General features: G+C 69.3%; 93 protein-coding genes and 3 pseudogenes (1 of these 96 running past the window's edge). 33 read left to right on the forward strand and 63 right to left on the reverse strand.

All coding sequences use genetic code 11. The features are described from left to right. Nucleotides 1-182: 182 nt before the first annotated feature. From ACIBK5_RS39290 to ACIBK5_RS39300, 3 genes are all read right to left on the reverse strand, one after another. Complete coding sequence (locus tag ACIBK5_RS39290; RefSeq protein WP_399027578.1) at nt 183-1,775, reverse strand: cation acetate symporter; 1,593 nt, start codon at nt 1,773-1,775, stop codon at nt 183-185. Beyond that, nucleotides 1,772-2,332, reverse strand: coding sequence for a DUF485 domain-containing protein (locus ACIBK5_RS39295; RefSeq protein WP_399027580.1), 561 nt, complete (start codon nt 2,330-2,332; stop codon nt 1,772-1,774). The genes ACIBK5_RS39290 and ACIBK5_RS39295 overlap by 4 nt, the downstream gene beginning before the upstream one ends. A gap of 255 nt (nt 2,333-2,587) precedes the next feature. Further along, nucleotides 2,588-4,711 (reverse strand): type IIA DNA topoisomerase subunit B, encoded by a 2,124-nt coding sequence (locus ACIBK5_RS39300; protein WP_399027581.1) that lies wholly within the window; start codon nt 4,709-4,711, stop codon nt 2,588-2,590. A 441-nt stretch (nt 4,712-5,152) separates the two neighbouring features. Here ACIBK5_RS39300 and ACIBK5_RS39305 point away from each other — a divergent pair, with 441 nt between their 5' ends. Beyond that, entirely contained in the window at nt 5,153-5,383 is a 231-nt protein-coding gene (locus tag ACIBK5_RS39305) for a hypothetical protein (protein WP_184589764.1), read from the forward strand. Nucleotides 5,384-5,515: 132 nt separating this feature from the next. Here the strand turns inward: ACIBK5_RS39305 and ACIBK5_RS39310 are convergent, their stop codons facing one another. From ACIBK5_RS39310 to ACIBK5_RS39345, 8 genes are all read right to left on the reverse strand, one after another. Next, nucleotides 5,516-6,352 carry a S1 family serine peptidase gene (locus ACIBK5_RS39310; RefSeq protein ID WP_399027584.1) on the reverse strand — a complete coding sequence of 279 codons (837 nt, stop codon included), beginning with the start codon at nt 6,350-6,352 and terminating at the stop codon, nt 5,516-5,518. A gap of 662 nt (nt 6,353-7,014) precedes the next feature. Then, nucleotides 7,015-8,493: an AAA family ATPase gene (locus tag ACIBK5_RS39315; protein WP_399027586.1), complete on the reverse strand. Its 1,479-nt coding sequence runs from the start codon at nt 8,491-8,493 to the stop codon at nt 7,015-7,017. Then, a complete protein-coding gene (locus tag ACIBK5_RS39320; RefSeq protein ID WP_399027588.1) occupies nt 8,490-9,728 on the reverse strand; it encodes a DUF262 domain-containing protein in 1,239 nt (412 codons plus the stop codon). Before ACIBK5_RS39320 ends, ACIBK5_RS39315 begins: the two co-directional genes overlap by 4 nt. 122 nt (nt 9,729-9,850) lie before the next feature. Then, nucleotides 9,851-12,802, reverse strand: coding sequence for a type I restriction endonuclease subunit R (locus tag ACIBK5_RS39325; protein WP_399027590.1), 2,952 nt, complete (start codon nt 12,800-12,802; stop codon nt 9,851-9,853). A 43-nt stretch (nt 12,803-12,845) separates the two neighbouring features. Further along, nucleotides 12,846-13,853 (reverse strand): restriction endonuclease subunit S, encoded by a 1,008-nt coding sequence (locus ACIBK5_RS39330; protein WP_399027592.1) that lies wholly within the window; start codon nt 13,851-13,853, stop codon nt 12,846-12,848. A gap of 206 nt (nt 13,854-14,059) precedes the next feature. Beyond that, nucleotides 14,060-15,598, reverse strand: coding sequence for an N-6 DNA methylase (locus tag ACIBK5_RS39335; RefSeq protein ID WP_399027594.1), 1,539 nt, complete (start codon nt 15,596-15,598; stop codon nt 14,060-14,062). Beyond that, nucleotides 15,595-17,142: an N-6 DNA methylase gene (locus tag ACIBK5_RS39340; RefSeq protein ID WP_399027596.1), complete on the reverse strand. Its 1,548-nt coding sequence runs from the start codon at nt 17,140-17,142 to the stop codon at nt 15,595-15,597. The genes ACIBK5_RS39335 and ACIBK5_RS39340 overlap by 4 nt, the downstream gene beginning before the upstream one ends. A gap of 416 nt (nt 17,143-17,558) precedes the next feature. Further along, nucleotides 17,559-19,178: a hypothetical protein gene (locus tag ACIBK5_RS39345; RefSeq protein WP_399027598.1), complete on the reverse strand. Its 1,620-nt coding sequence runs from the start codon at nt 19,176-19,178 to the stop codon at nt 17,559-17,561. Nucleotides 19,179-19,489: 311 nt separating this feature from the next. Here ACIBK5_RS39345 and haaT point away from each other — a divergent pair, with 311 nt between their 5' ends. The 4 genes from haaT (at nt 19,490) to haaN (ending at nt 24,320) form a co-directional block, all read left to right on the forward strand. Next, nucleotides 19,490-22,249 (forward strand): cyclophane-containing RiPP biosynthesis TPR protein HaaT, encoded by a 2,760-nt coding sequence (gene haaT, locus ACIBK5_RS39350; protein WP_399027600.1) that lies wholly within the window; start codon nt 19,490-19,492, stop codon nt 22,247-22,249. A gap of 155 nt (nt 22,250-22,404) precedes the next feature. Then, nucleotides 22,405-22,593, forward strand: a complete 189-nt coding sequence (haaA, locus tag ACIBK5_RS39355; RefSeq protein WP_399027602.1) for a HaaA family cyclophane-containing RiPP peptide — start codon at nt 22,405-22,407, stop codon at nt 22,591-22,593. 13 nt (nt 22,594-22,606) lie between these two features. After that, nucleotides 22,607-23,764, forward strand: a complete 1,158-nt coding sequence (locus ACIBK5_RS39360) for an FxsB family cyclophane-forming radical SAM/SPASM peptide maturase (RefSeq protein ID WP_399027604.1) — start codon at nt 22,607-22,609, stop codon at nt 23,762-23,764. A 76-nt stretch (nt 23,765-23,840) separates the two neighbouring features. Beyond that, nucleotides 23,841-24,320: a cyclophane-containing RiPP N-acetyltransferase HaaN gene (gene haaN / locus ACIBK5_RS39365; protein WP_399027606.1), complete on the forward strand. Its 480-nt coding sequence runs from the start codon at nt 23,841-23,843 to the stop codon at nt 24,318-24,320. A 1,529-nt stretch (nt 24,321-25,849) separates the two neighbouring features. Here haaN and ACIBK5_RS39370 read toward each other — a convergent pair. The 11 genes and pseudogenes from ACIBK5_RS39370 to ACIBK5_RS39420 all read right to left on the reverse strand — a co-directional run bounded on the left by ACIBK5_RS39370 (nt 25,850) and on the right by ACIBK5_RS39420 (nt 41,323). Then, nucleotides 25,850-27,292: a phage/plasmid primase, P4 family gene (locus ACIBK5_RS39370; RefSeq protein ID WP_399027608.1), complete on the reverse strand. Its 1,443-nt coding sequence runs from the start codon at nt 27,290-27,292 to the stop codon at nt 25,850-25,852. A gap of 3 nt (nt 27,293-27,295) precedes the next feature. Next, nucleotides 27,296-28,492, reverse strand: coding sequence for a bifunctional DNA primase/polymerase (locus ACIBK5_RS39375; protein WP_399027610.1), 1,197 nt, complete (start codon nt 28,490-28,492; stop codon nt 27,296-27,298). Next, the gene (locus tag ACIBK5_RS39380) at nt 28,476-28,736 is read right to left on the reverse strand and encodes a hypothetical protein (protein WP_399027612.1); all 261 of its coding nucleotides are present in this window, start codon (nt 28,734-28,736) and stop codon (nt 28,476-28,478) included. Before ACIBK5_RS39380 ends, ACIBK5_RS39375 begins: the two co-directional genes overlap by 17 nt. Continuing rightward, nucleotides 28,733-29,086, reverse strand: a complete 354-nt coding sequence (locus tag ACIBK5_RS39385) for a hypothetical protein (RefSeq protein WP_399027614.1) — start codon at nt 29,084-29,086, stop codon at nt 28,733-28,735. The genes ACIBK5_RS39380 and ACIBK5_RS39385 overlap by 4 nt, the downstream gene beginning before the upstream one ends. A gap of 447 nt (nt 29,087-29,533) precedes the next feature. Continuing rightward, a complete protein-coding gene (locus ACIBK5_RS39390; RefSeq protein ID WP_399027616.1) occupies nt 29,534-30,430 on the reverse strand; it encodes a tyrosine-type recombinase/integrase in 897 nt (298 codons plus the stop codon). Between the two features lie 113 nt (nt 30,431-30,543). Next, nucleotides 30,544-32,085, reverse strand: a complete 1,542-nt coding sequence (locus tag ACIBK5_RS39395; protein ID WP_399027618.1) for an RNA polymerase sigma factor — start codon at nt 32,083-32,085, stop codon at nt 30,544-30,546. A gap of 429 nt (nt 32,086-32,514) precedes the next feature. Then, nucleotides 32,515-33,402: a FadR/GntR family transcriptional regulator gene (locus tag ACIBK5_RS39400; RefSeq protein ID WP_399027619.1), complete on the reverse strand. Its 888-nt coding sequence runs from the start codon at nt 33,400-33,402 to the stop codon at nt 32,515-32,517. A gap of 161 nt (nt 33,403-33,563) precedes the next feature. After that, nucleotides 33,564-36,068 (reverse strand): ATP-binding cassette domain-containing protein, encoded by a 2,505-nt coding sequence (locus tag ACIBK5_RS39405; RefSeq protein WP_399027621.1) that lies wholly within the window; start codon nt 36,066-36,068, stop codon nt 33,564-33,566. A gap of 109 nt (nt 36,069-36,177) precedes the next feature. Continuing rightward, nucleotides 36,178-36,936, reverse strand: a complete 759-nt coding sequence (locus ACIBK5_RS39410) for an NUDIX domain-containing protein (RefSeq protein WP_399027623.1) — start codon at nt 36,934-36,936, stop codon at nt 36,178-36,180. A 153-nt stretch (nt 36,937-37,089) separates the two neighbouring features. Further along, nucleotides 37,090-39,009, reverse strand: a pseudogene (locus ACIBK5_RS39415) (glycogen debranching N-terminal domain-containing protein). Between the two features lie 631 nt (nt 39,010-39,640). Next, the gene (locus ACIBK5_RS39420) at nt 39,641-41,323 is read right to left on the reverse strand and encodes a DUF4192 domain-containing protein (protein ID WP_399027624.1); all 1,683 of its coding nucleotides are present in this window, start codon (nt 41,321-41,323) and stop codon (nt 39,641-39,643) included. 143 nt (nt 41,324-41,466) lie between these two features. Between ACIBK5_RS39420 and ACIBK5_RS39425 the strand changes: the two genes are divergently transcribed. Then, entirely contained in the window at nt 41,467-43,632 is a 2,166-nt protein-coding gene (locus tag ACIBK5_RS39425; RefSeq protein WP_399027626.1) for a RecQ family ATP-dependent DNA helicase, read from the forward strand. A 346-nt stretch (nt 43,633-43,978) separates the two neighbouring features. Further along, nucleotides 43,979-44,593, forward strand: coding sequence for a hypothetical protein (locus tag ACIBK5_RS39430; RefSeq protein ID WP_399027628.1), 615 nt, complete (start codon nt 43,979-43,981; stop codon nt 44,591-44,593). A 231-nt stretch (nt 44,594-44,824) separates the two neighbouring features. On the opposite strand, the gene ACIBK5_RS39435 is transcribed toward ACIBK5_RS39430, so the two are convergent. The 3 genes from ACIBK5_RS39435 to ACIBK5_RS39445 all read right to left on the reverse strand — a co-directional run bounded on the left by ACIBK5_RS39435 (nt 44,825) and on the right by ACIBK5_RS39445 (nt 46,927). Then, nucleotides 44,825-45,454: a hypothetical protein gene (locus tag ACIBK5_RS39435; RefSeq protein ID WP_399027629.1), complete on the reverse strand. Its 630-nt coding sequence runs from the start codon at nt 45,452-45,454 to the stop codon at nt 44,825-44,827. Nucleotides 45,455-45,522: 68 nt separating this feature from the next. Further along, nucleotides 45,523-46,224 (reverse strand): ribonuclease HII, encoded by a 702-nt coding sequence (locus ACIBK5_RS39440; protein ID WP_399027631.1) that lies wholly within the window; start codon nt 46,222-46,224, stop codon nt 45,523-45,525. Between the two features lie 82 nt (nt 46,225-46,306). Continuing rightward, nucleotides 46,307-46,927: a TetR/AcrR family transcriptional regulator gene (locus ACIBK5_RS39445; RefSeq protein ID WP_399027633.1), complete on the reverse strand. Its 621-nt coding sequence runs from the start codon at nt 46,925-46,927 to the stop codon at nt 46,307-46,309. 187 nt (nt 46,928-47,114) lie between these two features. Here ACIBK5_RS39445 and ACIBK5_RS39450 point away from each other — a divergent pair, with 187 nt between their 5' ends. Then, nucleotides 47,115-48,662 (forward strand): MFS transporter, encoded by a 1,548-nt coding sequence (locus ACIBK5_RS39450; RefSeq protein ID WP_399027635.1) that lies wholly within the window; start codon nt 47,115-47,117, stop codon nt 48,660-48,662. A 291-nt stretch (nt 48,663-48,953) separates the two neighbouring features. On the opposite strand, the gene ACIBK5_RS39455 is transcribed toward ACIBK5_RS39450, so the two are convergent. The 3 genes from ACIBK5_RS39455 to ACIBK5_RS39465 all read right to left on the reverse strand — a co-directional run bounded on the left by ACIBK5_RS39455 (nt 48,954) and on the right by ACIBK5_RS39465 (nt 51,299). Beyond that, the gene (locus ACIBK5_RS39455; RefSeq protein WP_399027636.1) at nt 48,954-49,859 is read right to left on the reverse strand and encodes an ADP-ribosylglycohydrolase family protein; all 906 of its coding nucleotides are present in this window, start codon (nt 49,857-49,859) and stop codon (nt 48,954-48,956) included. 12 nt (nt 49,860-49,871) lie between these two features. After that, on the reverse strand, nt 49,872-50,531 hold the full coding sequence (locus ACIBK5_RS39460) for a histidine phosphatase family protein (protein WP_399027638.1): 660 nt from the start codon (nt 50,529-50,531) through the stop codon (nt 49,872-49,874). A 162-nt stretch (nt 50,532-50,693) separates the two neighbouring features. Beyond that, on the reverse strand, nt 50,694-51,299 hold the full coding sequence (locus tag ACIBK5_RS39465) for a YdbC family protein (protein ID WP_399027640.1): 606 nt from the start codon (nt 51,297-51,299) through the stop codon (nt 50,694-50,696). Between the two features lie 155 nt (nt 51,300-51,454). On the opposite strand from ACIBK5_RS39465, the gene ACIBK5_RS39470 reads away from it, so the two are divergent. Next, nucleotides 51,455-51,988, forward strand: coding sequence for a TerD family protein (locus ACIBK5_RS39470; protein ID WP_399027642.1), 534 nt, complete (start codon nt 51,455-51,457; stop codon nt 51,986-51,988). Between the two features lie 90 nt (nt 51,989-52,078). Here the strand turns inward: ACIBK5_RS39470 and ACIBK5_RS39475 are convergent, their stop codons facing one another. After that, a complete protein-coding gene (locus tag ACIBK5_RS39475) occupies nt 52,079-54,958 on the reverse strand; it encodes a vitamin B12-dependent ribonucleotide reductase (RefSeq protein WP_399027644.1) in 2,880 nt (959 codons plus the stop codon). A 164-nt stretch (nt 54,959-55,122) separates the two neighbouring features. Then, nucleotides 55,123-55,683, reverse strand: a complete 561-nt coding sequence (gene nrdR / locus ACIBK5_RS39480; protein WP_399027646.1) for a transcriptional regulator NrdR — start codon at nt 55,681-55,683, stop codon at nt 55,123-55,125. 633 nt (nt 55,684-56,316) lie between these two features. Between nrdR and lexA the strand changes: the two genes are divergently transcribed. Continuing rightward, nucleotides 56,317-57,096: a transcriptional repressor LexA gene (gene lexA / locus ACIBK5_RS39485; RefSeq protein ID WP_215118136.1), complete on the forward strand. Its 780-nt coding sequence runs from the start codon at nt 56,317-56,319 to the stop codon at nt 57,094-57,096. A gap of 182 nt (nt 57,097-57,278) precedes the next feature. Here lexA and ACIBK5_RS39490 read toward each other — a convergent pair whose 3' ends face one another. The 4 genes from ACIBK5_RS39490 to ACIBK5_RS39505 all read right to left on the reverse strand — a co-directional run bounded on the left by ACIBK5_RS39490 (nt 57,279) and on the right by ACIBK5_RS39505 (nt 63,835). Continuing rightward, the gene (locus ACIBK5_RS39490) at nt 57,279-59,255 is read right to left on the reverse strand and encodes an ATP-dependent DNA helicase (protein WP_399027648.1); all 1,977 of its coding nucleotides are present in this window, start codon (nt 59,253-59,255) and stop codon (nt 57,279-57,281) included. Nucleotides 59,256-59,400: 145 nt separating this feature from the next. Continuing rightward, on the reverse strand, nt 59,401-60,231 hold the full coding sequence (locus tag ACIBK5_RS39495; protein ID WP_399027650.1) for a GNAT family N-acetyltransferase: 831 nt from the start codon (nt 60,229-60,231) through the stop codon (nt 59,401-59,403). A gap of 81 nt (nt 60,232-60,312) precedes the next feature. Beyond that, the gene (locus ACIBK5_RS39500; RefSeq protein ID WP_399027758.1) at nt 60,313-62,133 is read right to left on the reverse strand and encodes an IucA/IucC family protein; all 1,821 of its coding nucleotides are present in this window, start codon (nt 62,131-62,133) and stop codon (nt 60,313-60,315) included. Between the two features lie 268 nt (nt 62,134-62,401). Beyond that, nucleotides 62,402-63,835 (reverse strand): diaminobutyrate--2-oxoglutarate transaminase family protein, encoded by a 1,434-nt coding sequence (locus ACIBK5_RS39505; protein WP_399027652.1) that lies wholly within the window; start codon nt 63,833-63,835, stop codon nt 62,402-62,404. Between the two features lie 331 nt (nt 63,836-64,166). On the opposite strand from ACIBK5_RS39505, the gene ACIBK5_RS39510 reads away from it, so the two are divergent. Next, nucleotides 64,167-65,390 carry a trypsin-like serine peptidase gene (locus tag ACIBK5_RS39510; RefSeq protein WP_399027654.1) on the forward strand — a complete coding sequence of 408 codons (1,224 nt, stop codon included), beginning with the start codon at nt 64,167-64,169 and terminating at the stop codon, nt 65,388-65,390. A 194-nt stretch (nt 65,391-65,584) separates the two neighbouring features. Continuing rightward, on the forward strand, nt 65,585-66,787 hold the full coding sequence (locus ACIBK5_RS39515; RefSeq protein ID WP_399027655.1) for a trypsin-like serine peptidase: 1,203 nt from the start codon (nt 65,585-65,587) through the stop codon (nt 66,785-66,787). A gap of 69 nt (nt 66,788-66,856) precedes the next feature. On the opposite strand, the gene hflX is transcribed toward ACIBK5_RS39515, so the two are convergent. The 6 genes from hflX to miaA all read right to left on the reverse strand — a co-directional run bounded on the left by hflX (nt 66,857) and on the right by miaA (nt 75,241). After that, nucleotides 66,857-68,350 (reverse strand): GTPase HflX, encoded by a 1,494-nt coding sequence (gene hflX, locus ACIBK5_RS39520; protein ID WP_399027657.1) that lies wholly within the window; start codon nt 68,348-68,350, stop codon nt 66,857-66,859. A 126-nt stretch (nt 68,351-68,476) separates the two neighbouring features. Next, nucleotides 68,477-70,003, reverse strand: coding sequence for a M1 family metallopeptidase (locus ACIBK5_RS39525; protein ID WP_399027658.1), 1,527 nt, complete (start codon nt 70,001-70,003; stop codon nt 68,477-68,479). A gap of 91 nt (nt 70,004-70,094) precedes the next feature. Then, entirely contained in the window at nt 70,095-72,305 is a 2,211-nt protein-coding gene (locus tag ACIBK5_RS39530; protein ID WP_399027660.1) for a RelA/SpoT family protein, read from the reverse strand. A gap of 295 nt (nt 72,306-72,600) precedes the next feature. After that, complete coding sequence (dapF, locus tag ACIBK5_RS39535) at nt 72,601-73,479, reverse strand: diaminopimelate epimerase (protein ID WP_399027662.1); 879 nt, start codon at nt 73,477-73,479, stop codon at nt 72,601-72,603. A 146-nt stretch (nt 73,480-73,625) separates the two neighbouring features. Next, nucleotides 73,626-74,195 (reverse strand): hypothetical protein, encoded by a 570-nt coding sequence (locus ACIBK5_RS39540; RefSeq protein WP_399027760.1) that lies wholly within the window; start codon nt 74,193-74,195, stop codon nt 73,626-73,628. A 107-nt stretch (nt 74,196-74,302) separates the two neighbouring features. Next, on the reverse strand, nt 74,303-75,241 hold the full coding sequence (gene miaA / locus ACIBK5_RS39545) for a tRNA (adenosine(37)-N6)-dimethylallyltransferase MiaA (protein ID WP_399027663.1): 939 nt from the start codon (nt 75,239-75,241) through the stop codon (nt 74,303-74,305). A 182-nt stretch (nt 75,242-75,423) separates the two neighbouring features. Between miaA and ACIBK5_RS39550 the strand changes: the two genes are divergently transcribed. After that, the gene (locus ACIBK5_RS39550; RefSeq protein ID WP_399027664.1) at nt 75,424-75,693 is read left to right on the forward strand and encodes a hypothetical protein; all 270 of its coding nucleotides are present in this window, start codon (nt 75,424-75,426) and stop codon (nt 75,691-75,693) included. A 27-nt stretch (nt 75,694-75,720) separates the two neighbouring features. Continuing rightward, the gene (locus ACIBK5_RS39555) at nt 75,721-76,044 is read left to right on the forward strand and encodes an antitoxin (RefSeq protein WP_399027666.1); all 324 of its coding nucleotides are present in this window, start codon (nt 75,721-75,723) and stop codon (nt 76,042-76,044) included. A 137-nt stretch (nt 76,045-76,181) separates the two neighbouring features. Here ACIBK5_RS39555 and ACIBK5_RS39560 read toward each other — a convergent pair whose 3' ends face one another. From ACIBK5_RS39560 to ACIBK5_RS39575, 4 genes are all read right to left on the reverse strand, one after another. Beyond that, nucleotides 76,182-76,895, reverse strand: a complete 714-nt coding sequence (locus tag ACIBK5_RS39560; RefSeq protein ID WP_399027668.1) for a class III extradiol dioxygenase subunit B-like domain-containing protein — start codon at nt 76,893-76,895, stop codon at nt 76,182-76,184. Between the two features lie 83 nt (nt 76,896-76,978). Next, complete coding sequence (gene miaB, locus ACIBK5_RS39565; RefSeq protein ID WP_399027670.1) at nt 76,979-78,505, reverse strand: tRNA (N6-isopentenyl adenosine(37)-C2)-methylthiotransferase MiaB; 1,527 nt, start codon at nt 78,503-78,505, stop codon at nt 76,979-76,981. Nucleotides 78,506-78,569: 64 nt separating this feature from the next. Then, on the reverse strand, nt 78,570-79,250 hold the full coding sequence (locus ACIBK5_RS39570; RefSeq protein WP_399027671.1) for a response regulator: 681 nt from the start codon (nt 79,248-79,250) through the stop codon (nt 78,570-78,572). After that, complete coding sequence (locus ACIBK5_RS39575; protein ID WP_399027674.1) at nt 79,250-80,293, reverse strand: sensor histidine kinase; 1,044 nt, start codon at nt 80,291-80,293, stop codon at nt 79,250-79,252. The genes ACIBK5_RS39570 and ACIBK5_RS39575 overlap by 1 nt, the downstream gene beginning before the upstream one ends. 140 nt (nt 80,294-80,433) lie before the next feature. On the opposite strand from ACIBK5_RS39575, the gene ACIBK5_RS39580 reads away from it, so the two are divergent. After that, nucleotides 80,434-80,919 (forward strand): cation:proton antiporter regulatory subunit, encoded by a 486-nt coding sequence (locus ACIBK5_RS39580; RefSeq protein WP_382591311.1) that lies wholly within the window; start codon nt 80,434-80,436, stop codon nt 80,917-80,919. A 4-nt stretch (nt 80,920-80,923) separates the two neighbouring features. After that, the gene (locus ACIBK5_RS39585; protein ID WP_399027676.1) at nt 80,924-82,147 is read left to right on the forward strand and encodes a cation:proton antiporter; all 1,224 of its coding nucleotides are present in this window, start codon (nt 80,924-80,926) and stop codon (nt 82,145-82,147) included. A gap of 27 nt (nt 82,148-82,174) precedes the next feature. On the opposite strand, the gene ACIBK5_RS39590 is transcribed toward ACIBK5_RS39585, so the two are convergent. Continuing rightward, nucleotides 82,175-82,579: a MazG nucleotide pyrophosphohydrolase domain-containing protein gene (locus ACIBK5_RS39590; protein ID WP_399027678.1), complete on the reverse strand. Its 405-nt coding sequence runs from the start codon at nt 82,577-82,579 to the stop codon at nt 82,175-82,177. Nucleotides 82,580-82,677: 98 nt separating this feature from the next. Between ACIBK5_RS39590 and ACIBK5_RS39595 the strand changes: the two genes are divergently transcribed. Further along, nucleotides 82,678-83,679 carry a TAXI family TRAP transporter solute-binding subunit gene (locus tag ACIBK5_RS39595; RefSeq protein ID WP_399027679.1) on the forward strand — a complete coding sequence of 334 codons (1,002 nt, stop codon included), beginning with the start codon at nt 82,678-82,680 and terminating at the stop codon, nt 83,677-83,679. On the opposite strand, the gene ACIBK5_RS39600 is transcribed toward ACIBK5_RS39595, so the two are convergent. Both ACIBK5_RS39600 and ACIBK5_RS39605 read right to left on the reverse strand, forming a co-directional pair. Beyond that, on the reverse strand, nt 83,669-85,075 hold the full coding sequence (locus tag ACIBK5_RS39600) for a sensor histidine kinase (protein WP_399027681.1): 1,407 nt from the start codon (nt 85,073-85,075) through the stop codon (nt 83,669-83,671). The genes ACIBK5_RS39595 and ACIBK5_RS39600 overlap by 11 nt on opposite strands. A 9-nt stretch (nt 85,076-85,084) precedes the next feature. Further along, a complete protein-coding gene (locus tag ACIBK5_RS39605) occupies nt 85,085-85,771 on the reverse strand; it encodes a response regulator transcription factor (RefSeq protein ID WP_399027683.1) in 687 nt (228 codons plus the stop codon). A 288-nt stretch (nt 85,772-86,059) separates the two neighbouring features. On the opposite strand from ACIBK5_RS39605, the gene ACIBK5_RS39610 reads away from it, so the two are divergent. The 8 genes from ACIBK5_RS39610 (at nt 86,060) to ACIBK5_RS39645 (ending at nt 92,447) form a co-directional block, all read left to right on the forward strand. After that, the gene (locus ACIBK5_RS39610) at nt 86,060-86,836 is read left to right on the forward strand and encodes an amino acid ABC transporter ATP-binding protein (RefSeq protein WP_399027685.1); all 777 of its coding nucleotides are present in this window, start codon (nt 86,060-86,062) and stop codon (nt 86,834-86,836) included. 80 nt (nt 86,837-86,916) lie between these two features. Further along, nucleotides 86,917-87,759, forward strand: a complete 843-nt coding sequence (locus tag ACIBK5_RS39615; protein WP_399027687.1) for a glutamate ABC transporter substrate-binding protein — start codon at nt 86,917-86,919, stop codon at nt 87,757-87,759. An 87-nt stretch (nt 87,760-87,846) separates the two neighbouring features. Further along, nucleotides 87,847-88,512 carry an amino acid ABC transporter permease gene (locus ACIBK5_RS39620; protein WP_399027689.1) on the forward strand — a complete coding sequence of 222 codons (666 nt, stop codon included), beginning with the start codon at nt 87,847-87,849 and terminating at the stop codon, nt 88,510-88,512. Beyond that, nucleotides 88,509-89,405, forward strand: coding sequence for an amino acid ABC transporter permease (locus ACIBK5_RS39625; RefSeq protein WP_399027691.1), 897 nt, complete (start codon nt 88,509-88,511; stop codon nt 89,403-89,405). Before ACIBK5_RS39620 ends, ACIBK5_RS39625 begins: the two co-directional genes overlap by 4 nt. 176 nt (nt 89,406-89,581) lie before the next feature. Beyond that, complete coding sequence (locus tag ACIBK5_RS39630) at nt 89,582-91,189, forward strand: FAD-dependent monooxygenase (protein ID WP_399027693.1); 1,608 nt, start codon at nt 89,582-89,584, stop codon at nt 91,187-91,189. 110 nt (nt 91,190-91,299) lie between these two features. Further along, a complete protein-coding gene (locus ACIBK5_RS39635) occupies nt 91,300-91,371 on the forward strand; it encodes a putative leader peptide (RefSeq protein ID WP_310851512.1) in 72 nt (23 codons plus the stop codon). Nucleotides 91,372-91,467: 96 nt separating this feature from the next. After that, on the forward strand, nt 91,468-92,022 hold the full coding sequence (locus ACIBK5_RS39640; RefSeq protein WP_399027695.1) for a cysteine dioxygenase: 555 nt from the start codon (nt 91,468-91,470) through the stop codon (nt 92,020-92,022). After that, on the forward strand, nt 92,019-92,447 hold the full coding sequence (locus ACIBK5_RS39645) for a rhodanese-like domain-containing protein (RefSeq protein ID WP_399027697.1): 429 nt from the start codon (nt 92,019-92,021) through the stop codon (nt 92,445-92,447). The genes ACIBK5_RS39640 and ACIBK5_RS39645 overlap by 4 nt, the downstream gene beginning before the upstream one ends. A gap of 72 nt (nt 92,448-92,519) precedes the next feature. On the opposite strand, the gene recX is transcribed toward ACIBK5_RS39645, so the two are convergent. The 4 genes from recX to ACIBK5_RS39665 all read right to left on the reverse strand — a co-directional run bounded on the left by recX (nt 92,520) and on the right by ACIBK5_RS39665 (nt 96,403). Then, the gene (gene recX / locus ACIBK5_RS39650; protein ID WP_399027698.1) at nt 92,520-93,407 is read right to left on the reverse strand and encodes a recombination regulator RecX; all 888 of its coding nucleotides are present in this window, start codon (nt 93,405-93,407) and stop codon (nt 92,520-92,522) included. 2 nt (nt 93,408-93,409) lie between these two features. Further along, complete coding sequence (gene recA, locus ACIBK5_RS39655; protein WP_399027700.1) at nt 93,410-94,537, reverse strand: recombinase RecA; 1,128 nt, start codon at nt 94,535-94,537, stop codon at nt 93,410-93,412. Between the two features lie 249 nt (nt 94,538-94,786). Continuing rightward, complete coding sequence (locus tag ACIBK5_RS39660) at nt 94,787-96,085, reverse strand: AI-2E family transporter (protein WP_399027702.1); 1,299 nt, start codon at nt 96,083-96,085, stop codon at nt 94,787-94,789. Nucleotides 96,086-96,208: 123 nt separating this feature from the next. Next, nucleotides 96,209-96,403, reverse strand: coding sequence for a DUF3046 domain-containing protein (locus tag ACIBK5_RS39665; RefSeq protein ID WP_399027704.1), 195 nt, complete (start codon nt 96,401-96,403; stop codon nt 96,209-96,211). 287 nt (nt 96,404-96,690) lie between these two features. Between ACIBK5_RS39665 and ACIBK5_RS39670 the strand changes: the two genes are divergently transcribed. Further along, the gene (locus ACIBK5_RS39670) at nt 96,691-97,155 is read left to right on the forward strand and encodes a helix-turn-helix domain-containing protein (protein ID WP_399027706.1); all 465 of its coding nucleotides are present in this window, start codon (nt 96,691-96,693) and stop codon (nt 97,153-97,155) included. 37 nt (nt 97,156-97,192) lie between these two features. Here the strand turns inward: ACIBK5_RS39670 and ACIBK5_RS39675 are convergent, their stop codons facing one another. From ACIBK5_RS39675 to ACIBK5_RS39685, 3 genes are all read right to left on the reverse strand, one after another. Beyond that, nucleotides 97,193-97,708 carry a MarR family winged helix-turn-helix transcriptional regulator gene (locus ACIBK5_RS39675; protein ID WP_399027708.1) on the reverse strand — a complete coding sequence of 172 codons (516 nt, stop codon included), beginning with the start codon at nt 97,706-97,708 and terminating at the stop codon, nt 97,193-97,195. Between the two features lie 167 nt (nt 97,709-97,875). Continuing rightward, nucleotides 97,876-98,961, reverse strand: a complete 1,086-nt coding sequence (locus ACIBK5_RS39680) for an alkene reductase (RefSeq protein ID WP_399027709.1) — start codon at nt 98,959-98,961, stop codon at nt 97,876-97,878. Between the two features lie 274 nt (nt 98,962-99,235). Further along, nucleotides 99,236-99,802, reverse strand: coding sequence for a TetR/AcrR family transcriptional regulator (locus tag ACIBK5_RS39685; RefSeq protein ID WP_399027711.1), 567 nt, complete (start codon nt 99,800-99,802; stop codon nt 99,236-99,238). A gap of 96 nt (nt 99,803-99,898) precedes the next feature. Here ACIBK5_RS39685 and ACIBK5_RS39690 point away from each other — a divergent pair, with 96 nt between their 5' ends. After that, a complete protein-coding gene (locus ACIBK5_RS39690) occupies nt 99,899-100,639 on the forward strand; it encodes an alpha/beta fold hydrolase (RefSeq protein ID WP_399027713.1) in 741 nt (246 codons plus the stop codon). A 225-nt stretch (nt 100,640-100,864) separates the two neighbouring features. Continuing rightward, nucleotides 100,865-101,023, forward strand: a pseudogene (locus ACIBK5_RS39695) (serine hydrolase); the annotation flags it as partial. 121 nt (nt 101,024-101,144) lie between these two features. Here the strand turns inward: ACIBK5_RS39695 and ACIBK5_RS39700 are convergent. Further along, nucleotides 101,145-101,401 (reverse strand): annotated as a pseudogene (locus ACIBK5_RS39700) (class I SAM-dependent methyltransferase); the annotation flags it as partial. A 104-nt stretch (nt 101,402-101,505) separates the two neighbouring features. Beyond that, the gene (locus ACIBK5_RS39705) at nt 101,506-101,928 is read right to left on the reverse strand and encodes a hypothetical protein (RefSeq protein WP_399027715.1); all 423 of its coding nucleotides are present in this window, start codon (nt 101,926-101,928) and stop codon (nt 101,506-101,508) included. Between the two features lie 643 nt (nt 101,929-102,571). On the opposite strand from ACIBK5_RS39705, the gene ACIBK5_RS39710 reads away from it, so the two are divergent. Beyond that, on the forward strand, nt 102,572-103,705 hold the full coding sequence (locus ACIBK5_RS39710; RefSeq protein ID WP_399027717.1) for a PP2C family protein-serine/threonine phosphatase: 1,134 nt from the start codon (nt 102,572-102,574) through the stop codon (nt 103,703-103,705). 118 nt (nt 103,706-103,823) lie between these two features. Here ACIBK5_RS39710 and ACIBK5_RS39715 read toward each other — a convergent pair whose 3' ends face one another. Both ACIBK5_RS39715 and ACIBK5_RS39720 read right to left on the reverse strand, forming a co-directional pair. Beyond that, the gene (locus ACIBK5_RS39715; protein WP_399027718.1) at nt 103,824-104,798 is read right to left on the reverse strand and encodes an alpha/beta hydrolase; all 975 of its coding nucleotides are present in this window, start codon (nt 104,796-104,798) and stop codon (nt 103,824-103,826) included. Nucleotides 104,799-105,282: 484 nt separating this feature from the next. Continuing rightward, on the reverse strand, nt 105,283-105,546 hold the full coding sequence (locus tag ACIBK5_RS39720; RefSeq protein WP_399027720.1) for a hypothetical protein: 264 nt from the start codon (nt 105,544-105,546) through the stop codon (nt 105,283-105,285). Nucleotides 105,547-106,282: 736 nt separating this feature from the next. Between ACIBK5_RS39720 and ACIBK5_RS39725 the strand changes: the two genes are divergently transcribed. Then, the gene (locus ACIBK5_RS39725; protein ID WP_399027722.1) at nt 106,283-107,185 is read left to right on the forward strand and encodes a MerR family transcriptional regulator; all 903 of its coding nucleotides are present in this window, start codon (nt 106,283-106,285) and stop codon (nt 107,183-107,185) included. 637 nt (nt 107,186-107,822) lie between these two features. Here ACIBK5_RS39725 and ACIBK5_RS39730 read toward each other — a convergent pair. Then, complete coding sequence (locus ACIBK5_RS39730; RefSeq protein ID WP_399027724.1) at nt 107,823-108,713, reverse strand: MBL fold metallo-hydrolase; 891 nt, start codon at nt 108,711-108,713, stop codon at nt 107,823-107,825. Nucleotides 108,714-108,995: 282 nt separating this feature from the next. Continuing rightward, nucleotides 108,996-109,775, reverse strand: a complete 780-nt coding sequence (locus ACIBK5_RS39735) for an SDR family oxidoreductase (RefSeq protein WP_399027726.1) — start codon at nt 109,773-109,775, stop codon at nt 108,996-108,998. 85 nt (nt 109,776-109,860) lie between these two features. On the opposite strand from ACIBK5_RS39735, the gene ACIBK5_RS39740 reads away from it, so the two are divergent. After that, complete coding sequence (locus tag ACIBK5_RS39740; RefSeq protein ID WP_399027762.1) at nt 109,861-110,295, forward strand: MarR family winged helix-turn-helix transcriptional regulator; 435 nt, start codon at nt 109,861-109,863, stop codon at nt 110,293-110,295. 244 nt (nt 110,296-110,539) lie between these two features. Beyond that, nucleotides 110,540-111,484 carry a hypothetical protein gene (locus ACIBK5_RS39745; protein ID WP_399027728.1) on the forward strand — a complete coding sequence of 315 codons (945 nt, stop codon included), beginning with the start codon at nt 110,540-110,542 and terminating at the stop codon, nt 111,482-111,484. Here the strand turns inward: ACIBK5_RS39745 and ACIBK5_RS39750 are convergent, their stop codons facing one another. The 3 genes from ACIBK5_RS39750 to ACIBK5_RS39760 are packed head-to-tail and all read right to left on the reverse strand — an operon-like array spanning nt 111,485 to nt 113,381. Then, nucleotides 111,485-111,796, reverse strand: a complete 312-nt coding sequence (locus ACIBK5_RS39750) for an AzlD domain-containing protein (RefSeq protein WP_399027730.1) — start codon at nt 111,794-111,796, stop codon at nt 111,485-111,487. It abuts the gene before it with no gap. Continuing rightward, the gene (locus ACIBK5_RS39755) at nt 111,793-112,527 is read right to left on the reverse strand and encodes an AzlC family ABC transporter permease (RefSeq protein WP_399027732.1); all 735 of its coding nucleotides are present in this window, start codon (nt 112,525-112,527) and stop codon (nt 111,793-111,795) included. Before ACIBK5_RS39755 ends, ACIBK5_RS39750 begins: the two co-directional genes overlap by 4 nt. Before the next feature lie 23 nt (nt 112,528-112,550). Then, nucleotides 112,551-113,381, reverse strand: coding sequence for an AraC family transcriptional regulator (locus tag ACIBK5_RS39760; protein ID WP_399027734.1), 831 nt, complete (start codon nt 113,379-113,381; stop codon nt 112,551-112,553). A gap of 129 nt (nt 113,382-113,510) precedes the next feature. Between ACIBK5_RS39760 and ACIBK5_RS39765 the strand changes: the two genes are divergently transcribed. After that, a protein-coding gene (locus tag ACIBK5_RS39765; protein WP_399027736.1) for an ATP-dependent helicase crosses the window boundary here: on the forward strand, nt 113,511-115,343 show its start. The gene runs 3,093 nt beyond the window's last position; 1,833 of the gene's 4,926 nt are visible here — the first part of the coding sequence; the start codon lies at nt 113,511-113,513; its stop codon lies off the right edge, out of view.

Below are 115,343 nucleotides of genomic sequence, written 5' to 3' on the forward strand. Positions count from 1 at the left end.
TGCAGTCCTAGACAGCTCCACCACACCGGAGGTCTTCGCCATGATCAAGCCCGGCCAGCGTTAACAACGCTCGTGATCAATACACCTAGGGCCTGTCGTTCGCGTGCCGGGCCCCGCGTTCTGCGGCGTGCTCCGAACGACGGGCCCCAGCCCGAGCGGTCCGGCCGGGGAAGGCACCGCGCCTACGCCGCTCCCGCCCCGGTCAGCGACCGCACCTCGGTCTCCGCGTGCTTGGCCTCGTCCGGGACGTCCGCCGAGGTGACCGTGCCCAGCCAGCCCGCGAGGAAGCCCAGCGGGATCGAGACCAGGCCCGGGTTCTGCAACGGGAAGTACTGGAGGTCGACGCCCGGGAACAGCGAGTCCGGGCTGCCCGAGACCACGGGTGACAGCACCACGAGCACCACGGCCGGAACGAGACCGCCGTAGACGGCCCATACGGCACCACGTGTCGTGAAGCCGCGCCAGAACAGGGAGTAGAGCAGCACCGGGAGGTTCGCCGACGCGGCGACGGCGAAGGCGAGACCCACCAGGAAGGCCACGTTGAGATCCCGCGCCAGCAGGCTGAGGGCGATCGCCACCACCCCCACCGCGACGGCCGCGACGCGGGCCACCGCGACCTCGCTGCGCGGCTTGCCGCCCCGGCGCCGCAAGGACGCGTACAGGTCGTGCGCCACCGAGGCCGAGGACGCGAGCGTGATCCCGGCGACCACGGCGAGGATGGTGGCGAACGCGACGGCGGCGACGATCGCGAAGAGAACTGTTCCTCCCGTGGACCCGGCACCGCCGCCCAGATCGAGCGCCAGCAGCGGAACCGCCGTGTTCCCGGCCGCGTTCGACCCGCGTACGGCGTCCGGCCCCACGAGGGCGGCGGCACCGAAGCCGAGCACGATCGTCATCAGGTAGAAGCCGCCGATGAGGCCGATGGCCCAGACGACCGAGCGGCGTGCGGCGCGCGCGGTGGGGACGGTGTAGAAGCGGGACAGGATGTGCGGCAGCCCGGCCGTACCCAGCACCAGGGCCAGGCCCAGACTGATGAAGTCGAAGCGAGCGGTCCAGTCCTCGCCGTACTTCAACCCGGGCGCCAGGAACGCCTCCCCGTGACCGCTGCGCTCGGCCGCCGTGAGCAGCAGCCGGTCCAGGTCACCGTGGAAACGCAGCAGGACGAGCACCGTCAGCGCGATGGTGCCGCCGAGCAGCAGAACGGCCTTGACGATCTGAATCCACGTGGTCGCCCGCATCCCTCCCAACGACACATAGATCACCATGAGCGCGCCCACGCCGATGACCGTCCAGGCTCGCGCCGCCTCGCCCGTACCCCCCAGCAGCAGCGCCACCAGGCTGCCCGCGCCGACCATCTGCGCCACCAGATACAGAACGGACACGGTGACCGAGGAGGTTCCCGCCGCGATCCGTACCGGCCGCTCCCTCATCCGCGCCGCCACGACGTCGGCGAGCGTGAACCGGCCGCAGTTGCGCACCAGTTCGGCGACGAGGAACAGCACCACCAGCCAGGCCACGAGGAACCCGACGACATACAGCAGCCCGTCGTAGCCGAACAGCGCGATGAGCCCGGTGACCCCCAGGAAGGAGGCGGCCGACATGTAGTCGCCGGCGAGGGCAAAACCATTCTCCATGGGCGAGAAGAGCCGCCCGCCCGCGTAGAACTCCTCCGCCGAACCACGCCGTTCACGGCTCACCCACGTCGTGATCGCCAGCGTGACCGCGACGAAGGCGCTGAACAGCAGTAGCGCCAGTGTCTGGTGTTCCCCCGTCACGAGACACCGCCGTTCGCTCCGCGCGCCAGTTCCTGTGTGTCCCAGCGCAGTTCGAGCGCCGCCCGGTCCCTGCGCAGCCGGGCGTGCCGGGCGTACGCCCAGGTGAGCAGGAACGTGGTCAGGAACTGCCCGAGCCCTGCGGCCATCGCCACGTTCACCGCTCCGGCCACGGGCCGGGCCATCAGCTCCGGCGCGGTCGTGGCAGCCACGACGTAGCCCACGTACCAGACGAAGAAGGCCACGAAGGCCGGCACCACGAACCTCCGGTACCTCCGCCGCACCTCCTGAAAGGCCGCACTGCGTTGCACTTCCAGGTACACCTCGGCCGGCGCCGGCCCGGTCTCGCTCCCCCTGCGTGCCGACGGCACCCCCGCCGGAGCGGGTACCCCGGCACCGGCCGACTCGCCCCAGCCGGAGGCAAGGGCGTCGTACCAGGGGTCGTCGTACGTGAGATGCCCGGCCTCCTCGGCCGGGTCCGGGTCCTGAGCGTCGAGAGGCTCGACCCAACTTTCCTGACCGGCCCCGGTTCTGCGGGGACGGCCCTTGCTTGGCTGCATGCCCAAGGATGGACAGAACGGGAAGATCCCCGACTCTTCTTCCCTTTCCGCTTCACCCCTTCAGGTGACTCAACCCGCTGGTGACCGCACGAGACCCTTTCCATGGGCGTAAGGCAAAGCCCGGATCATGTCCGGACGCCTCATGCCGACATCGCTGTGCCACACCCGAACGCGGGCGGCACAGCGATGTCCACGAGCCATTCACGCCACCCCGGGCTGTAGCCGGGCACGGCGGCTACAGCCAACGGGCGGCGGCTACGCGTCGATCCGCGACCGGTCCAGCGTCGCCGCCGAGTTGGAGATGAACTCCTTGCGCGGCGCGACGTCGTTGCCCATCAGCAGGTCGAAGACCTGCTCGGCCGACTCCAGGTCGGAGAGGTTGATCCGGCGCAGAGTGCGGTGGCGCGGGTCCATGGTCGTCTCGGCCAGCTGGTCGGCGTCCATCTCGCCGAGACCCTTGTAGCGCTGGATCGAGTCCTTGTAGCGGATGCCCTTGCTCTGGAACTCCATGAGCGTGTCGCGCAGTTCCCGGTCCGAGTACGTGTAGACGTACTTGTCCTGGCCCTTCTTCGGCTGGACGATCTCGATGCGGTGCAGCGGCGGCACCGCCGCGAAGACCCGGCCGGCCTCGACCATGGGCCGCATGTAGCGGTGGAACAGGGTCAGCAGCAGGGTGCGGATGTGCGAGCCGTCGACATCGGCGTCGGTCATCATGATGATCTTGCCATAGCGAGCCGTGTCGATGTCGAAGGTCCGACCCGATCCGGCTCCTATGACCTGGATGATCGCGCCGCACTCGGCGTTCTTCAGCATGTCCGTCACGGACGACTTCTGGACGTTGAGGATCTTGCCCCGGATCGGCAGCAGCGCCTGGAACTCGGAGTTCCGGGCGAGCTTCGCCGTACCGAGAGCGGAGTCGCCCTCGACGATGAAGAGTTCACTGCGGTCGACGTCGTCGCTGCGGCAGTCGGCGAGCTTGGCCGGCAGCGAGGAGGACTCGAGGGCCGTCTTGCGCCGCTGCGCGTCCTTGTGCTGGCGGGCGGCGATGCGCGTACGGGCCGCGGCGACGGCCTTCTCCAGCACGACACGGGCCTGCTGTGCGGCGTCCCGCTTCGTGGAGGTCAGGAACGCCTTGAGCTCCTTGGTGACCACGTTGGTCACGATCCGGCGGGCCGCCGAGGTGCCGAGCACCTCCTTGGTCTGGCCCTCGAACTGGGGCTCGGCGAGACGCACGGTGACGACCGCGGTGAGGCCCTCCAGGGCGTCGTCCTTGACGATGTCGTCCTCGGCGACGCGCAGGAGCTTCTTGGTACGCAGCACCTCGTTCATCGTCTTGGCGACGGCCTGCTCGAAACCTGCGACATGCGTACCGCCCTTGGGGGTGGCGATGATGTTCACGAACGACTTGAGCGTCGTGTCGTACCCCGTGCCCCAGCGCAGCGCGACGTCGACGCCGAGTTCGCGAGTGACCTCGGTGGGCGTCATCTGGCCGTGGTCGTCCAGGACGGGGACCGTCTCCTTGAAGGTGCCCTGTCCGGAGAAGCGGAGGACGTCGCAGACCGGCTTGTCGTTCGCCAGGTACTCGCAGAACTCGCTGATTCCGCCGTCGAAGCGGAAGGACTCCTCGCCCTTGCTGCCGCCCTCGCCGAGACCGTACTCGTCGCGCACGACGATGGTCAGGCCGGGCACCAGGAACGCGGTCTGGCGGGCGCGCTGGTGCAGCGTCTCCAGGGCGAGCTTGGCGTCCTTGAGGAAGATCTGGCGGTCGGCCCAGTACCGCACGCGCGTGCCGGTGCGGCTCTTCGGGATCTTCTTGGCCTTGCGCAGCCCGCTCTTGGCCTCGAACTTGGCGTCCGGGCCGTTCCCGGCGAACGCGCCCGGGACGCCGCGCCGGAAGCTGATGGCGTGGGTGTGCCCACCGCGGTCCACCTCGATGTCCAGACGGGCGGAGAGGGCGTTCACCACGGAGGCGCCGACGCCGTGCAGGCCGCCGGAGGCGGCGTACGAGCCGCCGCCGAACTTGCCGCCGGCGTGCAGCTTGGTCATGACGACCTCTACACCGGAGAGGCCGGTCTTGGGCTCGACGTCGACCGGGATGCCCCGGCCGTTGTCCCGGACGTCGACGGACCCGTCGTCCTGGAGGATGACCTCGATGTGGTCGCAGTAGCCGCCCAGGGCCTCGTCGACGGAGTTGTCGATGATCTCCCAGAGGCAGTGCATGAGACCGCGGCTGTCGGTCGACCCGATGTACATGCCCGGACGCTTGCGCACGGCCTCGAGCCCCTCAAGGACGAGCAGGTGCCGCGCGGTGTAGTTGGAACCGTCCCGGTCTGCTCCTGCCAGCAGAGCTGTGGACGGCACGGACGTTTCGGCGGTCACGCGGTTCGCTCCTCGCTGAATTTCAGATGGGGCCCTCATGGGTAAGGGCGCGGCTTCAGTCACCGGTGAGAGGGTACCGAGGCCTGGTAGAGCCGTTGTAACGCCACCCTCGTCAGAGACTCAGACTAGTCCAGGCTCGCATGCGTGTTCGATCCCTCGATGGAGTGAAGTACACATCACGTTCCCTTCCAGGCATGAACCATTTAGGCTCCGGGCACGTCCTCATGAACAACCGGCAACCCAGCCGGGAGGACCGACCACCGATACAACGCGAAGCCCCGTAAGACACATAGACACGCAATACGGCACATTCGCCGCCAACCGGCAGCAGACAGCCGCCTCGCAAGATTTTTTCGAGGAAAAGCCACGAGCGGGAACGTTTTATGGCTGGTTGGATGTTGACCCTGGTACGACAGCTCGTCGAGCTAGAGAAGAGGCGACGTGACTACTGTTCTGACCCCCGCGAGCCCGTTGACGGCCGCTGATCGCTGCGACCGCTGCGGCGCCCAGGCGTACCTGCGCGTCGTCCTGCTCAGCGGCGGAGAACTGCTCTTCTGCGCCCACCACGGTCGCAAGTTCGAGCCGGAACTCAAGAAGATCGCCGCTGAGATACAGGACGAGACGGAGCGGCTCACGACCGTTCCCGCGACCGCCTCCGAAGAAGAGCGCTGAGACCTCGCGTCCGACGACGAGCCAGCCCGGCACAGGCCGGTGAATGGGCGGCTGCCTCTGAGAGCAGAGGCAGCCGCCCATCCTCGTCCCCACAAGCGCGCCCAGGCTCCGCAGGACGCCCTTCGAGTCCTCTCACCCCCGTGCCCAGCCGAGCGCCCGCATGATGTCGGACACACGCATATACACCCCGGGACTGCCGGCCCGCCCGCAGCCGATCCCCCAGGACACGAGCCCGATCAACCGCCCCTTGGCCACCAGCGGCCCCCCGCTGTCGCCCTGGCAGGCGTCCCGGCCTCCCTCCCGCTCCCCCGCGCACAGCATGCTCTCGGCTTCGTACGTGCCGTCGGAGCCGCCCGGATAGGCGTCCTCGCAGCGCTCGTCGGAGAGCACACGCACCCGCGCGGCACGCAGACTGTTCGGGTACTCACCGGCACCTGAGATGTCGCCCCACCCGTACACCGTCGCAACCCCGCCCACTGCGTACGCGGAATCACCGTTGGCCGCCATACCGATGACCGAGCCGGCGGGCAGAGGTTCGGCCAGGGTGAGTACGGCGTAGTCCCCGAAGTTGCTGACGCCGTCGTACGCCGGGTTCACCCAGGAACGCCGCACGGCGATCTCCCGGCCGCTGCGGTCCGAGAGCAGGTCCGTGCGCCCCGCTATGACCTTGAGGTCCCGCACCCGCTCCGGCGCTACGCCCAGGACCTCCTTGTCCAGACAGTGGGCCGCGGTGAGCACTGTGCTGCGACCGACCGCCACGCCGCCACAGAACTGCCCCGCACGCGTACCCCCGAACCGGTCACGACTGGACAGGGCGACCGTCCACGGACTCTCGGACACATCGACCGGGAAACCACCTATGACCACACTGTCGGCGGCCACAGGGGCGCTGGAGGCCACTGATATGGCAGCTGCCGCGGCCGCCAGGACCAGCGGTCGGGCCAGGGCCCGGGCAAGGCGACGACGCATACGCACTCCTCACTCCGTGCTGTTCGCTGAACACCAAGAGTGATTCACCCGGCGCCGCGCCGCACCCGCGGAGAGACACGGCACGGCGAAGGCCCGGTCCCCTCAGGGAACCGGGCCTTCCGCGTCGTACGACCGGCGACTAGTCGAGGTAGTCGCGCAGTATGGACTGGTGAGCGCTGTACTCGACCTGCATAAACGCAGGTGGGTGGGGATCCTAGCTCGTGAAATATCTTGGATTGAGATGACCCACCATGACCCTTCGCACGATAGCGCACCACCTCGGTCTGCCCGCTCGGCGCGACCCGCAGGAGGTCGCAAAGATCATCGAGGGACTCCCGCCCGACCTTGGACGAGCTTCCTGACGACCGGCGGGAGCGGCTCGCCGCTCAGTGGACCAAGGTCCTCAGTGAACGCCACTGGCACCGACCATATCTTCGGGACTGAGTGTCCTGTTGCGCGCGCGATTGCACCCCTGCGATTGCTTGCACGCATGCGGACGGCACAGCACAGGCAGCCGTTTCCGAGCGAGACGGTGGAATCGCCGCCCCTGGGAGAACCGAGGAGATCCCGACCGAACATGTCGCGTGCGCGTCACTCCCGCAGCACAACCTGATCTGAGGATGATTCGCTCCTCAGCCGTTCCGCCGCCTGGTTGGCCGGGCTTACGTCGAAGGCGCCACTAGTGTGCGAATGCGTTCCATGAGCCGGTCAGTGTCCTTGCGGAAGCTCGGCACAGAGCGGATTCTGCGAACCGCGAAGGAGATCAGCCGTACCTCGTCCACACCTGTGTGTTCGCTCACGACGGCAGGTTGGTCATGGATGTTGGAGACGTGTGCTTCTTCCAGGGCGTACTTCAGGGTGTCCTCTGTCACGCCCAGTTCTTTCGCCGCTGCCCCCGTGCGTGTCTGGAGTAACTGCATGACAACTGCCTCGGGATCGTGATGGCCCGGCAGGTACTCCAGCCACTCACCCTGACGACCCGGTTCGGAGCGTGTGTCTCCGTCCAGCACGCCGAGAAAAGCCACGGCCGGTCTGGTCGGTCCGAGGACACGAGCGACAGTTGCGACAGTGTCGGCGCCGCGCACGTCCTGCACGCACAGATGCGGGGCCAGCTCCGCCAGGTGGCACCGGAGGAGTTCCTCCAGCATCAGCCGGGCGAAGCGGTCCTCGACCAGCAGTACTGCCTCGGTCCGCGGAGCCATGCCCAGCTTCCGGCTGACCTGAGCAGGAATGGCGCCGGCCGAGATGGTTGCCTGAGCCGCAGCGCCCAGGCTGCGCTCGAGTGTGCGGAGAGAAGCGCTGGGCAGGCGGTAGGCGAACTCCGGGGAGTGCGAGGCGAGGACGACCGACAGCTCCATTTTGACCGCACGGGCGACGATGATGTCGAGCAGCCGTTCGCGAGCGCGGGGCGAGAGAAAGTTCTCGGGTTCGTCGAGCAGCACGATGCTGCCCCGCCCCACCCCACGTAGGGCGCGCAGGATGACGCAGGAGGCGAGCTCCCCCAGGCTCATCTGTTCGGGCCCGTAGCTGTCGCCGTGACGGCCGAGCTCGTAGTAGAACCAGGTGGGTGGCTCGCCGGAGGCGGGGGAACGACGGTCCAACTCCTGGTGGGTGGCCATGTCGTAGGGCCGTCCCATGATGGAGCCCAGTGCATGGTCGAGCCAGGCGCTGCGGGGGGCCTTCTCGGCCGTGGCGCGCTCGCTTTCGAGCTCGCGTGCCGGAACTCGGCTCACTTGGGTCAGCACATCGAAGCACTCCCGTGCGGTGTCGATGTACACACACGGGGCTTTGGCGTCGGCGAGTTCCACGTCGCCCGTCGCCGGTCCGTTGCGGTCGCTCTTCTGGTGCCGTGTCTGGCCTGTCAGCCGTACGGTAGTAGGGGGCGGCACGCCGTCCAACGGGGCCTGCTTCCGCAGATGGCGTGCAAGCGTTCGCAGGAACTGTGTCTTGCCCGCGCCACTCACCCCGCACAGCAGGGTGACGCCCGGCGCCATCTCGGCGGTGAGCGAGCCGAGGTGCGCGTGCCCGTCGATCTCGACCCTGCGCAGCGGTGAACGCACCTGGCCACTGGCCAGTTTGCGGTAGTGGTTGTTGATCTGGGCCCGGCGGAGGACCTCCTCATCCTCTGCGTCCCGGCTCAACTCCACTCCCCCCAGGACTTCAGTGCCCCGTCTTCCCACAGCACTTGGTCGATCCCGTCTTCTGTGAACGGTGCGTCATCTGCGCTGGTCAGCGCTGCGTACATGCGCTGCACATCCGGCACGGGGGAAGTCCGGCGCGACGGGGCGCCGCCTGTCGCCACAAGGAACAGCCATCCGATGGCATCCCGCAGCACCGTCGACTCGGGTGTGTGCGCGCCCACCGCGGCCACTTCGTTGAACCGCTCTAGCAGGGCATCGTACGGCAGTTCACGGAAAGCGGTCCTGAGTGGTGGAGTCACTCCAGGCCCGAGTTCGGCGGCTCGCCTCCGACGTTCCGGCTCCAGCCATTCGAGGAGAAACCCGAGGTGATGTTCGGCGCCAGGACCGAACGCACGCCGGGCCCGGACCATCACCAGCATCCAGCTCAGCAGAGTCGGTTTGGTGAATCGAACAGCAGGCATGTCGATTGCGGGCAGCGACAACAGCCCCTTGAGTGCGTCAGCCACCTCGTCTCGGGTGCGGTCGGCCACCGCGTCACCGGAGCGCAGCCGGTGGTTCAGTTGCTCGCTGCCGACTGCCGCAGCCTGGACGCTGCCTGCTTCTACGGCGACCAGCACTCTGCTAATCACGTCCTCGTAGGCCAGGCCGACGTTGCCGAAACCGATGCGCTCTTCCCCCAGGCCCCAGTCGGCCGCCGAGGCCACGAGGACCCGGACCTGCTCGCCGAACGAACCCGATTCGACGAGTTTGCGTCCTGCTTCGGTCAGTCCGGCTTCGGAGTTGAGCCGCAGCACGGCGGTACGCAACTCGGCGGGTGGCAGTTCGTCGAGCTCCAGGAGCACCAAGGGGTAGTCGTCGATCGCGGTGCGCAGCCCCTGCGGCAGAGCGTCGTACGTCTTTCCGTCAGATTCCCGCAATGCACGAGCCGGAGGGGTGAGTCTGCCATCGACCAGTAGGTCGCCGCGTACGAATTCCTCCAGCGCCGCCAGGCGTCGCTGGCCGTCGAGCAGGACTCGTGATCCGTCCGCTTCACGCGCGACGAGCAGCGTGCCGATGGGCCAGCCGCGCAGCACTGAGTCAAGGAGCACGTGCTTGCGGTGATCCGACCACTCTGCGCTACTGGACGGCTCGGAGGGCTGGCGCAGACTTCCGTCGCGGAGCTGGGCGAGCGCCTCGCGCACGGTCACGACGGTGGGTTGCGTTGCCGACGCGCGCAGGTCGTGAGCCGGGGTCATGACGGTCGCCTCCTCTCGCGTCTGGGCTGGGTGCCGGCCTGGAAGGCGCGGGTGAAGTCCATGCCTGATGGCACGATACGGCCGAGCACTGACATCCGGTGGGTCATGATCCGAAGGCCGCCTCAGTAGTACTGCCGGATGTAGTCGTACGCCTTCTGGAACAGCTCTTCGTCCCGTTGCAGCTGGTAGCGGACCAGTGTGCGGCGAAGCGCCTTCTTCACCTCGCGCTCACCGCCCGCAGTGTGCTGCCACCCCGGGAACCGCACCGCGTCGACGATGCTGTCGATCTCCTCGACGAGCTTCGCCACCGCCACGGGTGTGCCCTCCGGGCGGGACGATTCGAACAGCCGGGTGAGAGCGTGCTTGCCCTGTTCCCTGGGATCCTGCTCCTTCTCATCGGCCTCTGCCTGAGCCTCTGCCCGCGCGGTCTGTTCCGCCAGGTCCAGCAGCTGGTAGAGATACTCCCGGCTCACCAGCTGTCCCGCCTCGTACTGCTGACGCAGTCGCTCCAGCTTCTGTGCCAGGGAGTCGAAGCGCGGTTCACCGCGGCGGCGGACGAGCCGGTCCTGAAGCCGGGGCTCAAGCTGCCGGATCCCCCGGTCAGGGACGCGCTGTAGGTACTCGGCCATCTTGGCGTCGATGACGAGTGTCTCGAGCCGTTGGGGTGGCACGTCCGCATGGATGTGGGCGTTGACCAGCTCGCGCGTTTTGGGGCCGAGCACCCGCCACAGCAGGGGGCTCGTGGCGTTGCTGGGCCGTACGGAGTGGTGCACCTTCGCAAGCCAGCGGTAGTCGGCGACGTGCTCACTCAGCCGCTCGTCCGGGGCCAGCGCCTCCCACAGCCGGGACAATCGGGCGAACGCCTCTGCGAAAGCCTGTCGTGTCCCGTCGTCGGGCAGCTTGTCCTGAGCCGCGAAAAGGGCCTCGTAACCGTCCTCGGCACGGTCGACCCCTGGGAAGAAGTCCAGGCACTTGCGAAGGGCGCCGGGGAATTGATCCCACAGCTCCTTAATGCTGGTAACCGCACGCTCGACAGCCCGCTCGTCGAAGCTCATTGCCTGCCCGAGGCGGGCGAAGACACCGAGGTAGTCCACGATCAGACCGTGTGACTTCGCCTGATCGCTGCCCGGCCGCCGGTACGGGCGGTTCACCCGGCAGACGGCCTGGAGCAACGTGTGGTCACGCATGACCTTGTCCAGGTACATCGTCTGAGCAATCGGAGCGTCGAAACCGGTGAGGAGTTTCGCCGTCACGATGAGGATCTTCAGCGGGTCGTCCGGGTCACGGAAGCGATCCAGCAGCGCCGCCTCCTCTTCCTTGTCCCGCCCGAAACGCTCCTGGATCTCCTGAGGCTGCCCTTGGGTGGACATCACGATCTCGCTGGTCTCTGGTCCCAGCAGCACATCCAGATGCTTCTTGTACTCGACGCACGCTTCCTGGTCGAAGACGACAACCTGCGCCTTGAAGCCCTCAGGCTCCACCTTCTCCCGGAAGTGACGCGCGATGTCCTCGCACACCATGCGAATCCGGTTATCAGCCTTGATCAACAGCCCCATACGAGCGGCCCGAGTGGCCACGGCGGCCTTCTCACGCGGGGACAGACGCTCGGCTAGCTTCTTGAACTCAGCGTCAATGACATCGCCGTCGATCCGGAAGCGCGCGTCACGCGGCTCGAAGTGCAGCGGGAGCGTCGTCCCGTCACGCAGTGAATCGGCCTGGGTGTACTGCGAGAGGTAGCGGCCCTCATCCTCCTCGTAACCAAACGTCTTGAAGGTGTTGACGTCGGTTCGGTTGATTGGGGTGCCGGTCAAACCGAAGAAGACTGCGTTGGGCAGGGCCTCGCGCATTCGCTGCCCCAGATCGCGGTCCTGGGTGCGATGCGCCTCATCGACGAGGCAAACGATGTCACGACGTGCGGACAGGACGCGGTCCAGGCTCTTGAATTTGTGGACCGTGGTGACAATGATCTTCCGCTGGCCCGTCGCGAGCATCTCCCCGAGATTGTCACCAGAGCCCGCCGTGACAACGTTCGGGATGTCCGAGGCACCGAAGGTGGAAGTGATCTGGGTGTCGAGGTCCAGCCGGTCCACCACTATCAGCACCGTGGGCGCACCAGTGCGCGGATCGGTGCGCAGCGCCTGAGCTGTGAACACCATCAGCAGAGACTTGCCAGAACCCTGGAAGTGCCACACGAGTCCCTGCCTGGGCGCGTCCGGGTCGTGCGCCGCGGCGGCGGCACGGTCGGCCATCCGCCTGCCGGCCTCGTATTGCTGATAGCGGCAGATGTTCTTGATCTTCCGGTGACGGTCGTCAGTGCTGTAGACCGTGAAGTTCCGGACGATGTCCAGAACCGTCGACGGACTCAGCAGACCGTCGACGGCCTGACGGAGGTAGTCGGGGCCGGGCTCGGGATGCTGCTGCCGCATCCCCGGGGACCACCACGGGCTCCACAGGTGAAGGGGTAGCCCGAGGCTGCCGTAGCGCAGATCGCGTCCGTCGATGGCGAAACACAGGGCGGTGGGGACGAAGAACTCCGGTACGTCGTCCTGGTAACCGTCGAGTTGGAGCGCCCCGTCGGCCCAGGTTATGCCGGCACGTGTGGCGGACTTCGCCTCACCTATGACCAGGGGAATCCCGTTGACCCACAGCACATGATCGAAACGGCGCCGAGTGGCACCGCGGCAGAAGGCGACCTCCGTGCTGAGGTGGTAGCGGTTGTGGGTGGGGTCATCGAAGTCGACCAGCTGAACGGAGACATACTCGTGGTCCGGCCCGAAGGGCATCGACTTCTCGCCAAGCAACCAGGAGCGGAAGTTCTCGTTGGCCTTCACCACGCCTTCACCACGCGCCGATCGGATCAGCGCGGTGAGCTGGTACAGCACCTCGTCGGCGAGCTCGGGATCGGCCGAAATGGCCGGGTTGAGACGGACCAGGGCGTCGCGCAGCTCGGACTCGACGAGGACATCCTGCTCGGCCCGGTCCGGCTGAGTGTCCTGCTGGACCCACGCTTGCTCCGGCAAGGCGGTGAGCCGGTCGGTTACGAATGCCTGGGCCGTGTCCTTCTCGCTGAACATCCCCCGCCCCTCGCTCACCCTCAGTTGCCCCTCACTCCATATCTCACGCGCGGCAGTCGCCCCCCGCAGCCGTCGTTGTGTCCGCCGACGCGCCAGGGCCTTGCAACAGCACGTTCAAGGTGCGTTGCATCAGATTACGCGTCTGTGTCAGGTCCTCGGTGAGTGTGGTGCGCAGTTCGCGGGCGGCATCGAGCCGCTCGACGACGCGTTGTTGGACGGAGATAGGGGGGACGGGGATCGGCTGGGCCGAGAGGAGGCCGGCAGGAAGGTGAGCCATGGACGTGGTGCGCTTAGCCACCCGGGCAAATGCCCCCAGGCGCTGGCAGCGGCGGAACCAACCGAGAGCGAACTCTGGTAGCACATCATCGCCCGCACGAAAGCGCAGCAGCGTCATCTGGAAGCAGCAGTCCTCGATCTCCCCGCGGTACATCGCCGCGCGGCCTACGTACTCCAAACTCTGCCCTTCGTTGAGCAGCACATCCTTCGGCCGCAGCGCGTACTTGGTGAAGGCGGAGGGGGCGAAGTTCATCTCGAGAACGTCGTCCAGGAACAGCTCATCGTCACCGACGTTTGCGACGCGGAGGTACGGGCGAAGATCCGTACCCTGGTGCACCTTGGGCTCACGCTTCATGCCCAGCTGTACTTCCCCCGCCTCGCCCACTCGACGCACCGGCCACTCCGGCTCGTCGTACAGCTCGGCCAGTGCCGTGAGCTCGGCCTGCCTCGCGGCCTCCAGCGCGGTAGCCTTCGCCCGCGCGGTGTGCTCGAACGACCACAGAAGGTCAGCTATCCGCCGCTGCTCGGCCAGGGGCGGGAGAGGGAACTCGTACTTTGCGATGTCAGGCCAGTTCACATAGGGGTTGACTGACCCGCGTGACCAGTATTCCGAATGACGGTGAAAGGTATCCGCCGTCATCAAAAAGGCCAACATCTCCGGGAGAAGCTCACCCGGCTCCGCGCTTTCCACCACGAACGTGGTGTTCGCGCAGACCCCCTCGAACTCTGCGTAGGAGACCTTGCGCAGATAAGTCCGTCGCGAGCCGTAGAGCACCTGACCAGGGCGGAACCTACGATGGAACGCAGGTCCGAGGGAGCTCCCCTTCACGTCTCCCCAACGGGCGATATGCAGATTCCGGGAGTCCATATGCTCACCGGCCACGAACCGCTCCAACCCGTCTGCCACGGGATCCGTCGAGTCCTTCACCTGCCGGACCAGAGATCCGAACCGCACGGTGGGCCAAGCCTCTTGCCGCACGTTCACTCCCCTCCCTTCAACTGCGCGATCAGACTGGTCACGTGACGAGCCGTGTTGGTGGTGCGTACATCCCACTCCGCGAGTGCCTGTTGCAGGGGCACCTGTTCGTCACTCGTACCGTCTGACGGTGGCGTGCCGATGATGCGGTTTAGAGCCAGGTCGGCCTCTCTGCTGAGCAGCGTGTCCAGGCTCATGTCACGCGAAAAGCCATCGATGTTCCGGCACTCGCGATACGCGGCCAGAATCTCCGCGATGTGCTTCTCACTAAGGAATGACTGGCCCTGCACCCGCTCGAACAGGTGCGCCGCATCAATGAAGAGGACCTTCCCCTCCCGCTCCGGCCGCTTCCGGGTGCGCAGCACCACCACGCACGCCTCCATCGGCGAGTTGTAGAAGAGCCCCGGACCGAGCCCCAGTACACACTCCAGGAGATCGGACTCAATCAGTTTCTCCCGCATAGCCCGCTCGTCCTCCCGGGAGAGCACACCGTGGGGGAAGAGGATGGCGCACCGGCCCGTCTCCGGGTCCAGTGAGGCGGCGATGTGCTGGAAGAATGCGTAGTCCGCTCTCCCCTGGGGCGGCACACCCCACATGTTGCGCTGGTAGGGGTCCTTGGCGAAGAGCGGGCGGTTCCACTGTTTGATCGAGTACGGGGGGTTGGCGAGCACCACGTCGAAGCGTTGCAGCCGGTCGCCCTCGAAGAACAGCGGTTCGGCGAGGGTGTCCCCACGCTCGATGCGGAAGTCCTCAATGCCGTGCAGGTAGAGGTTCATGCGGGCGATCGAGGAGGTCATCACATTGAACTCCTGCCCGTACAGGGTGAGTTGGCGATGGTCCTTCCCCTGGCGCTTCAACTCGGCCGCCGCAGTGACCAGCATGCCGCCTGTGCCGCACGTGGGGTCGTAGACCGTCTCACCGGGCTCCGGTTCGAGCATCCGGGTCATGAGCCGAACCAGCGTCCGGTTCGTGTAGAACTCCTGAGCCGTGTGCCCGGAGTCGTCCGCGAACTTTTTGATCAGGTACTCATACCCTCGCCCGAGCTCGTCCTCCGGGACCCGGGCCAGGGAGAGCACCTGGGTGGAGAAGTGCTCCAGCAAGTCACGAAGAGTGGCGTCCGAGAGCCGTTCGGTGTTCGTCCACTGAGCATCCCCGAAGACTCCCCAGAGCTGCTCCGAGTTGGTCTTCTCGATGGCCCTCATGGCCTGGGCGAGCGCCGAGCCGAGTCCGGAACGGGCCTCCCGGACGTCTGCCCAATGGTGACCGTCGGGGATCTGGAACTGGTAGTTCTCCTTCTTCGCCACCAGCTCTGCGTCCCCGTCGTACGTGGCGAGGGCCTGCTCGCGCTCCTCGTCGTGCACGTCACAGATCCGCTTGAAGAAGAGCAGCGGGAAGATGAACTGCTTGTAGTCACCCGCGTCGATGAGCCCCCGCAGCCGGACCGCCGCTCCCCACAGGTAGTTCTCCAGCTCCCGTTGGCCCAACTGTCCCGCTGCTAGATCTGTACCGGGCAGCAGGTCCGCCGCGCTCCTGGCGCCGCTCATCCGAGGAGCCTCCATTCCTTGAGCTGGCTACGCAGTTCGTTCTCTGCCGCCGCGGCGTCCATCAAAGCGCTTTCCAGAGCGACGACGGCCTCGCTCAACGGAGGCAGCTCGGCCGCGCGGTCCTTTCCGACATAGAGCGGGATGTTGAGGCTGCCGTCGTTCCTTTCGATCTCCGAGAGACCGACCAAGCGGCTGCGCTCCTTTATGTCCGCACAGGCGCGGTACCAGCCCAGGATGCGGGAAGTGTGTTCGGCCTCCAGCACGTTCTGTTTGCTCGCCTTGCGCAGCTGGTCAGAAGCGTCGATGAAGAGGATCTTCTCCCGCCGGTCCTTCGGCTTCTGCGCGCGCAGCACGAGGACACAGGCGGCCAGCGGGGCGCCGTAGAAGAGGCGTTCCCCGAGTCCAATGACGGCCTCGATTGCGTCCGACTCGATGATCTTCCTGCGGATACGGGCTTCAGTGCCGTCCCGGAAGAGGATGCCCTGCGGCAGTACGACAACCGCCCGGCCGGTGCCGGGCTGCATCGAGGCGAGCATGTGCTGGACCCAGGCCCAGTCAGCCGTGCTGCGCGGCGGCACGCCGGTCTCACCTCGTCCGTAGGGGTCCCTGGCCCACCTGTTCTCACCCCACGCGGCCAGCGAGAACGGCGGGTTCGCGATCACGCAGTCAAAGGTCCGCAGGCCCCCATCCGGGGAAAAGAAGCGGGGCTCGCGCAAGGTGTCTCCGCGCTCCACCCGGAAATCATCGATCCCGTGCAGGATGAGGTTCATGCGGGCGATGCCCGAGGTCGTGAGGTTCTTCTCCTGGCCAAAGACCTTGCCCCACAGCAGCTGGGGAGCCACTCCCCTTCGAGCGAAGTGGTGGGTGACCTCGATCAACATCCCACCGGTACCACATGCTGGGTCGTACACAGTCTCGCCTGGCTCCGGGGCGAGGATGTTCACCAGCAGCTCGACCACGGCACGAGGCGTATAGAACTCGCCGGCCTTCTTGTTGGACAGGTCCGCAAACTTCTTGATCAGGTACTCGTACGCCTGGCCGAGAAGATCCGCGTCTGCATGCGCATCGCCGAGGAAACGTGCGGAGAAATGGTTGAGGAGCGCTCGCAGCACGTGGGGCGGGATACGGTCACGGTTGGTCCACGGTGTGTCACCGAAAATTCCGTCGAGGGTGTCCGGGTTGGCCTTCTCGATCGCGCGGAGCGCGTCAAGGAGCGCACGGCCGAGTTTCTCATCAGGCGCCGCCACGATGTCGTCCCAGCTATGACCCTCCGGGATGACGAAACGGTGCTGATCCGCCTTAGCCGCGAAGTCAACGTCCCCGTCGGAATGGGCGAGAGCGTCGTCGAATTCCTCGCTGTACACGTCGCACAGACGCTTGTAGAAGAGCAGCGGGAAGATGTAGTTCTTAAAGTCCGCCTGGTCGACCAGTCCACGCAGGAGATGGGCAGCGCCGAGCAAATGCGACTCCAGCTCACTGAGCGTGAGCCCTCCGGCCGCATCTGGCAGCAGTTCCAGCTGCTCAGACCCTTGCTGCTGGGCCACAGCGAGACTCCATTCTGCACGTAGGGTAGGTGAAGATGTCCGAAGCGTAGCGGTTGGCTGCTGTCTCTCGGACCGCCCGTCAGGGTATCTCGGAAGCCACCAGCGGTTGCGAGGCGATCAAGGTTGGGCTTGAGCCGGGCCGCGAGAGAAGGAAAAGCACGTCAGGGGAAGCGGCGAGGTGCCGCTCTGGATCACGAGCCTCCCCTGTGCGTGCCACAGGTCTACGGCGCCGGCCGTGTCTCGCACCCGCCTGACTCACGGTTGTCCGGCTCCGACCACTGCGACGCTCGTGGCGCAAAACGCCTGTGCGGAGGTGGTCCATGCTCGGTACAGACGGACGTTGCCTGAGCCCTTGCCATTCCCGCCGGCTTCTCCCACTGCGACCGGTGAGGTACAGGTTCCGTATCACCAGCACCTCACCGCCCGGTTGCGCCATGCCGCCACTCCTCCAGCACCAGCCAGAACTCGCGCGGCCAGGACATCGACAGCGGATCGAAGGAATAGCTCTTCACCGCCGCGTCCTTCCACAAGACCTCGGCGAGCTCGGCTTCGTCAGCAAGAAGACGGGCCGTCGCCAGGTGATGCAGGGCCGTGGCGTATTTCCTTTCCGCTGCGGCGCCCAAAAAGGCTGGCCAGATCTCCCACGTCAAACATTGTTCGAGGTCCCGCAGGTGATTGCTTGCCTTCTGGAGGACCATATCGTCCACGTGCCGCGTGGTCTCGTCGACCTGACGCTCCACTTCACCGATCCGATCGGCATCATCCCAGCCGTGCTTTTCGACGAGCTCCTTCCAAGTCGTCCACGAACGCTCCGCAAGCTCCTTCGCGTACGCCTCCAGCTCCCCGTGAGTGAGCCGTGGAATGACGTCAGCGGCCGGATCGCCGGGCACAGACTCGTTCGGGACCGCTTCGATCTCATCCCCATACCTGATGCGAGTCATGGTCGCCAGAAGACGAAGGGAGGCGTCGATGTCCTCATCACCAACTGGGTCGAAGACGTCGACGATGTCCTGAGCTACGCCTTCCCAATCGGTCTCGGCAAGGTGGTTGTCAAGACGGCCGGCGAAATCCTCGTCCGAGTCCCGGACGCGTAAGCTGTCCAGAATCTTTTCAATCTCGGCGTCAAGCCGCTCCATGACAGCCTCCGGGGTCTCTCGTTCCCGTCGGGCGGCTTCCTCCTGTTGGGCGCGCTCAACTGCCTCCCGCTGCCGGTCGCGAGCCTCCCGGCCCGAGGGCAGTCGGGTTTGGAGGGCCCTCATCTCCTGGGCCTTGGCCGGATCGGACTCGTCCAGCAACTCGATGGCCTGCATCCGGTGCCCGGCCTGGGCCAGCGGATCCGACGCAACGCGGCACAGCAGGTCCAGTCCTGCCTTGGGATCACGACGTGCCACGGATATCGCGATGTCAAGGCGGTCGGCGCTCGCAGCACCCGGGTGCGCGACGAGCTTCGTCACGGCTTCAGGCACGTAGCCGGTCGGGTGCTCATGCTCAGCAAGAGCCAGGCCCACTCTCACACGCGTCTTCACTGGGGCGGTTTCGTCGTCCGCGAACAGCTGCGCCGTCCACACGGCCCATCCTTCACGTACCGCGTCCGCCAGCCAATCCCAGTCGTTCTTGGGCAGCAGGTGCCGCGCCTCCGCGTAACCCACGTTTTCGCGGTGGCAGCGAGACACCAGGGTGTCAACTGCTCGATGCCTCAGGCCCGGTGGCAGGCCCTTGGCGCCGGCCACATAGCAAAGGCCGAGGGTGTACTCGCCGTAGGTGTAGCGGGGACGCTCGATGTTTACGCCTGACGCGCGGAGAATGCGCTGAAAGTCCTCGTGCCAAGGGCTCGGGGTCTGGAACATGAACGTCGCTGCCGCTAGGTCCGCTCCACCGCGGATCTCGCAGGCGTGCAAACTGCTGATGCGCCGGTTGTCCGCGAGCGACTCGTCGGCCAGGTGAATGAGACAGCCCAGGATCAGCTCATCGGGTTCCCTGTAGCGGGCCGGTACGTCACAGTCCGGCAGGAGTTCGGGCCTTTCGATGCGGTCCACAGTGCGCCCCCTTGATCAACGGAACAGGAATCCTAGCCTTGGAGTTGGTGGCCGCGGGCAGTGCACGAGGAGGCTGGTGCTGGGAGCCGTGTCTGCCTGGTTGCCTGCAAGGCGTTTCCGTGACGTAGTTGCGCCCTTGACCAAGGTCCACAAGGGCTGTTCGCTGGAGCAGTTGGGGCGTCGAGCTCGGGGGTTGCCTTCGTGAGCGGGTCGGTTGGCGATGTGCGGTGTTCCGTCTGCGGCGCCAGAGCGGCATTGACCGCCTTCACGGCCGCCGGGGCCCGAGCATGATGAGGTCTCGGAGAGGCGCGATGATCGCCGTCGTCGCCGGTGGAGGCGCGGTGACCACCATGCTCGTGGGTCTGGTCACGAACGCCGTGTCGCAGCAGTCGCATTGGCCTTCTTGGTTGGGCTGGTTGCAGGAGCACCCCTGGCTGTCGTTCATCATGTTGGGGACAGTTACGGCCGGGCTGACCGCGGTGCTTGCTGCCCTGGACGACCGTCGACCCCCAGACCAAAGCCCGGAGCCCACGGGGCGGCCAGACGACGCTTCGGGTCCCCCCGGCGCTGCCCTGGTCCTGCGTTCCTTGCCGCGCGACACCACGGCGTTCACCAACCGCACCGCCGAGCTCGAGTCGCTGGTCCGCTCGGTCCATGCGGCGCAGGAGAATGGCGAGGTCCTGCCAGTCCACGTGATCGACGGGATGCCAGGCGTCGGGAAAACGACCTTCGCCGTACACGCCGGGCATGTGCTTGCCGAGCGGTTCCCCGACGGTCAGCTCTTCGTGAACCTGAACGGGCACACCACGGGCCGCAGACCTGTGCAGGCCACCGAGGCTCTCGCCTCGCTCCTCGCGGCCGCCGGTGTGCCGACGCAGCAGATACCCGTCGGCGACGACGTAGGGGCGATCACCGAGGCGCGGGCCGCCATGTGGCGCAGTCGCCTCTCGGGCAAGAAGGCGCTGCTCATCCTCGACAACGCGGCCAGCTACCGGCAGTTGGAGCCGCTGCTCCCCGGTGGGAGCGGCTGTCTGGTGTTGGTGACCAGCCGCAAGCGACTGGCGGCGCACGAGGAGGTGGTGCTCCCCGTGGAGGCGCTGCCGCCGGATCACGCGGTCGACCTGTTCGTACGGCTCAGCGGGCGGCTGGCGGACGCGCTCGACCGGGACGTCGTCGAGGAGCTGGCCAAGCTGTGCGGGTACCTGCCGCTCGGGGTGTCTCTGCTCGCGGCACGCTTGCGGCATCACCCGTCCTGGAGCGCCGAGGACCTTCGCGGGCGGCTGGTGGCAGCCCGGCACCGATTGGGAGAGCTGCGCGCTGGCGACCGCGCGATCGCCGCGACGTTCGATCTCTCCTACCGGGACCTCGCTCCTGAGCAGCAGTGCTTCTTCCGGGGGCTCGGCTTCTACCCCGGCACAGAACTCGATGTGTACGTCGGAGCCGCCCTCGGCGAGGCCTCGGTGGCCGTGGCCCGTGAGCAGCTCGACGCGCTCTACGATGCCCACCTGATCGACGAACACCCCGGCAGCCGCTACCGGCTTCATGACCTCCTACGCGACTACGCCCGCGGTCTCGCTGACGAAGGAGACAGCATGGACCACGAACAGGCCGTTCAGCGTGTATGCACCTACTACCTTGCCGCTCTCGCCGTCGCGAACGAACACATCGTCCGCAGCGGCGCGGGCGTCCCGCCACCGCCGGACGACGCGGCGCAGGGCGAAACCCCGGTCATGGAGTCGCGAACCGACGCGCTGACCTGGCTGGAAACCGAGCGGCCCAACCTCCTGGCCTGCATCTGGCAGGCGAACGGCCTCGCTCTGCACGACCTGGTGATCCGGCTGGCCGCGGCCATGGCCCCCTTCCTGCGGCAGGCCGGGCCCTGGGACCAGGCCGTCGCTCTGCACCGGACCGCTGCCGAGGCCGCCCGGCAGACCGACGACCAGCGGGCGCTGGCCGACGCGCTGGCCGAACTCGGCGTCATAAGGCGCTTCATGTCCTCCTACCCCGAGGCGACCGAAGCCCTGAACGAGGCGGTGACGCAGTACGATGCGGTTGGCGATCGGCGGGGCAAGGCGGACGCCCTCAACCAAGCGGGCATCGTCTGGTACCTGACCGCGGACAACGACGCCTCCACCCGCGCCCAGACCGAGGCCCTGGCCCTCTACCGTGAGGTCGGCCACCGGCTCGGACAGGCCAACGCCCTCGCCGACCTCGGCATGGTGCGCCGACAGACCAGCGACTTCGACGCGGCGGTCGAGGCACAGTCCGAAGCCCTGTCGATCTACCGCGAGCTCGGCGACCGGTACGGGGAGGGCAACTCCCTGCGGGATCTGGGCGTCGTGCACTGCCTCACGGGTGAGTATGACCGGGCCATGCAGCGCCACCGCGAAGCGTTCGACCTCTACGCCGAGCTCGACGACCGGGTTCACCAGGCGTACGCCCTCAACGAGTTGGGCGTGGTGCGCCGGCTCACGGGCGATCTCGACGGAGCTCGCGAAGCCCACACACAGGCCCTGGAGCACTACATCGAACTCGGCGAGCGGTTCGGTCGCGCGAACAGCATCCGCCATCTCGGGGTGCTGGACCGTCTGTCCGGGGACGCGGCAACCGCGATCCGGGGGCTGGAAGAAGCCCTGCAGGTGTACCGCGATCTCGGCATCCGCGGAGGCGAGGCCGCCGCGCTCGGCGAACTGGGGGCCGCTCGCTCGGTCCTCGGCGAACGGGACAGTGCTGTCGAGGCGCTCGGGCGGAGCCTGGAGATCCTGCGCGAGCTCGGCGACCGCAGCGGCGAGGCACAGGTGCTGAACCACTGGGGAGAGCTGCTGCGTACATTCGGTGAGACAGCCGCCGCGCGCGAGCGCTTCGAGCAGGCGCTGGGGCTGGCCCGCGCCATCCGTTGCCCGTTGGAGGAAGCGCGGGCCCTGGAGGGCATCGGGCGCTGCGTCTGGGTGACCGACGGCCCCGACAATGCCGTCGAGACGCTGCGGCAATCCGTCGTCGGATACCGGCGGTTGGGGCTAAACGCGACGGCCGACGGTATCGAGCAGCTTCTCGTGACACAGGCGGGGTGAACCCTCTCGTCCGCCTCCGGAGACCGGATCATGTGGCCAGAATCCGTATGCAGTCCTGCCCCGCAGGACTGCTAAGTTGCCGAATGATCTGTCGCTTCAACCACCGCCGTCGTCCCGCTTCGGGTCCCCGTCGCGTACCCCACGAGGAGTGTTGAATGACACCGCCCCCGAGCATCCCCGGACCCGACGTCACGCATTCCGTATTGGAGACGGCGTCCAGCAACGCAGTCTTGGACCGTGTCGCCCACCGGGTACGGCAGCGCCTCATGGCTGAGCAAGCCGCGACGAGCCGCATCGGCGACGGCGCACATGCAGCTTCACTGATCTGGCCCTGGCCGTTCTGAGCCGCAGCACTAGATGCCCCAACTCCACACTCCCTTCAGGTCATTCATCCTCAAGGTCGCGAACCGCTGCAACATCGACTGCGACTACTGTTACGTCTTCAACTCCAAGGACCAGGCGTGGCGGAATCTGCCCGCCCGGATGAGTCTGGACGTAGCCCGGGCCGCCGCCCGACGGATCGCTGAGCACGCCACGGCGCACGAGCTAGGTACCGTGCACGTCATCCTGCACGGCGGTGAGCCGATGCTCGCCGGGCTGCAGCACATGGCCAACCTGCTCGGCGTCGTACGGGAGGAGATTCCGTCGGGCATGGAGGTCCGCTTCGAGCTGCAGACCAACGGGACGCTGTTGTCGGAGGCATGGCTCGACCTCTTCGAACGGTTCGGGGTCGTCGTGGGCGTCAGCCTCGACGGGCCGCCGGCCGCGAACGACCGGCACCGGCTCACCCACTCCTCCCGGTCGAGTGCCGCCTCCGCCGTACGCGGCATCCAGCTGCTTCGCACCCGACCGCACCTGTTCGCCGGGCTGCTCGCCGTGGTGGACCTCGCCAACGACCCGGTCGAGGTCCACGACTACCTCGCCTCCTTCGAACCGCCCGCCATCGACTTCGGACTACCGCACGGCACCCACGACGACCCGCCGCACCGCGACAACCCGGACCTGCCCGAGTACGGGCTGTGGATGAGCCGGGTCTACGACGCCTGGCTCGCCCGCCCCAAGCACCGTCACAGCATCCGGGTGCTGGAGGACATCGTCGCCCTCGGCTCCGGTGTGCGCGGCTCGGTGGAGACGCTCGGACTGGCCCCGCCGACGAGCGTGGTCGTGGAGTCCGACGGCACCATCGAGGGCGTGGACACCCTGCGGTCCGTCGAGGAAGGGGCCTCCTGGCTCGGGCTCGACGTCTTCGGACATTCCTTCGACGCGACCCTCGTCCATCCCAAGCTCCAACACCGGCTGTACGGCAGCGAGGCGCTCGCGGAGAAGTGCCAGGGCTGCCCGCTGGTGGAGGTGTGCGGCGGGGGCTATCTCCCGCACCGTTTCAGCACGGCCCACGGCTACCGCAACCCCTCCGTGTACTGCGCGGACCTGGAACACCTCATCCGGTACGTCCAGGACTCCTTGCGCCGGCACGGCTGGGACCAGCCGGCCGCATCCGCCGCGTCCTCTCCATAGCCGTACCGCACCGCGACGACGGGCGCGGGCGTTGGACTCAGTGAGCCGAGTGAAGAACAACAGGAGATGCATGCCGATGAGCACGACGATCCGCCCCGCCGACAAGGGAGACGCCGTCGCTTTGGCCACGCTGATCGAGGAGATCGAGCGGTTCTACGGATCAACCGAATTCCAGCCCTTCGAGGAACGCCAGGCCCAGGTCGAGGAGGCTCTCTTCGGTTCCTCGCCGCTCGCCTCCGCACTGGTCGTCGAGGACGAGGCTGGCGACCTCGTGGGGCTTGCCGCGTACTCGTTCCTCTGGCCGGCTGCGGGCTCCTCGCACTCTCTCTTCCTCAAGGAGCTCTACGTCCGCGACACCCTTCGTCGGCAGGGCATCGGTGCCCAGCTCATGAAGGAACTCCACTCGCTCGCCGCCGCCCGCCCCGGGTGCAGCCGCGTCGAGTGGATGACCGACAGCGACAACCCGGACGCCCGCGCCTTCTACCGGTCGCTCGACTTCGCCGAGTTCGACGGGAAGATCGTCTACCGCTTGGACGCGGGAGCGGCCCCGGAATGAGCAACGCTGCACAGGACGAACGGTGTGAGGAGTGCGGCAGCCGAATCGTCATCATGGGTGTGACCGCCTGAAGGGCGATCCTCTAGGCGGTGGTGTTGCCGCTGGTCAGCGGGGAGGGCTCGGGGTTGAGAACCTGCCGGTGGAGCCGGTGAAGCCCGACATGCAGCGTTGGGGCTCGCGACGGGCCTGGGTCGAGGTCGTGCCGGCCTGGGTCGCGACGATGCGGATGAGGAGAATGGCGAGCCAGCAAAGGACGACATGGGCGCACGGCGTTACCTTCGGAACTAGCGGTGGAGGTGCCGAGCCATCGTGAGGATTGGTCTGAGGTGTTTCGCAGCCGTCATCATCCTGGGGCTCTCTGGATTACGCGCGGGCTGGAGTATCGCTACAACCAGGTTGGCCTGCCTCTTTGTGCGCCCGAAAACCATAGAGAGAGAAACGGATGACTGCGCGGGGTCATTCGGTCGGACATTTTCACGCCCATCCCCCTCCCCCCTCTGTTCGAGGGGACCGACCCTCAGTCGATATATCCGGGCATACCCGGCGACTTCTTTCATTTCTAGCCCCTTTCAGGCCAAAAGATATGCAACACCTGGGGCAATTTGACCTAATTTATTCGCGATCACCACTTTCCCCTCGACTTCAGGGGGCTAAGAGGTCAGAACTGGAAGCCTGCTTCATTTCTCTGGATTCTCCTTAAGACTTGCCCACGCTTCTGAGAAGTTCCTTTCGCAGGTTCATTTGACCATCCGAGACCACAAAGCCGCCCCCTACGGGGCTTCACCGCGCTACCCGCGCCGGTCACCCAGTATCACTTCCAGACCGTCGCATGATGGAAATTCACCAGTAGGCGATCTTGATGCTTGAAGACTGATCAGCCCAAGCCAGCTGCAGACCGACGTCTACGACTCATCCACGCAAAGGAACAAGGCGCGGTTGGGATAGAACGTGAACCCAAAACCCCATGCGGAACGAACCTATAAACTTCACGCCGTCACGAATTAAAAGAAATATCTTCCCGCGCGGCTCACGCAAGACGTAAATCTTCGGCCACAAAGGAGAAAAAGCGAATTATTCGAGGTGGCGAAGTTTTGACTCATGAGTACTGAAGGATGAAGTTGTCAACAAGAAGCTGAGTTAGATTATCTTTGTGATAGTTGTGATAGTTACGAGTGTCAGCTGCAAGCATAGTGCGTAGCACTGTCGCTGCCAGTGCAGGTACTCAGTACGGCAGTAAGCGGGTGAGGTGGCACTGACACCTTACCTAAGCCACATGGGGATGATGGGGACGAAGTTTCCTATTAGTTGAACCTCACTCCTAAGAAGGGTCTTCTTACTGTCCCTCATGCGAAAGGGACCGAAAAATCTTCCCTTTCACCCCTGAAGGGGAATGATTGCTGGTGAAAGCCCAAACGATCAAGAGATGAAGAGTTCAAGAGTCGTCCCTAAACCGTCCCTGAGGCCTTTAAAGCGTGCCTGTCAGATATACGGCCAGGGACGGCTAGTGGGGAACCATCCCTTCTTCGTCCCTATTGCATCCCTGACCACCCAGGCGTGGCCTGCCAACTCACAGTGACGAGGTCGAGGCCGACGATGTAGTCCTTGCCGTTCGACTTCTTCTTGACGTCCGTGATACCCGGAACCATGGCCAGCCGCTCGTAGAACCGTCGGGCGGAGTACGTGCCCTGACCACTGGCCTTGGCCCAACCCTGATACAGGGAGAACAGGTCGGTGCGGGAGCAGCGGGCGTCGGGCTTTAGCGACAGCTTCCCAGCTTCTTCTGCCTCGGTGACGAATCTTCGGACGGGGTCGGCTTCCTCACGGAACCGGTCGGCGGCCATCACCATCTGGTGGGGCAGCTCGGCGAGCCCCTGCTCTAGGTATAGACGAAGCCCTTCGACGGCCCAGGCGGCGATGCCCTCCAGCTCCTCCGACAGCTTCTCCGCCAAGCGAGGGTCGCGCTGGGGATTGTCGGGGCCGTACGACACCGAGAATTCCACCGGACGGAACCTCCCCCAGATGGCGTCGTCGTCCCCACGCGGCTGCGGGAACTGGTTGGATGCAACCCAGATCACGCATTCTGGATTCCAGTTGGATTCGTTGGCGTAAAGGCCGCGGGAGTTCTGGGTGTCGCCGCCGGTGATGCGCTTTACGAGGGCTTCGTCGAGTTCCTGCCCGTGCCCGGTTTCCGAAGCCGCGACGTACCGCTTCCCCTTCATGGAATTCAGCTCGGGGGAGGGGCCACCGCCTTTCTTCGGGCGGAGTGCTCCGTCGTTTGCAGTGAGGCCGTAGTCATCGCCGAACATCTTGCAGAAGGTGTTGACGACGATGGACTTGCCGGTGTTCGCCGGGCCGTACAGCCACATCATGATCTTCTCGTTGGAGCGCCCGGTGAGGGTGTAACCGACGACCTTCTGGAGGTACTCCCGGGTGGCGGCGTCCGGGACATTCCGCTCTAGGAAGGAGCACCACAGGGGGCTCTGGGCGTCGGGGTTGTACGCCACCGGCATGACCCGCGTGATGTAGTCCTCGGGGTCATGCGTCATGAACTGGAGAGTGTTGGTGTCGAGCGTCCCGTTGTCGAAGTTGATCAGGTGCCGGTGCTCGTCGAAGTCCCCCGGCCACATGATCATGTCGGCGTGTCCGTTGAGCACCCGCATGCAGGCATCAATGGAAGTGGCGGACTGCTGAGTCGCTGACCAGTTCAAGAACTTATCCCGCTCGGACGGCTGCTCGGTGCCCTTGGAATTGGTGGACCTGGTGTCGTCGTACTCCAGCGCCTCGTCGGATATGTCGGAGAGGGTGTCGATGACGGCGGCCCGAAGCGTGGTGTCCGCGCCCCTCCACTCCCACTTGCGATCGTCGAAGGCGATGAACTTGCCCTTGGTGTCGTCCCGTACGAACTTGAAGCGGTCGCCGTACTTGGCGAGGACCCTGCGTGCATTACCGAAGTCGTTCCACGGATACTTCATGACTTACTTCCTCCTGAACCGGATCGGAGTGCGCTGGGGCACCGCCCTGGGAGTTGCCGCATTCCAGCCCGACTCGATGGTCCTGACGGCTCGATGGCGCGGGTGATTGCCCTCAAGGGCCGCCTGAAGGAGTCGTTCCTTCACCCACTCGGCGTCGCTCCCGAGCTGTCCGGAGAGGAAGAGTCCCCCCATGCCGTGAGCTTCCTTGTTGATGGTGTGGTTCTGCGTACCGTCCGGCGCCTCCCTGATGTTCTTGCACGCGGACTGGAGGGCGTTGTAGCCGTAGCTGGTAGCGGGGGTGGCGTCGTGCTGGGTGTACGCGGGCCGACTGAACCGCAGGGAGTCGAGCTGCATGAAGCTGTCCGCTGGGCTCTGTGCCCGCGGGGGGACGCGCTTCAGCTTCGGCTTCGGACGAAGCCTGTCGAGCCACGCCTGGGGCATGGCGGCGACGGGGACATCATCGGCGACGGTGTAGTGCCCGGCGGCGCCATTGTCGTCCTCACGTGCCCGCGAGGGTGCCGCGACCACCTGCCCACCGTTGCCTCGGATGTCCAGATCCTTGCCCAACGGGCCTGACACGCCGACAGCGTTCCGGATGTCCCAGTCCACGCCTTCCATCGAGAAGTACATGTGGATCCCGCCGGTACGGGTCTGGACGGTGAAGGTGCGGGGCAGGTTCCCCAGTTCCACTTCCAGCTCCGCGAGGGTCTTGGAGCCCTCCTTGGCCGGCTTCCCTCGCCATGCCGGGGCGTCGTCGATGTCGAGTACGAACAGGTTCGACTCCTTGCCGGTGACGATGCAGACGTTCATCTGCTGGCCCTCGGGGAACCAGTCGAGGATCTTGTCCCAGTCGGTGGCGGTGGCCTCGTCCTGCCACTTCTTCATAGAGGGGTACTTGAAGCCATGCTTGGCCGGTACAACCCTCCAGCCACGGGCTGCGTACGCTATTGCCGCACGCCGCGGTGCGTCGGCTGTCATGCCTTCGGGCGGCGTCAGTACGCCAGCTTCATCCTCCGCGCAGAGATCGTGGGCGATCCGAACCAGGTCACTCAGCTCGGTCGCGGCGCGCGATTCTTCATCAGATCCAGTGGACGGTTGTACACTGAGCTCAGATCGAGCCGTCGCCTGGTTGATGATCTGTTCGGAGCCGTTGCCCTGGCCGTGGGCGGCGGCTCCGGTGCCTTTATGCGACACCGACACCACCGCCTAGCGTCCAGCGTCCTTCCGGTGTGGCGTCGTACGTCTGCTGGCAGCCCTCAGAGCACCACGGATAGTCGTCGCCGTCGCGACGGAAGGTCTGCCGCTCACACCAGCAGCACGGCAGCGCGCTCTCGGCCTCGTACCACTTAGCCCGCCTCTTCTTGGCCCGGGTGATCCTGGCCTTCTGGGCCGGAGTCAGTTCGACGTCGGACAGAGGGAAGAGACTCTCCTGGATCCAGCTCATGCGTGACCACCGCCGTCCAGGGAGGCGTCGGACACGAGAGCAGCGGGAGTGCCGTTCCGGGCAGCATCGCGGAGGGCGCGACGGGCGCCGGCCTTCGCGGCGCGGGCCTTGGAGCTGGCGAGGGCGAGCCGCTTGAAGTAGGCGCGCCGGGCGTGCTCGGCACGGCGTGCACGCTCCTCGGGGAGGAGGGTGCCGTCAGGGTCTACCTCGGCCTCGAAGCGGCCTAGGAACGCCCTACGCGCGGGTGCGGTGTGAGCGGCGGGATCGTCGCAGTTGGCCCACATCTCGTGGGCGGCGATCTGAGCGCGGAGACGACGCTGCTCAGGGGTAAGGAAGGACGGGGGCACCATGAACCTCCACGCGAAAACGTGGTGTTCGTAGGTGCTCTCCTACGTCTAAACGCCCGGGTGATCCGGAGAACCCGCGCAAGCTTTGGTCAAAGCATAGCGCACGGGTCTGCCCTATTCAGGGCTGCGGTGTACAAGGCCGAAGTCTCATGGTGATCGGCGCTCCCTCCCGAAGAGCCTCTCGAGCCTTCTTTCCGACCTTCTTCGGGTCCATGATCAGGCGCCCATGCTCGTCGCAGTCGACATAGGGAACTCCGGGGAACCGCCGTCGCCGCCAGTAGGTCTGAACTCCCTCTTCACCTTGCTCAATCGTCGCCAGCACGCTCCCAGGGCAGCGCGTGCAGCGGAGGCGGACCAACGGGGTTCCCTTTGGTAGATGCGTTCCGGCGATACGTCGCATGCCGTCGCGCTGCTGCGCAAACATCTTGAAAATGTGAGTAACCGTGGACATCAGACGTCCCCAAGGTTGAGCCGTCGGGCCTCGTCGGCTGCGCGACGCTCTGAGGTAGCCCGCGTGTACCTGTCGATCATGTCGCGGCGCGACCATCCGGCCACGGCCATCAAACCGCCTTCACTGCCACCTGCCGCAAGCCAACGCCCGGCAGCGGTGTGCCGAAGTACGTGCGGATGAAAGTCCGGAATGCCAGCCAGCTCCGCGCGGTTCCCCAGCGCAACGTAGAGCCCGTCATAGCTGAAGCCCTTGCCACGATCACCGAGCCACAGGGCCGGCGTCTGGGCGAGCCGATGCGTCCTGCGGGCCCGGATGTACCGGTCGAGCGCTCGGGCGGCCTGCGGGCCGACGGGCACTGTGCGTCCCTTGCCCCCTTTGCCCCGCCGCACAACCGCCATTCCCCGCTTCAGGTCGATGTCGTCGACGCTCATGCCGACGATCTCGCCGGCTCGCGCGCCGGTCTCGGCCATGAAACGGACGATGGCCTCGTCGCGCCGATCGCGAAGATCATTGCCCTTGCACGCCTTGATCAGTGCTCGGAGCTGGTCATCATCCAGCTCCGGGACCACCTTGTGATCGAGTTTCGGCGGCTTCAGGTTCACGAGCTGGTCGGGGTCGATCTCGCCCTCGTCGGCCAACCATGCGCTGAAACGACGTACGGCCAGCTGCCGGGACCGCGCGGTGGAGGCCTCCGCGCCCTCGTCTAGTAGGGCGGAGACGAAGGCGTTGACCGTCGGCCGGTCGAGAACCGGGGCGCGGTCTGTCGCCTCACACCATCGTAGGAAGGCGCGAACCCCGTCGCCGTAGGTCTTCAGGGTCTGCGCGCTCTTCCGCTCGGCGGCGAGGTGGAGGAGCCAGGAGTCCAGGAGTGATGCTATGTCTGGATATATGACCATGCCAATAGCATATGACAGAGGCTGTGATATCTGGAGTAGCAGCGTTGTGCTGGCATACGAAAGCGCCCCTAACCCGCAAAGCAGCAGGTCAGGGGCGCTGAGTGAGATCTGTCTCAGTCGAGGTAGTCGCGCAGCACCTGCGACCGGGACGGGTGGCGCAGCTTCGACATGGTCTTGGACTCGATCTGGCGGATCCGCTCGCGCGTGACGCCGTAGACCTTGCCGATCTCGTCGAGGGTCTTCGGCTGACCGTCGGTGAGACCGAAGCGCATGGAGACGACGCCCGCCTCGCGCTCGGACAGGGTGTCCAGGACGGAGTGCAGCTGCTCCTGGAGGAGCGTGAAGCTGACGGCGTCGGCGGGAACGACGGCCTCGGAGTCCTCGATGAGGTCTCCGAACTCGCTGTCGCCGTCCTCGCCCAGCGGGGTATGCAGCGAGATGGGCTCGCGGCCGTACTTCTGGACCTCGATGACCTTCTCGGGGGTCATGTCGAGTTCCTTGGCCAGCTCCTCCGGGGTGGGCTCGCGGCCCAGGTCCTGGAGCATCTGGCGCTGGACGCGCGCGAGCTTGTTGATGACCTCGACCATGTGCACCGGGATACGGATGGTGCGGGCCTGGTCGGCCATGGCGCGGGTGATCGCCTGACGGATCCACCAGGTGGCGTACGTGGAGAACTTGTAGCCCTTGGTGTAGTCGAACTTCTCGACCGCGCGGATCAGACCGAGGTTGCCCTCCTGGATCAGGTCCAGGAAGAGCATGCCGCGGCCGGTGTAGCGCTTGGCCAGGGAGACCACCAGACGGAGGTTGGCCTCCAGGAGGTGGTTCTTGGCGCGGCGGCCGTCCTCGGCGATGATCTCCAGCTCGCGCTTGAGCTTCGGGGCGAGCTTGTCGGCGTTGGCCAGCTTGTCCTCGGCGAACAGACCGGCCTCGATGCGCTTGGCGAGCTCGACCTCCTGCTCGGCGTTGAGCAGCGGGACCTTGCCGATCTGCTTGAGGTAGTCCTTGACCGGGTCGGCGGTGGCACCGGCGGCGGCGACCTGCTGGGCGGGGGCGTCGTCCTCGTCCTCGTCGGACAGCACGAAACCCGCGTTCTCAGGGGTGGCCTCGGGCTCCTCGCCGGGCTTGCCGGGGGCTGCTTCCTCGAGCACCTCCTCTTCGAGGAGTTCGGCGTCGTCCTTCTTGGCGCTGGTCTTCTTGGCCGCCGTCTTCTTGGCGACGGTCTTCTTCGCGGCCGCCTTCTTGGCGGTCGTCTTCTTGGCGGCCGCCTTCTTGGCGGGCGCCTCCTCCTCAGCGGCGGGCTCGGCTGCGGGCGCCGCCGGCGTGGCGGTGGCAGTGGCCTTCCTGGTGGTCACCGCCTTGGCCGCGACCGTCTTGGTGGCGGTGCGCTTGGCGGGACTCTTCGCTGCGACGCTCTTTCGGGTGCGCTTGGGCTCTGCGGCACTGACCATCAGCGTCACACCCTCTTCCTCGAGGATCTGGTTGAGGCTGCGCAGTACGTTCTTCCACTGAGTGGCCGGAATCTGGTCAGCTTCGAAGGCCCGACGCACGTCATCGCCGGCGATCTGCCCCTCAGCCTTTCCCCGCTCAATGAGCGCCATGACAGAGACGGACTCGGCGATCTCCGGCGGGAGCGTACGGGATGTGCTGGCCGACACGAACAACCTCTCGGAACGTTGGAAAACGGCTTCCGGCCCCGTCCACAGTGGACAGGAGCCGACCGCCGGCTTGGGGATGGGCCGACGGCGCGGGCGGGGGCCGGGAAGATGCACAGCGCCGTGAACGGCGTCCGTATTCCCTCCGCGGCTGTCACCTCTTAGGTCATCGCGTTCTTCCCGCGAGCGTTACGCCCAATCCGCGTGGCCCGAGTCACACCCCGTAAGCGAATAAAAACGGTCAGATACGGATAGAGGCTGTCACTCCTGGACGTGACTTTACCGCTGCGGCGGATGGGCGGCCCCCTTCGCGCCGTCGGACCCCGCGGGATCGCGAAGGATCCCGCGGGGCCCGACGGGAGGCGGTTCATCGATCGGGCGCTGCCACAGGAGGGGGGTGGCACACCCGGCCGCGCCGCCCGCGGAACGCGGTCAGTGCTCGCGCGGGGCGGGCACTACCCGTTCCACCTCGGGGTGGACCGTGAGGAGTTGGCGCATCGCCGTCTCGGCCGCGGCTCCGTCACTGGCGGCGAGGGCGTCACAGATGCGGCCGTGGTGCCCCAGCGACGCCTCGTTCGGCCGGTCACAGCCCGTGACCGGACCGCCCGAGACCTGGAGGGCCGCGGACACGATCCCCGAGAGGTGCTCCAGCATGCGGTTGCCCGCGACCTGGATGAGCAGCGAGTGGAACTCGGAGTCGGCACGGGAGAACGTGAGCGCATCACCCTGGGCCATCGCGTGCCCCATGATCTCGACCATGTCGACCAGCCGCTGCTGGACGTCCTCGCGCCCATGGCCGGCGGCGAGGCGGGCGGCGAGCGGCTCGATCGTCCAGCGCAGCTCGCTCAGCTCGCGGCGCTGGTCGTCGCGCTGCGGCCCGAAGGCCCGCCACTCGATGATGTCCGGGTCGAGGAGGTTCCAGTCGCTGACCGGGCGCACGCGCGTGCCGACGTTCGGGCGGGCGCTCACCAGGCCCTTGGCCTCCAGGACGCGGAGCGACTCCCGGACGACGGTGCGGGAGACCTCGAAGCGCTGGCCGATCTCCTCGGGCACCAGCGGGCGGTCGGCGCCCAGGTCGCCGGAGACGATCATCTGACCCAGTTGCTGGACGAGTTGGCCGTGCAGCCCGCGTCCGCGGTTGCCCGCGGCACGTCGGCCCACACGGCCCAGCTCGGGGTCCGCGCCGTCCCAGGCAGAGGCCCCGACGCGGTCGACGGCGGGCGCCTCGGCGTACGGGTAGCGGTCGAGTTCGCCCGGGCTCGCGAGGCCGGAGTCAGCGGAGCGGGCGGCGGTCATCATGGTGTGCGCAAGGGTACTCACGCATCCTTTGTCGGCGCCGTCTCCAACTCCCTTGAGGTCTTTGGTGAAAAGCACACGAAAGGGTGATCGCTCACCCCGTCGCAATTGACGCCTTATCGGAAAGAAATGGGCGTTCTGCGGGGAGTTGTGCGCATGGCTGGACGGGGGGTTACGGACAGTCGTCACCGGAATCTGCTCCGCAGGGTGGTGAGCAGATACGCGCAGAGCAGCGCCGCCAGCGACAACGTCATTGCGCCGCCGACGGGTTGGGACAGCACTCCGAGCGCCGCCTCCAGGTAGCGCTCTCCTCCGAAGGGCCACCGCGGTACGAGGACCTCTCGCAGCCGCAGGGGCAGCCCGGCCGCGGTTCGAACGGACGGTCCGTCCAGGGCCTTGTGCACGACAGGTACGACGAGAAGGGGCACGGCGGCCACCGCGGCGAGGCCCGCCGTGGTGGACCGGAAGACCCCGGCGGCCAGTACGCCGGCCCATGCGCAGCCGACGACGAGGCCGATCCAACTCGCACTCAGCGGCAGCCAGTCGGCGGGAACCTGAGCGAGTTCCCGTCCGTAGACGAGATAGAGCACCTCGGCGTCGCAGCCGACGGTGAGGACCGCCAGCGCCAGCGCGGTGGCCGAGGCGACGAGCAGTTTGGCGGCCAGCAGCCCCAGCCGGCGGGGCACGGTGCCGCGGTCCGCGGCCAGGGCCGGGTGACGGAACTCGTCGCCGAAGGCCAGCGCGCCGAGCAGTCCCGCGCCGAGCGCCGCGGGCGGCAGGGGCAGCTCCCGCGGCCAGGCGGCCAGCAGGCGCGGCTGCGGGGTGTGCCCGATACGGGCGAGCACGACGGCGGTCACGGCGGACACGGCGAGCACGACGGCCCCGGTGAGAAAGCCGGTGCCGATCCCGGCGGCACGGCGGATCTCGTAGCGGAGGGGGCGGAGCGGACTGGGGGCGGGACGGACGGAGATGGGAGGCGGCAGAGGGGGCAGCGCGTCGAGGGTACGAGCCGCGCCACGGGCTTCGAGGGCCTGCGGCGCAGGGCGGGGGGAGAGTGCGGTCGTCTCCTGCTGAGCAGGGACGATGGCATTGCCCGGGTGGCCGGCCGGGGGTGCGTCCGGGTGCTCACGGGGCTCGGCGACGGGCTGCGCATGGCCGGAGACGGGCAGCAGCTCGTCGGCGGCAGGTTCCAGTGGGCCGGCGGCCGGCCACGGTTCGAGGGTGGGCCGCATCTCACAGGAGAGTGTCGTCGTCTCCTCCTGAGCAGGGACGACGGCATTGCCCAGTTGGCCGACTGGGGGTGCGTCCGGGTGCTCACGGGGCTCGGCGACGGGCTGCGCATGGCCGGATTCGGGCAGCGGCTCGTCGGCGGCAGGTTCCGGTGGGTCGGCAGCAGGCTCCAGCTCGATGGTGGGGCGCGGCTCGGGGGCGGTGGCCACAGGGTCCGGTGCGGTCGGCGTAGGCGCGTCGAGGGAGGCCTCCAGCTCAGCGGCCCCGGGCGCGGCGGTTGGCCAGAGGGCGTTGGTGACGTCTCTCGGCTGGGCAGGGACTCGCTCCGGCTCGGCGGCGGCCTCCTCCGGCTCGACGCAGTCGTGGCCCTGCTCGGCGCTGGCCCGCTCCGACTCGGCGCTGTCGTCATCCGGCTCGATGCTGTCGTGATCCGGCTCGATGCTGTCGTGATCCGGATCGTCGGCGGAGCTTCGTCCCATGTCGGCTCGCTGCCGCTCCTGCCGCTCTTCCGCCGGAAGCCCCGGTTCGGCCAGGGTTCCAGCAGGTTCGGTGTGCGGCTCACCCGGCTGCGCGACTCCCGCACCGGGGCCCATGTCTCCGATTTCATCGGCGAGTTGGTGGACGACGATGCCGTGGCGGAACGCGGTCTCCCCGACGTCCGCGCAGGTACTGCCGTACACGGAGAGGCGGTTGCTGCCTTCTCGTACGACTTCGACGGAGCGCTGCGCGGTACGGGCCTGCTTGGCCAGGAGAGCGGCCAGGCGGGCCGCGTGCGGGCTGCGTACGGCTACTCGGGGACGCAGGCGGGTGCGCGAGAACTCCGTGGCCTCCTGGTCGGCCACGAGCCTGCCCTGCTCCAGCGTGACGACACGGTCGGCGGTGCGCGCGGCCTCCTTGGGGTCGGACGTGGTGAACAGGACCGTGCCGCCGTGACCGGCGTGTGCCCGGAGCATGCCGTGCAGCCATTTGCCCTCGCGGACGGAGAGCCCGTCGGCCGGGTCGTCGAGGACGAGGGTGTGCGGGTCGGCCAGGAGGACGCAGGCCAGTCCGAGGCGGCGGTCCATGCCGCGGGAGAGGGCACCGAGGCGTTCGTCGCGCAGACTCACGAGCCCGACCGTCTCGAGGACTTCGTCCGCGCGCCGGACCGGCACCCCCGCGGCGGCACACAGCATGCGCAGATGGCCACGGACCGTGCGGGCCGGGTGCCCCGGCACGTCGCCCAGCAGCACGCCGACCTCGCGTGAGGGATGGGCGATGCGGTGCAGGGGGCGGCCCCGGAAGTAGGTGATGCCACGACCCTGTTGGAGCTCGAGCATGAGCCTGAGGACTGTCGTCTTTCCGGCGCCCGGCGCTCCGAGCAGCGCGGTGACGCGGCCCGCTCGCGCCTCGAAGGAGACGTCGTCGGCCGCGGGCGGAAGCTCTTTGCGAGAGTTGCTGGTCAGTCCGAAGGCCTGGATCACTCACAGCAAGATAGCGCGCTATGTCCGTTTTTTCGGGCAGCGCAAGGCCGTCTCGAGTGGGGCAATCACCCTTGTCCGAGCTGCGGCAGGCCGCTTTCCAGACCCGGCGTCACACCTCGGGGCGCAGCATCGGAGGGTTGAGCAGCGTCGCGCCACCTGCCCGGAAGAGCTGTGCCGGGCGGCCGCCCTGGCGAGTGGTCGTCCCGCCGGTGGGCACCAGGAAGCCCGGGGTGCCCGTGACCTTGCGGTGGAAGTTGCGCGGGTCGAGCGCCACGCCCCACACCGCCTCGTAGACACGACGCAGCTCTCCGACCGTGAACTCGTGCGGGCAGAAGGCGGTGGCCAGCGACGAGTACTCGATCTTGGAACGGGCTCGTTCCACTCCGTCCGCCAGAATCTGCGCGTGGTCGAAGGCGAGCGGGGCGACCGGCTCGGCGTCACGCCCGTAGCCGCCCTGCTGCAGCAGTTCCTCGACCGGAGCCCAGCGCGCGTTGCTGGCATCGCCGCCCGCCCTGGGCGCGGGCAGGTCGGGAGCGAGGGCGAGGTGGGCAACGCTGACGACTCGCATCCTGGGGTCCCGCTTGGGATCGCCGTAGGTGGCGAGTTGCTCCAGATGTGCGCCGTTGTCCTGGGCGGGTACGGCCGGGTCGTGGACGCGCAGCCCCGTCTCCTCGGCCAGCTCGCGCGCCGCGGCCTGTGCCAGGTCCTCGTCGGCCCGTACGAAACCGCCGGGAAGCGCCCAACGCCCCTGGAACGGTGGTTCGCCCCTCCGTACCGCCAGCGCGCACAGGGCATGGCGACGCACGGTCAGTACGACCAGGTCCACGGTGACGGCGAAGGGCGGAAACGCTGACGGGTCGTAGGGCATGCGGCGATCATAGTCGTCTGCCTGACGATAAACACTCCCTTCGCGGCTCGCTTCACTTACCGATCCACTACTGATCCACTACTGATCCACTTCGGTCGGTTATGGGCTCCACTGTCGATTCCCGGTGATCCTGCGGGGACCTGTCTTGGCAGGTCAAGCCCCCAGCTGCAGTCCTTCGGCCGCCTCCTCGACCATGGCGAGGCCGAGCCGGCTGACCCGTACGGAGAACGGGGCGCCCACCACGCGCAGGCCCGTGAAGCCGACCTCTCCCAGGGGTGCGCTGCGCACGGGGCGCAGGGTGACGGTCCCGGCCGGGGCGTCGGGGCGGATGCCGGCGAGCGTGGTGAGGAGGAGGACTCCGGCCGCCGCCGAGGTGGCCGCAGGGCGGCAGGCCGCCGGGTGCGGGAGGGGAGCGCTTCCCTCCGTACGCTGTTCCCCCGCATACATCTCGGGCAGTCGATGGGCGAAGGTCTCGGCGGCCTCGAGTACGCCGCGCAGCAGCGAGCTGGCCTCCCTCTCGTAGCCCGCAGCGGCCAGACCGGCGACGGCGAGTGCCGTCTCCTGGATCCGTACGGCCCCGGCGCGGTGGCCGAAGGGGTTGAATCCCGGTTCCTTCGCGCCCAGTCCACGCAGGCCCCAGCCCGAGTCCATGACGGGGCTGCCGAGCAGCCGGGCGAGCTTCTCCGTCTAGATCTTGTCGAGCAGACCGGGTGCCACCGCGCCCCCGCCCAGCAGGCCGGTGTCGAGGAGATGGACCGCGGCCGCGCCAAGGTGAGGCACGGGCCTGCCGTCCGGGGCACGGGCTGCCACGGGCCGGCCGCCCCCGCAGTCGTCGAGCCAGAAGTCCTCCCGGAACGCGGGCCGTAAGGCCTGAGCCCACTCCCGGAGTGCCGCTCCGCCTGACCGGCCGCAGGCTTCTAGCAGATCGGCACCGAGCAGTGCGGCACGGTGGGCGTGGGCCTGTGTCTCGCAGCGGACGGGTCCGCCAGGGTGTGGGTCGCGCAGGTACGCGTCGTCGCCCACGGTGGTCCGCAGCCAGGTCAGGCAGCGCTCGGCGGCGGGCAGCAGTTCCTCCGTCTCCTGCTCACCGAGCCCCCAGCGCCGGGCTTCGGCGAGCAGTACGGGGAAGAGCAGCGTCGCCTCCGTCCCGGTGCACTGCGGCGGAAGGTACGGCCCGGCGTCGCGTCTCGGGCCGGGGATCATCCCGGACTGCGCTCCCGGGCCGGTGAGTTGGGTCCGGGCGAGGATCCGCAGCGTCCCCGCCGCCAGCCCGGTACCGAGTGGCAGGGCCATCCGGGCAGCGACGAGCGCGTCGGCGGGTGCCAGACCACAGCGCCAGGGCGCCCCGGCGGCGAGATGGGTGTCGGCGGGGTTCACGGAGTCACGCAGCAAGAGGGCCTGGAGGTCCTCGATGCTCGTCCGCAAGAGGGCGGAGACTCTGGGGTCGTCGCCTTCCGCACGCGCCCCGGCCAGGGGGCTGGTCGCGGCGCGGCCCGCGGCTCGGAGAGGCCCCGCGCCGTCCGGCCGCACCCGCAGTTCCACACTCATGCTTCCGCCCGGCGGCAGGTCGAGCTCCCACCGCAGCAACCCGGCCGAGGCCAGGGCGTCCGAGGGAGGCGGGTCGGCCGTCACGGACGCGTTACCGGTGGGGCAGGACCAGCGCAGGCCGGAGCCATGCACGCTGGCGGGGAGTTCGGGTCCCGCGGTGCCCGAGGCGATCGAACCGAGGTCGGCCAGGTCCGTGCCCAGGACCACCTCGACCGGCAGGCGCATCGGGCGGGGAGCCGCGCTGTGCAGGGTGATCCGCTCCGTGCCGTCCGCGAAGCGGTTGCGTTCCACGATCACGTCCGGGTCCGGGCCGGCCTGCGGAGACATGCGGAGCGTGCCCACGAACCTGGCGCGGTCGGCCGAGGCCATGCGGGCCTGCACCGCGAGGGGTTCCCGTCCGCCCACGCGGATCTCGCACCGGGAGAGCACGCGCCGGCCGCCGCGATAGAACCCTTCCAGCCCCCGGCCGGTCATCTGCCCTACCTCCGTCGAGATGGCCAGGCCGGGAAGGGCGACACAGATCATCGCGGTGTGGACGGGCGGCAGGTCTGCGGACCACCGCAGGCCGGGGATCGTGGCACCCCGGGGCGGGGGCGGGTGCCCCGGAGTCGCAGGCGCCCGGCCCTGAGCCGAGGGCGGTGCGGGTGAGCCGTACGCCGGCGTGGATCCGGGACGACGGCTCTGGCCCGCCCATCGGGGCGACGAACGGCCCGGGCCCGGCGGCGAGGGGGAGCGAGAGTCCGGGCCGGCGGGCGGCGCGAGGTGTGAGGCGCCTCCGGGGAACCTGGGCCCGTAGCCGTCGACGCGGGCCACTGATCGCGGAGAGGCATCCTGGCCCCCCGGCCGCGGAACGCCGCCCTCGGACAGGCCGAGGCCGGACACGAAGGACGGTGGAGGCCCCGCTGTGGAGCGGCGGTCGCCGGCAGCGGAGGAGGGCGGAGTCGGCTGATGCATGGGAAGGCTTCCTCTGGGCTCTGTACGCCTCGATGGGGTTCGGCGCCGGTGCCGGGGGGCTCCGACGGGGCAGGGGCGATGCGGCGTCACCATCCGTTCGGGCGTTGCGCCACTCAGGTGAACGCCATGGACGTCCTCCGAGTCACGCCCGCGCCCCGGCCCTTGTGCGTCAAGGCCACCGGACGACAGGAGCGGCGATGGGTCACTCCTCCCGCTCCGTGCCGTGAGCCGGCTGAACGCCGTCCTCACCCGCGTCACGGCAGGGCAGGACCGACTTCCGTGAGGTACGCGCACGCGTGCCGCCCGTGCGCACGCTGCCGGACCGCGCGGGACCCGTCGTCGCACGCTCGGGGCGCATACCCGCCTCCGCGGCACCGGCGGGGCGCGTGGTGCCCGCCGGCTTACGCCGGAGCGAGGTCGGCGGGCTCGTGTCGCGGCCGGCACGGATACGGCCGGAGACAGTGTCGGCAGCACCGGCGGAACGGGAGCGGCGACGACGGCGTGGGGGCGACGCCTCGGGCATGGGCTCGGGGTCGGGGTCGGGCTGCGGCACCATCGCCTCTCGCCCGACGGCCTCGGAGACGTGCGCACGGATCATGGCGTGGTCGACCACCGCTCGCCCACGGCCTTCACGCTCCGCTCGCAGGCAGGTGCGGATCGACTCCGGGTCGAGGCCTTCATTGCAAGCCTGGTGCAGGAGACGGGCGAAGAGGTAGTCGGGATCCGCGCCCAGAGCCATGGCGAGGGCTTCCCGGGCCTCCAGTTCGTCGCCGGTGGACCACGCGACCCAACCCGCGAGAGTGAGCGGCGCTGCGGCATGTTCGCCGTAGGGGCCGACGCAGCGACGGGCCAGCGTCCGCCAGAGGCGAAGGGCGCGTGCGGCATCGTCGCCCTCCATCCACTCGGCCGCGCGGTCGCGAGTCGCGCGATCCTGGAGACCGAGGATCAGCCGGGCTGCCTCGTCGTGCCCGAGCAGTTCGTCGTCGCGGAGATCCGCCAGGAGCGTTCCGGAGACCGGCCGCGCCTCGGCGAAGCGGTCCAGGATCCTCCCGGCCAGTTCCAGCGTCTCGTCGGCCACGGATGCGCGGCCCACGTCGTCCAGGAGCCTCGGCACCAGCGCCATGCTGGCGGTGTCGAGGGCGGCCTCCTGTTCGAGGGCGGCGGCGTTCTCCCAAGGCAGGAGCCTGGCCCGCAGCTCCCGTAGCGTGCCGCGCACCTGGATCCCCGCGTAGGCAGCCGCGGCGGCCAGCACGGAGGTGCCGGGCAGGCCCATGGGGGCTCCCTGGGACGGGCAGCATGCCGCGTTGTCACAGCAGTACGACCAGTAGCGGCCCTCCGAGATGCACAGCGCCTCGACCACCACCACGTCCCGGGAACCGCACTCGACCCGCAGCCTCTGGGCCAGAGGCCTTAGCCGCTCCATGACCTGCTGCCCGGACTCGCCCTTCCCCGGCTCCTGGCAGAGGAAGGCGACCATCGACTCGGGCCTGGCCCCTCGGCGCTCGCTGCCCGTCACCAGGCCGTGGGCCAGTTGTCCGGCCGCGGAAGGCCAGTCGTCCGCGTTGGCGGGGATACCGAGCCGGGCCCGCCCTCCGAACCGTCCGCGTCCGTCCTTGTCGTGCAGGGCGACCAGGACGATGCTGTCCTCGGGGCGGTACCCGAGCAGATAGGGCAGGGCGTCGGCCAGTTCGGCCGGGGTGCGCAGGGTGACCTGATGCTCGCCGCCGTGACTGTCGTGCGCGGGGCCGGGGGCGTGCGGCCCGGCCGTGTCACCCGTCTTCGGCTCCCCCTTCCGTTGCCCTCCGTCCGTGTGCCTGCCCGGTGCGTCGGGCCCGGTGATGTCGCCGTTCTCAGGGGATCCAGTCGCTTCGCTGTGGTTCGTCATGCGGAGACGATCTCGCGGAATCCGAAGCTCCGGTTTGCCCTGTGGATAACCTCGATCAGGGACACGTCACCAACAATCTCCCGGCTCCCGCGTCTGCCGGTGCAGCGCTCCCGTTGTCACTGCCGTCCTGTTTCATGGAGCGCATGGAGCACACGAGCAACGCGGATCTCCGGGCGGCGGCCGACACGGTCCTCGCCCGTCTCGTCGGGGACGCCTCGGGAGCGGCCCGGCTGCGCGAGGACCAGTGGCGGGCGATCGAGGCACTGGTCGCCGACAGACGACGTGCCCTGGTCGTCCAGCGCACGGGCTGGGGCAAGTCCGCGGTCTATTTCGTGGCGACCTCGCTCCTGCGGGCACGGGGCAGCGGTCCGACGGTGATCGTCTCCCCGCTGCTCGCCCTCATGCGGAACCAGGTCGAGGCGGCGGCCCGGGCCGGCATCCACGCCCGGACCATCAACTCCTCGAACACCGAGGAGTGGGACGCCGTCCAGGACGAGATCGCCGCGGGTGAGGTGGACGTCCTGCTGGTCAGTCCGGAGCGGCTCAACAACCCGGACTTCCGGGACCAGGTACTGCCCCGGCTCGCGGCCGCGACCGGGCTCCTGGTGGTGGACGAGGCCCACTGCATCTCCGACTGGGGCCACGACTTCCGGCCGGACTACCGCCGGCTGCGCACCATGCTCGCCGACCTCCCGCCCGGCGTCCCGGTGCTCGCGACCACGGCCACCGCCAACGCCCGTGTGACGGCCGACGTCGCGGAGCAGCTCGGCACCGGCGGGAGCTCGGACGCCCTCGTACTGCGTGGCCCACTGGACCGCGACAGCCTGAGTCTCAGCGTGCTGCGGCTGCCGGATGCCGCGCATCGGATGGCCTGGCTCGCCGAGCACCTCGACGAACTGCCGGGCTCCGGGATCATCTACACGCTCACCGTCGCCGCCGCCGAGGAGGTCACCGCCTTCCTCCGGCAGCGCGGGCACACGGTCTCCTCGTATACGGGCAAGACCGAGAACGCCGATCGCCAGCAGGCCGAGGAGGACCTGCTCGCCAACAAGGTGAAGGCGCTCATCGCCACCTCAGCACTCGGCATGGGTTTCGACAAGCCCGATCTGGGCTTCGTGGTGCACCTCGGCTCACCCTCCTCGCCCATCGCCTACTACCAGCAGGTGGGCCGCGCGGGACGCGGTGTGGAGCACGCCGAGGTGCTCCTGCTCCCGGGGAAGGAGGACGAGGCGATCTGGAAGTACTTCGCGTCGCTCGCCTTCCCCTCGGAAGACCTGGTGCGCCGCACGCTCGATCTCCTCGCACACACGGAGAAGCCCTTGTCGCTGCCCGCTCTGGAGCCCCTGGTGGAACTTCGCCGCTCCCGTCTGGAGACCATGCTCAAGGTCCTCGACGTGGACGGTGCTGTCAGGCGGGTCAAGGGCGGCTGGATCTCGACCGGACAGCCGTGGACCTACGACGCAGAGCGCTACGCGTGGGTGGCGCGTCAGCGGGAGACCGAGCAGCAGGCGATGCGCGCGTACGCGTCGACGACGGACTGCCGCATGGAGTACCTGCAGCGTCAGCTCGACGACGAGGCCGCCAAGCCGTGCGGTCGCTGCGACAACTGCGCGGGCCCGCGCTTCGTCGCCGACACGTCCGTGGAGGTCCTCGACGCGGCGCGCGTGGACCTGGGCCGGGCGGGGGTCGAGGTGGAGCCCCGCCGTATGTGGCCCACGGGGCTGCCGGCGATCGGAGTGGACCTCAAGGGACGTATCCCGGCCGGCGAACAGGCCGCATCGGGACGCGCTTTGGGGCGGCTGTCGGACATCGGCTGGGGCAACCGGCTGCGCCCTCTGCTCGCTCCCCAGGCCCCCGACGGGCCCGTTCCGGACGACGTGGCGAAGGCAGTGGTGAGCGTGCTGGCCGACTGGGCCAAGGGCCCCGGCGGCTGGGCTTCCGGCACGTCGGACGCCCAGCCGCGCCCGGTCGGCGTCGTCACTGTGGCGTCCCGCACCCGCCCCGCGTTGATCCACTCCCTGGGAGCACGCATCGCGGAAGTCGGCCGACTGCCGCTGCTGGGTGCCGTCGAGTACACCGGCGACGCGCACCCTGGCTCCCGGAGCAACAGCGCGCAGCGACTGAAGGCACTCGACGGCGCTCTGACCGTGCCGACCGCCCTCGCCTCGGCCCTGGCCGAGGCCCAGGGCCCGGTCCTCCTCGTGGACGACTACACGGAGACGGGGTGGACCCTCGCGGTCGCGGCCCGCATGCTCCGACGCTCCGGTGCGCAGGGGGTGTTGCCGCTCGTGCTGGCCTTGCAGGGCTGAGGGCCTGTGCTCCGGGGCGGAGGTGTAGACCCCGGAGCACAGGGCACGCGCCATCTGACGAGTTGCGCACACCTCTGGACGCCGTACACCGCCGTCACGTACGAACGTGTCGTGCTCGAACGTCCCATGGGTGGCCAGGCGGCGCACAGGGTAGGGATATTAGCCGCGCATCATCTGATAACGGTCGACGGCCTCAATTGCTCGTTGCCGCATTCAAGTTCGACAGGAAGAATTGAGGTCCGCTCCCGCTTGGCGCGCCCGCCGATCCGGTAGGGCTTCGCTGCGGTGCGCGCTCCCAGGAATCCGACCTCGCCCGCAGTGTGGGCGCGTAGCCGAAGGGAGGACCGTGACCTTCGGATTCGCTCCGGCCTCGGCAGCGGCGTCGACGTCCGCCACTTCCGCCAACCGCTTGCTCGAACCCGCGGAATGGGCCGCCGCCGGGATCCCACTGTTGCGCGACCCCCGTGAGGTCGTCAGCGGACTGCATGCCCGGCACCATCCGCAGCCGGCGACCGCCGTCGTCGCCGTGCTCGACCAGGACGAACGGCTGCGGGCGAGCGCCTCGTTCGTGCGCCGACCGGCCCCGGCCGACGGCTGGATGTTCCGCAACGTGCTGCTCGCACAGCTGCGCCGGGTCATCCCGCACGATCTGCGGCGCCGCACTCCGGTACGGACCGCGGTGCTGCTCTACTGCCGTGAGGGCGACGCGCGTTGGACGGAGGAGGACGGCGCGTGGATGTGGGGCCTGCGCGACGCGTGCACCCTGCACGGGTTGCGCTGCGGGGCGTACATCACGCTGACGCGTGACGGCTGGCAGGTCCTCGGCGAAGGCCGCGGCGGACGCCGCCCCCACTCGGGCTCGGCACCGGAGCCGTTCGCCACGTCCGAGGCGGCGCCACCGCTGCCGCGCACCGGTGGCGCCGCCTCGGAGGTCCTGCGCCGCGCGGCAGCGGCACGCTGAAATTCTCTGGCCGGGCCATTTGGCTCGGTTGCTGTGCCGTGCCCCACGGCACGGCTACGAACCCGTATGCCGGCCCGCGCAGGGCGGCAGGACGCGTTTCCCAACCGGGCCAGGCCCGTACGCAACCACGACGTCCAGTCCTCCGGGCATGCCGAACCGCCCACCCTGCGGAGCCGCCGTAGCGGCGCCTGAGGCCCTCCCCAGCGCCCGACCGGACGCCGAGGAAGCGGCTCAGACGCCCGCGCCCAGCACCGAGTTGATCTGCTGCGGGTCACCGCAGACGATCAGCAGGGTGCTCGCCCGGGAGTGGGCCAGGGACAGCGCGCTCGCGGCCGCGGCCTCGGACCCGCCGTTGACGGCGACCACGACCACCGGACGCGACGCGGCGCGGGCCGCGATGGTGGCATCCGTGTAGAAGACGTCGTCACGGGCGTCGTGCTGGGCCCAGTAGGAGGTTTCACCGAAGGACAGCTCGTGGGTGGCCCACGGGTGCTGTTCGCCGGTCGTGATCACCAGGACGTCGCTGGGGGCGCGACCGGAGTCCAGGAGCAGGTCCACGGCTTCCTCGGCGGCGTCGAGCGCGCCCGGTGCGGAAGCCGGGATCAGCTGGATCTGCGGGGCGGCCGGAGCGGCGGCACCGGCGGCGGGCCCGGACGGGCCGGGCTTGGCGGCTGCGTCACGCGGCGTACGTTGCACCGGCGGCGCGGGCCGGAGAGGCCCTGGACGACCGGGACGCGACGGAGCCGCGGGACGGGGGCCGGGTACGGGACGGGGGGTCGGCGCGGTGCGGCCGCTGGCCGGAGTGGCGCGGGGACCCTGGGCACTCTCGTGAATCTGAGGCTCCTCGGGAATGAGAGGCATGAGTTGATTTTTATCAAACGCTGGTACGGCCCGCTTGGGCGGGTGGCGCATGTGTGCGAACGAAACCGTCAGAAATCGAAGCCGAGCTGACCCTCGATTTCCGGAACACTTCCGTCCGCCCAGTTGCGGACCTTCTTGAGGTGCCGCCACTGGGGCAGCGCATCAAGATACGCCCATGACAACCGGTGGTAGGGGGTGGGGCCCCGCTCCGCCAGTGCGGCCTTGTGCACGGGGGATGGATACCCGGCGTTGTCCGCAAAACCGAAGTCTGCATGGTCGATACCCAGTTCGGCCATCATTTTGTCGCGCTGAACCTTGGCGATCACCGAGGCCGCGGCCACCGCCACGCAGGACTGGTCGCCCTTGATCACCGTACGGACCCGCCAGGGCGCACCGAGATAGTCGTGCTTGCCATCGAGGATGACCGCGTCCGGGCGGACCGGCAGGGCATCCAGCGCACGCCCCGCCGCGAGCCGCAGCGCGGCCGTCATCCCCAGTTCGTCTATCTCCTCCGGGGAGGCATGCCCCAGGGCGTACGACGTCACCCATGTCCGCAGTACCTCGGCGAGTTGAGTGCGCCGCTTGATGGTGAGCAGCTTCGAGTCCGTGAGGCCCTCGGGCGGCCGGCGCAGTCCGGTGATCGCCGCGCAGACGGTGACAGGACCGGCCCACGCGCCGCGCCCCACCTCGTCGACACCTGCAACGATCTTCGCTCCGGTCGTGGCTCGAAGGGAGCGCTCGACGGTGTGAGTAGGTGGTTCGTACGGCATGGCGCCCCTAGGTTACGCCGCCCGGAAGCGCCCGCGACACCCTGGCCCGCCCTGGCGGCGTCACCCCCCTCGCGAGCACCTCTCAGGAGCCGCCCGGCCGCAGCAGCGGAACCATCAACTGGTCGATCATCTCCTCGATTTCATGATCCTGCCATTCGCAGCCGCACATCTTGGAGCGGTACATCATCATCGCCGGGATGGCGTCGAAGACATAGCCGTTCGCAGCATCAGAGCGCACCTCTCCTCGCTGGATCCCGCGCTCGATGACCTCTCGAAGCATCTTGATGGTGGGCTCCACGACCCCGTCGAAGATCACACCGTGAAACCGCTCGGCCTGCGTCGTATCGCATTCGTGAATCACCGAGCGAAGCGCGACACCGGGGCGGGAGAACATCGCGTCCCGGGCGCGCAGACACAGCGCCAAGAGGTCCTCACGCACCCCGCCCTCGTCCGGCGTCGCGTCGAAATGAGGGAGACCGGCACGCAGCGCGTCGGCGACGAGGTCCTCCTTGGACGGCCAGCGGCGGTAGACCGCGGCCTTGCCGGTCTGGGCTCCGGCGGCGACGGCCTCCATCGTCAGGCCGTTCCAGCCCACGGTGCTGAGTTGGTCCAGTGCGGCGTCGAGGATCGCACGCTCGAGCACAGCACCGCGGCGGCGGGCGGTTGTCTGAGCGGGGGCATCCGCCCAGCTCGGGGTAACCATCTGACTCTCTCCAACGAACAGAGAAGCGGGGATTTCGGGGATGTGGGGGCGTGCCGGACGGCGGCAGAGGGGGACAAGCCGAACGATGACGCCACGAGTGAACGCTTGCGTTCACTGTCGGGGACTCACTACCGTTGACGCGGCAGTGAACGCGAGCGTTCACTAACGCACTCGTGGGGGACCCATAGTGACAACCTCTCCATTGCTCCAGGACCAGAAGCCAGGTGCGGCCCGCCGGGAGGGGCATCCCGGCATCGCGCTCACCGTCATCGCGGCCTGCCAACTCATGGTGGTACTCGACGCGACGATTGTGAACATCGCGCTCCCGCACATTCAAGACGCGCTCAAGTTCAGCACCACCGACCTCACCTGGGTCGTCAGCTCCTACACACTCACCTTCGGCGGTCTGCTGCTTCTCGGCGGCCGGGCCGGTGACATCCTCGGCCGCCGCCGGGTCTTCATGACCGGCATCCTGCTGTTCACCCTCGCCTCGCTGCTCGGCGGGCTCGCCCAGGAGCCCTGGCAGTTGCTGGCCGCACGGGTGCTGCAAGGGGTGGGGGGCGCCATCGCGTCGCCCACCTCGCTGGCCCTCATCACCACCACGTTCCCCGAGGGCCCGGAGCGCAACCGGGCCTTCGGGGTCTTCGCCGCCGTATCGGCGGGCGGCGGCGCCATCGGCCTGCTCGCCGGCGGCATGCTCACCGAGTGGCTCGACTGGCGCTGGGTGCTCTTCGTGAACGTGCCGATCGGCGTGCTGATCGCCGTGCTCACACCGCTCTACATCAGCGAGTCCGACCGGCACACCGGCCGCTTCGACATCGCGGGTGCCGTGACCTCGACAACGGGCATGGCGTCCCTCGTCTACGGCTTCATCCGGGCAGCGGACGAGGGGTGGCGGGACAGCCTCACCATCGGGTCCTTCGGCGCCGCCGTGGTCCTGCTGGTGGCCTTCGGGGTCATCGAGTCCCGGGCCAAGGAACCGATCACCCCGCTGCGGATGTTCGCCGACCGCAACCGCTCGGGCACGTACGTGATCATGCTGAGCCTGGCCGCGGCGATGTTCGGCATGTTCTTCTACATCGTGCTGTTCGTGCAGAACGTGCTCGGCTACAGCCCGATCGAGGCGGGGCTCGCCTTCCTGCCCGTGACGGTCGTGATCGCGCTCGGCGCGGGTCTGTCGCAGCGGTTCCTGCCGGTGCTCGGCCCCAAGCCGTTCATGCTCGCGGGCTCGGCGCTCGCGATGATCGGACTGGCCTGGCAGGCGCTCATCAGCTCCGACAGTTCCTACGTCGGCGGGGTTCTCGGCCCGATGCTGGTGTTCGGCTTCGGTATGGGGCTGAACTTCGTGACACTGACGCTCACCGCCGTCTCCGGTGTCGCCCCGCACGAGGCGGGCGCCGCGTCCGGGCTGCTCAACACCACGCAGCAGGTGGGCGGATCGCTGGGCCTGGCCATTCTGACGACGGTCTTCGGCACGGCGACCCGGGACGAGGCGGAGAAGCAGCTTCCGCAGTTCATGGCCGAGGGCTCCGCAGAGCAGAAGGCGGAGTTCGCCCGCACGCAGCAACTGCCCGCACCGTGGGGGCACGAGGTGCTGGCCCAGGGCATCTCGGCGGCCTTCGTCCCGGCGGCGGCGATGGCCGTCCTCGCCCTGGCCACGGCCTGGCTGGTGATCCGGGTCCGCAAGAGTGACCTGGAGGCACTCTCCGGCTCGGCCGGGCCGGGACTCGGCTGAGACGACGGCACCACGAGCCGGCTTCGGCGGCTCGCCGACGGGCGTGACACTTGCCTGGCGGCGGCCGCCGGGCCGGTTCGGGAGCGGTTCGCTCCCCGGACGGCTCGTGAGAGCGCCCCACCAGTGGATCAGAACCGCGAGCAGGACGCCCATCTTCACCCCCATCGCTCCACTCCGGTGCCTGCGCGCCCTGACGGCTCGCACAGCGGATGTCACGACAACGAGCGGGCGATTACGGAGAGTTCCCGGGGTGTACGGAGAGTTCGCGAAAAGACGCAGTGGCCTCTGCCGCTAGGCCGAAGCGGGCACCCACTCCGGGAGCGGTTCCGTCCGCCCCACCCACTCGGCGGGCGGCGCCCCCGCCTTGCCCGCGGCGATCACGCCGCCGACGATGGCGCAGGTGGTGTCGACATCCCCGCCGACCTGCGCGGTCGTCCAGAACGCCTGCTCATAGTCACCCAGGCTTCTGGCGGCCGACCAGAGAGCGAAGGGCACGGTGTCATGGGCGGTCGTGCGCCGGCCGCACCCCAGTACCGCCGCGACCGTGGCCGGATTGCCGTAGTCGAGCATGTCCCGGGCCCGGCGCAGCCCCGCGCCCACCGCGCTCTTCGGCACCAGGTCGATGACCCCGTCGAGGAGCGCCTCGGCTCCGGGCGGCCCGCCGGGGTCGGCCGCGAACGAGGCGGCCGCGGCGACGGCCATCGCTCCGACAACCGCCTCACGGTGCTGATGGGTGGTGTAGGCCGAGATCTCCGCCTGGTGGGTCGCCTGCTCCGGGTCGCCCGCGTACCAGGCCCCCAGCGGGGCGATCCGCATCGCGGCGCCGTTGCCCCAGGACCCCTGCCCGTTGAAGAGCGCGGCGGCGAGTTCGCGCCAGTCCCCGCCCTCCCGGACGAGTCGCAGCAGGCGGTTGACCGCAGGGCCGTAGCCGCGGTCGAAGTCGTGGTGCTCGGCGAAGGAACGGGCCAGGGCGTCCTGGTCGACGCGGTGGTGGGCGGCCAGGACGGCGACGACGGAACCGGCCATCTCCGTGTCGTCGGTCCACTGCCATAGTCCTGACGGCACCTCGCGGCGCTTCAGCAGCGGGTAGTTCACCGGCACGAAGTACTGGGAACCCAGGGCGTCCCCGACGGACAGTCCGCGCAGGCTGGCCAGGGCGCGGTCCAGGCGCACGTCATGGGAGGAATCAGCGGTCATCGCCCTGCCACTCTATCCGGTGATCCCGTAGGGTTCGGGATCTCGCCAGCGGTCGAACGGCCGGTCGAGCGTGTACTTGCCGTCCTCTCCCAGAACGAGCATCCGCACCTCGCCGTTCCCCGGGTTCGACAGCGACTCGAACTCCGAGACCGTCCAGTGGAACCACCGCATGCAGAACAGCCGCATGGCCAGACCGTGGGTCACGATGAGGACGTTCGGCGGATGGTCGGGGTCCTCGAAGCTGCGGAACAAACTCTCCAGGAAGCCGCCGACCCGGTCGTAGACATCGGCGCCGGACTCACCCTGGGCGAAACGGTAGAAGAAGTGGCCGTACGCGTCCCGATAGGCCTTCTGGAGACGGACCTCGTCCCGGTCCTGCCAGTTGCCCCAGTCCTGCTCACGCAGCCGGGGCTCCTCGCGTACGCGTATGAGTTCGGGGTCGAGGTGGAAGGAGCGCAGCGTCTCGTGTGTACGGCGGTACGGGGAGACGTAGACACTGACGCGCTCACCGCCGAACCGTTCACGCAGCTGCTCACCCGTCGCCTCCGCCTGTCGCCGGCCCTTCTCGGTCAGCGACAGGGCGTGGTCGGGTACACGCTCGTACACGGAGTCATCAACATTGCCCGTTGACTCGCCGTGCCGGACAAGGACGATGCGCCGTGGTCGTGCCATGCCAAGACCCTAGATCGGGTGAGCGCTTGCGCAGCACTCATACCCCACCCATACAGCGTAGGTCACACAGATCCTGCACCACAGGTCACACAGGTCACGCCCGCAGCCGACCGGAACCGATCCGACCAAACCATCCTGAAACAGACCGTCCGGCCGACCGGGTCAGACGGTCCAGCTCGACTCCATGCCCACGATGTCCCCGGTGAGCGCCGCCACGTCCGCCTCCGTCTGGGCCCTCAGGGCGAGCCGCTCCACGCGCTCGGTGCGGTACTTGCCGTGCTCGGCGTCCGAACGCCACATCGACAGCACCAGGAACTCGTGCCCGGGCGCCTCGCCGAACAGCCCGCGCACCATGCCGGGAGAACCGGCCATCGCCGGGTTCCAGACCTTCTCCTGCATCAGCACGAAATGCTCGGCCCGCTCCTCATGGACACGGCAGAGCGCCACCCGTAGCAGGTCGGCGTCCGTGAAGCGCGGTTCGAAGCCGGTCTTCACGTCGAAGCGGTAGTCGAAGAGCCTGACCTGGGCGTCCTTGAACGTGCCCGACTGGGCCGACGCCAGCCGGCCGTGGGACCGCGCCATGAAGGAGTCGTAGAAGGCGCGGCTCTCCCAGAACGCGAATATGTGCGCCACGTCCGGCCGCCCCCGGCTCCAGCCACCCCCCTGCCCGCGAAACCCCGGCTCCCCCAGAAGCCCCGCCCACTTCCGCTGCCCCCGCTCGAAACCGCGGCGGTCCACCACGGTGCAGCGAATCCACTTGACCAGCACCGCGCCATGGTAAGGCCACCGAGCGTGGCGCCGGTCACTCTCGGCCGGACCGCTCCGCCACGCGCGCACCCGCTCCCGTGGCAGGATGGACAAACAGTCGTAAGCGCCCGGCAGTTGGGGCGAACAGGCGGGTCGGTACGGGGAAGGGGACTCTGGTGGACGGGCTCAACAAGGGACTGAGCAAGATCGAGATCGCGATGAGGTGGGATCCCAGTCCGGCGGGGCAGCCGTCCACCGATCTGGACCTAGTCGCGGCGACATACCTGGCGGACGACCCGCACGGCGATCCCGCCTATGTGGTGCACTTCGACAGCCGCTCCCCCGACGGCACCATCTACCTCAACCGGGACAGCAAGGACGGCCAGGGCTTCGGCTACGACGAGGTCATGATGCTGGAACTCAACCGCCTCGACGACCGGTACGCGCGCGTGGTGGTGGGTGTCGTCATCCAGCAGCGCCCGGCGGAGCGCACCTTCGTCAGCGTGGTCAACCCGGGCCTGCGCATCCGCGAGGGGTACACGGTCCTCGCGGAGGACGACTTCGGCGGTGTCCTGGGGGCGACGGCCGCGACGGTCGCGGAGTTCGTCCGGGACGGCTCCGGCCCCTGGGCCTTCCACTCCGGCCTGCGCGGTTTCGAGGGCGACCCCGTGTCCTTCAGCAGGACGATGGGTGCGGCACGCGGGGCATGAGCACCATGCCGTGACATCCGCAGCCTGTGACGACAGGAGGGGCACCGCCCAAAGGCGGTGCCCCTCCGTCATCGGCTCAGGCGCTCGGCGTCAGCTGCAGCCGCTGGTCGAGCCGCAGCCCTCGCAGATGTAGCACGAACCGGCGCGCTGCATCTTCGTACCGCAGGAGAAGCACAGCGGGGCGTCGGCCTGGATGCCCAGCTGCATCTCCACCAGTTCGGCACTGGTGTGAGCCTGCTGCGGGGCGGGCTGGGGAGCCACTTCGCTCTTCGGCGCGGTGACGGCCTTCAGCTCCTGGGCGCGCGGCGCCGACTGGGCCAGACCCTCGACGTCGACCTCGTCGTCGTTCGGCTCGTACGAACCCGTCTCGAGGTGACGCTGGCGCTCATCGGCGGAGTGGATGCCGAGCGCGGAGCGCGTCTCGAAGGGCAGGAAGTCCAGCGCCAGGCGGCGGAAGATGTAGTCGACGATCGACTGCGCCATCCGCACGTCCGGGTCGTCCGTCATGCCGGCCGGCTCGAAGCGCATGTTCGTGAACTTCGAGACGTACGTCTCCAGGGGGACGCCGTACTGGAGGCCGACGGAGACCGCGATGGAGAAGGCGTCCATCATGCCCGCGAGGGTCGAGCCCTGCTTGGACATCTTCAGGAAGACCTCGCCCAGACCGTCGTCCGGGTAGGAGTTGGCGGTCATGTAGCCCTCGGCACCGCCGACGGTGAAGGACGTGGTGATGCCGGGACGTCCCTTCGGGAGGCGCTTGCGGACCGGGCGGTACTCGACCACCTTCTCGACCTTGGCCTCGACGGCCGCGGGCTCCTCGGCCTTCTCCTCCTCCTTCTTCTTGGCGGAGAGCGGCTGGCCGACCTTGCAGTTGTCGCGGTAGATCGCGAGCGCCTTGACGCCCAGCTTCCAGGCCTCGAAGTAGATCTCCTCGACCTCCTCGACGGTCGCCGACTCCGGCATGTTGACCGTCTTGGAGATGGCGCCGGAGATCCACGGCTGGATCGCGGCCATCATGCGGACGTGGCCCATCGCGGAGATGGACCGGTCGCCCATGGCGCAGTCGAACACCTCGTAGTGCTCGGGCTTGAGGCTCGGGGCGTCGATCACATTGCCGTGGTCGGCGATGTGGGCGACGATCGCCTCGATCTGCTCTTCCAGGTAGCCCAGGCGACGCAGGGCCTGCGGGACGGTGCCGTTGACGATCTGCATCGAGCCGCCGCCGACCAGCTTCTTGAACTTGACCAGCGCGAGGTCGGGCTCGACACCGGTGGTGTCGCAGGACATCGCGAGACCGATGGTGCCGGTCGGGGCGAGCACCGACGCCTGGGAGTTACGGAAACCGTTCTTCTCACCGAGGCGCACCACGTCCTGCCAGGCCTCGCTGGCGGCCGCCCACACCGGGGTGTCCAGGTCGTCCATGCGGACGGCCTTGTCGTTGGCGTCCGAGTGCTGCTTCATGACGCGCTTGTGGGCGTCGGCGTTGCGGGCGTAGCCGTCGTACGGGCCGACGACCGCGGCGAGTTCGGCGGAGCGCCGGTACGCGGTGCCGGTCATCAGCGAGGTGATGGAGCCGGCGAGGGCGCGGCCGCCGTCGGAGTCGTAGGCGTGGCCGGTCGCCATCAGCAGGGCGCCGAGGTTGGCGTAGCCGATACCGAGCTGGCGGAACGCGCGCGTGTTCTCGCCGATCTTCTGGGTCGGGAAGTCGGCGAAGCAGATCGAGATGTCCATCGCGGTGATGACCAGCTCGACGACCTTCTGGAAGCGCTCGGCCTCGAAGGACTGGTTGCCCTTGCCGTCGTCCTTGAGGAACTTCATCAGGTTCAGCGAGGCCAGGTTGCAGGACGTGTTGTCCAGGTGCATGTACTCGCTGCACGGGTTCGACGCGGTGATCCGGCCGGACTCGGGGCAGGTGTGCCAGTTGTTGATGGTGCCGTCGTACTGGATGCCGGGGTCGGCACAGGCCCACGCGGCCTCGGCGATCTTGCGGAAGAGCGCCTTGGCGTCGACCTCCTCAATGACCTCGCCGGTCATCCGGCCGCGCAGCCCGAACTGGCCGCCCTGCTCGACCGCGGTCATGAACTCGTCGTTCACACGGACCGAGTTGTTGGCGTTCTGGTACTGGACGGACGCGATGTCGTCGCCGCCCAGGTCCATGTCGAAGCCCGCGTCCCGCAGGATGCGGATCTTCTCCTCTTCCTTGACCTTGGTCTCGATGAAGTCCTCGATGTCCGGGTGGTCCACGTCGAGGACGACCATCTTGGCGGCACGGCGGGTGGCGCCACCGGACTTGATCGTTCCTGCGGAGGCGTCGGCTCCGCGCATGAAGGAGACCGGGCCGGAGGCGTTGCCGCCGGAGGACAGCAGTTCCTTGGAGGAGCGGATCCGGGAGAGGTTCAGGCCGGCGCCGGAGCCGCCCTTGAAGATCATGCCCTCTTCCTTGTACCAGTCGAGGATCGACTCCATGGAGTCGTCGACGGCCAGGATGAAGCAGGCGGAGACCTGCTGGGGCTGCTTGGTGCCGACGTTGAACCAGACGGGGCTGTTGAAGCTGAAGATCTGGTGCAGGAGGGCGTACGCCAGCTCGTGCTCGAAGATCTCGGCGTCCGCGGGCGAGGCGAAGTACTTGTGGTCCTCGCCGGCCTTCCGGTACGTCTTCACAATGCGGTCGATGAGCTGCTTCAGGCTCACCTCGCGCTGCGGAGTGCCTACGGCACCGCGGAAGTACTTGCTGGTGACGATGTTGACCGCGTTCACCGACCAGAACTCGGGGAACTCGACGCCACGCTGCTCGAAGTTGACCGAGCCGTCGCGCCAGTTGGTCATGACGACGTCACGGCTCTCCCACGCCACCTCGTCATAGGGGTGGACCCCAGGGGTGGTGTGGATGCGCTCGATACGCAGACCCTTGTTCGCCTTGGTGCCCTTGGCGCGGGAACTCCGTGCCGGACCGCTCGCCGTCTCTGTCATGCCGCCTCCCTGTACGGGCGAAAACGCCCTGAAGTGCCCCGTTGTTCCCGTGGCACGGTGTTCTGTCTGGTGTTGCGGGCATCCACTCACATCGCCCGCAACAGGTCTTCACATCGCCGCCGCCCGGCCGGGCCCGGAGCTGTCGTCCGGGTCCGGCCCGCCGGTCAGTCGGCGGCGCCTGCGGGCTCGGGGACCTGTGTGGTCCCTCCGGGCCCGCGGTCGTCTTCCTGGCTCCCCGCACCCGTGTCCTCGCGGTCGCCGTCGTCCGCGTCGGTGCGTCCCGTCTCTTCCCGCAGTTCCGTGATGGCCGCCTCGAAGTCCTCCAGCGAGTCGAACGCCCGGTAGACGGAGGCGAATCGCAGATAGGCGACGAGATCGAGCTCCTGCAACGGGCCGAGAATGGCCAGCCCCACGTCGTGGGTGGTCAGCTCGGCGCTTCCGGTGGCCCGCACCGCCTCCTCGACCCGCTGGCCGAGCTGGGCGAGCGCGTCCTCGGTGACGGGCCGTCCCTGGCACGCCTTGCGCACACCATTGATGACCTTGGTACGGCTGAAGGGTTCAGTGACTCCGGACCGCTTGACCACCATGAGCGAGCACGTCTCCACGGTCGTGAAACGACGGGAGCAGTCAGGGCACTGGCGGCGCCTGCGGATCGACGTGCCGTCGTCGGTCGTTCGACTGTCGACGACACGGCTGTCGGGGTGCCTGCAGAAGGGGCAGTGCATGAACTCCCAACCCTCCTCACAGCAGACTCAATAGCCTCGCCGAGCATCTTGCGCCCCACGAAGCAGTCCCAAGCATAGGCGATGACCATGGGCACCGAGACCCGGGGGACCACAACTTGTGGGCTGCTGCCGCAATCCAACCACTAGATGTGGGGATTGGCTCATACATCCACGCCACCCACGCGTGTCGCACGCGTAGCCGCAGGTAAGGCCCGGCAGGCCGAGCCACACCGACCTCCGCCGCACACCGCCACCCCGCTGTTCGCGCGCGAACGCACATGACACTCGCCCGCCGGACGCATCCGTTCACGCCCGGCCGTATCGCTACGGCACATGCGGAGATACCGTGGGCGCCGCGAGGAGGGGGCGTGGGACTCCCGCACAGATGGCCACTGGCCCCAGGGCAGGGGAATGCCGGATGGCAGACTGGGGCAACAGTCCACGAGGCGATCACCCCGGCGGTGAAGAGTACAGCAATGAACCCTTTTGCCCGCCAGGAAACGCGGCAGCCAATACACCCGGACGCATGATCGCGTAGGGCGATTCGCGATTTTTCACTCGAACGTGTGTTTGGCGCAACCTTTCGAAACCAACTACCGTTGTCCAGCAGGGAGACCATCGAGAGGGGCCGACGTGACCACCACCGCAGACAGCGCCACCATCACTGCCCAGGACCGCTCCCAGGGCCGACTCGAGCCGGTGCACGCGATGAACGAAGTTACGAACCCGGAGGGGCACAAGCGCTCCTTGCCGGGACGACCTCCCGGCATCCGGGCGGACAGCTCCGGACTTACCGACCGCCAACGCCGCGTGATCGAGGTCATCAGGGACTCAGTGCAGCGGCGCGGCTACCCGCCGTCGATGCGGGAGATCGGCCAGGCCGTCGGCCTTTCCAGCACCTCCTCCGTCGCACACCAGCTGATGGCCCTGGAGCGCAAGGGTTTCCTGCGCCGCGACCCGCACCGCCCGCGCGCGTACGAGGTGCGCGGCTCGGACCAGGCCGCCTCCGTGCAGCCCACGGACACCGCGGGCAAGCCCGCCGCGTCGTACGTCCCGCTGGTCGGCCGCATCGCCGCCGGTGGCCCGATCCTCGCAGAGGAGTCCGTCGAGGACGTCTTCCCTCTCCCTCGCCAGTTGGTCGGCGACGGTGAGCTGTTCGTCCTGAAGGTCGTCGGGGACTCGATGATCGAGGCCGCGATCTGCGACGGCGACTGGGTCACGGTCCGCCGTCAGCCGGTCGCGGAGAACGGCGACATCGTGGCCGCGATGCTCGACGGAGAGGCAACTGTCAAGCGCTTCAAGCGCGAGGACGGCCACGTCTGGCTCCTGCCGCACAACGCTGCCTACGAGCCGATCCCCGGCGACGACGCGACCATCCTCGGCAAGGTGGTGGCCGTACTGCGCCGCGTCTGACGCCACGCACCGCGTCGGGTGGGCCCAGCGGGCCCACCCTCTGACCGGGCCCCGGGACCTCTGCGCCGGTTCCGGGGCCCTGTGCTGTCCGGGGCCGGCCGGTACCCGCGGGCCAGCCTGAGGCTGGGTGGCGGTGGGGATCGGCGGTGGCTCCGCCGCCGCGGCTGCCGACCCCCCGAGAGTCACCCGGCTTCCGTCTGCTGCGCCGCCGCGTCGATCGCCGCCAGCGACCTCCGCACCTGATTGCGGTCGGCCGTGAACCAGAAGTCGGGCATCGACGCCTTCAGATAGCCCCCGTACCGGGCCGTCGCGAGCCGCTGGTCCAGCACGGCGACCACACCGCGATCGCCCGACGCCCGGACGAGACGGCCGGCGCCCTGGGCCATGAGGAGCGCGGCGTGGGTGGCGGCGACCGCCATGAAGCCATTGCCGCCCGCGTCCTCCACGGCCTTCTGCCGCGCGCTCATCAGGGGGTCGTCGGGGCGCGGGAACGGAATCTTGTCCATCACGACCAGCTGGCAGCTGGGCCCGGGGACGTCCACGCCCTGCCACAGCGACAGCGTGCCGAACAGACAGGTCTTCGGGTCCGCCGCGAAGTTCTTGATGAGCTCGCCGAGCGTCTCCTCGCCCTGGAGGAGGATCGGGAACTCCGGGATCCGGGAGCGCAGTTCCTCGGCGGCCAGCTGGGCCCCCCGCATCGAGGAGAACAGGCCCAGGGTGCGACCGCCCGCCGCCTGGATCAGCTCCGTGAGCTCGTCGAGCATGTCCGCGCGATCGCCGTCCCGCGCCGGACGCGCCAGGTGCTTGGCGACGTACAGGATGCCCTGCTTGCGGTAGTCGAAGGGCGAGCCGACGTCGATGCCCTTCCACTGCGGGAGGTCGTCGCCCTCGGTGCCCTCGGGGGCCAGACCGAGAGAGGCGCCGACGCCGTTGAAGTCGCCGCCCAGCTTCAGCGTCGCGGACGTCAGGACGACGGAGCGGTCCGCGAAGAGCTTCTCCCGCAGGAGGCCCGAGACGGACATGGGGGCGACGCGCAGGGAGGCACCGAAGCGGTCGTGACGCTCGTACCAGACCACGTCCCATTCGGAGCCGTTCGTGATCCGCTCCGCCACGTCGTGCACGTTCTCCACGGACGCCAGGGCCTGTTTGCGGATCGCGTCCTCGTCCTGGACGGACTTGTCGCGCGTCGCGCCGATCGCGGAGATGACGGTGCGGCACGCGTCGCGCAATGCCATGAGTGCGTAGCCGAGGTCCTCGGGGATCTCCTCGAGACGACCCGGCAGCGCCAGCTCCATCAGCCGTTCGAACCCCTCGGAGGCGGTCTGGAGCTGGTCCGCCGCCTTCTCGTTGACGAGTTTCGCGGCGCGCCGCACCGCGCGGTTGACCTGGCCGGGGGTGAGCTCGCCGGTGGCGACACCGGTGACCCGGGAGACCAGCTCATGGGCCTCGTCGACGATCAGCACCTCGTGCTGCGGAAGGACCGGGGCGCCCTCGATGGCGTCGATGGCGAGCAGCGCGTGGTTGGTGACGACGACGTCGGAGAGTTTGGCCCGCTCCCGGGCCATCTCGGCGAAGCACTCCGCTCCGTAGGCGCACTTCGAGGCGCCCAGGCACTCCCTCGACGACACCGACACCTGGGCCCAGGCCCGGTCCGAGATACCGGGGGTGAGGTTGTCACGGTCCCCGGTCTCGGTCTCGTCGGCCCAGTCGCGCACCCGCAGCAGGTCCTGACCCAGCTTGCTGGTGGGAGCGGCCGCCTCGAACTGGTCGAAGAGGCCTTCTTCCTCGTCCTGCGGGACACCCTCGTGCAGACGGTGCAGGCACAGGTAGTTCGACCGGCCCTTGAGCATCGCGAACTCCGGGCGGCGGCGCAGCAGGGGGTGCAGCGACTCGACCGTTCTCGGCAGGTCGCGCTCCACCAGCTGGCGCTGCAGGGCCAGGGTGGCGGTCGCGACGACCACACGCTCCCCGTGAGCGAGCGCGGGCACCAGGTAGCCCAGCGACTTTCCGGTGCCGGTGCCGGCCTGGACCAGCAGGTGGGAGCCGCCGTCGATCGCTTCCGCGACGGATTCGGCCATGGTCACCTGACCGGGGCGCTCCGTACCGCCGACGGCGGTGACGGCGGCATGCAGGAGTTCGGGGAGTGAGGGCTTCGTCATAGCGCGACCACCCTACGACCCGGCACTGACAATCGGGTGATCAAGGCGGGGGCGGGGGACGGGATCAAGACCTTGGGCTCCTCGGCGGGTGGGAACCGCAGCGTCACGCGCCGCGTTCAATGAGTGATGGTGCGATGACACAGCGCTACAGCAGATGCCGGAGGGACCGGTCTCGGACCATGAGGGCGGCCCGTTTCGTGGGCAGGTCGACCTCGGCGGAGAACCGGAAGCCGGCAGTCAGGAAAGCGGCGATGGAGGGGGTGTTGCGAATGTCGGGCTCTGCGACGACGCGTGCGCAGGAGGGCCGCTGTGTGAGAGCGAGCTCGGCGACGGCTCGCAACAGCAGACCGCCCAGGCCACGCCCCCGGTCGGCGACGGCACCGACGAGGAGGTGGAGTCCCGTGTCATGAGGCCGGGCGGGGTAGTGGCGGGCCAACGGGTCGAGGTCCGCCCGGTAGATCTCCCAGTAGCTCATCGGCGTTCCGTCCAGCACGCCGATACAGGGGACGCTCCGTCCGTCGTCGGCGAGCTGGGCCCGCAGGTGCGCCTCGGTCACCTCCTGCGGTCCGGACAGCTCCCAGAACGCCGCGGCAGGGGCGTTCATCCATCGGCTGATGAGCGGAAGGTCACGGTCGACGTGCACGGGGACGAGGTGGAAGACGCCGGCGGAGGTATCGGCCGGGCCCCAGTCGGCGACGCGATCGAGGAGGTCGGCCTCGGCCGGGAGGGCCGAAGTGTCACGGGTCGGGGTGAGGGAGACGGAGAGCTGAGCCGTGCCCTGTTCCTGCCGCCGCGCTCCGTCAGGGCCGGACGCGTCGTCCGCGATGAGGACGACGAGTTCGTTCGGGAGGCTCAGGTCCCTCGTGTTCTCGCCGCGCCCGCCCTCCACGGCATCCACCTCACCGGCGTCAGAGCCGAGGTCGGCCGTGACGGGACCAGCGGCACCAGGGTCGGTGGTGGGGTCAGCGAAGGGCACCGGACGCTCCTCTCAATAAGGGGGTGGGGGCGTGTCCTCAGGGATGAAGGAGGTCGGTCGTGGTCAGGGACGGTCGGAGTGTCAGCAGTGCAGGGGGTTGGCGATGGTGACGTAGACGGACTGGGTGTCGACCGGGCCGACGAGTTCGTCGAGGCCGTGCAGCCGGGTCAGCAGGTTGGCCTTGCAGCGCAGGACCGGTGAGTCCAGCAGGAGGGCGGGGAGCGACGTACGCAACCGGGCCGGGCCGGAGGCGGCGTTCCCGAGGAAACGGCGGAAGGCGGCAAGCAGCAGCCGCTCGTCGGCCAGTCCCTGGGAACCGAACGCGCCGATGAGGCCGAGTACGTTGTTGACGGCCAGGTAGTACGCGAAGCGCTCGTCGGCGACCTCGTCACGGACGAACGTGTCGCTCTGCTCTCCGATGCCGGGCAACCGGGCATCGAGCTCCGCCCGCCGGGACTCGCGGAAGTAGTAGCCCTGGTTGTCGCGGTAGCGGCCGCCCACGGGCCAGCCCTCGGCGTCCGACAGAAGCAGCGTGTTCTGCTGATGTGCTTCCAGGGCGATGCCGGCCTCGGCGTCCAGCCACAGGACGGGGCGCACGACGTGCTGGAGGTAGCGCAGGAACCACTCGGCGGCAACGGCCCCTTGCGGTCGGCCGGTCCGGCGGGCGAGACGCGTGACGACCTCGGCCAGCCTGGACCGAAGTACTGGGCCGTGCGTCTCCGGGCCGTCCGGAACTGCCCCTGGCCCGGGCGGGGAACTCGGGCGGGGCGAGACGAGTCCGGCGACGCAGGAGACGTCGTCGGAGGGGGCGAACGGGTTGTGGCGGATCACCACGTCCAGTCCGGGCAACGGGGCTCCGTCGGGATCGTCGACAGCCAGCCAGGCCGGGTCACGCACGATGTCGAAGCCCGGATGCGCGGCACGCCACCGCTGCGCGAGTCCGCCGCGGAGCAAGCGGTGGACCTCGACGCCCCGGTGGAGTTCCTTGCGGAGGTTCTCGCGGCGGGAGTTGGTGATGCGCAGGCCCAGCGACAGCTTGAGCATCGCGGGGGCATCGGTTCGGTAGACGGTTCGCACGGAGGAGGTGGGCTGCCAGGGAGAGCCGTGAGTGCCGAGGTCACGGAGCAGTCCCGAGTCCAGCAGGGCAGCCGTCTCCGGACGGTGCCGGACCTCACGCGCCTGCCACGGGTGCAGGGGCAGCAGGGCGTACCCGTCCGGCAGGGACAGGCCGGACCCGGCCAGGCGTGCGGTGAGCCGGGCGGCGGGGACGGGGCGGCCGCGTTCGGTCCAGGCGGAGTCGGTGGCGAGGAGGGAGGGAGCGACAGCCAGCCAGTGCAGAGGGAAGGAGCCGCGCGACTCGGGTGAGTACAGCCGGGCTTCGGTCTCGGAGAGGCCCTCGCGGCTCTTCGGGGAGGGATGCAGGGGGTGCCCGAGGACGAGTGCCTGCTCCGCGGCGAGGAAGAGGTCCGGGCCGTCGGCCGGATGTCGCCGGCGATCGCTGACGAAGGCGGCCACACGGCGGAGGGATTCGGCGACACCCGCGACCAGCTCGACGCCTCCTGCGCCGTCACCGGCAGCGCGGCCGGCGTCGGGGCTTTCCGCGAACGTCTCTCTGGTGAGCAGGGCAGCGACCGTGACGGCATCGGCCGGCGGGGCGTGGCCGGGGGCGTCGGCCAGCTGCGGCAGGCCGAAGCGGTGCCAGCCCGTCGGGGACCAGTAGCGGACCGGGGCGAGAAGGGCCGTGCCGCTGGCGGGAAGGGGGATGCGGAGGATCCCGTCGGCAGGGGCGGGCTGGTTGTTCTCGCGCACCCAGCAGCGCAGCAGGTTCTCCACGGCGGCTGCCTGGGCGGCGATGTGCGGGTCGGGGTGGTCCAGAAGGTCGCCGACAGGTCCGGCGTTCAGCCCCTCGGCAGGCGGTGAACCTGGCCTCTGACCAGGGACCGGAGACTCCACGGACGCACCCGGCAGCCGGGCGTCGAAGGAACCCTCTCCCCGCGTCGTGGTGTATTGGTCGGGCTCGGGGATGGCGTTCAGCACGGGTACCTCGTGGGGTGGTTCAGGGACGTGCGGTCGGGGCGGGCGAGCCGAGGAGTTCCACTCGGCCGACTGGTCGGAGCCCGAGGGCCCGGGGCATACGGGCCCCCGGCGTGAACCAGCACGGCATGGAGGCTCACGGTGTGTACGGCGCCGCTGCCGCGCCCCCATGGCACCGAGCAGCCGCTCGGACGGCGTCGGCCAGGCGGTCCAGCACGGCGGCCGCCTGTTCATCGGTGATCGTCAGCGGCGGCAGCAGTCGTACGACGCTCGCGTGACGGCCGCCGAGTCCGACGATGAGGCCGCGCCGCAGGCACTCCCGCTGGACCGCGGCGGCCAGTTCGGGGGCGGCGGGAAGGGGCCGGGGTGCTCGGTCCGGCATCACCGACGCTCCCCCGGCCTCCCTCTCGGGATCCACCAACTCCACCCCGATCATGAGGCCCTTCCCCCGCACATCCCCTACACAGAGGAACTCGTCCGACAAGCCTCGGAGTCGGCTGAGCATGCGCGCGCCGAGAGTCGCCGCGCGGTCGGCGAGGTCGTTCTCCCGGACATGGGCGAGGGTTGCCGTGCCGGCCGCCATGGCGAGCTGGTTGCCGCGGAAGGTGCCGGTGGGAGCGGCGGATTCACCCGTGTCGAGGTCGTCGCGGTGGACGACGACTGCCAGCGGCAGACTGCCTCCGATGGCCTTGGAGAGGACCATCACGTCGGGGGTCACTCCGCTGTGTTCCACCGCCCAGAAGGCGCCGGTCCGCCCGACACCCGTCTGGATCTCGTCTGCGATCAGGGGGACGGACCGGTCGGCAGTGAGCTGCCGCATGCGCCGCAGCCAGGCGTCCGGTGCGGGGATCACCCCGCCCTCGCCCTGGACGGGCTCGACGAGCATCCCGGCGGGGAGGGCCACACCCGGCCCGAGGTCGTCGAGGACGGACTCGGTCCAGCGGGCGGCGAGGTCGGCCCCGGCGTCGCCGCCGACTCCGAACGGGCAGCGGTAGTCCTGTGGGTAGGGCAGGCGGGTGACCCGTGCGTCGTGGGCATCCGTGAGCGCGTCGGGCGGCCCGGCGGTTCTTCCGTGGCAGGCGCCGGTGAACGCGATGAGGCCGGTCCGCCCGGTCGCCGCGCGGACGAGTTCGCAGGCTGTCTCCACGGCGTCGCTGCCGGCCGGTCCGCAGAAGCGCACACGGGCCCGGCCGGCGAGGCCTGGCGGCAGGGTGTGGAACAACTCGGTGACGAAGGCGTCCTTGACGGGGGTGGCCAGGTCGAGGACGTTCAGGGGCGCACCGGAGTCGAGGACCTTGCGGATGGCCTCCAGGACGACGGGGTGGTTGTGCCCGAGCGCGAGCGCGCCGGCGCCCGAGAGGCAGTCCAGGTAGCGGCGACCATCCGCGCCCTCGATGGTCAGCCCTCGTGCCCGCACCGGGACGATCGGCAGGGCCCGGGCATAGGTCCGGGCCGCGGACTCGCGTGCGGACTGGCGCCGCAGAATCCCCTCATGTGCGGTGCGCGTTCCTGGTGCCGTGTCCTCGTCGACCGCACGACCGGGGAGGTTTCTCACCGGCGTACGCCCCACAGCGGCCTCCTCTGACGCACATCCCCCACGGGTGGATTCCGCCACGACTTCCCTGACCTCCCACTGGGCACGGGCACAGAGGACCGCACACGGACAGCAGAACCCCCACCGCTACCAACCCCCGACCGCTCACCGGGTTACGGGTTGCTTCAAGATCCTTTCCGTGACGGAACTGTTGCGGTTCCGTCGGACCGCCCCCACAGCCACCGCATAGTGTGTGGTGCCGTTCCCGGGCGCCGGGAGGCCGGCCCGAACTCCCCGTGAGTTCGGCGGACACGCTGCCCGAGGCGCGAGTTCGTCCCAGTTCGTTCACATCAGGGGGAGTCAGATCATGCGATCCATACGGCCGTCGTCAACCACCAGCCGAGGGGGGTGGACGCGCCGCAGGAACTCCCCCGTGCTGGCCGCGGTGGCCCTCGCCTCGGCGCTCACGCTGACCGCCGCCGCCTGCGAGTCGGGCGACGCCGCGGCGGGCGGTGAGGCCTCCGCGTCCGCCACCGCCTCCGACGACGGCAAGCTCAAGATCCCGGACGACATCAGGGACCGGCTCCGCGAGCACGGGATCGACGTCGACAAGTGGAAGAACGGCGCCTGGAAGAACTGGGACCGGGACGACTGGCTGCGCGAGGCCAACGAGTACATCAACCCGATCATCGAGGGTCTCTGGGACCCGGACCGCATGCGGGAGGCCGAGGAGCCCGACCAGGGCGTGGACGACAGCGACCTCTCCGGTGACCAGGGCGTCACCGACCCCACGCCCGAGCCCGTCGAGGCGCAGGCCGTGCCGCCGTCCTACCACGCCAACGCCCCCACGGCCGGGAAGGTGTTCTTCGACTCCCCCAAGGGCTCGGCCGTCTGCTCGGCGACAGTCGTGAAGGACCCCGCCCACCCGGGCAAGTCCAACCTGGTGTGGACGGCGGGCCACTGCGTGCACGCGGGCAAGAAGGGCGGCTGGTACCGCAACATCGCGTTCGTGCCGTCGTACAACGACGACGGCAAGCCGGTCGCTGAACTGGAGAACGCCACCCGCAAGGACGTGGCTCCCTACGGTGTCTGGTGGGGCGACTGGGCGCAGACCTCGGACCAGTGGATCGAGCAGGGCGGTTCGACGGGCGGGGACGGTGCCCCGTACGACTTCGCGGTGATCCATGTGACGCCGGAGAAGGGCAGCGGCGGCAAGTCGCTGGAGGAGATGGTCGGCTCGGCTCTGCCGGTCGACTTCAAGGCTCCCGCCGTGCCGAAGACGAAGAGCGTCACGGCGATCGGCTATCCGGCCGCGCCGCCGTTCGACGGGCAGAAGCTGTACCGGTGCCAGGACCGGCCCGGCCGGCTGTCGGTCACGGCGTCGGATCCGACGATGTACCGCATCGGCTGCACCATGACCGGCGGTTCGTCGGGCGGCGGCTGGGTCGCGCCGGGGTCGGACGGCAAGCCGGCGCTGGTGTCCAACACCTCGATCGGCCCGGTGACGTCGGGCTGGCTGGCCGGACCGCGCCTGGGCGACGAGGCCAAGGGCGTCTACGACTCGGTGAGCGAGAAGTTCGCGGGCCGCTGACCGCAGGCCGGTCAGCGCGGTGGTGGGGCCGGGGACTCACGGAAACCTTCACCGGCCCACCGCCGTTCGCACCCAACTCCACGGGCATAGTGGGGAGTCACGCATCGGAGGCCATGCAGCGGCCTCTGCGTGTCAAGCACATGACATTCACGCGGCAGCATCTTTCTGCACGCACCAACGGGGGTCATCGCACCATGCGTTCCACACGTACGTCCGCGGCACCGAGGCGCGGGCGGCGCACCGTCCTCGCCGCCACCGGGCTCGTCGCCGCCCTGGCGCTCACGACTACCGCCTGTGACGGTTCGGCGGACTCGGCGAGCGACAAGCCCGACGCCACCACCTCGCAGGCCGCGGACGGCGGCGGCGAGGTCCGGATCCCGGCCGACCTCGCGGGCAAGCTCAAGGAGCACGGCATCGACGCCGACCGGTGGAAGGACGGGGGCTGGAAGGACTGGGACAAGGACAAGTGGCTCAGTGACGCCAAGGACTTCGTCAACCCGGTGATCGAGGGCCTCTGGAAGCCGGACCGGATGCAGTCCGCGAAGGAGGCCGACAAGACGGTCAGCACGAAGGACGCGTCGGCCGGTCAGGGCGTCAGCGACCCGGATCCGGCACCCGTCCGGGCGCAGGCGGAGAAGACGCCGTACCACCGGAACGCGGCGCCGGTCGGCAAGGTCTTCTTCGACTCCCCCGACGGCCCGGCCGTCTGCTCCGGCACGGTCGTCAAGGACGTCAACCACCCGGGCAAGTCCAACCTGGTGTGGACGGCGGGCCACTGCGTGCACGCCGGCGGCAAGGGCGGCTGGTACCGCAACATCACCTTCGTGCCCGCCTACAACGACTACGGCAAGTCCGAGGCGGAGCTGACCAATGCGAACCCGACCGAGATCGCCCCGTACGGCAACTGGTGGGCGGACTGGGCCTCGACCTCGAACCAGTGGATCCAGGGCGGCTCGGAGACCGGCGGCGAGGGAGCCGCGTACGACTACGCCGTGCTGCACGTGAAGCCCGAGCGAGGCGGCAAGTCACTGGAGGAGACGGTCGGCGCCGCGCTGGACGTGGACTTCACCGCCCCCTCCGCGGCCGAGGCGCGCAAGATGGGCGCCTGGGGCTACCCGGCCGCGCCGCCCTACAACGGCCTGAAGATGTTCAAGTGCGTCGACGTCCCCGGCCGGTTCTCGCTCAGCCCGTCCCTGCCGACGATGCACCGCATCGGCTGCACCATGACCGGCGGTTCGTCCGGCGGCGGCTGGTTCCGGGTGCTGAACGGCAAGTCCGTGCTCGTGTCCAACACCTCGATCGGCCCGGCCGACAACAGCTGGCTGGCGGGCCCGCAGCTGGGCCGCGACGCCAAGGCGCTCTACCAGAACATGAGCAAGACGTACGGCGGTCGCTGACCGAAGCATGCTGAAGGCCCGCTCCCCGCGGATAGGGAGCGGGCCTTCAGCCGTGCTTGCGCGCTTGCGTCAGAGAGCCGGCGCCGGAGCGTAGGGAGCGAGCTCCGCCGCCAGTTCCTCGTGCACCCGCACCTTGAGCAGGGTGCCCTCCGGGGTGTGCTCCTCGGAGATCACCTCGCCCTCGTCGTGGGCACGGGCGACCAGCTTGCCGTGCGTGTACGGCACGAGCGCCTCGATCTCGACCGACGGGCGCGGCAGCTCGTTGTCGATGAGCGCGAGCAGCGTGTCGATGCCCTGGCCGGTGCGGGCCGAGACGGCGATGGACCGCTTCTCGACGCGCAGCAGCCGCTGCAGGGTCAGCGGGTCGGCCGCGTCGGCCTTGTTGATCACGACGATCTCGGGTACGTCGGTGGCGCCGACGTCCCTGATCACCTCGCGCACGGCGGCCAGCTGCTCCTCCGGGAACGGGTGCGAACCGTCCACCACGTGCAGGATCATGTCGGACTCGCCGACTTCCTCCATCGTGGAGCGGAACGCCTCGACCAGGTGGTGCGGCAGATGGCGCACAAAGCCGACGGTGTCGGCCAGCGTGTACAGCCGTCCGCTCGGGGTCTCGGCCCGGCGCACGGTCGGGTCGAGGGTCGCGAACAGGGCGTTCTCGACCAGCACGCCCGCGCCCGTGAGGCGGTTGAGCAGCGAGGACTTGCCGGCGTTGGTGTAGCCCGCGATGGCGACCGAGGGCACCTTGTTGCGCTTGCGCTCCTGGCGCTTGATCTCGCGGCCGGTCTTCATCTCCGCGATCTCCCGGCGCATCTTCGCCATCTTCTCGCGGATCCGCCGCCGGTCCGTCTCGATCTTGGTCTCACCGGGACCACGGGTGGCGAGGCCGCCGCCCTTGCCGCCGCCCATCTGACGGGACAGCGACTGACCCCAGCCGCGCAGCCTCGGCAGCATGTACTGCATCTGCGCGAGCGCGACCTGCGCCTTGCCCTCTCGGGACTTGGCGTGCTGGGCGAAGATGTCCAGGATCAGGGCCGTACGGTCGATGACCTTGACCTTGACGACGTCCTCGAGCTGGATGAGCTGGCCCGGGCTGAGCTCACCGTCGCAGATGACGGTGTCCGCGCCCGACTCGAGAACGAGGTCCCGCAGCTCCGCGGCCTTGCCGGAGCCGATGTAGGTGGCCGCGTCGGGCTTGTCGCGGCGCTGGGTGACACCGTCGAGCACGAGCGCGCCGGCCGTCTCCGCGAGGGCGGCGAGCTCCGCGAGGGAGTTCTCCGCGTCCTGCACGGTTCCCGACGTCCAGACGCCGACGAGGACGACCCGCTCCAGGCGGAGCTGGCGGTACTCGACCTCGGTGACGTCCTCGAGCTCGGTGGAGAGGCCCACCACACGGCGCAGGGCCGCGCGGTCGGAGCGGTCGAACTGGTCGCCGTCCCGCTCTCCGTCGATCTCGTGGCTCCAGGCGACGTCCTCTTCCATCAGGGCATCGGCCCGAAGACCCTCGGGGTGGCTCTGCGTGAAGCGCTTGGTGTCCTGGGAGGGGGAAGAAGAGGAGGTCATTGGATCCTTACGTAGCTGGGAAGCCGTTCACTGTTCGCAACGCACGAGCGGTCCGGGAGATTCCCGGCGCTCCGTGCCGCGCCGACCTGTCGATAGTCGCACGGCACGGGGCGTCTCGTCACCGTGTTATCGGGCGGCTCCGGGTGCGGGGGCGCCCTGCTTGGCGGGCACAGCCGGTTTCGCGGACGCGAGAGGCTTCCAGTCAGGGTGCCCCGGCATCGGCGGGGTCTTCTCGCCGTACAGCCAGTCCTTGAAGAAGCCGCTCAGGTCGCGCCCGGAGATCTCGGAGGCGAGCCGGACGTAGTCCGCCGTCGAGGCCGTGCCGTCCCGGTAGCGGCCGACCCAGGCGCGCTGCAGGCGGTCGAAGGCGGGGCTGCCGATCTCCTCGCGCAGGGCGTACAGGACCAGCGTCGCGCCCTCGTACACGTTGTGCCGGAAGATGCCGGTCTTGCGGCCGGGCTCGGGAACCTTCGGGGCGGCCGGCGGGCCGCCGACCGCCCGCCAGCCGTCGGAGGAGCCGTACGCGGCCTTCATACGGTCCCGCATCGGCTTGCCGCCCCGGACCTCGGCGTACAGCGCCTCGTACCAGGTGGCGTATCCCTCGTTGAGCCACAGGTCCGACCAGGTGCGGGGGCTGACGCTGTTGCCGAACCACTGGTGCGCCAGCTCGTGGACCATGATCGACTCGACGTACCACTCCGGGTAGGCGGACTGGGTGAAGAGCTCCCGCTCGAAGAGGGAGAGCGTCTGGGTCTCGAGTTCGAAGCCGGTGGAGGCGTCCGCCACGAGCATGCCGTACGTCTCGAAGGGGTAGCGGCCGAGCTTCCTCTCCATCCAGTCGATCTGGGCGGGAGTCTTCCTGAGCCAGGGTTCGAGCGCCTTGCGGTCCCGGGTCGGTACGACGTCCCGTACGGGCAGCCCGTGCGGGCCGGTGCGGTGCAGCACGGTGGAGCGGCCGATGGAGACCTGGGCGAGCTCGGTGGCCATCGGGTGATGGGTGCGGTAGGTCCACGTGGTCGAACCGTCCGACCTGGCCACACCGGCGGGCAGGCCGTTGGAGACGGCCGTGAGGCCCTTGGGTGTGGTGACCCGGATCGTGAACATCGCCTTGTCGGAGGGATGGTCATTGCAGGGGAACACCCGGTGCGCGGCATCGGCCTGGTTGGCCATGGCGAGGCCGTCCGTGGTGCGTACCCAGCCGCTCTCGCGGCCCTTGGCGGACACGGGGTCGCTGCTGTGCCGCACAGTGATCCGCATCCGGTCGCCGTCCGGCACGGCCTCCTGGGGCGTGATCACCAGATCCTCGCCGGCGGTGCTGAATCCGGCGGGCTCGCCGTCGACCTCGACCGAGTCGACCGTGCCGTTGGCGAAGTCGAGATTGACGCGGTCCAGGTCGGCGGTCGCCCGGGCCTTGATCGTGGTGACGGCCCGCAGCGGCCGGCTGTTGCTGCCGGGATAACTGAAGGAGAGGTCGTACGACGTCACGTCGTAGCCGGGGTTGCCCAGGTACGGGAAGAGCCGGTCGCCGACGCCGAGCGGGACGACGGGGGCACTCGCGGCGACGAGGCAGACGGAGACGGCCGAGGCGAGCAGCGCCCCGGTCGTTCTGCGACGGCGCGAACGGGAGGCCTGGTTCTGGGGGGTGAGGAGCATGCCCCACGGCTATCAGCGCAGGCGAGCGCGGTGGGGACGGCGCGCGTCCGGCCCGTCCGGGGCTCACCCGCCCGGCCGTCGTCCGTACCGGTCAGCCGCCCTGCGTCTGCGGCTGAGCCCGGCTCACGTCGTACACCCCGGCCACGTTGCGCATCGCGCGCATGAGGGCCGGCAGGTGGGCCGCGTCCGGGAGTTGCACGGTGTACGTGTGCCGCACCTGCTGCTGGGTCGGGGGCTCGACGGTCGCGGAGACGATCTCGGCGCCTTCGAGGGCCATGGCCTCGGTGAGGTCCGCGAGCAGATGGGGCCGGACGAACGATTCGGCGACCAGCGTGACCCGGCACTCGGTGGTGTCGCCCCAGCGCACGCCGACCTCTGGACGCCCCGCGTCCTTCATACGGGCCACGGCGGCGCACTCGACGCGGTGCACGGTGACCGCTCCGCCGCGTACGGAGAAGCCGGTGATCTCGTCGGGCGGTACCGGCGTACAGCAGCCGGCGAGCCGGACGGTCGCGTCGGGCAGGTCGGCGAGGACGTGGCCGGCGGCGGGGCGAGCGGACGTCTGTTCGAGGGCCGGGCCGTCCGTGCCGGAGGCGTCGCCGGTGGCGGGCCGGGGAGCAACCGCCCGTTCCTCGGCCTGCTGGTCCTCCCGGGCCTCGGTCCGCTGGGCCTCGGCCTGCGCCGGGTGGGCGGTCAGCCACCGCTGGATGGCGATGCGGGCCGCGGGTGTGTGGGCGTGCTCCAGCCACTCCCGGGACGGCTCGGACGCCGGGTCCTGGCCCATGAGGAGCTGGACGGTGTCGCCGTCCTTGAGGACGGTGCTGAGTGTCGCCAGGCGGCCGTTGACCCGGGCGCCGATGCACGCGTGAGCGTCCTCGCCGTACTGCGCGTACGCGGCGTCCACGCAGGTCGCCCCGTCGGGCAGGCCGATCGTGCCGCCGTCGGGCCGGAACACGGTGATCTCGCGGTCCTGGGCGAGGTCCTCGCGCAGGGTCGACCAGAAGTGGTCCGGGTCGGGTGCCGCCTCCTGCCAGTCGAGGAGCCGGGAGAGCCAGCCGGGTCGGGTGGGGTCGACGCGCTCGCCGTCGGCCGGGTCGTCGGGGGCCGGTGCGTCCGGGGCCGGTGCGTAGGGGTTGCCGAGCGCGACCACGCCGGCCTCGGCGACCTTGTGCATCTGGTGCGTACGGATGAGGACTTCGACGACCTGGCCGTTCTCCCGGGCGACGGCCGTGTGCAGGGACTGGTACAGGTTGAACTTCGGTACGGCGATGAAGTCCTTGAACTCCGAGACCACCGGCGTCATACAGGTGTGGAGTTCGCCCAGGACGCCGTAGCAGTCGGCGTCCTCGTTCACCAGGACCAGGACACGGCCGAAGTCGGAGCCGCGGAGCCGGCCGCGTTTGCGGGAGACCCGGTGCACGGAGACGAAGTGGCGGGGCCGGATGAGGACTTCGGCCGGGAGGCCCGCCTCGCGCAGTACCGCGCGCACCTCGTCGGCGACCTCGGCGAGCGGGTCGTCGTCGCGGGCTGCGTTGCGGACGATCAGCTCCCTCGTGTGCGCGTACTCGTCGGGGTGCAGGATCGCGAAGACCAGGTCTTCCAGTTCGGTCTTGAGCGCCTGGACGCCGAGCCGTTCGGCGAGCGGGATGAGCACGTCACGTGTCACCTTGGCGATGCGCTCCTGTTTCTCGGGGCGCATGACGCCGAGGGTGCGCATGTTGTGCAGCCGGTCGGCGAGTTTGATCGACATGACACGGACGTCGTTGCCGGTGGCGACGAGCATCTTGCGGAAGGTCTCGGACTCGGCGGCCGCGCCGTAGTCGACCTTCTCCAGTTTGGTGACGCCGTCGACGAGGTAGCGGACCTCCTCGCCGAACTGGTCGCGGACCTGGTCGAGCGTCACGTCCGTGTCCTCGACGGTGTCGTGGAGCAGGGACGCGGTCAACGTCGTGGTCTCGGCGCCGAGTTCGGCGAGGATCAGGGTCACGGCGAGCGGGTGCGTGATGTACGGCTCGCCGCTCTTGCGCATCTGCCCGCGGTGCGAGGACTCGGCCAGGACGTAGGCGTGGCGCAGGGGTTCGAGGTCGGCGTCGGGGTGGTGGGCGCGGTGCGCCTCGACGACATGGCTGATGGCGTCGGGCAGCCGGTCGCGGGCGGCGGAGCCGAGCAGCGCGGCTCGGCCCAGACGGCGCAGATCGATCCGGGGACGGGCCTTTCTGCGCGGGGCCGTCGGCGTCACCGGTGATGACACCGCGCCCGGCATCGGGCCTGGGGTCACGGAATTCGTGGCCTCCGCACTCATGGGCACCTCCGGCTGCGTGGACCGGCGGACGGGTGCCCCTGGGCGGACACGGCTCACGGGGCGGCTTCGGTCCCCCGTCCGGGCCGGTGCTTGATGCTACCGAGCCCACCACGCCCGGCAGACCGCCTCTCGCCGAGCGTGAAACTGATCACCCATTCGAGGGATGAATGTGAGGTTTGTGCCCCGTTACGTCGCGACCATGAGGGTCAACTTTCCGCCAAGTGGCCGGTTTCCACGGCGGTTTCGAGTCGAGTGGCCGAGGGCGAACGGCAGTTTCGGGCCGATCGCCCCCTGCTCACGCGCCGGTGGCGGTTTCCAGCCAGACCGAGTCGATCTCGCCCTCGGCCACGATCACGGCCGGGCCGGTCATCTCGATCTCGCCGTCGGGCCGCTCGGTGATCACCAGGGTGCCGCCGGGGACGTCCACGGTGTAGGTCACCGGGAGGCCGGTGGCCGCCGGGTCGGCACCGTCTCGCCGGGCGGTGGCCACGGCGACCGCGCACGCGCCCGTGCCGCAGGAGCGGGTCTCGCCGGAACCCCGCTCGTGCACGCGCATCGCGACGTGCCCCGGGGCTCGGTCGATCACGAACTCGACGTTCACACCGTCCGGGTAGGCCGCGGCCGGGCTGAAGGGCGGCGGGGAGAGCAGGTCACCCGCGTGGGACAGCTCGTCCACGAAGGCGACCGCGTGCGGGTTGCCCATGTTGACGTTCCGCGCGGGCCAGGTGCGCTCACCGACGCTCACCGTGACGTCACCGTCGGGGAGCAGCGCCCTGCCCATGCCCACGGTGACGTCACCGTCCTTGGCGATGTGCACGGCCTTCACGCCCCCGCGCGTGGCGACGGCGATGTCTCCTTCGGTCACATGTCCGGCACGCTGGAGGTAGCGCGCGAAGACCCGCACGCCGTTGCCGCACATCTCCGCGATCGAACCGTCGCCGTTGCGGTAGTCCATGAACCACTCCGCCTCGGCCGCCAGGTGCCGGGCCTCGGGGTGCGCGGCGGACCGCACGACATGCAGCAGCCCGTCGCCGCCGATCCCCGCGCGGCGGTCGCACAGGGCGGCGACGGCGGCCGGGGGCAGGTCGATGGCGTTCTCGGGGTCCGGGACGATCACGAAGTCGTTCTCGGTGCCGTGGCCCTTGAGGAAGGCGATCCGCGTGCGCGTGCTCATGCCTCGATCGTACGGGGCGCGCCACCGGGAGAGCCGAGTGCGGGGTGGCGGGATCCCTGTGTGGTCCGTCGCGGGCTGCGGGTGCGTTGTGGCTGTTCGCGCAGTTCCCCGCGCCCCTTTGGGGCGCGCTCCTCAGGGCGCGGGCTCTAGCGGAGCCTTGCCACTCGCCAGACGGCGAGGATCACGACGACCGCCACGACCAGGGCATACGCGAGTACGACGCGCCAGTCCGGTCTGCGGCCGGAGCCGCGGGGCGGCAGGCCCGGCCAGGTGTGGCCGACGCGGCGGGCGGCCATCATGCCCCAGCCGGCCGCGCACGAGCAGATCAGCAGTCCGAGCATGGCGATGACGGCTCCGCTGTCGCCGAAGTCGAAGGCGAGCGGGAACGCGAACATCAGGGAGCCGAGTGCGGCCAGGCCCACGATGGGCGCGAGCTGCCAGATGCGCAGCCGGCGCTGCGGGCGCAGCTCGACCTCGACCTCCTCCGCGAACATCTCGTCGGGCTCGGGGCCGTCGTCCGTCACACCCTGCGTCTCGTCGTCGGGCCCGTCGGAGCTGAGACGGTCCGTCTCCTGCTCGGGTCCGTCCAGGCGCTCGGGTCCCTCCAGGCGCCCCGGTCCGCCCCGGTGCTCCGGGCCGTCCAAGCGCTCCGGTTCATCCCGGTCGGCGGTGATGTGATCGGTGCTCTGTGCGGTGTCGCGAGGGCCGGCCTCCATCGCCACGCGCCCTCCCAACTAGGACTCACTCGGTCGATCGAAGCTCGATGATGGCACGCCGCCGGAGGCCCGGATGACGGCCTGGGCGTCCCGATGCCATGACGTGATCAGGCTGTAACCGGTCGTTCGACCAAGGACAGTGCGAGCTGCGGAAGTTCTGTGAGATCGGCCGCAGCCCCACTCAACCAGTGCACCCGCGGATCGCGCCTGAACCATGAATCCTGACGGCGCGCGAAGCGCTTGGTGGCACGCACGGTCTCGGCCCGCGCTTCCTCGATCGTGCACTCCCCGGCGAGCGCCGCGAGGACCTGCTGGTAGCCGAGCGCGCGCGAGGCCGTACGCCCTTCTCGCAACCCCTGCGCCTCCAGTGCGCGCACCTCGTCCACGAGGCCGGCGTCCCACATCCGGTCGACCCGGCGTGCGATGCGCTCGTCCAGCTCGGGGCGGGCCACGTCGACGCCGATCTGGAGGGTGTCGTACACGGAGTCGTGGCCGGGGAGGTTGGCGGTGAAGGGCCGGCCGGTGATCTCGATCACCTCAAGAGCCCGGACGACCCGGCGGCCGTTGCTCGGCAGGATCGCGCGAGCGGCCTCGGGGTCGGCGGCGGCCAGGCGGGCGTGCAGCGCACCCGAACCGCGCAGCGTGAGTTCCTCCTCGAGGCGAGCACGGACCTCGGGGTCGGTGCCGGGAAACTCCATCTTGTCGACGGCCCCGCGCACATACAGTCCGGAGCCGCCGACCAGGATCGGCCAGCGGCCCTCGGCGAGCAGCGCCTCGATCCGCTCCCGGGCGAGACGCTGGTACTCGGCGACGGACGCCGTGACGGTCACGTCCCAGATGTCCATGAGGTGATGCGGGACGCCGCCGCGCTCCTCGGGCGTCAGCTTGGCGGTGCCGATGTCCATCCCTCGGTAGAGCTGCATGGAGTCGGCGTTGACGACCTCGCCGCCGAGACGCTGGGCCAGGAAAACGCCCAGATCGGACTTTCCGGCCGCAGTTGGTCCGACGACGGCGATGACGCGGGGGGCGGGGGGTGCACTGCTCACCGAGACAGTCTCGCAAACCTCGAACCCCGCTCTCGAACGAGTTACGTGACGCCACGACTGCGGGGTCGTTGCCCGTTGCGAGGTTCCTGCCGCCGGATCACAGCGGCGGTGGCCCGGGTCGCGCAAACGGACGCACCGGGCAACGCGGGATTTCGCCCGCACGAGTAACGTATGGAGTGGATATGGGCGTTTTTGCACGACTTCTCCGGCGATCGAAGACCACGGCTGAGGCGCCTGCCGCCGAGGCTCAGGCAGACACGGCGAAGGCCGGTCCCGAGGCGGAGGAGGCGGCCGAGGCCCCGGAGGCGAAGGGGGCTGACGGAGCCACGGAAGCGGCCGAGGCGAGTGCCGAGGCCACCGCCGAAGCCACCGAGGGCGAGGGCGTCGACATCCCCAAGCAGCAGTCCACCGACAAGGCGGCCGACCAGGCCGGCGAGGGCGCCCGTACGTGACCGCCCCGCGCGAGGGAAGGTGAAGCGATGGGTCTCCTGGACAACATGAAGGCCAAGTTGGGCCCGGCCAAGGGCAAGGTCTCGGATTTCGCGCACCGGCACGAGGGCACGGTCCATCACGGTCTCGAGAAGGCCGCACATGCCGTGGACAAGGGGACCAAGGGCAAGTACCGCGACAAGATCCACTCGGGCACGGGCAAGGCCAAGGGGGCCATGGACCGACTCGCGCACAAGGGCGGCCACGGACCGGACTCGGCGGACACGACACCGCCGCGGGATGCGGGTGGCGCGACGCCACCGCCGAACGCGGGCGGCACCACGCCGCCGGACGGACCACCGCCCACTTCCTGAGTGCGCATCGGCGCACCGCAGGATCGGAACGCGACCACGCGACAACGCAATAGCGCACTGCTGAAGGGCACAACGGCGGACGGCCGAGGAGCGCGAGGGCTCCCGGCCGTCCGCCGTTCCCGCCCCTCGGCGCCGGTCTACGACCAGGTGGCCACGATGTAGCCCACCCCGTACGGCGCGTCCTCGTACAGCAGCGATCCGCCGAGGTCCGCGCCCTCGGCCGCACCCGCCAGGACCTGCCAGGGTGCCCGGCCGGACGCCTTCAGCTCGTGCGCCAGTCGTGCGTCAAGGGCCGTGAGGGCGGCGACGTCCGCCGCGCCGAGCGCTCGTGCGACCTCCGCGTCGAAGGGCGCCGCCCGTTCGTCCAGATAGCCCGGGGCCTTGAGCGTCCGGCACGCGCTGGCGTCCCCCATCACCAGCAGCGCGACCCGGTCGGCCCCTGCGGCGATGTCCCCTCCGGTACGGGCACACCTCCCGGGCGCGAAGGACTCCCCCACACCGAGCCCCTCGACCGGGGCGTCTGACCACCCGGTCCGCTCCAGCAGCCAGCCGGCCACCGCCAGCGAGTACGGCAGCCGCTGTTCTCCGCGCGGGCCCGGGGCCGCCCCCAGCCGTACGTCGAGATCGACACCGAAGCTCCGGAACGAGCCCCGTGTGCCCTCCGGGTAGGTCTCGGGCCCGGCGCTCTCCACCGGCCCGACGACCACGAGCCGGTCGGGCCGGGCGGCGGCGAGCACACCCAGGGCGTCCGTGCAGGCGGCCCGCGCGGCGTCCAGCTCCGGTGCGGCGCCCGCGGCGACCTCGGGGACCAGAAGGGGCGGGCAGGGGCAGACGGCGGCGGCGACAAGCATGATCGGCAGGGTATCCCCGGGGACCCACTCGCACGCATCCCGCGCCCGGCGAACCGGCTGTGGGTCTCCCGAGGCGGGACCTGTCAGTCCAGGCCGCAGCCGCCCGTCGCGACCGGGAGCGGCTCGGGCACGCCGATCTTCGGCAGGCCGAGCAGCACTCCGGCCGGCTGGGCCGACTTGCCCGTCTTCTCGGCGTTGCGCTTCTCCCAGGCGTCGCCCGCGCGCGTGCGGCGCACGTCGAGCACGGCGCCCTCGGCGAGCAGATGGTGCGGAGCGGCGTAGGTGATCTCGACCGTCACGACATCGCCGGGGCGGACCTCCTGGTCCGGCTTGGTGAAGTGGACGAGGCGGTTGTCGGGGGCGCGGCCGGAGAGCCGGTGGGTGGTGTCGTCCTTGCGCCCCTCGCCCTCGGCGACCATCAGCTCCAGCACGCGGCCGACCTGCTTCTTGTTCTCCTCCCAGGAGATCTCCTCCTGGAGGGCGACGAGACGCTCGTAGCGCTCCTGAACGACCTTCTTGGGGATCTGGCCGTCCATCTCGGCGGCCGGTGTGCCGGGGCGCTTGGAGTACTGGAAGGTGAAGGCCTGGGCGAAGCGGGCCTCGCGCACCACGTGCAGCGTCTGCTCGAAGTCCTCCTCGGTCTCGCCGGGGAAGCCCACGATGATGTCGGTGCTGATCGCCGCGTGCGGGATGGCGGTGCGGACCTTCTCGATGATTCCCAGGAAGCGCTCCTGGCGGTAGGAGCGGCGCATGGCCTTCAGGACCGGGTCCGAGCCGGACTGGAGCGGCATGTGCAGCTGCGGCATCACGTTCGGCGTCTCGGCCATGGCGGCGATGACGTCATCGGTGAAGTCACGCGGGTGCGGGGAGGTGAAGCGGACGCGCTCCAGGCCGTCGATCCCGCCGCAGGCGCGCAGCAGCTTGCTGAAGGCCTCGCGGTCGCCGATGTCGGAGCCGTACGCGTTGACGTTCTGGCCGAGCAGTGTGATCTCGGAGACGCCCTCGCCGACCAGGGCCTCGATCTCGGCGAGGATGTCGCCGGGGCGGCGGTCCTTCTCCTTGCCGCGCAGAGCCGGGACGATGCAGAAGGTGCAGGTGTTGTTGCACCCGACGGAGATCGACACCCAGGCCGCGTAGGCGCTCTCGCGGCGCGTCGGCAGCGTCGAGGGGAATTCCTCCAGCGACTCGGCGATCTCGACCTGCGCCTCTTCCTGCACGCGCGCGCGTTCCAGCAGGACGGGCAGCTTGCCGATGTTGTGCGTGCCGAAGACGACGTCCACCCAGGGCGCCCTCTTCACGATGGTGTCGCGGTCCTTCTGCGCCAGACAGCCGCCGACCGCGATCTGCATGCCGGGGCGGCTCGCCTTCTTCGGCGCGAGGTGGCCCAGGTTGCCGTACAGCTTGTTGTCGGCGTTCTCCCGCACCGCGCACGTGTTGAAGACGACGACGTCCGCCTCGCCGTCGGAACCCTCGGGGGCGCGCACATAGCCCGCGTCCTCCAGCAGACCGGACAATCGCTCGGAGTCGTGGACGTTCATCTGGCACCCGTAGGTGCGTACCTCGTACGTGCGCGTGCCGCCCACTGACTGGCTCCGGTCGATGCTGCTCATGGGGACAAGGGTAGGCGGTCGCCGGAAGTGGCTCGGTCGCCTGTGGACAACCAGGCCCGCGGGCCTACGGCTCGATCAGGCCGGCGCGGATCGCGTACCGGGTCAGCTCCAGGCGGTCGCGCATGCCGAGCTTCTGGAGGAGGTTGGCGCGGTGGCGTTCGACCGTCTTGGCGCTGATGAAGAGGAGTTCGCCGATCTCCTTCGAGGTGTGGCCCTCGGCGACCAGCTTGAGGATCTCCTCCTCGCGTTCGGTGATGGCCCTCTCCGGCAGGCCGTCGCCCCGGTGCAGCCGCTCCAGGTAGGAGCGGACGAGGGCCCGCTCGGCGCCCGGGTAGATGAACGGCTCGTCGCGCACGGCCGCCCGGCAGGCCTCGACCAGGTCGCGGTCGGCGACGGACTTGAGGACGTAGCCGCTGGCTCCGGCCCTGAGTGCCTCGAAGAAGTACTCCTCGTTGTCGTACATCGTCAGGATCAGGATGTGCAGATCGGGCAGTCGGCGGGAGAGTTCGCGGGCCGCCTGGAGGCCGGTCATGCGGGGCATGGCGACGTCGAGGACGGCCAGGTCCACGGCGGTGTCCCGGGCCCGGGCGACGGCCTCGGCACCGTCCCCGGCCTCGGCGACGACCGTCAGGTCCGGCTCCCCGTCCAGGATGAGGCGCACTCCCCGGCGTACGAGGGTGTGGTCGTCGGCGAGCAGGACACGGATGGGATTCCGGGCCGTCGTCTTCGTCACCGGTGTGGACATCAGGGTGCTCCTTCCGTCACCGGTACGCGCAGGCGTACGTCGGTGCCCCGGCCGGGGGCCGGTTCGACGGTGAGTGCGGCACCGATCAGGAGGGCGCGTTCACGCATGCCCGTGATTCCGGCGCCCTCCGGGGCGTCGCCGACGCCCGTGCCGTTGTCGCGTACGAGGAGTTCGACGCCGCCGGGGACCTGCTGGAGGTGGAGTTCGGCGCGGTCGGCGGTGGCATGGCGGGCGGTGTTGGTCAGGCCTTCCTGGGCCACCCGGTAGACGACGAGTTCCGATTCCGGGCTCAGGGCGGGGAGGTCGCCGGTGACGTGGTGGCGCACGGTCAGCCCGTGGTTCGTGAACTCGGAGGTGAGCGAGCGCAGGGCGCTGGCCAGCCCGAGCTCCTCCAGGACACCGGGGCGCAGTCGGCGGGCGATACGGCGGATCTCGTCCAGTCCGGCCCGGGTCGCCTCCTGCGCCTGGCCCACCTCCTCGCGCAGTTCCCCGGGCGCCCGGTCGGCGACGCGCTTGAGCTGGAGCAGTACGGCGGTCAGGGTCTGCCCGACCTCGTCGTGGAGCTCGCGGGCGATCCGGTGCCGTTCGCTCTCCTGTGCGGACAGGGCCCGGGCGGCACCCGCGGCCCGCTCCGCCTCCAGCCGGTCGAGCATCGTGTTGTACGTCGTGATCAGCGCGGCCGTCTCCGCCGGTCCGGCGACCACCGGGCGGGTTCCCGGACGCAGCAGATCGGCGGTGGCCATGGCCCTGCCGAGCCGTTGGAGGGGCGCGAGGCCGAAGCGCAGCACCATCGCGTTGCCCGCCAGCAGCAGCACCAGCCCGCCGAGCAGCACGAGTGCCTCGCCCGCCAGGACGGGGGTGGACACGGTGACCGGGCCGAGCAGCAACGCCGTGGCCACGACCAGGCCCGCGGCGTTGAGCGAGAAGATCCGCCAGAACAACGACACGCTCCTGGATCCGCCCCTTCCGGCCTTCGCGTACGGCACCTCCCGCTCCACCCTTTCCGGCGACCGGCCGCTGTGTATATCCGTCACGACACCCATGTCGTCACCGTACGGGCGGATGGCAGCATGCGGACTTGACCCGTCCGTTGATCGACACCGCTCACGACACCGACACAGCAACACCAAACGCCGACATAGCAGAACTAACAAGACATACAAGACGAAAGAGGAGAAGAAACGTGTCAGCTCCGCGCCTGAGGGCGACGCCGCTGCCGGGTATCGGGGTCCAGTACGACCTGGAGACCCGCGAACACCGCCATCTGTCGGTGGTGGCGCACCGCGACGGCACGCGCACGGTGAACGTGTACCGGGCCGACGATCCCGACTCCTGCGCGCATTCGCTGCGGCTGACCGGCTCGGAGGCGGGTTCGCTGATCGACGCGCTGAAGCCGTCCCACCACAGCCCGAGCCTGCTGTACACCACGGACCTGGGGCTGGTGGCCGAGCGGATCGAGGTGGCCGCGACCTCGCGCTGGAACGGGCGGGTGCTGGGCGACATGAAGATGCGGACGGAGACGGGCGCCTCGGTCGTGGCGGTGCTGCGCCGGGCCGAGGCCATTCCCTCACCCGCGCCGGACTTCCGGCTGGCGGGCGGTGACACGCTGATCGTCGTCGGGACCCGTGAGGGCGTCGACGCCGCGGCGACGATACTCGGGCGGGAGTGAGCCTGTGCACTCCGCGGTCCTGCTCATCGAGTTCGGTTCCATCATCCTCGGCCTCGGCCTGCTCGGCCGGTTCGCCGCCCGTTTCCGGCTCTCGCCGATACCGCTGTACCTCCTGGCCGGTCTGGCCTTCGGCGAAGGCGGACTGCTGCCGCTGGGCGCGAGCGAGGAGTTCATCGCCACCGGCGCCGAGATCGGCGTCATCCTGCTCCTGCTGATGCTGGGCCTGGAGTACACGGCGAGCGATCTGGTCTCCAACCTCAAGACGCACTACCCGTCCGGCCTGGTCGACTGCGCTCTCAACGCGCTGCCCGGAGCGGCGGTGGCGCTGCTGCTCGGCTGGGGGCCGGTGGCCGCCGTCGTCCTGGCCGGTGTCACCTGGATCTCGTCGTCCGGCGTGATCGCGAAGGTGCTCGGCGATCTGGGCCGGGTCGGCAACCGGGAGACCCCCGTCATCCTCAGCGTGCTGGTGCTCGAGGATCTGGCGATGGCCGTGTACCTGCCCATCGTCACGGCACTGGTGGCGGGCGTCGGGCTGATGGCCGGCAGTGTGACCCTGGCGATCGCGCTGGGCGCGGCGGGGCTCGTGCTGTTCCTGGCCCTGCGCTACGGCAGGCTCATCTCGCGGTTCGTCTCCAGCGACGACCCGGAGAAGCTGCTGCTGGTGGTGCTGGGCCTGACGATCCTGGTCGCGGGTGTCGCGCAACAGCTCCAGGTGTCCGCAGCGGTGGGGGCCTTCCTCGTGGGCATCGCGCTGTCGGGAGAGGTGGCGGAGGGTGCGCACACCCTTCTCAGCCCCCTGCGCGACCTGTTCGCGGCGGTCTTCTTCGTCTTCTTCGGACTGCACACCGACCCGTCCAGCATCCCGCCCGTCCTGCTGCCCGCCCTCGCGCTGGCCCTCGTCACGGCTCTGACGAAGATCGCCACCGGTTACTGGGCGGCCCGGCGTGCCGGGATCTCCGTCAAGGGCCGCTGGCGGGCGGGCGGTGCGCTGGTGGCCCGCGGGGAGTTCTCGATCGTCATCGCCGGACTGGCGGTCGCGGCCGGTATCGAACCGTCCCTCGGCCCCCTGGCCACGGCCTACGTCCTCATCCTGGTCGTCCTGGGTCCCCTCACCGCCCGCTACACCGAGCCGGTGGCGATGTGGTGGAGCGGACGCCGCGAGGCCCGTCGGGGAGCCCCGGAACCCGCGCCCCGGAAGGCCGAGGCGGAGGCGCCGGTGGGCGACTGAGGAGGGGGTGGGCCACCTCGGGGGCCTTTACTCACCGCCCGAAGCCCACCCCTGCCTCCGCAGCACGCCCGGCACATCCGGTGCCTCGTAGTGCTCGCCCTTGAGGACCTTGCCGTCCTCGCGCCGGGAGACCCTGCCGTCAGGGCCGATCTTGGTCATGTTGGAGCGGTGGATCTCGGTCAGTACCGCGTCGAGGTCGATCCCATGGACGAGGGCGGTGCCGTAGGCGACGTAGACGACGTCCGCCAGTTCGTGGGCGAGCTTGTCGAGCGGGCCCCGGACCGACACCTCGGCGACCTCCGCGGCCTCCTCGGCGAGGAGTTCGCCGCGGTGGGCGGCGAGTTCCGGGGACACCTCCGTCGGGGTACTGCGGGCGTCCAGGCCGAAGGCGAGGTGGAATTCACGGACCAGGTCAGCGGGCGAGGAGCTCATGGGGACGACAGTAGCGGCCGCCACTGACACTGCTCCCCGCCCCGGTGCCGACCGCCGCCCCTGGTCAGCGGGGCACCAAGGCTGGCAGGATCTCGCGCATGTCCAAGATGTTCCCCCGTATCGGCAGGCGCCGGGCCCTGCAGGGCGGCGCCGCCTCCCTCCTGGTGCTCGGGCTGCTGCTGGCGTGGCTGCGCCCCTGGGCCGAGGAGCCTCCAGGCGGGGCGATCACGTTCAGCACGGGCACGCGCGCCGGGGTCTACCACGAGTACGGCGAGCTCCTGCGCACCGAGATCGACCAGGACATGCCGGACCTGAGGGTGCGCCTGCTGACCAGCGCCGGGTCGCAGGAGAACGTCTCGGACGTGGCCACGGGCAAGGCCGACTTCGCGATCGCCGCGGCGGACGCGGTCGCCACGTACAAGCTCGACCACGGAGCGAGCGCCGGGCGGCTGCGCGGTATGGCCCGCCTGTACGACGACTACCTGCAGCTCGTCGTACCGCCGGACTCGGACATCCGCTCCGTCGCCGACCTGCGGGGCAAGCGCGTGGCCATAGGGCTGCCGAACTCCGGCGTGCGGCTGATCGCGAACGGGGTCCTCAAGGCGGCCGGGATCGACCCGGAGAAGGACATCAAGCCCTCCTCGGACGGCATCGACACCGGTCCCAAGCGGCTGGGGCACGGCCTCGACGCGTTCTTCTGGTCGGGTGGACTGCCCACGGACGGGCTCAGCCGCCTCGCCAAGAAATCGTCCTCCGCCTTCCGGTTCGTGCCGATCGACGCCGGGCTCGTGGCCAAGCTGCACGACCAGGGCGGTGCCACGCGGTACTACCGCGCCACCAAGATGCCGGAGTCGGCCTACCCAACGATCCAGCGCGGTGACCCGGTGCCGACCCTGGCGGTGTCCAACCTGCTGGTCACGCGCAGCGACATGGATCCCAGGCTCACCGAGTGGCTGACCCGTACGGTGATCGACAGCCGGGACGGCATCGGCGCGACCGTCCACTCCGCGCAGCTGGTCGACGTCCGCACGGCGATCTACACCGACCCGCTCCAGCTGCATCGCGGCGCCCAGCGCTACTACCAGTCCGTCAAACCGTAGGCCCCGACCTCGGCACCGTCACCGTCACCCGCAGCCCGTGCGGCTCGTGACGGTCGTACGCGATCGAACCGCCGCCCGCCGCGAGCAGCGCCCGCGAGATGGACAGCCCGAGGCCCGAGCCCTTGATGTTCTGGTGGCGGCTGCTGCGCCAGAAACGGTCACCGACGCGGGCCAGCTCCTCGTCGGTGAGGCCGGGGCCGTGGTCGGTGACGACGATGGTGGAGGTGTCGCCGTTGGAGGCGACGGTCACCTCGACGGTCTGGCCCTCGGGCGTGAACTTCACCGCGTTGTCGATGACGGCGTCCAGCGCGCTGGACAGCGCGACCGGGTCGGCCCACCCGGTGGTGGGCGGGCAGTCGCCGACCAGGCGTACACCCTTGGCCTCGGCGGTCGGGGCCCAGGCCGCGAGGCGTTCGGCGGCGAGCTCGCCGACGTCGGTGATTCTCAGGTCCGCCTCGGTGTGCTCGGCCAGCGCCAGATCCAGCAGATCGTCCAGGACCTGCGCGAGGCGCTTGCCCTCGGCCTGGACGGAGGCGATCTCCTTGTTGCCCTCGGGCAGCTCGAACGAGAGCAGCTCGATGCGCAGCAGCAGCGCCGCGAGCGGGTTGCGCAGCTGGTGCGAGGCGTCGGCGACGAAGGCGCGCTGCTGCTCGAGCACGTCCTCGACGTTGTCCGCCATCTCGTTGAACGACCGGGCCAGCCGCCTGAGTTCCGGCGGTCCGCCGGCGGCCGCGACCCGGGACTTGAGCCGGCCGGTGGCGATGTCGTGGGTGGTGGCGTCGAGGACGCGTACCGGCCGCAGGACCCAGCCGGTCAGCCGCAGGGCGGCGCCGACGGCCAGCAGCATCGCGGCGGCCTCGCCCGCGCCGATGACCAGCCAGCCGTGCAGGGTGCGCGAGCGCAGCTGGCCGGTGGGCGAGTCGGTGACGACGACCGCGACGACGTCACCGTCCCGGATCACCGGCGAGGCGACCACCAGGTTGTGGCGCTGCCAGGGCCAGACCTGCTTCGGGTCGTGGCTGCGGCGGCTGAGCAGCGCCTCGTCGAAGGCGTCGCGCACCTCGCCCTCTTCCGGCAGCGACCACCTGGCCGGTGCGTGAGCCATGGCACTGCCGCTGCGGTAGAAGACGCCGGCGCGAATGCCGTAGACGTCGTAGTAGCTGTCGAGTTCGCTGCTGAGCGTGGCCAGGCGTTCGTTCTCGAACGCGCCGACGGTGCCCGTGGGCGAGTCGGTGACGAACTGGGCGAGGGCGGCGAAGCGCGCGGTGTCGTCGATCCGGTCGACGACGACCTTCTGCTGCTGGGCCCCGGCCAGGCTGACGGCGAGCGGGACCCCGAGCGCGAGCAGCACGGCCGCCATCAGGATGATCAGCAGCGGGAGCAGACGAGTGCGCACCCGGCCCCGCTACCCGGCAGGCGCGACGAGCCGGTAGCCGACTCCGCGTACGGTCTCGATGAGGGCCGGCATGCGCAGCTTGGCGCGCAGGGACGCCACATGCACCTCGAGGGTGCGCCCGGTCCCCTCCCAGCTCGTCCGCCACACCTCGCTGATGATCTGCTCCCGGCGGAAGACCACCCCGGGCCGCTGAGCGAGCAGGGCCAGCAGGTCGAACTCCTTGCGGGTCAGCTGGATCACCGACCCGTCCACGCTGACCCGGCGGTTGGGCAGCTCGATGTGGACCGGGCCGAGCCGCAGTTCGGTCTCGATGCCGCTGGAGGTGTCCTCGTGGGAGGTGCGCCGGCTCACGGCGTGGATGCGCGCCAGCAGTTCCCCGGTGTCGTACGGCTTCACCACGTAGTCGTCGGCGCCGAGGTTGAGGCCGTGGATGCGCGAACGGACGTCGGACCGCGCGGTGACCATGATCACCGGGGTGCCGGTCCGCTTGCGGATCTTGCCGCAGACCTCGTACCCGTCCTGGTCGGGCAGGCCGAGGTCGAGGAGGACGACACCGAAGCAGTCGCTCTCGGGGACGAGTGCCTGGAGGGCCTCCTCACCGCTGCGCGCGTGCGTGACGTCGAACCCGTGCCGCGCCAGGACAGCCGACAGGGCGGCGGCGACGTGGTTGTCGTCCTCGACGAGCAGCAGTCTCATCCGGGCCCCCTTCGGTTCACTGGCCGTACGATCTACCTGTGTACAAAAACGCGTGCACGCGCGCGTGCACGCCTTGCAGTCACGCTGATGGATGAGGACGGCGTCAAGAGGGTTCCGGTTGCGGAGTGCTTCCGTTACCCGGCCGATATGAGCGCTGCTCACAAGTGCTACGACACGTGTCCGATTGCTATCGGATCGTGATGCTCAGATTCCCCTCAGATGTAATGACGCAGGTCGTAGAGGGTAACTACTGTCCTCCGAAACCGAGGAGGACGGAGCCTGAGAGCGATGACCGAAGTATCGGTGGCCAAGGAAGATGTGGCCGCGACCGGCGAACTGGTCGTCCTGAAGAGCGTCAACAAGCACTTCGGCGCGTTGCACGTACTCCAGGACATCGACCTGACGATCGCCCGCGGCGAAGTCGTCGTGGTCATCGGACCCTCCGGGTCCGGTAAGTCCACCCTGTGCCGCACCATCAACCGCCTGGAGACGACCGACTCCGGCACGATCACGATCGACGGCAAGCCGCTGCCCCACGAGGGCAGGGAGCTGGCCAAGCTCCGGGCCGACGTCGGAATGGTCTTCCAGTCCTTCAACCTCTTCGCGCACAAGACCGTGCTCGAGAACGTGATGCTCGGCCAGATCAAGGTCCGCAAGAAGGACAAGAAGGCGGCCGAGGAGCGGGCTCGGGCCCTGCTCGACCGGGTCGGCGTGGGCGCGCAGGCCGAGAAGTACCCCGCACAGCTCTCCGGCGGCCAGCAGCAGCGCGTCGCGATCGCGCGGGCGCTGGCCATGGAGCCGAAGGTCATGCTCTTCGACGAGCCGACCTCCGCGCTCGACCCCGAGATGATCAACGAGGTGCTGGAGGTCATGCAGCAGCTCGCCCGCGACGGCATGACCATGATCGTCGTCACCCATGAGATGGGCTTCGCACGATCGGCTGCAAACCGCGTGGTGTTCATGGCGGACGGCCGCATCGTCGAGGAGGCTGCGCCCGACCAGTTCTTCAGCAACCCGCGTAGTGACCGTGCCAAGGACTTCCTGTCGAAGATCCTGCACCACTGACGGCGGGTCGCGCCGGACGCGCCCTACGTCGCCCGCCCCTTGTGGGCCCGCATCTCTTCACCAGTCAAAGGATGTTCATCATGAAGCTCCGCAAGGTCACCGCCGCCTCGGCCACCGTGTTCGCTCTCGCCCTGACCGCCACCGCGTGCGGCGGCAACAACAGCACGGGCGGCGACTCCGGCTCTGATGGCGGCGGCAAGTCGATCACGGTCGGCATCAAGTTCGACCAGCCCGGCCTCGGCCAGAAGACGCCGCAGGGTTACGCCGGCTTCGACGTCGACGTCGCCACGTACGTCGCGAAGAAGCTCGGTTACAACGAGGACCAGATCGAGTGGAAGGAAGCGAAGAGCGCCGACCGCGAGACCATGCTGCAGCGTGGTGACGTCGACTTCATCGCCGCGACCTACTCGATCACCCCGGAGCGCCAGGAGAAGGTCGACTTCGCCGGTCCTTACCTGCTGGCTCACCAGGATGTGCTGGTCCGGTCCGACGACAACTCGATCAAGTCGCCGGCCGACCTCAACAACAAGAAGCTGTGCTCGGTGACCGGCTCGACCTCGGCGCAGAACGTCAAGGAGAAGCTGGCCCCGAAGGCCGACCTGCAGCAGTACCCGACCTACTCGGCCTGTCTGACCGGCCTGCAGAACGAGGCGATCGACGCGCTGACCACCGATGACTCGATCCTCGCCGGTTACGCCGCCCAGTCCCAGTTCAAGGGCAAGTTCAAGCTCGGCGGCTTCAAGATGACCAACGAGAACTACGGCATCGGTGTCAAGAAGGGCAGCGACCTCCAGGCCGACATCAACAAGGCCCTCGAGGCCATGGTGGCCGACGGTGCCTGGCAGAAGGCCGTGGACAAGAACCTCGGCCCGGCGAACTACAAGAACGAGCCCGCGCCGAAGATCGGCGACATCAAGAGCTGACGCAACAGCTGAGGCAACGCCTGACGGGTGCGCCGCCCTCCGGGGCGGCGCACCGGGGCATCCCTATACGCGGAAGCGCGGGAGATCGTGTTCGATTTTCTTAGTGACTACGACATCCTGGGAGCCTTCTGGACGACGGTGCAGCTCGCCCTGCTCTCCGCTGTCGGCTCCCTGATCTGGGGCACCCTGCTGGCCGCCATGCGCGTCGGCCCAGTGCCGCTGATGCGCGGTTTCGGGACCGCCTACGTGAACATCGTGCGGAACATCCCGCTGACCGTGATCATTCTGTTCACCTCGCTGGGCCTCTACCAGACGCTGAACGTCACTCTCGGCGCCGACAGGTCGGACACGGCCAACTTCCGGCTCGCCGTCCTCGGTCTGATCGTCTACACCTCGGCCTTCGTGTGTGAGGCGCTGCGGTCCGGCATCAACACGGTGCCGGTCGGGCAAGCTGAGGCGGCTCGCGCCATCGGTCTGAGCTTCTCGCAGGTGCTGTGGCTGGTCGTGCTGCCCCAGGCGTTCCGCTCGGCGGTCGGTCCGCTGACGAACGTCCTGATCGCGTTGACGAAGAACACCACGGTGGCCGCGGCGATCGGTGTGGCGGAAGCGGCGTTGCTGATGAAGGAGATGATCGAGAACGAGGCGCAGCTGCTGCTGATCTCGGCGATCTTCGCCTTCGGCTTCGTGGTGCTGACGCTGCCGACCGGTCTGATTCTCGGCTGGGTGGGCAAGAAGGTGGCGGTGAAGCGATGAGTTCCGTTCTCTATGACGCCCAGGGCCCCCGCGCCAAGCGGCGCAACATCCTGTGGACGGTCCTTTTCCTGGTGGCCTCCGCGGCTGTCCTGTGGTGGCTGTTCAGCACCCTCGAGGAAAAGGGTCAGCTCGAGTGGGTCCTGTGGGAGCCCTTCTTCACCGGCACCGAGGCTTGGTCGACGTATATCTGGCCGGGTCTGCTGAACACGCTGAAGGCGGCCGTGCTCGCCGTGATCATCGCGATGCCTCTGGGTGCGGTCTTCGGCATCGCGCGGCTGTCGGACCATGCCTGGATCCGGGTACCGGCCGGAATCGTGGTGGAGTTCTTCCGGGCCATCCCCGTGCTGATCCTGATGATCTTCGGGCTCGCCCTGTTCGCCCAGTACACGAACGTCTCGTCCGACGACCGTCCGCTGTACGCGGTCGTCACGGGTCTGGTGCTGTACAACGCCTCCGTCCTCGCCGAGATCGTCCGGGCGGGCATCCTGTCCCTGCCCAAGGGTCAGGCCGAGGCGGGCATGGCGATCGGTCTGCGCAAGGGCCAGGCGATGCGACTCATCCTGCTGCCGCAAGCGGTCACCGCGATGCTGCCGGCCATCGTCAGCCAGATGGTCGTGATCGTGAAGGACACCGCCCTCGGCGGCGCGGTCCTGACCTACTCCGAGCTGCTCGCCTCGGCAAGCACGATGAGCGGCTACTACGGCGCGAACACGATCGCCAGCTTCACGGTGGTAGCCGTCATCTTCATCGCGCTCAACTTCGCCCTCACGTCGTTCGCGAGCTGGCTGGAGCGCCGGCTGCGACGGGCGAAGAAGTCGACGGGCGCTGTCGTGGGCGTGGACGACCTGGCGACCGGCGGCACAGCCGGCGGGGGCGGCCCCGCCGCCACCTGACACTCAGTCATCCCACGTGACACGCTCAGGGGCAGTGGCATGATCGCCACTGCCCCTGGTCACTTGACGCAAGCACCGGCAATGGGTTGCATACGTTCTGTGATCGTGCACCCTGCTCCAACTTCGTGTTCACCTGCGTCCCTCGGGACGTCACCACGGGCAGGGGGCGCCGCGCCGTGGACCCGGTGATCGTCGTCGGAGCGGGGCCCGTCGGGCTCACGCTCGCCCTGGCGCTGGCGCGTCAGGAGGTGCCGTGCGTGGTGCTCGACGAGGGGCCGGGCAAGGACGAACCCCGTGCGTCGCGCACCGTGGTCCTCCGCGAGGACACCACCGCCCTCATCGAACGGCTGACCGGCGTCCCCCTGGACCGGATCGGCGCGCACTGGGCCGGATGGCGGTCCGTGCGGCGCAAGCAGGTGATGCGTGAGGTCTTTTTCGACGGCACCGAGCCCGTCCCGCTGCACATCGCCCAGCACGAGCTGACCGGCGCCCTGCGCGCGGCCCTCGCGGGCGAACCGCTCGTCAAGGTCGCGGTGGAAAGCCGGCTCGACGGCATGGAGCAGGAGTCCTCGGGCGTCACGGCCCACACCCGCGGCCCCAAGGGCACGTGGTGGCGCGGCAGTTACCTGGTCGGCTGCGACGGCCCCCGCTCGACCGTACGCAAGCTCCAGGACATCCGCTTCCCCGGCCGTACGGCGGTGGAACGTCACGCCGTCGCGGCACTGCGGACGGAACTGCCCTGGTACAACGAGGCGTTGCTGCACCGCATGCCACCGTGGCGCATGTCGGGCCCCTCGGCCGGCGAGGTCACCGCTCGCCCCCTGCCGGACGGCGTCTGGCGTCTGGACTGGCTCCTGCCGCCGGGAAAGGACCTGGTCACACCCGAGCTGCTGCTGACCCGCATCCGGGAGACCCTGGCGGGCTGGTCGGGCGGCACGACCCCGCCGTACGAGCTCCTGGACACCGGTGTGCACACCGTCCACCACCGGCTGGCCCGCCGCTGGCGCGCCGACCGCGTCTTCCTCGCCGGGGACGCGGCACACCTCCACGGCTCACTGGGCACGCACGGCCTGGACGAGGGGCTGCGGGACGCCGACAACCTCGCCTGGAAACTGGCCCTGGCCTGGCACCACGGACCGCACGAGGCACTCCTCGACAGCTACCAGACCGAACGCCGGGCGATCGTCGCGGCCCGGCTCCGCGCAGCCGACCAGGCCCTGCCACTGCTGCGCGGCGGCGGAGGCCTGCGCTCCTACGTCCCCGGCTCGGCCCGGGGCCACGACTCGCTCCTCACCGACGGCCACTTGGGGCACGGCCAGCTTGGCGCGCCGGGGGCGTACGCCGACTCGCCGCTCGCGCCCCCACCCCTCGAAGGAGAGGTCCCGGTCCGGACATCGCCCGGCTCGTCGGTCATCGACGTACGGGTCACCGCGGAGGACGGCACCTTCGTCCGGCTGCGGGACCGGCTCGGCCGCGGCGCGCTGCTCGTCGTCCTGATCGCCCCCGGCACGGGTGTGTGGGAGCGCAGGCACTGGGTGAGCGCCGGCATCATGCCCCAGCTCGCCGCCGCGGTCACGGCACTTCCGCACCACGCCGAGCTGCTGGTCGCCGAGAGCTATCCGGGCGCTGCCGCCCACACGGTGCTCCTGGTACGGCCCGACGGGCATCTCGTGACCGCACTGGGCGGAGTGCGCCCGGCCGATCTGTACACGGCGGCCGAGGCCGCGGTGGGCGGGCCGGTGAAGGCGCAGGCAGAGGCCGGTGCGTCGGCCGGCGCGCGCTGACCTCATGTGCCGGAGGGGGCGTGCTCTCTGTCACAGTGCGTCCGCATGGTGACAGTGAGTTGACCGGCCCGGACGGCCGTGGTGTACTCCGGTGCGTGACCGACACCTGTGTGCGCCTGTGGCGGAGGGTCCATATGGACCTCCTCCGCTATGCGGGCTGCGTGTGTCGCCCGTCCTGCTGACTTCGCATCCTTCTTTCCTCCGCGCGCGCCGAGCGCTTCCCGCCGGCCGACGCGCCTCTCGTGCGAACCCGCATCAGGACCTCCAGGACGGCACCCGTGTCTGTATCCCCCTCCGCATCCCCTTCCTCTGTCTCCACCTCCGTCTCCGTCGCCGCTTCCGGGCCCAGCCAGGCCGACCTCTTCGACTTCGTCCGGCGTACGGCCGCCGACACCGAGCTGATCGACTCCCTGCCACTCGACCCGGAAGGCCGCACCTGGGTGCGGCTGGAGGGGCCCGGCGGCAGTGAGGCCTGGCTGATCGGCTGGCCGCCCGGCACGGGCACCGGCTGGCACGACCACGCCGACTCCGTCGGGGCCTTTCTGACCGCGTCGGGCGAGCTCAAGGAGAACTCGCTCGCCGCGCGGCTGCCCACCGACGGCTGGAAGACCCTGGAGCTCTCCGACGGTGTGGACCGGGAGCGCCGGCTGCCGTCGGGCCAGGGCCGCGCTTTTGGCCGGCACCACGTCCACGAGGTGCTCAACGAGTCCCCCGAGCGGCACGCGATCTCCGTCCACGCCTACTATCCGCCCCTGCCGCAGATCCGCCGCTACAGCCGCAGCGGGCCGATCCTCCGGCTCGAGCAGGTGGAGCGGCCGGAGGACTGGCAGTGAGCGCCGGGGCGCACGAGCCGGTGAGCGGCGGCAGCGATGTCCAGCCTCCCCTCGGCATCGACGAGTTGCTGGAGCGTGTACGCGCGGGCTATGAGCGGATCGAGCCACAGGAGGCGTACGAGGCCGCCGAGGCCGGTGACGCACTGCTGGTGGACATCCGCTACGCGGCGCTGCGCGAGCGCGACGGCCTCATCCCCGGCGCACTCGTCGTCGAGCGCAACGAACTGGAGTGGCGACTCGACCCGCAGGGCAGCCACCGAGCTGCCGAGGCCACGAGCCACTCGCTGCGTGTCGTCGTGATCTGCAACGAGGGCTACGCCTCCAGCCTGGCGGCTCGGTCCCTGCACCAGTTGGGCCTGCACCGGGCCACCGACCTGGTCGGCGGGTTCCAGGCGTGGAAGGCGTCGGGGCTTCCGGTCGTGTGATCACACCGGAGAATTCGGACGGCTCGTCTGGGAAGCGACGCCTGTCTCAGAACGGCTCATCAGAAGTGCTCATCAGAACTGTTCGTCCCCGAGAAAGTCCGGGTCCTCGCCCTCCTCCTCCAGCGCCTGCCGGACCACGCGCAGGGCCATGCCCTCGGAGTAGCCCTTGCGGGCGAGCATGCCCGCGAGGCGGCGTAGTCGCTTGTCGCGGTCGAGCCCCCGGGTGGAGCGGAGCTTGCGCGCGACGAGTTCACGCGCGGTCGCCTCTTCCTGCTCGGGCTCGAGCTGGGAGACGGCCTCGTCGATCAGCGTCGAGTCCACGCCCTTGGTCCGCAGCTCCCGGGCGAGCGCACGCCGCGCCAGCCCCCGGCCGTGGTGGCGTGACTCCACCCAGGCGTCCGCGAAGGCGCTGTCGTTGATGAGGCCGACCTCTTCCAGCCTCGACAGCACCTCCTCGGCGGCGTCGTCCGGGATCTGCCGCTTGCGCAGGGCGTCGGCGAGTTGCTTACGGGTCCGCGGGGTCCCGGTGAGCAGGCGCAGGCAGATCGCCCGAGCCTGCTCGACCGGGTCCCCTGGAGGCTCCCCCTGCTCGGCCCTCGACAAGGAGGGGGAGCCTCCGTCTTCGGTAATCACCTCACCGAAGCCCTGCCGGCGACGTCCACGCCCGCGACGCGCCCCGCCGTCACGCGAGCCGTCCCTGCGTGAACCGCCCCGTCGTGAACCGCCTCCGTGTGAGCCCGCGCCAGGTGAGCCTGCACCGGGTGAGTCTCCGTCTTGGGAGCCGCCCCCGTACGGCCCCTCGTCCTCCCCGTACGGCCCTACGTCCTCCGTGTACGGCCCGTCGGTCCCGTACTCGCCGTCACCGTCCACGGCCGAGCCCGTGTCGTCTCCGGTGCCCCTCCCCCGCGGGGCACCGGAGGCGGCGTACTCGTACTCCGCCCAGTCGGTTCGTCGTGTCACGGTCAGCTCTTGGCTGTGGCGGCCTTGGACTTGGCGGTCTTGGCCGCTGCCGGGGCGGGCACCGCGGGCGCGGCGTCGGCCGGAGCGGCGGAGACCGCGGCGTCCGTGCCCGGCTCGGCGGCCGGCTCCTCGGGACGCACTCCGACGCCCAGCTTCTCCTTGATCTTCTTCTCGATCTCGTTGGCCAGGTCGGGGTTGTCCTTCAGGAAGTTGCGCGCGTTCTCCTTGCCCTGGCCGAGCTGGTCGCCCTCGTACGTGTACCAGGCGCCGGCCTTGCGGACGAAGCCGTGCTCCACGCCCATGTCGATCAGGCCGCCCTCGCGGCTGATGCCCTGGCCGTAGAGGATGTCGAACTCGGCCTGCTTGAAGGGCGGCGCGACCTTGTTCTTGACGACCTTGCAGCGGGTGCGGTTACCGACCGCCTCCGTGCCGTCCTTCAGGGTTTCGATGCGGCGGATGTCGATGCGCACCGACGCGTAGAACTTCAGCGCCCGGCCACCGGTCGTGGTCTCCGGGGAGCCGAACATCACGCCGATCTTCTCGCGGAGCTGGTTGATGAAGATCGCGGTGGTCTTGGACTGGTTGAGCGCGCTGGTGATCTTCCGCAGGGCCTGGCTCATCAGGCGGGCCTGCAGACCCACGTGGCTGTCACCCATCTCGCCCTCGATCTCCGCGCGCGGGACGAGCGCGGCGACGGAGTCGATGACGATGAGGTCGAGGGCGCCGGAGCGGACCAGCATGTCCACGATCTCCAGGGCCTGCTCGCCGTTGTCCGGCTGGGACAGGATCAGGTTGTCGATGTCGACGCCGAGCTTCTTCGCGTACTCGGGGTCGAGGGCGTGCTCCGCGTCCACGAAGGCGACCTGGCCACCGGACTTCTGCGCGTTCGCCACCGCGTGCAGGGTCAGGGTGGTCTTACCGGAGGACTCCGGTCCGTAGACCTCGACGACGCGGCCGCGCGGCAGGCCGCCCACGCCGAGGGCCACGTCGAGGGCGGTGGACCCGGTCGGGATGACCTCGATGGGCTCGTTGACCCGGTCGCCCATGCGCATGACCGCGCCCTTGCCGAATTGCCGTTCAATCTGTGCGAGCGCGGCATCCAGGGCCTTCTCGCGGTCGGTTCCTGCCATGGGTTCCACCCGATTTGCTTGAGTCGATCGCTTCACGTCAAAGACGCTAACGCCTGCCACTGACAATGCGCCCCGACGCACGTCCGGCCTGTGGATAACTCGGGCACTTCTCTACCCAAAGTACGTCGAAATGCTCACCGTTGAGCCGCGCCGGAGCTCCCATGAGAATGGATGTTCGATTTTCGTGTCAAGCGTGCCGGGCGACGGCAGCGGGTGCCACGTCGTGGCCCGGTCCACGGGGCGACGAGCTCAGGAGGAGCCCTTGCCGGGCCCTCCGCCCTCCCGGCCCTTCGGGTCCTTCGGGTCCTCCGGTCGCTCCGCACCCGGCCGCCGCGCCCACAGCCGCCGCGTGCGCGCTATCAGGCCCGGCCCCTCCCCCCGCCAGCGATGGCCGTGCACACGCGGGTCGTCCGTGACGTCGTAGCGCTTCACGTACGCCCCCAGGAAGGCCTGGAGCGTGGCGATGGCGGGGATGGCGATCAGCGCGCCGACCGCGCCGAGGAGCGCGGTGCCCGCGATGACCGAGCCGAAGGCGACCGCGGGGTGGATGTCGACGGTCTTCGAGGTCAGCTTGGGCTGCAGCACGTAGTTCTCGAACTGCTGGTAGACCACGACGAAGATCAGCACCCACAGCGCGTACCAGGGATCCACCGTGAACGCGATCAGCATGGGCAGGGCGCCCGCGAGATACGTGCCGATGGTGGGGATGAACTGCGACACCAGGCCCACCCACACGGCGAGCACGGGCGCGTACGGCACGTCCAGCAACTGCAGCAGGACGAAGTGCGCCGCGCCGGAGATCAGCGCCATCAGGCCGCGCGAGTAGATGTAGCCGCCGGTCTTGATCACGGCGATCTCCCAGGCGCGCAGCACCTCGGCCTGCCGCGCGGGCGGCAGGACGGAGCAGAGAGCGCGGCGCAGCCGGGGACCGTCAGCGGCGAAGTAGAACGAGAACAGCCCGATCGTCAGCAGCTGGAACAGGCCGCCGAGGACCTGGGCGGACACGTCCAGGACGCCTGTGGCGCTGTTCTGCACGTAGTTGCGCAGCCAGTCGGAGCGGAGCACACCCTCCTGGATGTCCACGCGCTTCAGGTCGGTCTTGAAGTGTGTGTTGATCCAGTGGATGACGGAGTCGAGGTACTCCGGGAAGCCCTCGATCATCTTGATGATCTGGTCCGCGAGGATGGAGCCGAGCAGGGTGACGAAGCCCGCCGACACGATCACCACGCCGATGAAGACGATGAACGCGGCCAGTCCTCTGCGGATGCCGCGCGAGGCCATCCAGCCCACCGCCGGTTCGATGGCGAGCGCCAGGAAGAACGCGATGAGGATGTTGATCAGCAGGCCGGTGACCTGGTGGAAGGCCCAGCTGCCCAGCTGGAACGCGGCGACGAGGGCGAGCGCGAGCACCATGGCGCGCGGCAGCCAGCGCGGCATGCGGCCGTTCGGCCCGGTGGTTCCGCCGGCGGCGGGGGGTCCGGTCGGCGGCGTCGTACCGAACGGGGAGGACTGCCGGGCTTCCTGCCCGCTCTCGTCAATGGGTGCCACGGACTAAGTCTCACCCACGCCACCGACAGCCGTCTGCCCGCCTGCGATCTTCGTGACCCGGCAGCGATCTTTTGACCCTTCAACCGTCCGCTCGACCGGTCAAGGGCCTCCGTCGGCGGTCGGTCAGCGCCTTTCCCGGGGCACGTCCATGACCCCGCAGACCACCTGCCAGACTTCCTTGGCGTCCCAGCCGGCCGCCAGCGCCTCGTGCACGGTGCGCCCGCCGAGCTCCGACATCACGTGGTCGCGCGCGAAGGTTTCGGCGTAGCCCGGACCGAAGTGCTCCGCCATCCGCTGCCAGAAGACCGTCAACCGCATGAATTCCGCTCCATACACACCTTGACCTGCATGTTTCCCACCTCTCACGCACCCGCACGACCGTCGGGGGGCCAGGGAGTTCGCCTCCCCGCTGAACCAAGCATCCATGGCGGCGCGACCTCGCCTGCCCGCGTCGGGCATGAAGTGCGTGTATGTACGCAGAGTAGAGCCAGCGTCGGCGTGCTCGCGCTCAAGGAAATCGCCCGGGTGAGGTATCGTCCGCCGCGGTTCCGGCCGATGACGGGCCGGAGTCGGAGATGGCGGGCCGGAGTCAGACAGGACGACTCATGGCCTCGAAGACGGAACGCTCGGGCGGCAGAAAGCGTGATTCGAATGCCACGCGGGCCACACTGCTCGGCGCTGCCCGCGACCTGTTCGCCCGCCACGGATATGACGCGGTGACCGTTCGGGACACAGGAGAGCATGCCGGCGTCGATGCCTCCCTGATCGCGCGGTATTTCGGCAGCAAGGCCGCCTTGTACCGGGCGGCGGTGGACGAGGACAGTCGGAACGCCCGCCTGATATCGCCGCTCGCCAACCGACTGGCGGCCGAGGGTGCCGACGATCCGACCGGTCGGGCCGAGGTCCTGATCTCCTGCTTGATCGGCGTCATCGCCCTGCGCACGAGCACCGGCTTCGAGCGCCTGTCGGCCATGAGACCTGAAGAGAGCGGTGCCATCCTCGAGGCCGCCGCGCAGACGCACACCGAGGCCACACAGCCTGTGCCCGGCTCCGCCGCCAAGGAAGCCTAGGAGCCGGACAGTGAGGTGACGTCAGGCTGCGAGCCTGTTAGAAACCGCCTGGGCGTGAGGGCGGATCGGCATCCCCGGCGAAGGCAGCGAGGTTGGCTTCGAGGCGTTCGAGGGCGGCGAGAGTCTCGCCGCGTTCAGGGTCGGTGAGGTCACCGGCGGCGTATTCCTCGAGGCGGGCCCACAGGTCTTCGACTTGTCGGCGCAGGGCCTGGCTGGCGGCGGTGGGTTCGACCAGGACCGAGCGTTTGTCACTGGTGGAGCGCACGCGGCGTACGAAGCCGGCCTTCTCCAGGCGCTGGATGGTGCGGGTCATGGTGGCGGCGTCGGCGCCGACGTGCCGTGCCAGGTCTGTCTGGCGCACCCGGCCGCGGTCCCACAGCTGCATCATGACCAGTTCCTGGGCCGGGTGCAGACCGACCTCGCGCAGGAGCTGGCCGGCGAGCATGCGGTGCAGGCGGGCCACCCGGAAGATCGCGTGGCTGATGGGCCCGCGGCGTGCGGCCTCGGGCAGTTCCCCGGTCTCGGGGACCTGGGGCGTTGCCTCGGTTTCCATGGCGCCTTCTGCTTTCTCCCGTGCGGCCGTTCTTGCCGGGGCCGTACGCGGCAGTCGGCGATGCGGTGCCGACTGCCGCGTACGGACCATGGCCCGGATTCAGAGGGCACAGCGTATGTGCTGCTCAGCTGTGGCGTGCCCGGCGGGCTCGGGTCCGTGGCCGAGCGTCAGCCGCGTGCCGCCTCCAGCGCGGGGTAGTCGGTGAAGCCCTTCTCGTCGCCGCCGTAGAAGGTGGCGGGGTCCGGGGTGTTGAACGGGCCGTCCTGGGCCAGGCGGGCGGGCAGATCGGGGTTGGCCAGGAAGAGGGCGCCGTAGGCGAGCAGGTCGGTGGTGCCGTTCTCGACGAGTTCCAGCTCGGCCGGTCCGGTGGGCTCCTGGCCGGTGAAGGGGTTGAGGATGAAGGCCGTCGGCCATGCCTTGCGCAGCCGGAGCGTCAGGTCACGTACACCGGGGGCCTCCAGCTGGTGCAGGTAGGCGAGGTTCAGCGGGGCGAGGGCCTCGACCAGGGCGGTGTAAGTGGCCTCTGTGTCGACCGTGTCGGACTCGTCGATGTCGTTGTACGGGTTGCCCGGGGAAAGGCGGAAGCCGAGCTTGTCGGCTCCGATGGCTTCGGCGACGGCCTTGGTGGTCTCGACGGCGAAGCGGATGCGCTTTTCCGGGCTGCCGCCCCATGCGTCGGTGCGCTGGTTGCTGTTCGGAGCGAGGAACTGGTGGATGAGGTACCCGTTGGCGCCGTGCAGTTCGACGCCGTCGAAGCCGGCCTCGATGGCGTTGCGGGCGGCGGTGGCGTACTCGTCGATGGTGACGCGGATCTCGGCGTCGCTCAGTTCGTGCGGGGTGACGAAGTCCTGGGGGCCTTCGTGGGTGTACACCTGCCCGGTGGCCGCGACGGCGGAGGGGCCGACGGGCTGCAGGCCCATCAGTGTCGGGTGCCCGACCCGTCCGGTGTGCATGATCTGCAGGTAGATCACGCCACCCCGGGCATGTACCGCGTCGGTCACCTGACGCCAGGCCGCGACCTGCCCGGCGGTGTGAATGCCGGGGGTGTCGGGGTAGCCCTGGCCGACCCTTGAGGGCTGGACGCCCTCGGTGACGATCAGCCCGGCCGAGGCGCGCTGCGCGTAGTAGTCGGCCATCAACGGCATGGGGCTCTGGCCGGGGCCATAGGCGCGGCTCCGGGTCATCGGCGCCATCACCAGGCGGTTGGCCAGGCGCTTGCCACCCAGCTCGTAGGGCTCGAATGCCTTCGACATCGTCATCTCTTTTCGAGGGAAGGGAGTCTGTCCAGACGGCTGTATGGGATCCCAGCCGCGCATTACTTGTCCGAACAGGTAAATGCCGCACAGCCTTCCCTGCCCCTAGCGTGATCTGCATCACAGGCGTTTTGACACTGGTGGTACGTACAGACGGTTCCACTCAAAAGGGCGGGCGGCGATCGAGCTTCAAGGGGAGCGCTTCATTGACTGCCCGGACAATGAAAGTCTCACCCGGACGACTCCTCGAACCCTGCGCGCGCCCTGCAGCGCCTCAGCCGTGCAGCCCTTGCAGCACCACTTCCAAGTAGCGGCGCCCGGACTCCAGGCGCGCCTGCTGGTCGTCGGCATGGATGTTGGCGGCGAAGGCGATCCCGCACATGAGCGGCAGCAGGTCGTCCCAGGTGACCACGGTGCGAACGGCGCCTGCCGCACGTGCGCGGTCGAGCAGCCGACCGGCGAGCGAGTCGAGCTCAGTGGCCAGCTCCTCGGTGCGGGGCAGGACGCGAGCCGGAGCCGCGCGCACGATCGTGAGCGAGGGGTCGGTCAGCTGCGCCTCCAAGGTGACGTCGAGGAAGCCGGTCAAGGCCGTCCAGGGGTCCTCCTCGGTCAGCGCCCGTTCCGCGCGGGCGACCAGCGCTTCCAGGCCCGGCGCCGCCACGGTCTCCATCAGCGCCTCAGGCGTCGGGAAGTGCCGGTAGACGGTGGCCACCCCCACGCTTGCGAGTCGGGCGACGTCGTTGAGCTGCAGCGGGGTGCCGTCGTCGACGAGCCGCCGAGCCACGTCGACGATGCGCTGCCGGTTGCGGGCAGCGTCCTTCCGTATCGGTGCACTGGTCATTCGGACAGCATAAACGGATGAACTATCCGGATCATGTACGGTGAAGTGGATAGGTCATCCGTTTCATTGAGGCGCCCCCGCCAAGGAGGAATCACCGTGCCGTTCACCGTCGCCGACGTGCCGCACCTGCCCGCCGGGTTCTCCGACACGTTCACCAGCCACACCGTCGAGACCACCGAGCTGACCCTGCACGCCGTGGTCGGCGGCGACGGGCCGCCGCTGCTGCTTCTGCCCGGCTGGCCCCAGTTCTGGTACAGCTGGCGGCTGGTCATGCCCGCACTGGCCGAGCACTTCACCGTCATCGCCCCCGACCTCCGCGGCATGGGCGCCAGCGACAAGCCCGCCACCGGCTACGACGCCGCCCGACTCGCCGACGACACAGCCGAGTTGATGACCGCCCTGGGCCACGATCGCTTCGCCGTCGTCGGCTACGACCTGGGCATGCTGGTCGGCTACGCCCTGGCCGCCGGCCACCGTGACCGCGTCACCCGCTTCGTCGGCGCCGAGTCGATCCTTCCCGGCCTCTCGCCGTCCCCGCCGCTGCTGTCGGACCCGGCCACCAACGAGTTCCTGTGGCACTTCGCCTTCAACCGGCTCGCGGACATCAACGAGCGCATGGTCGCGGGCCGCGAGGAGATCTACTTCGGCCACACCTTCACGTCCAAGACGGCCGACCCGCCATCCCGCAGCACGTCATCGACGTCTACGTCGACCAGCTGCGCGACCTGGACGCCCTGCGCGCCAGCTTCGAGTACTACCGGACCCTCGACACCTCCGCCGAGCACATCCTGCGGCGGCGCGACGCGGGGCCGCTGTCCATCCCGGTCCTGGCGATAGGCGGTCAGCACAGCACCGGCAGCATGCCGGAGGAGACCATGCGTATGGTGGCCACGGACGTCACCGGACTGGTCATCCCCGGAGCCGGCCACTTCCTGCCCGAGGAGACGCCGGAAGAACTCGGCAAGGCAGTGCTGGACTTCCTGCGCTGACCAGGCGATCCCGCCCCGTGCGACGAGAGGCCGCCGGAATTCGGCCACACGCCATGGGGGAAGCACCGCCCTGCAGGCCTGGGCGCGCAGCGTCGTCCACCTGTCACACGGCCAGGGCCAGACCGGCGGCTGGGGATTCGGAATGGCGGTGCGTACCTACCGCGGTGACTACGCTCCCATAGGCCAGTTCGGCTGGGACGGCGGAGCCGGCACCACGACCTACGCCGATCCGGCCCGTTATTTCTGACAGCGACTGGCTTCGCCACGGCTACTCCGACTTCCTGGCCCTCGGAGAGGTTCGCAAGGTGTGTATCGAGGGGGACGCTCCGAGCCCAGGACACGTGGCGGGTGGTGACCTCGGGCAGCCGGAGGCGGAACTGAGAAGCCATCCCTGGACCCGGCTCCACCGCGATGACGTGTGCACCACGAGCATGGAGGAGAGCGGTCGCCATTCCGGTGCCAGCACCGATGTCCCCGACTCGGGCGCCAATTAAGGGGCGGTTGGCGAGTTCTTCGAGTGCGTTGAGCAGAGCAGGCGGATAGGACGGGCGGTTTGCCGCGTAGCTGGCGGCGTCCTTGTCGAGGAACGGGCCTGAGAGGTAGTCGTCATGCAGTCGTCTTCGTTGGCGGACGGTGCCTGACGCAGCGCTTTACTGCCGCTTCCGGACTCGGTGCCGGTCTCGATGATGGTGCGGTTGAAGGTGCGGCGGTCGGCTACACGGACTTCAGAGGTTCCTTGAAGGACTTGCGGAATACCGGCCCTGCGAGGGGAATGATCGGCGACAGCACCTTCGCCTTGAGCGAGCTGGGATGCCGTTCGAGCTTGACGTCGATGCGGGTGCCGTCGTCCGTGGGCGTCATCTGGAAGTCCCACCCACCCGACCCGAAGGGTGTCGAGTCATGCGTGGTGACGGTGACCCTGTTGTGTGACGGATCCCATTCATAGCGTGCGTGCTCCCACGACTTGTCATTCCCTTCAGTGACCTCAGCCCAGGTGTCGCCCCTTTCGTGGACCTGGAAGTGCTCGGCGTCGATGGAAGGCCACTGTTCGACTCGCGAAGGGCTGAAGTTGGTCAGTACCCCCATCACCTCGGAGGGGGTCATCGAGGAGTTCAGATGGAAGTGCAGGGATGGCATGACCTGCTCCTTGGTTCGAGAGTGCGGAATCGTCAAGGTCCATCTCTCAGCATGCGCCCCGGACTGCTCCCGCGCACCAGCTTGTCGGTGCGCAGACGGCATGCTGATCATCGGCTCAGGCTCGCGGGGAAGCGTCGCCGCGCTGCGGGCGGCGGAGAGGGGATAGTGGGTCGGCGATCTGGGATCGGGCGGTCGATGGAGTGACGAGGAGGTTCCAAGGACGCGACGGACCTGCGGCTGGATCATGATCGCCGTCGGTGTTGCGCTCGCTCCGCTGTTCCGGGTCGCCGTGGCCCTCTACTGCGACGGCAAGGGGCTGCAGGGAGACGCGCCTCCTGCCGGCTGAAGCCAGGTGTGGCAAACGTCGGGCTACCGCTTCTGGCGCACGATGCCGTCGCCGGGCTTCGAGGTCTGCGGCGTGGCCGGGCGGACCGAACGGACCGAACGGCTGGACCCGCCACGAACGGGCGATGCGCGTCCGGGGTGCTGCCCAGGTTGCGGCACCGGCCGGCTGCTTTTTGGAGGGGACGACGCCGGCACACCGATCTGCCGAGATTGCGCCCGCATCGTCCGAGACTTCGCGCCGCCGTCCCGACGGTGCGGCATCCCGGCGGCGGCGCCTGCGGGGGTGTATCCAGTAGGTATGGCTCTTCGGGGACTCCGCGCAGATCACCGTCTGCCGCACGAGCCCCGGCGCATCCTGCTTGTCGTGCCGATCGCGCTGATCGCGGTCGTGACGGTGGTCGACATCCTTGCTCCGCCCAGTGTTCACCTGGGCCCGTTCCTCGTCGCCGCCCCCGCCGTGACGGCGTCGTTCGCCGGTCCCCGCACCACCGGCTGCGTCGGCGCCCTCGCCGTACTGGCGCAGGCCCTGGTCGCAATCGTGCGCACCAGCCTGGTCGACCTGAACCACGTCGTCCAGCTCATCGCACTGATCCTGATCTCTACGTTCGTGACTCTCTTCGCCTACTGGCGGGAACGCCGTGAGACTGAGCTGGCCCAGCTGCGTTCAGTCGCCAAGGCCGCGCAGGGCGTGGTGCTCAGACCGCTGCCACAACGGATCGGCACGCTGCGCCTGGCCTCCGTCTACCTGTCCGCCGAGCGCGAGGCACAGATCGGCGGCGACCTCTACGCCGCAGCCCGTACGACGCGCGGTACCCGCATCGTGATCGGGGACGTCCGGGGAAAGGGCCTCGAAGCGGTCGGGGACGCCGCCCTCCTGCTCGGCGCCTTCCGCAGCGCCGCCCACCGCCAGGCGGACCTGGCCGACCTCGTCGCCTTCCTGGAGGGCACCGTCTCCTCGGATCTGGACGACCCGGTCGCCCCCGACGACGAGACCGAGGATCTGGGCGAAGCCTTCGTCACCGCCGCTGTGCTGGACGTGCCGGACGACGATCCCTCCCTGCATCTGATCAACTGCGGGCACCCTCCTCCCCTGCTGCTGGGCGGGGGCCGGATCCGTCTGCTGGAGGTGAGCCGGCCTGCGCCGCCCCTGGGACTCACCGAGTTCGTGCACACCGAACTCTCTCCGCAGCGGTTCGCCTTCGGGACCGGCGACATCGTCCTGCTCTACACGGACGGTGTGATCGAGGCCCGCGACCGCGACGGCACCTTCTACCCGCTCGCTCAACGACTGGAGCAGCTGGTCGGCAGCCGGGCCACGGAGCCCGAGGCATTGCTGTCCCGCTTGTGCGCGGACCTTCTGAAGCACGCCGGCGGGCACTTGGGGGACGATGCCGCCATGGTGGCGCTCCAGCGACTGCCGGATCCCTCATAAAGGGACACGCCTCTGACCAGGTCGGATGCCGCTCGTGCTGCTCGATCCGCCCGGCCGGCACCAGCTCCGCGCACGGGCTGCCGTACGGGCCTATGTCAAGAAGCCGTACGGGCCTACGTCAAGAAGAGGCGACCCCGCTTCTGAGGGCGTCGCGCAGCACTGTGACGGACTGGGCGACGGCCGCACGGGTGGCGTGGGTTTCGCTGAGCGGGTTGAGCATCATGAAGTCGTGGGTGATGCCGTCGTAGCGGACAGTGGTGATGTCGACGCCCGCGGCGCGGAGTTTGGCCGCGTATGCCTCGCCCTCGTCGCGTAGGACGTCTGCCTCGTCCACCAGGAGGAAGGCCGGTGGGAGATCGGCGAGTTGATCGAGGTCGGCCTTCAGGGGAGAGGCGGTGATCTCGCTGCGCTGCGCGCGGTCGGGCAGGTAGGCGTTCCAGAACCACTCCATGGCCTTGGCGGTGAGGAAGTAGCCGGTGGCGAGATCGGCGTAGGACTTGGTGTTCATCTCGGCATCGGTGACCGGGTAGTACATGGACTGATGCACGAAGCGGACGTCGCCGCGCTCCTTGGCCATCAGGGCGAGAGCCGCCGTCATGTTTCCGCCGACCGAGTCGCCCGCTACCGCCATGCGGTCGGGATCGAGGCCATGGGCAGCACCTTCCCGGACGATCCACTGAGCGGTCGCGTAGCCCTGCTCGATCGCCACCGGGTACTGCGCCTCGGGAGAGCGGGCGTACTCGACGAACACGACCGCGGCCCGCGCCCCGTCGGCGAGCTCACGCACCAGTCGATCATGGGTGTCGGCGTTGCCCAGAACCCAGCCACCGCCATGCATGTAGAGGATCACGGGGAGGGGCGGCGCGGAGCCGCGCGGCCGGACGATGCGGACACGTACATCGCCGACATCCGCAGGCACGGTGATCCACTCCGAGTCGACATCGAGCTTCTCGATCGGTTCCGCTTGAAGGTCGTCCAGCACCTTGCGGGCCTTCTCGGGCCCCAGCTCGTACAGGAACGGCGGCTGGGATGTGGCATCTGCGAACTGCTGGGCTTCGGGCTCCAGTACGAGGCTGCCGGAGGGAGCGGTCATGACGATCTCCGTGAGGTCTGGGGATGGGCATGTGCTGAGATTTGCCGAGGACCCCTGCACGGCCTGACCGCGGAACGTCCATGCGCCCCGCCCCTGGGCAGGCAGCGCAGTATTCCCATAAGCCCCAGCCTCGTCCCTGCGAGTCGTGATCGCATCCGTGCGGCACCTGCTCAAGGAGCCGGACATCGGCCGCGCCCGCGTGACTGTCGACCTCAGCGAGGAAGTCCTCCGCAGCGAACACCTTCGTCGGCCCGGAGGTGGAGAACTCCTGATCTCCGGACCGACGACCCGCGGTCGCTAGGGAGGTCCGTCCCGGTGAACCGGCTCCGGCACGGGGTACCGGCCTACCCGACGGTGAGCGAGGTGTGGTTTCGGTCGGCTGATCATCGCCGCCCCCACCCGGCTCCGCCTCGGCCGGCCACTGGCCTCCGACCCGCGACGGTCCTGGGGAGAAGCGCGCTGCCGCCGCTACCGGCCGAGCGGGTCAGGCTGGTGGCAGCAGCAGGGTGACGTTGACGTGTGGTCCGTCGACGGGGTGGTCCTCGGTGCTGAATTCGACCAGCTGGGCTCTGGCAAGCTGGTGCAGGGCGAGGCATACGAGGGCGGGCTCGACTCCGAGGGCGCGGGCGGCGGGGTCGAGGGGGAAGCGGACCGTGCGGGCGAGATGGACCTGGCGGGGATCAGCCGCGAGGTCCACCAGGAGCCCGGCCATCACCGCCCCGTGAGCGACCTGCCGGGCTCGAAGCACCCAACCCAGCGTCCAGCTCTCAGTCGAAGGGGTGTTCACATGTACCCGCCTTCCTGCTGCGACTGCTCTCCTTCGAGCGCGTCGCACCGATTGCCGGAGCCTCTCTCCCAGCTTGCGGGTCCCCCTCCCCCTTCCGCGACGTGGTGGGGCCGAACGGTAGCGGGGCACAGCCGTGGTGCCGTACGGCTCGTGGCCGGGGCAGACCGAACCCAGGCCGAGGCGGTCTTGACCCTGCCCGAGGACTCTGTCCTTCCTCGACAAGGCCAGCACCCCGCTCTCCGGCGGCTACCCCTACGGCGCCTTCGGCACCACGCAGCGCGACCGCAGGCTCATCAACGACGGACCCCAGGCCCCTGGCCCCCTCCTCGAAGGCGGCTCGGACCATCTCCTCGGACGCATCGGACACCCGTCCCTCAACATGCCGTTGCTCAGCAGACCTTGTGGGCCTGCTGAGCAACGGCACGCATGACGGCACGCATGACGGCGCGGTTCGGTTCGGTTCGGTTCGGTTCGGTTCGAGGCGACGGTTCAGGTCGCGGCGATTCATCAGTGGCTGTGAACCCTCAGCCTGCCGCCGTGCGGATGCCCCAGCAGAAAACGACGGCCCTGCGGTCACTACGGAGGAGGGCGCATTTCCTGGCATTTGCGCGGGCGGCGTGTATGGGGTTGCACCTTCCGTAGCGGCATGTGGTCCGGTGGACTTGCGTCCCGGCCCCTTGAGGAGAGGTCCCTGCTCATGCATTCGTCGTTCATGCCACCCCGCCACGTCAAGATCGGGGACGCGGCGGCCTTCGCCGGCAGCACGCCACGGGCGATTCGCCACTACCACGAGATCGGCCTGCTCCCCGAGCCTGAGCGGGGCGGCGATGATCGCCGCCGCTACGAGTACGAGGACATGATCCGCCTGCTGTGGATTCGCAAGATGGCCGACGCCGGGATCGCCCTGGACGACATCCGTGACGCCTTTACCACCGGCACGGCTTCCGCCGGTGCGGACAGCGAAGAAGGTATCGCGGGCATCCTGGAGCGGTTGGAACAAACCCTCGCCGAGCAGGAGGCGAAATTGCGACGGCAACGGACCGCCGTGCAGCGGATGCGCACCGAAGGCAGCCGGATGGGCCTGCTCTCCGACTTCGTCACCGAACGCCTCAAGGGCCTGCCCGAGGGCTCCCTGCGTCAGGCGGACCTGGACAGTCTGCTGGTCACTGAGCGGATCTTCGGCCCGCTCGGCGCGGCCATCCAGGCCACCCGCTTCGTCGCCCTGGCCACGCATCCCACTCTGCGGGAGGATTCCGACCGCATCGATGACGCCGAGGAGGCACTCGATGACAGCGTCGCCGTCGATGACCCACGGGTGGCTCAAGTGGCCGTCGAGCGGCACGCCTTCGAAAGCACCCTGCAGGCCGTCATCGAGGAGTCCGGCCTGGGCATGGGCGACGATGACCTCTTCGACGCCTGGGACACCTTGCACCCCGAGGACGGCGAGGACGAGTCCGACCTCAGCTCCGGCAAGCGGGACGCTGACTCCATGAGCGTGTTCGAAGCCATCGGCAAAATGCCCTACGACTTCTCCCCAGCCCGCCTGCGCTGTATGGAACTGGCCGAGGAACTAGCCGCCCAAGACTCACCCGTTACCTAGAACACGACGTAGGACCTGTCTGATAGTTGATCTTGTGGTGGGTCGTGGTGTCCGTGCCGGGCGGCCCTTGAGTCCGTGTACGCGGTCGTCCAGTAGTTGTCGGCGCCGTGGGTGCTGTGGTGTGGACGCTTGCGTCGAACAGCAGCCGGCCTTCGGGGGGCGAGGCGTTCCAGCACGCGCATCACCATGACCACCGGTGGGATCGCGACCCACGGCACCAGAAGGAGATCTGCTCCCCGCGGCCGCGGCGGCGTTCACGAGCTGCTCGACATGGAGACCGCCCGGCGCGCGATCCACGCCGCCGCCAGGCCCCGGCCTTCGCCGGGTCGATCCGCCCCCACCGCCAGGCCCGGGGCATCCTCGGCACCCCGGCCCTTGCCGTCTACGACAATCCGCGCTCGTTCCTGATGTGCGTCAACAACCGTGATCGGGCCCTGCGCCATCCCTCGATGCAGCCGACGCCCCACGGCTGGACCGCCGCCAGCCGTCCTGCGCGAACGTCGCACGCACCGACCACCCCGCCGACCAACTCCTCCACCACGCCAAGACCTTGGAGAAGCAGGCCGCCTCCGATGCGGTGCCCGGCCCGCTCGCCGACCGGCTGTCCCAGCGCTGTCGGCCGCCTGGGCCGCGCTGCCTACTCCTGATGACCCAGCCTCACGATCATGTTCGGGTGGCGCTCGCTGAGTGCCTTCAAGGCGAGCAGGCTCTTGATGCTGGGGTCGCCCTCCTGCATGTAGGTCCCGGGCTCGACGTCGTTGTCCCATCCCCAGCGCGTGTGGCTGACGTCGCCGGTCATGAGGACCGGGCCCGCCGCGGTGCGGGCGAGGTAGGAGACGTGTCCGGTGGTGTGCCCGGGGGTCAGGATCGCGAAGAACGAGCCGTCGCCGAACACGTCGTTGACACCTTCGAGTCTTCCGCCCGGGTCCTTGGTGAACTGGAGTTCCTCAAGCGGCGGCCGTCCGGCCAGGAGGTGGTTGTTCGTGCCCTGGGCGAACAGGTTCAGGAAGAGCGACGCCTCCGCCTCATCGGCGCCCGTGTAGATGGGGACGTCCTTGGGAACGTCCGGGAGACCGGAGACGTGATCGAGGTGGAGATGGGTCATGAAGACCCCGTTCAGTGGGACTCCCTCCGCTTCGATGATCTCCGCGGTGCTCTGCTGAGGGTGCATCTTCTCGATGCCCCCGTATTTCCTCAGCATCAGTCCGACCCCCACGCCCACGGGGTCCTCCACCAGCCGCCGTGAAACGCCCGTGTCCACCAGGAAGAAGCCCTGCGTGGGGTGCCGCACGACGTGGGCGTAGATCTGGATCGGCTCCTTGTGGTCGGTGATCCCCGCCGCGACGGCCTTCGGGTGCTTGATGTTGAGCAGCCCCGAGATAGGGGCCTCCCAGTCCGCGCCGATCGTCTTGACCTCGACCGGTCCTGGCTCGTCGAGCACGGACTCCATGGCCGCCGCGCTGATCGGCGTGCCGATACGGGCAGGCTGCGCCTGGTGGGTCGTGGTCTTGAAGGCGAGCATTTTCATGGTTGAACTCCTCTTCCTTGATGACTGAAAACTGGTGCAGACCGTCCCGCAAGCCGTGCGGCCGCGGGCCCCGTTCAGGCCGACGTGCCGCTGCTAACCGACGTGCCGCTGCTAACCGACGCGCTGCTCGCGGGCGTGTGCGCCCCCAGACCTCCACCGCGGGAGCATCAACAGTGCGCTCGGCGGACGCGACGACGACGTGAGCCATGGAGTCTGACCTCCATGTCTGTGGGTCGAAGTGCTGGATTCCGCCTGCCGCCGCGGCGGGCTTGAACAGCTGGTTCAGACCGTCTTGATGGTGCCGCCGTCGATGACGTAGTCGGCGCCGGTGATGTTGCCGGCCACGTCGGACAGCAGGAATGCGACCAAGGCCGCGACCTCCTCGGCTTCGCTCATACGGCCGGTCGTGACGTTCTGGCCCATCACCATCTGCCGGCGGAGTTCGGCAAGGCCCATGCCGGATGCGGCAGCCCACTGGGCGACCGTGCCGTTGGGGTCCTGGTAGACAGAGGTGTCGACCAGGCCCGGGGAAATGGTGTTCACGCGGACGCCCTGGGCACCGAACTCCTCGGCCAGGGACTTGCCGAGAGCGGTGACCGCCGCCTTGGCCGCGCTGATGGCGGGCGGGAAGCCGCCAGGCATCCGGGCGAGGATGGACGAGACGTTGACGACCGCTCCCCGGCGCTCGATCAGGCTGGGCAGGGCAGCACGGGTGGCGCGGACGGTGCTGAGCACGTTCATGTCGAACGCGTTGGTCCACTCGGGGTCGGCGACATCGAGGAAGCCGACCGTGGCCCCGTCCCCGCCGCCCACGTTGTTCACCAGCAGGTCAATGCCGCCAAGCTCGGCCAGCGCGCCGTCGATGAGGACGGCGACGCCTTCCGCGGTGCTCAGGTCCGCCGACACGGCGTGGGCGCCGGTTTCCTTCAGCTCGGGCGTGATGGTGCGCGCGGCACCCACGACGCGGACCCCTTCGCCGATCAGGGTCCGGACGGTGGCCAGTCCGATGCCCCGGCTGGCGCCGGTGACGACGGCGGTCTTGCCCGTGAGGTTGAGGTTCATGAGGCTCCCTAGATACATATGACTTGAATGCTTCAAACCATATCTATCATGGGTTGAAGTAGTTTGCTAGTCTGGAGCCATGGCGATGACACAGCAGCAGGCGGAAGCGCAGTGGGAGCTGGGCAAGCTGGTGCACGACCTGGACATGCAGAGCAATGCGCGCATGCGTGAATGGGTGACCGGGCTCGGTCTGACCGTCGCGCAGGCCTCGGCCCTGCGCGAGATGACCGGTCCGATGACCATGCGCGAACTGGCCGGGCGCATGAGCTGCGAACCGTCCAACGCCACCGTCGTGATCGACAAACTGGAGACCATGCGGCTGATAGAACGCCGCCCTCACCCCACCGACCGCCGGGCCAAGCAGCTTGTCCTGACCCCGGAGGGCACCGAGCTGCGGGAACGGCTGCTGACGGTCCTGACCGAGGAACCCCTGTTCACCGGCCTGACCCAGGACGAGCAGGACGCGCTACAGGAACTGCTCAAGCGGGCCCTCTCCCGCGCTGAGATCCTCCAGGCCTGACGGAGTTCGAGTACGAACTCAGGGAGTTTCAGCGCGGGACGGACCGGGACGCGGAAGGCTTCCTATTCCGCACAACAGTGCAGGGCATGGCACTGACTCACGAGAATCTCCGCAGGTCGACCCGCCATCCGCTGATTCGGCTGCCAGAAGACCGTCAACCGCATGACTCCGGGATCCCGCCCCTGGGGGTGGGCCTGAGCCAGGACCGCCTGCCGGCGCCGCTTTCCGCCCTACGGTCTGACCCATGGCCGAATCAGGAGCTTCCACACTCCCCCCGACGCCCGCGCCGCACAGCCCCGTCACGCGCGCGGAGCGGTTCGTCTGGCTCACCGCGCGCGTGCTGGAGCAGCGTCTCTTCGCCCACCACTTCCGCGGCGCCGCCGCCGACCCGGTGGAGACGGCGCTGGACGCCTACCGAAACGAGGACGGCGGGTACGGCCACGCCCTGGAGCCCGATCTGCGCGGCCCCGTCAGCCTGCCGCTGCACACCGCCCACGCCCTGCGTGTCCTGGACGCGGTGGGGCGCTGCGCCGGCCAGCGCGTGGAACGCGTGTGCCGCTACCTGACCTCCGTCTCCACGGCGGACGGGGCGCTTCCGGCGCTCCGTCCCAGCGGGCGCGGCTACCCGACGGCCCCCTTCCTGCCGGTCGTGGCCGACCCGTCCGGCGACCTCCTGTCCACCGGGCCGGTGGTGGGGCTGCTGCACCGCGGCGACGTGTGGCACGCCTGGCTGTTCCGGGCCACGGAGTTCTGCTGGCAGGCGGTCGAGTCCCTAGAGAAGTCACATCCGTACGAGATCGAGGCCGCCGTGACCTTCCTGGACTCCGCCCCCGACCGCGCGCGTGCGGAGGCGGCCGCCGACCGCCTGGGCCGCCTGGTACGGGCACAGGGCCTGGTGGCTCTGGACCCCGACCGCCTGGACGCGTATCCGGTCTCCCCCGGCTATGCCACGGGCGAGCACCATTTCCCGTACGACTACGCGAGGACGCCGCGTTCCCTCGCGCGCGCGTGGTTCACGGACGACGAGATGACCCGCTCCCTGGACCACCTCGCGGCCCAGCAGCAGGAGGACGGCGGCTGGCCCGTCCGATGGCGCCGCTGGGCCCCGGCCCCCGCCCTGGAGGCCGGCCCGGTCGTGACGATCGAGGCCCTGCGCACCCTCGGCGCCCACGGCCGCACCATCGAGTGATCACCACGCCCCCAAGGCCCGCACCCCCGCGGTCACCACCACGGCCGCCGCGACGACGACCAGGAACGGGGCGCGCAGCACCAGCGCCACGGCCGCCGCTGCGAGCCCGGCGGCCCGCGCGTCCAGCACCAGCGTCTGCCCGTCGGCGAAGGTCTGCTGAGCCGTGAGGGCCGCGAGCAGCGCGACGGGCAGCAACGCGGCGAGACGCTTGACGACGGGCCGCTCCAGGGCGCCGACCGGCACCAGCAGCCCGGCCAGTTTGACGGCGTAGCACCCGAGGACGGTCACACCGATGGCGATCCAGACGTTCATGCCTCGTCCTCCCCGGAGGTGAGCGCACCCCTGCGCCGGCCGTCCGCCCAGAGGACGACCGGCGCCGCCAGCGCGGACAGCAGCACCGGCACCCCGGCGGGCAGTACGGGCAGCAGCCCGAGCCCCAGCAGCACGGCCAGCCCGGCGACGGCCCGCTCGGTGCCGGTCCTCAGCATCGGCGCGAGCAGGGCCAGGAACACCGCGGGCCCCGCCGCGTCCAGCCCCCACGCGTCGGTGTCCCCGATGGCACCTGCGCCCAGGGCACCGAGCAGCGTGGTGAGGTTCCACAGGATGTAGAGGCTCAGCCCGGTCACGACGAATCCGATCCGCGCACCGCGCCGCGTGGGCTGGGCGAGCGCGACGGCGGTCGTCTCGTCGATCACCCACTGGGCGGCGAACGGCCGCACCGCGCGCGGGAGGGCCAGCAACTGCGACAGCCGCAGGCCGTAGAAGGCGTTCCGCACGCCCAGGAAGAACGCCCCGGCAGCCGCCGTGAACGGACTGCCGCCTGCCGCGAGCGCACCCACCAGTGCGAACTGGGACGCCCCGGTGAACACCAGAAGGCTGAGCGCGCATGTCTGCATCAGGGTGAGTCCGCTGCCGGCCGACGTCACTCCGAAGGCGAATCCGGACAGCCCGACGGCCACCCCGACGCCCAGCGCGTCCCGCACGACGGCCCGGTCCGCTTTCCCACCGGTCCCTGAATCTCTGAGAGCTGTCCGATCCACCACGCCCCGCACGCTACGAGGAGCCGCTACCGCGGGTCTTGTACGTTCTTGCGCTCCCGCTGATAGGCCCCCGGAGGCACCCCGACCATCCGGCTGAAGTGCCGGTTGAGATGCGGCTGGTCGGTGAACCCCACGGCGACGGCGACCTCGGAGGGCGGCGTCCCGAGGTCCAGCAGCCGCCGCGCCCGCCGGACTCGCGCGTCCGTGAGCCACGCGTGCGGGGGCATCCCATAGGCGTCCCGAAAGGCCCGCAGCAGAGCGAACGGGCTGGTTCCAAGATCGGCCGCCAGCTGCTCCAGAGTCGGCGGCAGCGCCATCCGCTCCTCCAGCACACCACGCGCGCGTGCCGCGATCCGGGTCCCGGCCGTCCGCACCTCCCGCCGCGGCATGGGCCCGCCGTTCAGCCGCAGCAGCCTGGTCACGGCGACCCGCAGCAGCGTGTCCGCGGCCAAGGCGTTGCCCTCGTCGGCGGCCCGCAGCACCTGGTGCACCAACGCCACGGCGTACGGATCGTCCACCACCGGACTGACGAACCCCGGCGTCCCCCGCAGCGCCGTCGTCTCCGCCGCGATCTCCGCCACCACGTCGACCGAGGGATACACGGCCCCGTACCGCCACCCCTCGGGCACACCGGCCCGCCCGGTGTGCGGGGTGTCGGGATTCACCAGTGCGAGGGCCCCTGCCCCGGCGTACTGATCGCCACCGCCGTGGTGGAACACCTCCACCCCATCGGCGATGGCGGCGATCACGAAGTTCTCGTGCGTGTGCCGGACGAACGTCTTCCGCACGTACCGGGCCCGCAGCAGATCCACCCCGGGCAGCTCGTCGTACTGCCAGTGCCGCGCGCGCTCCGTCATACGGCCATTGTCCGCCGCCCCGCCCCTGGCACCCCGGTCACCCGTCCCGGGCCTCCGCAACGCTCGCGAAGACGCCCTGGCCAGGCCGCCCCAGGGCCCGTTGTCAGTGCCGAGGTGCACGATGGACGCATGCCCAGCAATGCGCACCGAGCCCTGGACGGCTTCTCCCCCGCGACCCGCGCCTGGTTCACGGGTGCCTTCCCCGCGCCCACCACCGCCCAGGCCGGCGCGTGGCGGGCCATCCACGAGGGCTCGGACGTGCTGGTCGTCGCCCCCACCGGCTCCGGCAAGACCCTGGCCGCCTTCCTGGCAGCCCTGGACCAGCTCGCCTCGACCCCTCCCCCCGCCGATCCCAAGAAGCGCTGCCGGGTCCTGTACGTCTCGCCTCTGAAGGCCCTGGCCGTGGACGTCGAGCGCAACCTCCGCAGCCCCCTGACCGGCATCCGTCAGGAATCCGTGCGGATGGGCCTGCCCGAGCCCGAGGTCAAGGTGGGCATCCGCTCGGGCGACACCCCGGCCGCCGAGCGCCGCTCCCTGGCCACCCGCCCGCCGGACATCCTGATCACGACCCCCGAGTCGCTGTTCCTGATGCTGACCTCGGCCACGCGCGACGCGCTGACCGGCATCGAGACGGTGATCCTCGACGAGGTGCACGCGGTCGCCGGCACCAAGCGCGGCGCCCACCTGGCCCTCTCCCTGGAGCGGCTGGACGACCTCCTGCCGAAGCCGGCCCGCCGCATCGGCCTCTCCGCGACGGTCCGCCCGGTCGACGAGGTGGCCCGCTTCCTCTCGCCCCAGCGCAAGGTGGAGATCGTCCAGCCGGAGTCGGGCAAGGAGTTCGACCTGTCCGTCGTCGTCCCGGTCGAGGACCTGGGCGAGCTGGGCGGTTCCCCGGTGGCGGACGGCTCGGAGGGCGCCGAGCGCCCCTCGATCTGGCCGCACGTCGAGGAGCGGATCGCCGACCTCGTCCAGGCACACCGCTCCACGATCGTCTTCGCGAACTCCCGCCGCCTCGCGGAGCGCCTGTGCAACCGCCTGAACGAGATCGCGTACGAGCGGGCCACCGGCGAGCCGCTCGACGAGCACCACTCCCCCGCCGAGCTGATGGGCGGCTCGGGAGCCGCCCAGGGCGCACCCCAGGTCATCGCCCGTGCCCACCACGGCTCGGTCTCCAAGGAACAGCGCTCCCTGGTCGAGGAGGACCTCAAGGCGGGCAGGCTGCCAGCGGTGGTCGCCACCTCCAGCCTGGAGCTGGGCATCGACATGGGCGCGGTGGACCTGGTCGTCCAGGTCGAGTCCCCGCCCTCGGTCGCCTCCGGCCTCCAGCGCGTGGGCCGCGCGGGCCACCAGGTGGGCGCGGTCTCCACCGGCGTCGTCTTCCCCAAGTACCGGGGCGACCTGGTCCAGGCGGCGGTGGTCACCGAGCGCATGCGCACCGGCGCCATCGAGTCCCTCAGGGTCCCCGCCAACCCCCTGGACGTCCTGGCCCAGCAGGTCGTCGCCATGACGGCTCTGGACACCTGGCAGTTCGACGACCTGCTGGCGGCCGTCCGCCGGGCCGCCCCCTTCGCCTCACTGCCCGAGTCGGCCTTCACGGCGGTGCTCGACATGCTCGCAGGCCGCTACCCGTCCGACGCCTTCGCCGAGCTTCGCCCGCGCGTGGTCTGGGACCGCGTCACCGGCGAGATCACCGGCCGCCCCGGCGCCCAGCGCCTCGCCGTCACCTCCGGCGGCACGATCCCCGACCGCGGCCTCTTCGGTGTCTTCCTCGCGGGCGCCGATCCCAAGAAGGGCGGCGGCCGGGTCGGCGAGCTCGACGAGGAGATGGTCTACGAGTCCCGCGTCGGCGACGTCTTCACGCTGGGCACGAGTTCCTGGCGCATCGAGGACATCACCCGCGACCGCGTCCTGGTCTCCCCCGCCCCGGGCGTACCGGGCCGGTTGCCCTTCTGGAAGGGCGAC

The sequence above is a fragment of the Streptomyces sp. NPDC050546 genome, assembly GCF_044457425.1.
Taxonomy (GTDB): domain Bacteria; phylum Actinomycetota; class Actinomycetes; order Streptomycetales; family Streptomycetaceae; genus Streptomyces.

Bases quoted from the DNA above. Each gene is read 5' to 3' on its own strand.
- nrdR (WP_399027646.1), bottom strand. From the start codon at position 55,683: ATGCACTGCCCCTTCTGCAGGCACCCCGACAGCCGTGTCGTCGACAGT.
- ACIBK5_RS39675 (WP_399027708.1), bottom strand. From the start codon at position 97,708: ATGGAAACCGAGGCAACGCCCCAGGTCCCCGAGACCGGGGAACTGCCC.
- ACIBK5_RS39550 (WP_399027664.1), top strand. From the start codon at position 75,424: ATGGGCGTTTTTGCACGACTTCTCCGGCGATCGAAGACCACGGCTGAG.
- ACIBK5_RS39530 (WP_399027660.1), bottom strand. From the start codon at position 72,305: ATGAGTGCGGAGGCCACGAATTCCGTGACCCCAGGCCCGATGCCGGGC.
- ACIBK5_RS39705 (WP_399027715.1), bottom strand. From the start codon at position 101,928: ATGCCATCCCTGCACTTCCATCTGAACTCCTCGATGACCCCCTCCGAG.
- ACIBK5_RS39320 (WP_399027588.1), bottom strand. From the start codon at position 9,728: ATGACCCCGGCTCACGACCTGCGCGCGTCGGCAACGCAACCCACCGTC.
- ACIBK5_RS39490 (WP_399027648.1), bottom strand. From the start codon at position 59,255: ATGACGAAGCCCTCACTCCCCGAACTCCTGCATGCCGCCGTCACCGCC.
- ACIBK5_RS39295 (WP_399027580.1), bottom strand. From the start codon at position 2,332: ATGCAGCCAAGCAAGGGCCGTCCCCGCAGAACCGGGGCCGGTCAGGAA.
- haaT (WP_399027600.1), top strand. From the start codon at position 19,490: ATGATCGCCGTCGTCGCCGGTGGAGGCGCGGTGACCACCATGCTCGTG.
- ACIBK5_RS39560 (WP_399027668.1), bottom strand. From the start codon at position 76,895: ATGCTTGTCGCCGCCGCCGTCTGCCCCTGCCCGCCCCTTCTGGTCCCC.
- ACIBK5_RS39665 (WP_399027704.1), bottom strand. From the start codon at position 96,403: ATGCGGTTGACGGTCTTCTGGCAGCGGATGGCGGAGCACTTCGGTCCG.
- ACIBK5_RS39590 (WP_399027678.1), bottom strand. From the start codon at position 82,579: ATGAGCTCCTCGCCCGCTGACCTGGTCCGTGAATTCCACCTCGCCTTC.
- ACIBK5_RS39610 (WP_399027685.1), top strand. From the start codon at position 86,060: ATGACCGAAGTATCGGTGGCCAAGGAAGATGTGGCCGCGACCGGCGAA.
- ACIBK5_RS39455 (WP_399027636.1), bottom strand. From the start codon at position 49,859: ATGACCGCTGATTCCTCCCATGACGTGCGCCTGGACCGCGCCCTGGCC.
- ACIBK5_RS39670 (WP_399027706.1), top strand. From the start codon at position 96,691: ATGGCCTCGAAGACGGAACGCTCGGGCGGCAGAAAGCGTGATTCGAAT.
- ACIBK5_RS39540 (WP_399027760.1), bottom strand. From the start codon at position 74,195: ATGGAGGCCGGCCCTCGCGACACCGCACAGAGCACCGATCACATCACC.
- miaB (WP_399027670.1), bottom strand. From the start codon at position 78,505: ATGAGCAGCATCGACCGGAGCCAGTCAGTGGGCGGCACGCGCACGTAC.
- ACIBK5_RS39410 (WP_399027623.1), bottom strand. From the start codon at position 36,936: ATGCCCTACGACCCGTCAGCGTTTCCGCCCTTCGCCGTCACCGTGGAC.
- ACIBK5_RS39725 (WP_399027722.1), top strand. From the start codon at position 106,283: ATGCATTCGTCGTTCATGCCACCCCGCCACGTCAAGATCGGGGACGCG.
- haaA (WP_399027602.1), top strand. From the start codon at position 22,405: ATGACACCGCCCCCGAGCATCCCCGGACCCGACGTCACGCATTCCGTA.
- ACIBK5_RS39730 (WP_399027724.1), bottom strand. From the start codon at position 108,713: ATGAAAATGCTCGCCTTCAAGACCACGACCCACCAGGCGCAGCCTGCC.
- ACIBK5_RS39605 (WP_399027683.1), bottom strand. From the start codon at position 85,771: ATGAGACTGCTGCTCGTCGAGGACGACAACCACGTCGCCGCCGCCCTG.
- dapF (WP_399027662.1), bottom strand. From the start codon at position 73,479: ATGAGCACGCGCACGCGGATCGCCTTCCTCAAGGGCCACGGCACCGAG.
- ACIBK5_RS39380 (WP_399027612.1), bottom strand. From the start codon at position 28,736: ATGAGCTGGATCCAGGAGAGTCTCTTCCCTCTGTCCGACGTCGAACTG.
- ACIBK5_RS39715 (WP_399027718.1), bottom strand. From the start codon at position 104,798: ATGACCGCTCCCTCCGGCAGCCTCGTACTGGAGCCCGAAGCCCAGCAG.
- ACIBK5_RS39685 (WP_399027711.1), bottom strand. From the start codon at position 99,802: ATGACCAGTGCACCGATACGGAAGGACGCTGCCCGCAACCGGCAGCGC.
- ACIBK5_RS39745 (WP_399027728.1), top strand. From the start codon at position 110,540: ATGGCCGAATCAGGAGCTTCCACACTCCCCCCGACGCCCGCGCCGCAC.
- ACIBK5_RS39615 (WP_399027687.1), top strand. From the start codon at position 86,917: ATGAAGCTCCGCAAGGTCACCGCCGCCTCGGCCACCGTGTTCGCTCTC.
- ACIBK5_RS39575 (WP_399027674.1), bottom strand. From the start codon at position 80,293: ATGGGTGTCGTGACGGATATACACAGCGGCCGGTCGCCGGAAAGGGTG.
- ACIBK5_RS39435 (WP_399027629.1), bottom strand. From the start codon at position 45,454: ATGCCTCTCATTCCCGAGGAGCCTCAGATTCACGAGAGTGCCCAGGGT.
- ACIBK5_RS39475 (WP_399027644.1), bottom strand. From the start codon at position 54,958: ATGACAGAGACGGCGAGCGGTCCGGCACGGAGTTCCCGCGCCAAGGGC.
- haaN (WP_399027606.1), top strand. From the start codon at position 23,841: ATGAGCACGACGATCCGCCCCGCCGACAAGGGAGACGCCGTCGCTTTG.
- hflX (WP_399027657.1), bottom strand. From the start codon at position 68,350: ATGACCTCCTCTTCTTCCCCCTCCCAGGACACCAAGCGCTTCACGCAG.
- ACIBK5_RS39525 (WP_399027658.1), bottom strand. From the start codon at position 70,003: ATGCTCCTCACCCCCCAGAACCAGGCCTCCCGTTCGCGCCGTCGCAGA.
- ACIBK5_RS39325 (WP_399027590.1), bottom strand. From the start codon at position 12,802: ATGTTCAGCGAGAAGGACACGGCCCAGGCATTCGTAACCGACCGGCTC.
- ACIBK5_RS39710 (WP_399027717.1), top strand. From the start codon at position 102,572: ATGGCTCTTCGGGGACTCCGCGCAGATCACCGTCTGCCGCACGAGCCC.
- ACIBK5_RS39735 (WP_399027726.1), bottom strand. From the start codon at position 109,775: ATGAACCTCAACCTCACGGGCAAGACCGCCGTCGTCACCGGCGCCAGC.
- ACIBK5_RS39445 (WP_399027633.1), bottom strand. From the start codon at position 46,927: ATGGTTACCCCGAGCTGGGCGGATGCCCCCGCTCAGACAACCGCCCGC.
- ACIBK5_RS39385 (WP_399027614.1), bottom strand. From the start codon at position 29,086: ATGGTGCCCCCGTCCTTCCTTACCCCTGAGCAGCGTCGTCTCCGCGCT.
- ACIBK5_RS39310 (WP_399027584.1), bottom strand. From the start codon at position 6,352: ATGCGTCGTCGCCTTGCCCGGGCCCTGGCCCGACCGCTGGTCCTGGCG.
- ACIBK5_RS39595 (WP_399027679.1), top strand. From the start codon at position 82,678: ATGTCCAAGATGTTCCCCCGTATCGGCAGGCGCCGGGCCCTGCAGGGC.
- ACIBK5_RS39370 (WP_399027608.1), bottom strand. From the start codon at position 27,292: ATGAAGTATCCGTGGAACGACTTCGGTAATGCACGCAGGGTCCTCGCC.
- ACIBK5_RS39510 (WP_399027654.1), top strand. From the start codon at position 64,167: ATGCGATCCATACGGCCGTCGTCAACCACCAGCCGAGGGGGGTGGACG.
- ACIBK5_RS39390 (WP_399027616.1), bottom strand. From the start codon at position 30,430: ATGGTCATATATCCAGACATAGCATCACTCCTGGACTCCTGGCTCCTC.
- ACIBK5_RS39425 (WP_399027626.1), top strand. From the start codon at position 41,467: ATGGAGCACACGAGCAACGCGGATCTCCGGGCGGCGGCCGACACGGTC.
- ACIBK5_RS39515 (WP_399027655.1), top strand. From the start codon at position 65,585: ATGCGTTCCACACGTACGTCCGCGGCACCGAGGCGCGGGCGGCGCACC.
- ACIBK5_RS39680 (WP_399027709.1), bottom strand. From the start codon at position 98,961: ATGTCGAAGGCATTCGAGCCCTACGAGCTGGGTGGCAAGCGCCTGGCC.
- ACIBK5_RS39750 (WP_399027730.1), bottom strand. From the start codon at position 111,796: ATGAACGTCTGGATCGCCATCGGTGTGACCGTCCTCGGGTGCTACGCC.
- ACIBK5_RS39440 (WP_399027631.1), bottom strand. From the start codon at position 46,224: ATGCCGTACGAACCACCTACTCACACCGTCGAGCGCTCCCTTCGAGCC.
- ACIBK5_RS39625 (WP_399027691.1), top strand. From the start codon at position 88,509: ATGAGTTCCGTTCTCTATGACGCCCAGGGCCCCCGCGCCAAGCGGCGC.
- ACIBK5_RS39460 (WP_399027638.1), bottom strand. From the start codon at position 50,531: ATGGCACGACCACGGCGCATCGTCCTTGTCCGGCACGGCGAGTCAACG.
- recA (WP_399027700.1), bottom strand. From the start codon at position 94,537: ATGGCAGGAACCGACCGCGAGAAGGCCCTGGATGCCGCGCTCGCACAG.
- ACIBK5_RS39420 (WP_399027624.1), bottom strand. From the start codon at position 41,323: ATGACGAACCACAGCGAAGCGACTGGATCCCCTGAGAACGGCGACATC.
- ACIBK5_RS39555 (WP_399027666.1), top strand. From the start codon at position 75,721: ATGGGTCTCCTGGACAACATGAAGGCCAAGTTGGGCCCGGCCAAGGGC.
- ACIBK5_RS39360 (WP_399027604.1), top strand. From the start codon at position 22,607: ATGCCCCAACTCCACACTCCCTTCAGGTCATTCATCCTCAAGGTCGCG.
- ACIBK5_RS39760 (WP_399027734.1), bottom strand. From the start codon at position 113,381: ATGACGGAGCGCGCGCGGCACTGGCAGTACGACGAGCTGCCCGGGGTG.
- ACIBK5_RS39570 (WP_399027671.1), bottom strand. From the start codon at position 79,250: ATGTCCACACCGGTGACGAAGACGACGGCCCGGAATCCCATCCGTGTC.
- ACIBK5_RS39335 (WP_399027594.1), bottom strand. From the start codon at position 15,598: ATGAGCGGCGCCAGGAGCGCGGCGGACCTGCTGCCCGGTACAGATCTA.
- ACIBK5_RS39740 (WP_399027762.1), top strand. From the start codon at position 109,861: ATGACACAGCAGCAGGCGGAAGCGCAGTGGGAGCTGGGCAAGCTGGTG.